This is a genomic window from Flavobacterium bomense (assembly GCF_003970355.1).
The window spans coordinates 57,672-173,014 of the sequence record NZ_RYDJ01000002.1; the positions used below are offsets into that span (position 1 = coordinate 57,672).

Consider the following 115,343-nt stretch of genomic DNA (forward strand, 5'->3'; position numbering starts at 1 on the left):
CGAAAAGCAATTGCTTTTGGCGCAGCACTATCAAAAACCAGTGGTAATACACTGTGTCGCTGCTTTTCAGGAAGTGATTGCAATTACGAAAAAATTGAATATTTCAGTTCCAATGCTGATTCATGGGTTTTCCAAAAATGCCCAAGTCGCTAAACAATTAGTGAACAATGGATTTTATATTTCGTTTGGGAAATATTTATTGCTAAATCAGGACCTAGAAGCTGTTTTTAAAAGCGTTCCTAATAATCGATTTTTTTTGGAAACAGATACGGTGGATGAAGGAATTGAAGCAGTTTATGAATTGGCAGCAAAATACAGAGGAATTTCGCTGGAAGAAATACAGGAACTTGTGAATAGTAATTATAATGAAGTTTTTGATTTCAGAATTTTTCAAAAACATTAAACTTTAAACAAAAAACAATGGCAGAATGGACAGAGAGAGCCGAACTTTTATTCAAAAAAGAAGGTTTAGATAATTTAAAAAAGGCAAATATATTGGTTGTAGGATTGGGTGGTGTTGGTTCTTTTGCGGCCGAATTTTTGGTAAGAGCAGGAGTGGGAACGATGACTATTGTTGATGGTGACGTAGTTGATATTACCAATATAAACCGACAATTGCCTGCTTTACATTCAACTGTAGGACAACCAAAAATTACTGTTGTCGGGGATCGATTGATGGACATTAATCCAGAATTAAAATTGACGCGTGTACAGGAATTTCTTTCGCCAGAGCGTGCTTTCGAAATTGTATCGGAGGAATTTGATTATGTTTTGGATTGCATTGACAGTGTGACTCCAAAGCTGAATTTGATTATTGGAGCCAAACGAAAAAGAGTAAAAATCATCAGTAGTATGGGCGCAGGTGGGAAAATGGAAGCTTCAAAAGTGAAAGTGACTGATATTACCAATACCGTGAATTGTTATTTTGCCAAAACCATTCGAAGACGATTGAAAGAATTTAAAATTGATAAACTGAAAGTGGTTTTTTCGTCGGAAATTCAAGATGAAACGAGTTTAAAAATGACGGATGGATCTAATTTCAAAAAATCATTTTATGGAACCAATAGTTACATGCCTGGATTATTTGGTTTGTATGCTGCAGAAACCGTGATTCGTTATTTACTTAAGAAATAATGGTTAGAATTCAGTTTTTTAATGTTCCGTTCTAAAAAGTTAAGAAGTCTTAAAATCTATAAAGTCTAATAATTTAACAAAAATGATACAAACCGTAATTTTTGACATGGATGGTGTAATTGTCGATACTGAACCAGTACACCGTTATGCTTATTTCAAACAATTTGAGGAATTGAATATTCCTGTTACGGAGGAAATGTACACCTCATTTACAGGAAATTCTACTCGGAATATATTTCAGAAATTGAAAGAGATTTTTGAAATTGAACATGAAGTAGAAGATTTGATTCAAAGAAAACGAACTATTTTTAATGATGCGTTTGATAGTAAAGCAGATCTAGAATTACTACAAGGCGTCGAACATCTTATTAAAGAATTACACCAAAACGGAATACAATTGATTTTGGCTTCTTCGGCATCCAAAGTGACTATTGAACGCGTGTTTAGCCGGTTTAAGTTGCATGCCTATTTTACACATGTGGTAAGTGGTGAAGATTTCCCTAAATCAAAACCACATCCTGCTATTTTTGAATATGCGGCAAGTTTATCAGTTGCACCAAAAGCAAATTGTATCGTTATTGAGGACAGTACAAATGGAATAAAAGCGGCTAAATCTGCTGGGATTTTTTGTGTGGGCTACAACAGTATTCATTCTGAAGCACAAGATTTATCGGAAGCAGATGTAATGATTAATCATTTTAACGAATTGGATTTTGAGACAGTTAGGAATATTCAATCTAAATTAAGGAATAATTAACAGTACAAAGCCATTGAATTTGTAAATTTGGAAAACATTTAAAAATTATAATATGAAAAAAATAATCATTGCACTGGCTTTATTTATGGCCGGTTTCAGCGCTGAGGCTCAGTTAAAAACACCTCAATCAAGTCCGAAAATGACGCTTATGCAAACAGTTGGTTTGACTGATGTAGAAGTTAACTATTCAAGACCAAGTGCCAGAGGAAGATCCGTTTTTGGAAATTTAATTCCTTTTGGAAAAGTATGGAGAACTGGAGCTAATGAAAATACAACTGTTTCCTTTAGCGATGATGTGATTATTGATGGTAAAACATTGAAAAAAGGAAAATATTCATTGTATACTATTCCGAAAATAGAAAGCTGGGAGATACTATTTTATAAAACTACTGATAACTGGGGTAATCCAGAAGAGTGGAAAGAAGAAAATGTAGCGCTTAGAGCTACTGTTAAGCCTGAAACAGTGAATAAAAGTGTGGAAACATTTACTATTGGAATTAGTGGTTTAGACAATAATTTTGCTTTTTTAGAAATCTATTGGGAGAACTCCTATGCTGCTTTAAAATTTGAAGTGCCAACACAACAAAAAACAACGGCTAACATCGAAAAAGCATTAGCTGGACCAGCTAGTGCAGATTATTTTTCTGCTGCTCAATTTTTATTCCAATCGAATGGCGACAATGCAAAAGCATTGGTTTATGTAAACAAAGCGTTAGATATGTCTAAAGATAAACCGTTTTGGTACAACAGATTGAAGTCATTAATTCAAGCTAAACTTGAGGACAAAAAAGGAGCAATCGAAACGGCTAAGGCATCACTTGCAGCGGCTGAAATTGCTAAAAACCAAGATTACGTGAAAATGAATAAAGACAGTATTACAGAGTGGAGTAAAAACTAATTACTCTAACGTTTTTATATAAGAAGATCTCGTCTCCATTTAGAGATGGGATTTTTTTTTTGAAATTTTGGACTGTGTAATTTATTGGACTGAATAATTTATTAGATGTTTGCGTATATAGTATCCATGGGATTATTATTACTTCGCCAGTTCGCTCTTGCTCGTTTCTGCGGAAGAAGAGATTTTTATATAAGAACTTCTGAAGTAAAAAAAATAACCGCAGATTCACAGATTTTTATATTGATAATCCGTGAATCTGCGGTTATTTTCTTTATTTAGGCTGTTATCTCTCTCTGTTTTCTAAAAATGGTCCATTGCAACAATAATGAAATTACAATTGTAAGCATTGCACCAATGAAATTCAGCCACAAATAACCCAGTTTTTCTTCTCCGCTCGGGAAAATATAAATGGCGTAATAGTAGATGATAAAAATAGTAATCTGACTTACTACAGCGCTATAAAAAATGGCTTTAGATTGTACTTTATGGATGTAAAAACCAACTAAGAAAATTCCAAGGACTGTTCCATAAAATATGGATCCAATGATGTTTACCAGTTGAATTAAATTTTCAAAAAGCGTTCCAATACAAGCAAATAGTATGGCTATAACTCCCCACAATAAGGTAAAGAATTTTGTAGCATACAGGTAGTGCCGTTCTGATTTTTCTTCTTTTAGATTGCGTTTGTAAATATCAATTGCGGTGGTAGAGGCCAGTGCATTCAATCCCGAAGCGGTAGAGGACATAGCAGCCGAAATAATTACGGCCAGTAACAAACCAATAAGCCCTTTGGGTAAATAGTTGAGAATAAAGTGAAAAAACACATAATCTTTATCATTGGTCTCGCTATTACTATCAGCTTTCAGAATTATTTCTTTGGCACGATCTCTTAAATCTTTTTCTTTATTGGATAAAGTCACTAATTCTTTCCTAAGCGTTGGATTGTCATAATCCTGATTGAGCTGGTCGATGTATAAAAGATTAATTACTTTTTTGTCTTCGGATAAATCGTCTAATTTTTTCTCCAAAGCATTGTATTCGCTTTTGTAAGCTGATTTTTCAATCATGGCTTTATTATTTGGATTAAAATTTAACGGAACAGGATTGAATTGGAAAAAGACAAAAACCATAACTCCGGTCAGTAAAATAAAGAACTGCATAGGTACTTTTAAAAGTCCGTTCATGATTAGTCCCATCTGGCTTTCTCGAACGGATCGTCCGGATAAATAACGTCCTACCTGCGATTGATCGGTACCAAAATAAGCTAATGCCAAGAAAAAACCTCCTGTTATTCCGCTCCAAAAGGTATATTTTTCCTCTGGATCTAAAGAGAAATTAACAATATCCATTTTATCATTTGCCCCAGCAATATGCAACGCACTGGAGAAAGTCATATCATTAGGTAAATAATGCAAGATCAGAAAAAAAGTGATTAGCATTCCGGACATAATCACAAACATTTGCTGTTTTTGAGTTACATTCACTGCTTTGGTTCCACCCGAAAAAGTATAAATGATAACTAATACACCAATAATAATATTCATATAGGTAAGATTCCAACCCAATAAAGCGGACAAAATAATTGCCGGAGCGTATATGGTCAATCCGGTTCCTAAACCTCTTTGGAACAAGAAAAGGATGGCAGCTAGGGAACGGGTCTTCAAATCAAATCTTTTTTCAAGGTATTCATAAGCTGTATACACTTTGTATTTGTGGTATAAAGGGATAAAGGTGACACAGATTACCACCATAGCAATTGGCAGTCCAAAATAGAATTGCACAAAACCCATACCGTCATGATAGGCTTGCCCCGGAGTAGAAAGAAACGTAATTGCACTGGCTTGTGTGGCCATAACAGAAAGTCCTACAACATGCCAAGGTGTTTCATTACTCCCTAAAATAAAGTCTTCTACATTTTTACTGCCCTTGGTTTTCCAAGCCCCATAAATTACAATAAACAATAAAGTTACTATCAGTATAATCCAATCAAATAATTGCATAATTTAAGCGTATAATTTCATGATGAGACAAAAGATCAGGATGTATATTGCATTGGCTACAAGTACCCAAGTATAATTTTTCTTCCAGGTTTTTATTTTTTTTGTTTCCATTTTAAAGTGGGTTAGTTCTTGATTTTTTGAACAGGAATTTTTTCAGATGATTGTAGCGAAATGATATTAGAAATTAATTTATAGGCACCAGTAACGCCTTCAGGTAATTCTCTAAAAAAACTTAAACCGGTATAAATATAGTGTCCTTTTCCGTAAGGAGCAATAAGTAATGCACCATTTTTAGGGCTTTCCCCTTTGTCATTTGAAGATAGGATAGGAGTAAAGGCTTTGTCGTACTCATTGGGGTAATACAAACCTTGTTCTTGTTTCCAGCCTTCAAAGTCTGTAGCTGTAATTTGGTTTGGAAAATTCAAAACAGGATGGTGTGGCGCTAAGAATCGGACTTCGGCATCTTCTTCGGTCACTCGGTCTCGGGAGAGTTTCAAGGGATAAGGTGCAATAGTATTGGTAACAAGATCTCCTGCAGTATTGTACTGAACGATCATTGTTTTTCCGGATTTTACAAAATCAAAAAGTATATTTTGTTTGTTTGCCAGTGCAGGCAAGATATTATAGGCACGAACACCTGTGATGACTACGTCGTACAGTTCTAATTTTTCAGGAGTAATTTCTTCAGGTTTAAGTAGTGTTACGGCATATCCTAATTGCGTCAGGCTACTGGGAACTTCATCTCCGGCACCCATAATGTATGCGATTTTTTCACCATTCGTTTTTAAATCTGTTTTGATGCATTTGGCTTCAGCCAATGTTAAAACTTGCTGTTTTGTGATGTGGTCATACTTAATGATAATTTGTTCTTTGTCAAATTGTTTATTGTCAATTATCGCCACGCTTTTGGCTACAGCTTCTTCGGATTTATTTGGTGCAGTTACCTCAAAATAAACAATTTGTTCCGTTCCCTTTTTTTCAATGTTAAAAGGAATCGATTTAGGAAAAACACCCCAGTTTTCAGGTAATTCAAGTTGTAAAATTCCTTTTACGGAGTCTTTTCCAGTTTTGATTTTTACGGCTACAGCTTTCTTTTTTGTGTCTTTAAAAAGCAATACTTTGTCTATAATTGAAGTAGTAACTTCGGGAACAATGTCCAGATAATTATATACTTCCCCTTTTACATCATCGTTGTATTTATACACTACGGTTCGTTCAAATGGAATTTCAATCTCATTGATTTTAATATTAAAAATCACTTTAACTTCCCGAATAATATCTGGAATCCCTATGTTTTGTTGTTGCTTTACTGCGTACATCCCAACTGTTCCTTTTTCTTTTAACCAATATGGTTGTGTGTAGTTAATTGATTCGGGTAATTTTAAATCTAAATTAATGGTGTTTAGTATGTTGTTTTTTAAATCCCGATTTTGAGGTGTAATATTTTGATTAGGTATAGCGGTCACACTCATTAATTGTATGGGTACGGAGCTTCTATTAATGGCTTCGAGTTTCAATTTAATAGTGCTTCCGGGAGTCGCTTCCTGATTTTGGGCAACGGCTTCAAGATACAAACCAGAACAGGCCGATATAATTTCTTTTATGGCTTCTGATTTCAGTGGCGACCACTGATTTTCGTCCAAAGCCTTCATCATAGCATAGGCTTTCGCCAAATCTGGAATGCTTGCCGAAGGATTATTATGGTCGAATTCAGCGGCAATAGTTGTCAATAATTCTCCGATTGATTTTCCCTCTTTTATTCGGTTCCAAGAAGTATCGATTCCTTCAAAAAGTGATTTCTTATCTTTTAAAGCATCTCCATTTATAAACTCTAAATATTCTGTTTCCTCCCCACGGGCTCCAGTGCTACCAAACCCTTGGGATTGATGGCGGCTCCGACTTAATGCGGCTATTTCCTGATTTGATTTTCCTAATCCAGCGTAATAAACTCCTGTTTGCAGCGCAATTAAATTCGTTTTATGGGCAGCATTAAATTTTTCGATACTTCCATAAAACCACCAAGACGTATTAAAAAACTGTCGTTTGGTTTGCCAAGGTGTTACAAATTGCAATTGCTCGGGAAAAATTGATGGGTTATTCGCTAAGTCAAAACTTTCTACGCTTAACATTGCTGATGCCGTGTGGTGTCCGTGAGTGGTTCCGGGCGAACGATGATCAAATCGGTTAATAATCACATCGGGTTGAAATTTCCTGATGGCCCAAATAACGTCAGCTAGTACTTGTTTTTTATCCCAAATTTCTAATGTTTCTGTTGGATTTTTAGAAAAACCAAAATCATTGGCACGGGAAAAAAACTGTTCTCCTCCATCAATTTTTCGGGCTTCAATAAGTTCTTGGGTTCTTATTACTCCTAATAATTCCCGCAATTGCGTGCCGATTAAGTTTTGTCCACCATCCCCGCGTGTCAAAGACAAATAGCCGGTTCTGGCCTTTTGTTCATTGGATAAATAAGAGATCAACTGGGTGTTTTCATCATCAGGATGTGCGGCTATATAAAGTACGGAACCTAGAAAATTAAGCTTTTGAATTTGATTATAAATTTCAACAGAATTTGGTTTTTGAGGTTCTTGTGCAATTGTTATTTGGCAACATAAGAGAAATATTAGAATAGCTGATGCGTGTTTTTTTTGCATTTTTTAAAATTTAATTGCAGTAACTTCAAATGTAGGAATTAAATAATTTCTTCTGAAATATTTTTGGTTTTCTTTAATAATTAAAAAGAGAGAGAACCAATTTTGGTTCTCTCTCTTTTTAAATTAAGGTGTGACTAATCTCGATCATGTCCTTTTCCCTTTCCATGTCCATGACCATTGCCGTTATTTCGGTTGTCATGTTTTTTATATTCTCTTCGGTCATCATTATCATATCTTCTATGATTATCATTCCCCCTTTGGTTTACATAAACGCGACGATTATTGTTGTGCCCAATATTTCTTTGTTCTCTTCCATGATAACCTCTATGATATTTTACTTTGTGATTCTTAAAATTACTATAAGGTCTTGAACCGTGATAATCGTTTAATACTACTTTATATCCATCATATAAATCATAGTTTCTATATTGATTTGGTAAATATCTGGAACGTATCCATCTTCCTCCACCAAAATAAATGAACTGTGTGGCTCTTACATCATAATAAGCTTCAACATCCGGTAAATAATAATATTCAGCTTCTGCGTATCCTATAGGTCCCCATGATGGAGCAGTACCTATGTTTAAATTTACTGAGACTTGTGCATGTATTGTGCTTGATGCAAAGAGTATAATTCCTACGATGATTAATTTTAATGTTCTCATTTTTTCAAATATTTAATTTGTAATAATTTTTTATAATAACTTGTTATTGCTATACTTTTGTGAATTTCCAACAACTGTGCCAAAACAAAAAAATTAACATTTAATTAAGGATTAATGTTCTAAAAAAAAGAGCCTCATTGCTGAGACTCTTTTTATAAATTATTATGAAATCAGTATTAATGTTTTCCATTTCCATTATTTCCTTTTCCACCTTTATTGCCATGTCCTTTATTTCCATGTCCGTTATTCCCATTACTTTTGTACACTTTATTGTTATTACTGCGGTTAGAACCTATTGATTTTTGTGGTTTACCTTTGTATCCTTTGTAGTATTTTACTTTGTGTGTTTTAAAGTTACTGTATGGTCTTGAACCATGGTAATCGTTCAATACTACTTTATAACCATTGTATAGATTATAATTTCTGTATTGATTAGGTAGATTTCTTGAACGAATCCAATTTCCTCCACCAAAATAAATGAATTGTGTGGCTCGTATATCATAATAAGCTTGAACATCCGGTAAATAATAATAATCTACAGCTGAATAACCAACTGGCCCCCATGCTGGTGGACTACCTATATTTACATTTACTGAAACCTGTGCTTGCATCGTATTTGCGGATGCAAATAGTATAATTCCTGCAATGATTAATTTTAATGTTTTCATTTTTCGAAATTTTAATTAGTAATTATTAGATAGTAATTTTAGTTACTATTTTATCTCGTTTTGAAGTAAAACCAACAATTATGCCAATATCAAATAATTAACATTTACTTTGTTATTTTACTTCATAAAAAAAGGAAACGATTATTCGTTTCCTTTTTCTACAGGTATAAATTTATTTACAATAAAAGTATCAATAAAAGGATAACGATTATAATTGCACCTACAGATAAGTATATACCATTTCCTGTAGATTTTAATTCTGCTTTGATAGCACGTACTTCTTTACGTAATTCTTTTTTTTCAACTGAAGTCAAAGACGATTTATCCATCGCTTTTATTTCATCAAGTCTATTAAGCAAAACTTTTACTTCTGCAGGCACTTCTTTAGGAGTATTTAAAATTACAGTTGGATTTTTTTCAGCGGCTAACATTTGTGTTGGAAGAACACTAATTGATAATACCATCATCATCAAATAAAAGGTGAATTTTTTCATTTTGTTTGGTTTTTAGTTAAAATTTTAACACAATAAAAGTAAACAATAAAACATAATTTTTTCTTATAAAATTAAGGTATTAAATTATATAATTCACACCCTTCATTGTGTACTGTATCGTAATTTTCTAAAAAAAGTGTCCTGTAGATAGTGTGTTCAATATAATCCCATACAAATTGAACTGTTTTCGAAGGATATTAGTATTATGCGAATATTTTTTTGGAATAATTTATATTTATAAAGCGTATTATTTGTAAAGCACGGTACGGGGTTTTGTCAGTTCGAAATCTTGAAAACCAAAATCAGTTGTTTCAATTGCATTTGTTTTGAAAATATTTTCGCCATTTCCAGGAATGGACGGATAGTAGGACAGCGAAATTTGAAAAGCACTAAATACCAGAAAATCATTGTTTATAATACATCCAATTCCAATTTTTGAATAGGCTTTACTTTGAGTCAATCCCTTATTAGGATTTCCTAGTACGGCAATGGAATAATTACAATAGGGATTGATTCTAAATCCCCAAAGATCCCATGGCGCATAGGCTTGGGTTTGTATGGTTAAGAGTGCTTTTTGGGTTCCATATTGAGCACTATTAAAGCCCCGAAGTCCATAATTTTCATTGATATTTAGCTGATCGCCAATAATATTGACACGGTTTGTACCAATAATTACCTGGGGCTTGATGAACTGTCTCCATTTCCATTTTCCCAGACTCATCAAGTTTGTGAAATAATTTGCCTGAAAAGAAAAAGCGGTTTGCTGCGTAATTGATTTTTCAAAAAAGGTACCTATCTCTACATTAGCACTTAAAAAGCCCCATTTATAATAATTTCCAAAAGCCGCTCGGGCAGCAAGATACAAACGCCCCAAATTGTTTTTATATTGATAGCCAGAAGTGATGCTGTAAATTTTGCCAATGGGAACATCTTCTATAATTCCATTTTTGAAAATATAGTTGTCTTGCACGAATTTACGTGAACTAATACCAATCCCGAAAAGAGCAAGTTTTTCACTAGAGTAGAAATCAGTGGCATCATAGAGGATAGTTGGGCTTTCCAGATATTTTATATTTAAAAAACGTCCTGCCAGAATCAGATTTGTGGTGCGCTGGTTTTCTGTTCTTCCTTTAAAAATAGAAAAGGCACGTCCAAGCCATAAATCCTGCGAATTGTATTTGAAATTTTGATAGGTAAATACGGAATTGACATCAGCAAGGGTGTCTTTTCTAAATTGCTGGTCTATGTATATTCCCCCTGCCCATTTTGTAAAAGCAGAGTAAAAGGGACGGTCTACATTGAGGCTTTTGCTGTAGTAATTGTCTAAATCTATCCGGTAATTCAGAGTTGTCTGAATGAAGGTATTCTGGATGTTAGGAACGCTATAGGACAATCCATACGCGCTTTTTCCGTCGCTGAATCTGTTTTTGAATTCATTTTTGAATTCATGGCCAGTGCCTAGAAAATTACGATCATTGAGTTCAAAATTAGTTCTTGAACTGGAAATGGATCCCTTGGGAATAATACTCCATGTATCTAAAACCCGAAAGGTGACATCTACTGAATCCGGGCTGTTCTGAATTAATTGTGGGGTTACGTCAACGCGACTGATGTATCTTTGAGCTCTAATCAATCGTTCTGATTCTTTTACTAATAAAGAATCGAAAGGTGTGTTTTTTGTTATTAACAGTACATTCTTAATAGCGAGTTTTTTTGTTTTGATATGAATTCGGTTTCCAGTTCGTTCGGCCCAGTTTTTAGGGGCTCTGGCGGTATCAATATCAGAATACCCAAAAGGGTCTAAAGTGATAATAGTAATATTTCTGATCGTTTTTCCTTCAAAAGTTTCGTATTTTTTGGGAATTACTTTTTTCTTTGTTTTTTTTATAGTTACGGGCCTGAAAACTAATTTATGAACAAGTGTTGTAAACTTATTTTTTTTAGAATAGGATTGAATTTTTTTGTAAACGCCAGCGGAATCTTTTTCCTTCTGGTTTACTTGTGAAAAAGAAATCTGGTGGCAACAGACGATCAAAAAGAATAAAATCAGCTTTTGCTTTTTAGTCATTATACAAAATTAATTTAAAAATTGAGAAAGAAAAAACCAGCAAAACATTGATAAACAATTGGTTTAAATAGACTCACTTGTTTTATTAAGGTCAGTTTCTGCTTTATTCTCTGTATTGTTTTCCGTTGTTGTCTCAGTAAAAACAGGAACTATAAGATCCGTTTTAATTATGGTTTTTTTAGAGGATGCATCTGAATCGAATAGCGGTAATTTGATACTATGCCAAGTATAGGTTTTGGGCAAATGATCTCCCATTAAATACCCCCAAGGTTCTAATGACTCAATTCGGTCAAAAATTACCTTAAGAACCGCAATTATGGGTAATGCTAAAAACATTCCGGCGATTCCTGCAATGGCTCCTCCAATAATGATTCCTATAATGGATATAAAAGCATTTATTTCTACTTTTGAACTTACTATTATTGGGACAAGGATATTATTATCTATTAATTGAACAAAGATGGTAACCACAATTATACCAATAATTATGGATAAATCCGGAGAACCAGTCAATGAGGCAATAATGCTTAAAATTCCGGCAAAAAGGATTCCTATATAGGGAATTAGATTTAGAATTCCAGTTACAACACCCAGCAAAACAGCATATTTCACGCCAATAATAATAAATCCTACAGTAGTCATTACCGATACTAAAATGGTCTCGATAATTAAACCTACAATATAACTGTTTATAGCAACTCTAATATTTGTTAAAATATTTTTTAATTGTTCATGATTCTCTTTTTTGAATAGTTTAGACAAAAACAATAAAAAATGAGTCCTGTATAAAAGAATCAAAAAAGTATAAATAGGGATTAAGGTCAAATTTAGTAGCGTATCAGTAAATGACATTAGCGTGGTACCAATGATTTCTTTCCCTTTTTCCATAGAATCTTCAGTAGCTGTATCCAGATATTGTTTTTGTTCCCAAGAACTTAAATTGAAATGTTCACTGAGAAACCGTTGAATATTACTAATATGAATAGTTATGTTTCTTTCAATTTTATCAAAATCATCTGCAAAATCACTGATTTGAAAGGATAGAAATACAAAAAGGCCTAAAAAAAGCAATACAAAAAGCAGTACCGCCTGCATAACGGCTAACACATGGGGAAAGTAGAGTTTAGATTTTAAAAACTGAACGATGGGATACAACAATATCGCAAATAAAAAGGACATCATTATGGGAACTAATATATCCTGACCAATATAAAATATAAAAATAATAGCAATTAAGCTCAATAAAACGAGCGTAAGTTTTGCGTAAAATGGAAATTTTAAAAGGTCATTCATATCTTTTTATTTTTTTTTAAAGACAAAAACAATTCAATAGTAAATTATTTATTTCTAATTGACAAATATCCAGTATTTAAAAAAGTAAAACATTATATATTTTTCAGCAATAGTTATATAATTTCCACTTCAATAGGATATTTTGCAAGATGATGATTGACCATACGTTCAGCAAAAGTAAACTAATCCGTAAATTCTTTTTGATCGGCATAATTGTTTAGTATCGAAATTCCTTTTTGCAAAAGCAAGCTGTTCGGATAGATGATTTTTTCTCCATCTATAGTTTTCAAATACACGTGAAAAGCCCCTATATCTTCAATTTGAGCTTCAATAGGAAAATCTTTGTCATGAATTTTTATTGTATCTCCAATTTTAAACGGAAAAGAAAAAAACAAAATAACTCCAGAGGTGATGTTGCTCAAAATAGACCATTGAGCAAACATAGCGACACCTACAACGGTGGTAATAGAGGAAAGTGCAATAATAATATCCTTTGTCTGAACGCCCCAAATTAGTATGACAGCTATAATTGCAAGAATATTTATAAATAAATGAATGTATTTGATGACTAAATTAGTTCGATGCTCCAGTTTTTGGTTTGATTTAGCATAGCTGCGTACTAATTTTGCAGCAATAATTCTCAAAAAAATCAACAGCAATCCTAGGATTCCTGTGGCCACCAGTTCTCTGGAATACTCGTGAAATATAAATGTATCCATAATGCAATCAGTCTAATTTAGTTAAGTAGTCATATACTTTATCCGTAGGCATTCCCATCACATTAGCATAGGAACCTTCAATTTTTGAAACGCCAATAAAACCAATCCATTCCTGAATACCATAAGCACCCGCTTTGTCATAGGGCTTGTAATTTTCTATATAGTAGCGAATGGATTCCTCACTCAACGTGTTAAAAGTGACTTTTGTTATTTCATGAAGCAGGACTACTTTTTCATTTGTCTTAAAGCAAACAGAAGTAATTACTTGGTGAGTAGCATTCGATAATGATTTCAAGATTTCAAAAGCATCCTGTTCGTCTTTTGGTTTGCCTAGCGCTTTGTTGTTGTACCAAACAATGGTGTCACTGGTGATTAGGATTTCATTTGACTGTAATTCACCGTCAAAAGCACTGGCTTTTAATTCAGCCAAATAGTTCGTGATTTCGTACGCTTTTAACTCAGGAGGATAAATTTCTTCGATTTCTTTCAATCGAATTTCAAAATCTAAGTCCAAATCTTTGAAAAATTGCTGCCGTCTTGGCGATCCTGAAGCCAGAATAAGGGTGTATTTTTTTAATTTATTTTTAAGCATTATATTTTATATTTAAACGAATAACAATAACGGATAAAATTCCTAAAAGAAGGATGCATTTTAACAATACACTCAAGATGCGACACTCTCTTTTTGATTTTGCAGACCAAATTTTTAAAGTGAAATAAAACAACGGACCTACAACAAATAACAACATATATAATGTTGCAAACAACAAATCTAACAGGTACCGATGAATATAACATACGATAAAAAATAGCGGAATCAAACTTAAGCCGGAAACTATTTTTGCCGTTCTGGATTTTCCAATTACAATAGGTAAGGTACTCATTCCTTGATTATAATCGCCATCTGTATCTTCTATATCTTTGACAATTTCCCGAAGCAGATTAATAACAAAAGCAAAAATAGCATAATCTATCAAGATAGAAAAAAACAAGCCCATTTGTTGCTGATTATTTATTGTTGTTGCAGGAAATAAATCGAAAACTCCAATGATAATCACACTAAAAGAAAGTAGTAAAGCCACAATGATATTACCAATAAGTATCATTTGTTTCAGACTGGTTGCATACAAATAAAGTGTTGCGGCAACCAAAATAAAAATAGAGGCAAAACCTGGTTTTCGTATGACATTCGACAAATAAAAACCAATCATTACCCCACTTGACGTAAGCCAAATATACAGATTATAGGCTTGAATTTCTGAAATGGTTTTGCCCACAATCACAGCATTTGGTTTATTGACGGTATCTGTTTTTTGGTCAAAGATATCATTGATCACATAGCCGCCTGCAGCGATCAAAGCAGTTGATAAAATTAATAATCCATACTGCCAATCCGATAACGCCAAAGAAATATTCTGAACGTGTAAAAAACCATACCTGAAAACAAATTGCATAAAAGCAAGCATTAGCAAGTTCTGGTATCGAATTAGTTTTAAAAAAGGAACCACAGATGTTATTTTAAATTTATAATTTAACATTTAAAATAGTACTAATCATGCTTCCCGTCAAAATGTGCCATCCATTTCCCTTGTGCTTTCATGACTTGCTCGATGACATCTCTGGCCGCTCCTTTTCCTCCGTTTTTATGCGAAATATAACGGGAAATAGCTTTGATTTCCGGGCTAGCATCTTGGGGACAAGTGGGTAATGTGACTAACTGCATCACATGATAATCAGGAATATCATCGCCCATGTATAACACGTTTTCAGGTTTAATGTTGTAAAGTTCCACATATTCTTTAAAAGTTTCTACTTTGTCCGGCGTACCTAAATAGATGTCTGTAACCCCCAGATTTCGTAGCCTGACTCGAACCCCTTCATTGCTTCCGCCGGAAATAACACATACATTAAACCCGCTTTCTATAGCTGCTTTCATAGCATATCCATCTCTAATATTCATGGTGCGCAATATTTCTCCTTCATTAGTTACAAAAACAGAGCTGTCAGTTAGTACCCCATCGACATCAAAAATAAAAGTAGTGATCTCGTTCATTATTTCTTTATAACTTTTTGCCATTCTCTTGTATTGATTGTGTTAGTATTTTATAAATAGTCAGATGATTTTCATTTGATAAAAAAGCTTCGTGGGCTTCAATCGTTGAAGTGTCATTGCGTTTTGCAGGACCCGTTTGTGCCTCTTGCGGCGAAAGTACCATTATTTTTCGAACTGTTTCTGCAATTAAAGGTCTTAAGATTTCAAATGGAACCTGATGTTCCTGGCAGATTTCCTGACCTATTTGGTACAAATGATTGGTAAAATTGTTCACAAATACGGCCACCACATGCAAGGCTTTTCGTTGCTCAGAGTTGATTGCATAAACGGTTCCTGAAATTGATTTGGCCACTTTATCCAATAATTCATAATCAATCCCATTTTCGCTTTCTAAACAAATAGGAATGATATTGAAATCGACCACTTTGTTTTTGGTAAACGTTTGCAAAGGATAAAAAACGCCTCTTCGATTATTTTCGTCTAATGCATGCAAAGAAACACTCCCGGAAGTATGCACCACTAAGCGATTCTTGAAAGCTAGATTAGAGGAAACTTCAGCAATAGCATCATCAGAAACTGAAATGATATAGATGTCGGCTTCAACTAAAGTATTGAAATTATTAGTGACTTTTTCCAAGTCTATTAGGTGGGAAACACTTTTTATTTGTCTCGAATATACCTGAACCAATTCTATTTCTGTCCCTGGTCTATGAGGATTTTGAAATGCCGCAATTAAATGCTGTGCCACATTTCCGGAGCCAATAATAACTACTTTGATCATGGGGTAAAATTAGCAAAAAAAATATGAAGTGTATTATTCAATTTTCAGGAAGGTTACAAATAAAAACCAGCCTAAAAAAAAGTTCTTTAGCCTCCTTGAAAAAGACTTAATTTTAGTTTAAATTAACAAATGTAGGAATATAGAAGTCAACATTTTTAAGTACTTTTGTACCACTTTTATAAAACATAATCCCATAAAAATGGATAAAAAAATATTTTCTTTTTTGTTTTCTACACGATTAATGGCCTTTCTGTTTATTTCATATGCCGTTGCCATGGCCACAGGAACTTTTATCGAAAGTAAGTACAATACGGATACGGCAAAAATTTTAATTTATAATGCGTGGTGGTTTGAGGCTATTCACGTATTTTTTGTGATTAATTTCATCGGGAATATTAAGCGGTATCAACTCTTGAAGAAAGAAAAATGGGCTACTTTATTGTTGCATTTGTCTTTTATTCTTATCATTCTTGGTGCTTTTGTAACGCGATACATCAGTTATGAAGGAATGATGCCAATTCGTGAAGGGGCCGCTGAAAATCAGATTTTTTCTGACAAAACCTACCTGACACTTTTTGTAGACGGCGAATTTAAAGGAGAAATGAAACGCCGGGTTTTTGAAAAACAGGTACTGCTTTCTCCTGCCACTAGTAATAATTTTAGCATTTCCGGTACTTTTGCTGATACCCCATTTGAAGTGGAATATGAAAATTTTATAATGGGAGCTAAAGAATATGTCAAACCTGATCCAAAAGGAATTTTGTATTTGAAATTAGTCGAAGCAGGAGATGGTAGTCGTCATGAACATTTCTTGAAAGAGGGCGAAGTACAAAATATTCATAATGTTTTATTTTCGCTAAATAAATTTACGGATGGTGCCATAAATATCAATACTACAGGAAACGCGTATACAATTCAAACACCTTTTGAAGGAGATTTTATGCGAATGGCAGATAAACTAAAAGGAAAAGTGACTAAGGATAGCGCGCAACCATTGATGATGCGTTCGTTATACACAATAGGTGAAATGCGATTTGTGCTTCCGGATCCTGCTGTAAAAGGGGTTATCGATTATGAATCTAATAATGATTTTAAAGCTAAAAATCATGAAGATGCACTAACAGTAAAAATAACGGCTGAGGGACAAGAAAAAACAGTAACCGTTTTAGGCTCCAAAGGTAAATTAGGAGATGTAAATTCAGTAAAAATTGGGAATATAGAGTACTCGGTTTTTTATGGAAGTAAGGCGTATGTTTTGCCTTTTAAAATTAAATTGAATGACTTTATTGCACAAAAATATCCAGGAACAGAGAAAAGTTATTCTTCATTTGAAAGTCAGGTTACTGTTGAGGATAAAGAACCTTTTGATGCCAGAATATATATGAACAATGTTTTGGATTATAAAGGATATCGCTTTTTTCAATCCGGTTTTGATCCTGATGAAAAAGGAACCATATTGTCTGTAAATCACGATTTTTGGGGAACAGCAATCACTTATGGTGGTTATTTCATGCTATATTTTGCCATGATGTCCATTATGTTTACTAAGTATTCTCGTTTTGCAGATATTAAGAGAAAATTAGAAGTGGTAAAAATTAAGAAAGCCAAATTGCTGACTATTTTAATCCTGCTATTTAGTTTCAACAGTTTTGCACAAGAACACGACCATGCGGATCACGAGGGACATGACCATGAACAAACCCAAACCGCACCAGAGACCCATTCCAATCATACTAAAAAGGTGTTCAGTCAGAATGAATTACAGGCGCTAATTACAAAATTTAAAGTTCCTGCTGAACATGCCTCAAAATTTGGACGATTGGTCATTCAGGATGCTGGTGGACGAATGAAACCTATCAATACTTTTTCTTCAGAATTGTTGCGAAAAGTAAGTCATGATGATACTTATAAAGGAATGAATTCAGATCAGGTATTTTTGTCTATGACACAATATGCGAGTTACTGGATTGAAATCCCTATTATTTATATCAAAAGTGGGAATGATAGTATTCGTAAAATTATAGGAATTGATAAGGAAGCTAAATTTGCTCCTTTCGTATCTTTCTTTGATGCAAAAGGAAATTACAAGCTTTCAAAATATTTAGAAGAAGCTTTTAAAGTTGCAAATCCTAACCAGTTCGAAAAAGATTTTATCGAAACGGATAAGAAAGTAAATCTGATGGAATCAGCTTTGAGCGGACGAATTTTAAAAATTTTCCCAATACCGGAAGATAAAAACAACAAATGGGTTTCTTATTTAGAGCTCAATGAAGCCGGTTTCAAAGGAATGGAAGCCACGTACACTAAAAATGTATTGCCTTTATATTTTGGATCTTTGGCAAGCGCTGCAGCATCCAATAATTATGCAGCATCCGATGAATTACTGGGGAGTATCAATGGTTTCCAAAAACGTTTTGGCAGCAAAGTGATGCCAAGCGAAGAAAAAATAACTTCGGAAGTATTGTATAACAAATATGATGTATTCAAAAAACTGCCGTATTTGTATATTTTCTCCTCTGTTTTGATGTTGTTCTTCACGATTTTACAAATCTTCAAAGAAAGAAAAGCATTAAATTATTTAGTCAATTTCATGCACATTGTCGTGATTGGATTATTTGCATTACACACCTTTGGTTTAATCGCCAGATGGTATATTTCTGGTCATGCACCATGGAGTAATGCGTATGAATCTATTATTTATGTAGCCTGGGCAACTATGTTTTTTGGTTTGGCTTTCGATAGAAAATCAAAGCTTACTGTGGCATCATCTGCCTTTGTAACCGCTATGATTTTAGCGGCAGCTTACATGAACTGGATTGACCCGGAAATTGCAAATTTACAACCGGTGCTGAACTCCTATTGGTTAATGATTCATGTGGCGGTAATTGTGGCCAGTTATGGACCGTTTGCGTTAGGAATGATTTTGGGGACGGTTTCATTATTGCTGATTTTGTTTACCAATGAAAAAAACAAAGCCAAAATGGATTTGAATATTCAAGAGATCACTTACATTAATGAATTAGCCTTAACGATAGGTTTGATAATGTTGACTATTGGAAACTTCCTTGGAGGACAATGGGCCAATGAAAGCTGGGGACGATACTGGGGCTGGGATCCAAAAGAAACTTGGGCATTAATCAGTATTATGGTCTATGCTTTTGTAATTCATGCCCGATTTGTTCCATCACTACGCGGGAAATGGGTATTCAATTTAATGAGTATGTTTGCTTTTATATCTATATTATTCACCTATTACGGTGTGAATTTTCATCTGGTAGGATTGCATTCCTATGCGAGTGGAGAAGCCCATTCCTTAAACTGGATTTGGTATTCACTGGCAGTAATAACATTATTTGGTGCTGTTTCCTATCCAAAATACAAGAAATATTATAAGAAATAAGTTGGATTATTTTCCAATAACAAATAGACTGTCTCAATATAAAAATGAGCCAGTCTCTTTTGATTGTATTTCTAAAAGAGAAAACCTACTAGTTCCTAAAATCGATTTCACTCTCGAGAAGATGAAGTTGTAAAAAAAGTAAAAAGCAGCTCATGGAGTTGCTTTTTTGCATAAACAACCAAAACGGCTTGCATACAGGACAAAATGTATGGATATAATGGTTGTGTCTGTCGTGTTGGAAGGGGATGGTGTCGTGAATAAAGTATTTGATTGGAAATAAGAAAAGCATGCATTATAAGTCGCTTTGAGTTGGTCATTTAGCATGTGATTTTCCTTCTTATGCATAAAATCAGCATAGGTAGTTGGGTATGGAATAGGAGTTTATTTCTCCCGGAATAAATTTTGTTCTTCGTATTCTATGGTTTGATAGTAGTTTGATGAGATGCCTTAAAAGTGGTTTTTTTGAACCGCCATGCAATTATATTAATACAACCTAAAAATAGGTAAATCAATTAAATAAAAAAGTCCATTTGTCATTTTTTTATATAAAAAAAGAGGCTGTCTTTTTGAGACAGCCTCTATAATTTCAATTTAAATATGTAATTACGGTCTTTGTTTTTTCATTTCTTTTTCAATCATTTCGTAGAATTGATCAATTTTTGGTAAAACAACAATACGAGTTCTTCTGTTACGAGATCTGTTTTCAGCCGAATCATTTGCAACTAAAGGAATATATGAACTTCTTCCTGCCGCTATTAATTGCTCTGGTTTAACACCCAATTGATTCGTTAAAACACGAATAATAGAAGTAGAACGTTTCACACTTAAATCCCAGTTGTCAAGTATCACACCGGAACCATTGTAAGGAACATTATCAGTATGTCCTTCAACCATACATTCAAAATCGGGTTTATCATTGACCACTTTGGCAACTTTAGCCAAAACCATTTTGGCTCTATCAGTCACTTCATAACTTCCGCTTTTAAACAATAGTTTGTCAGCTATAGAGATAAATACAACTCCTTTTTCTACATTTATTTCGATATCCGGATCAGAGATTCCTACTGAACTTTTTAAACTAGTAACTAACGCAAGTGTTACACTGTCTTTTTTAGTTAAAGCATCTTGCATTCTACTAATTTTCAAATCTTTCTCTTTGATAGATTCTAACGCTTTTTCAATATTTTCAGCTCCTTTAGTAGACAGAATAGTCATGTCTCTAGAAGTACTGATTAAACCTTGATTTTGGTCTTTCAAACCACTCACGGTAGCAATAAGACCCGCTTTTTCTTCTAAGCAAGAATTTAATTTTACAGTTGCTGTATTTAATAAATCCTGAGTTTCTTTGTTTCTAGCTTCTAAATCAGTGTATTTCTTTTTTGATACACATGAGGATAGTACAGCTAAAACAGATAAGGCAATTACTATTTTTTTCATAAATTGTTTAGTTTTAGTTTTAATGTTAATTACAAATTTAACTTTTTTATATTTATTTTATTCCAAATAAATCGTTAAAAACAACGATATTCCTGATAAAATAAATGTAAACGATACTTTTTGTAGTATAGTATTTTTGTTTTTGAAATTTTGTTCTTTTTTTGCATTGTGATGAAAATAGGCTGTAAAAGGACCCGTGGGCTTTTAGTATTGCGAAAAAATGTTTGAACTTTCCTTTGAAAATAAATTGTAAACCTGCAATTCCGTCTAACACCATTCGGATTAAAAGTATCCAAAATAATTGATTTTTTGGGATATTTTTGGTTAGCATTAACAATGAATTTCTAAAGTTCAAAAAAGTTTTTTTGGAATTCCCTTGTTGCAAAGTAGCCCCGCCAACATGGTAAACAACGGACTCATAATTGTATTTTATTTTATACCCTTTGTTGAAAGCACGCCAACATAAATCAATCTCTTCTTGATGTGCAAAAAAATCGCCGTCAAAGCCATTTAATTCCTTATAAACAGAACTTCGGATAAAAAAACAAGCTCCGGAAGCCCAAAATATTTCTCGGTTGTCATCATACTGACCACAGTCTTTTTCTACGGTGTCAAAAATTCGTCCTCGACAATACGGATATCCAAATTTATCAATGAATCCACCGGCAGCACCAGCGTATTCAAAATATTCTTTGCGTTTGAAATCTAATATTTTAGGCTGAATAATGGCAGTTTCAGGTTCTTTTCTAAAAGTTTTAAGTATCGGTTGCAACCAATTTTCAGTCACTTCAATGTCAGAATTCACCAAGGCAAATAGTGTAGCATCTATGTGTTTTAAGGCTTCATTGTAGCCACTGGCAAAACCCAGATTGCTTTCGTTTTTAACAATTTTAACCAAAGGAAAAAAAGCTTTTATATAAGAAATCGAATCATCTGTAGAGGCATTGTCAGCCACATAAATGGTAGCTTCCGGTGAATATTTAACCACAGACGGCAAAAATTTTTCTAATAATAAAATTCCATTCCAATTCAGGATGACAACAGCTACTTTCATTCAGATTTTTAGATTTTCAGATTTTTCGACATTTTAGACCATTACAATCTAAGAAGTTTAATATTCTAACTATTATAATTTGGTAGATTCTCTAGAAAAGCATATCTCTCGTTTTCAAAATCCATTTGGCAAAAGTAATGATTCAATCCATTAGTCACCATTAAAAATTCAGACTTTAGTGTCATATTATATCTTGCAATTTGGTCGAAAGTCGCTTGGGTAATTTTTACTTCAGGCGCTTTGCATTCGATTAAAATAAAAATAGAACCATCCGGATTAAAAACCACAACATCGTATCTTTTGCGCAAGCCATTGACTTTAAGTACTTTTTCAACATTAATCAATGATTTTGGGTATTTTTTTTCTTCCAATAAAAATTGAACTACATGCTGGCGAACCCATTCTTCGGGAGTAAGAATGATGAATTTTTTCCTGATTGCATCAAAAATAGAAACTTTATTTTCGCTATTTTTGAACCGAAAAGTATAGGAAGAAAAATTTAATTGCTGCATGAAGCAAAAATAGTTATTTTGTTTAAAATTTAAGGTGTAAAGTTTCATACGATTCAACAAACTTTAAACTTTAAACTTCAAACAAAAAAGAAAATGGATGAAGTATTAAAAATTGTAAATGATATAAAAAACGGAACCATCAGGCCCCTCTATTTTTTGATGGGAGAAGAGCCATATTATATTGATAAATTAGCGACTTATATTGAGGATAAAATATTAACAGAAGAAGAAAAAGGATTCAATCAGACCGTTTTATACGGAAGGGATGTTACGATAGAAGATATTATCTCGACCGCAAAACGCTATCCAATGATGGCGGAACGACAGGTGGTAATTGTCAAAGAAGCACAGGATTTGATTCGCACGATAGACAAACTGGAGAGCTACGCTGAGAATCCAATGGCAACAACCGTTTTAGTTTTTTGTTACAAATACAAAACGCTAGACAAACGTAAAAAACTAACCAAGTTATTGACTAAAAATGGAGTGGTTTATGAAAGTAAAAAACTGTATGAAAACCAAGTTGGGGACTGGATTAAACGTGTTTTAGCAGGTAAAAAGTATGCTATAGAGCCTAAAGCCAGTGCCATGCTAGTGGAATTTCTAGGAACGGATCTAAGTAAAATAAACAATGAACTCGAAAAATTACAAATTATTTTACCAGCGGGAAGTACCATAACTCCTAAACATATTGAGGAAAATATAGGGTTTAGCAAAGATTTTAATGTATTTGAATTGCGAAAAGCAATTGGCGAACGCAACCAATTAAAGGCGTATACGATTGCTGAAAACTTTGCCCAGAATCCAAAAGATAATCCAATGGTGGTGACTACCAGTTTGGTTTTTGGATTTTTTATCCAATTACTAAAATACCATGGTTTGAAAGACAGAAATCCTAAAAATGTAGCTGCCGTATTAAGCGTGAATCCGTTTTTTTTGAAAGAATATGATGTGGCTTTGAAAAACTATCCCATGAAAAAAGTGAGTCAGATTGTTGGTGCTTTAAGAGATATTGATGTCAAAAGCAAGGGTGTTGGCGCCAATGCAATGTCGCATTCTGATTTGTTACGAGAAATGCTTTATAAAATATTTAATTAAAGGACAAAAATTTCCGATATTTGCACTCCCGAAACTTCGGGTTATTAAAAATAAATACCACAATTATGGGAATGAATAAAAATACTATTTTAGGTTGGGCTACTTTGATAATGATTGTAATGGGTTTATTGCTTATCGCATTAGGCGCTTTTAAATATGATGACGTAGCAGGCTGGGGATTTGCAGCTGTAGGTGTTGGCTTTTTGGCTAATGCTTGGGTGTTTAGTTCACTTAAAGGCAGACTTTAGTAGTTATTCTTAATGTAGATATGAGACTTAAGAGCAAATAGATAATATAATTTTAAATTAAAAAAATAGAGATGGCAGACGATAAAAAAGTGATATTCTCAATGTCAAAATTGAGTAAAACCTATCAAGGAGCAGATAAACCAGTACTTAAAAACATCTATTTGAGTTTCTTTTATGGAGCTAAGATTGGTATTTTGGGTTTAAATGGTTCCGGAAAATCTTCTTTATTAAAAATTATTGCCGGTGTTGATAAAAACTACCAAGGAGATGTAGTGTTTGCACCGGGTTATACGGTAGGGTATTTAGAACAAGAACCTATTTTAGATGATACTAAAACGGTTATTGAAATTGTAAGAGAAGGAGTTGCTGAAACAATGGCAGTTTTAGAAGAATTCAATAAAATCAATGATAGTTTTGGTTTGCCGGAAGTCTATGAAAATGCCGATAAAATGGAGCAATTGATGGATCGTCAAGCACTTTTACAAGACAAAATTGATGCATTGGGAGCGTGGGAAATCGATACTAAACTGGAAATTGCCATGGATGCTTTGCGTACTCCGGAAGGCGATACGCCAATTAAGAATTTATCTGGTGGTGAGCGTCGTCGTGTCGCTTTATGTCGCTTGTTGTTGCAACAACCTGATGTATTGCTTTTGGATGAGCCTACGAATCACTTGGATGCCGAAAGTGTACTTTGGTTAGAACAACATTTAGCACAATATGCCGGAACTGTAATTGCAGTAACGCACGATAGATACTTCTTGGATAATGTGGCCGGTTGGATTCTGGAATTGGACAGAGGGGAAGGAATTCCTTGGAAAGGGAACTATTCTTCTTGGTTAGACCAAAAATCAAGCCGTATGGCATTAGAAGAAAAAGTAGCTTCAAAACGCAGAAAAAACTTAGAACGCGAGTTGGATTGGGTTCGTCAAGGTGCCAAAGGGCGTCAAACAAAACAAAAAGCGCGTTTGCAGAACTACGATAAATTACTGAATGAAGATCAAAAACAATTAGATGAAAATCTGGAAATTTATATTCCAAATGGACCACGTTTAGGGACGAATGTAATTGAAGCCAAAAATGTTGCTAAAGCTTATGGAGATAAATTATTGTATGATAATTTAAATTTTACGTTGCCACAAGCAGGAATTGTTGGGATTATCGGACCCAATGGGGCTGGTAAATCAACTATCTTCAAAATGATAATGGGCGAAGAGAAGCCAGATGCAGGGGAATTTTTAATTGGGGATACCGTAAAAATTGCTTACGTAGATCAAGCGCACTCCAATATAGATCCTAATAAATCGATTTGGGAAAACTTTGCTGACGGTCAGGAATTGATAATGATGGGCGGAAAACAAGTAAATTCAAGAGCATATTTGTCACGATTTAATTTTGGTGGTGGAGAACAAAATAAGAAAGTTTCTATGCTTTCCGGTGGAGAACGTAACCGTTTGCATCTAGCAATGACTTTGAAAGAAGAAGGAAACGTACTTTTGCTGGATGAGCCTACGAATGATTTGGACATCAATACACTTCGTGCATTAGAAGAAGGTTTGGAGAGTTTTGCCGGTTGTGCGGTTGTTATTTCTCACGACAGATGGTTCTTAGATAGGATTTGTACACACATTCTAGCTTTTGAAGGAAACTCTGAAGTGTATTGTTTTGAAGGTGGCTTCTCTGAATATGAAGAAAATAAAAAGAAACGTTTGGGTGGTGATTTAACACCAAAACGATTGAAATACAGAAAGTTAATTAGAAGTTAGTCTTTCTGAAATTTGTTAATAACAGCAAGAGGATGACTAATAGACATCCTCTTTTTTTGTTCTGTAATTTTTGTTCTGTCGGAATTCATCATAATGAAAACTGCTAAAAAATTTCTACGTTGACTAAACCAAATTTGACAACCATTATAAAAGTTCCGTTATCCCAAGAAAAAAGTGTAGTGTCTTTCTTGATCCATTTATTTTAAGTTGGTTCAAATTCAGGCTTCTCATAAAATAAAAGGCATGATAATTATTATAATTGGTCTTTTAGTCTAAAAACTTAGCCTCTAACTCTTTTGTGGGAATCATACAACTTTCCTTTTTTCCAAACCATTTGTATCGATTTACAGCGATATAATCATAAAAGAAATTGTTGAACGATGTGGGGAATATCGAAAATATAGTGGTTAAATAAAATAGCCCACCTAAGTTTTTAGCTATTGCTAAAGCAGCTTCTGATTTATAATAATAAGCAAAACCAGGCTGATACAGAATAATACTATCTGTTTTTTGTGTATTAACTCCCAAATGTTTGATGATTTTTTGACCCAAATCAGATTGTAAGGCGACAAATCGGAAAATATCTTTAGTATCATGCTTAATAATCACTTGCACCGCCGAATCACACAGATTACAAACGCCGTCAAAGAGAATTATTTTTTTGTCTTTAGGAATATTGAGCATAATTTAAATTTTATAATTCAACTAGATTGAAATTTCTGCTTCATCAAAATGATGAAATACGTGATGAGACTGCAAACTGAATACTGGTTACTTCTTCCCCGCTTCAACAAACTCCAGCGCTTCCAAACTGACTTTTGAAGTAAATACGCCGTAGTTCACTGTTACTTTGTTTTTTTCAATAGAATCGATGGTTCCTACTGCTTTTCCATCAAGCATTCGCACGCGATCGCCTACTTTTAAGGTTGGTTTTGGTTTTTCAACCACGATTTTTAATTTCTTTTCTTTCTTTTCTTTTCTTATTTCCTCCACTTGAACCGTAACTTCTTGAATGACTTCTTTTTTCTTTTCTATCAGTGCTTTAGTTTCTTTAACAGTTACTTTTTTGCGTTTTGAATTTTCTATTTCAATAATTTTAAGAAATTCACCAAGCAATTCTTTCTTATTTTTATTATTGAAATATTTCTCTGAAATGTCTTCAATTTTTTGTCCAATGTAAATCGTTTTCTGATTGCTGTCGTATAATTCCTGATAGCTTTCTAGTTTTTGTTTGATTTTCACATTGATAGTCTCCATTTTCTTGCCTTCTTCACGCGCTTTTGTTTCTTCTTCTTTGAGGGTTTGCGATGTTTTTTCCATCTTTGAACGCTCTTTTTGAAGTGTGGCAATCGTTTTATCAAAGCGTACTTTTCCAACTTCAATTTTCTTTTTGGCCCGATTGATTAAGCTGAAAGGAATTCCGTTTTTCAGAGCGACTTCAAAGGTAAATGAACTTCCGGCTTGACCTAATGCCAATTTATACATAGGCTCTAATGATTTTTCATCAAAAAGCATGTTGGCATTGGTAGCAAAAGGCAATTCGTTAGCCAGAATTTTTAGATTTGAATAATGAGTGGTAATAATCCCAAAAGCTTCCCGATGGTAGAACTCTTCTAAGAAAATTTCGGCTAAAGCACCTCCCAATTCAGGATCTGAACCCGTACCAAATTCATCAATAAGAAACATAGTTTTTCTATTACACTTCTTCAGGAAATAGTTCATGTTCTTTAATCGGTAACTGTATGTACTTAATTGATTTTCAATAGATTGATTGTCTCCGATATCTGTTAAAATTCTATCAAATAAAAATGTTTCACTGCGTTCATGAACGGGAATTAACATACCGGATTGTAGCATCAGTTGCAATAATCCAACGGTTTTCAAGGAGATAGTTTTTCCTCCTGCGTTGGGTCCGGAAATTACAATAATTCTACTTTCCTGACTGAGTTCAATAGTTTGCGGGTGTGTAATTTCGTTTTTCTGTTTATTATTCAAATATAAAATAGGATGGTACGCATCTCTAAAATAAACACGACGTTCCTCAGTAATTGTTGGCAAAATTCCGTTGATTTTATTAGCATAATTTGCCTTTGCGGCAATTACATCAATATCACTCAAGAAATCCTGATATTCAATCAATAACTGTAAAAAAGGACGAATATAATTAGATAACTGTTTTAAAATTCGGGTGATTTCTTCTTTTTCTTCATATTCTAAATTACTCAATTCACGAGAATATTGTAAGGTAGCTTCCGGTTCAATATAAGCAATACTTCCAGTCTTGGAACTGCCCAGAATGGATCCTTTTACTTTGCGACGGTACATGGCTAAAACGGCCAAAACACGTCTGTTTTGTACAAAACTTTCTTTTATATCGTCTAAATATCCTAATGAGTTGTATTGTGTCAGTGCTGTGCCAAAACTTTGATTCACTTTCCCGCGAACCGCATTCATGTTCCTACGGATATTCAATAAATCCGGGGATGCATTGTCTTTTATTTCACCATATTTGTCAACTACTTCATCGACCATCGTGATAATTTCTTTAGTCAGTTCAACTTGGTTTGCTCTTGCGTTTAAATTTGGATAATAATCTTCGAATTTTCTCAAAAAACTCAATAGGAAATTTACCGTTGATGAAATGGTAGCGATTTTTCTAAAACTGCCCACTTCCAAGAAACTGTCTTCAATGGCCAGAAATTTTATCTCATACGTGATGGCATCAAAACCATGATTTGGAATGGCATTGTTATTTTGGAAAGACGAAACATATTCCGATGTTTGCATTAATGCCTGTACCAACGTTTCCTTGTCTTTAAATGGAGTGATTTCTAATGCTTTTTGTTTTCCAATGTCAGTATTACAAATGGTCGAAATGGTTTCGAGAACAGTTGGAAATTGTAAATCTTGTAATGTTTTTTCGGTGATGGATATCATTTTATAATCTAAGTTGTAAAGGTTCAAAGTTACAAAGATTCAAAGTGAAATGCATTAATTTTTTTAGCGTACTTTGCGAAAAACTTTGCGAACTTTACGGCAAAATAAATTACATGCAAATTAACCTCAATCCCTCTTGGAAAACCATTTTATCAGACGAAATCAAGAAATCCTATTTTCAGGAATTAATGGGAACTGTTGATGAGGAATATAAAAATCATACTTGTTATCCTCCCAAAGAATTGATTTTTGCAGCGTTTAATTATTGCAGTTTCAAAGATGTAAAGATTGTTATCATTGGTCAAGATCCGTATCATGGTAAAGGCGAAGCGAATGGTTTGTGTTTCTCTGTGAATGACGGCATCCGAATTCCGCCGTCGTTACGCAATATTTTTCGCGAAATGAGTGATGATTTAGGGACTATTTTTATGCCTGCTGCCGGTAATTTAGAAGCTTGGGCAAAGCAAGGTGTTTTATTGTTGAATGCCTCGCTGACCGTGAGAGAAGACAGCCCAAATAGCCATAAACACTTGAAATGGAATGTTTTTACGGATGCAGTTATCCAAAAAATTTCGGGAGAAAAAGAGCATGTTGTTTTCTTACTTTGGGGAAATTTCGCCCATAAAAAAGGACTTAAAATCGACCGAAATAAACATTTGGTTTTTGAATCCGGACATCCTTCGCCTATGAGTGCAAATCAGGGAAAATGGTTCGGGAATAAACATTTTAGTAAAACAAATTCTTATTTGAAAAGAAATGGTTTAGAGCCAATAGAATGGTAGTAGTCTTTTAAACTATTCTTAAATTATATTTTTCTGAACCAGTAAGAAATTAAGGATTTAAAACTTAATTTTCTAAATTTTTTAATGGTTTAAAAGATTTTAATAGTACTGGTTTTAGAATTTGTTTTTGTTTGTATAAAAGAGTAATTATTTTTTTATTATATCTTCCAGAACGGCTCTGTCAGCATAATTAATTACTTTCAAAGTAACTTCTTGGTTTTTGATTGTTTTACCTTCTATAAGGTAGAGTTTTCCTTTCTTAAGATCAATATTACTTTGGTCAAAATCAACATCTCCAAATTGCAATGTATTTTTTATATCGGCAGTATCAATCCATTTTTCAGCTAAAATAAGTGAAGCTTTATCCGAATAATAAAAGGGTTTGTTTCTTAAATCATTTAGTACTCTTGCGTTTGGAAAATAGTTGCAGCGGGTGTCTTTGCCGCTGAAAACTAACGCAACAAAAAACAGCCCTATTACTAAACCTACTAAATAATAGGCAAAACGATGTATAAACTTCATGAATTATATTTTTGGCAAAGGTAGCAGAAAGTTTTCTTAAAAAACAATTAAATTAATGTCGTTATTGGGTAAGTCAAACCAGTCACTAATAGCATTGTTTGTGAGGATTCCGTGGTACATATAGACGCCATTTTTCAGCCCTTTATCGCAACGGATAGCACTCTCAATACCACCATCCTCAGCAATTTTCATTAGGTAAGGCGATATTATATTACTTATGGAAAGCGAAGCGGTTTTAGAATAGCGGGACGGAATATTAGGCACACAATAATGCAAGACATTGTTCTTGATAAACGTTGGTTTTTCATGGGATGTCACTTCTGAAGTTTCAAAACATCCTCCGGTATCAATGCTTACATCTACGATTACGGCGCCAATTTTCATGTGTTCTACCATGGTTTCTGTCACTATCACGGGACAACGATCTTTACCTCGCATGGCGCCAATGGCGACATCACACCTTCTCAATGCTTTTAGCAAAGCTTTTGGTTGTATGGTAGAAGTAAAGATTCGTTGGTTCAGATTATTCTGCAAACGACGTAGTTTGGTGATAGAATTATCAAAAACTTTGACATTGGCTCCTAATCCTATAGCGGTTTTGGCAGCAAATTCCCCCACCGTTCCTGCACCTAGAATGACCACATCAGTAGGAGGGACTCCGGTAATGTTACCGAATAATAGTCCTTTTCCAAATTCATTAGTAATCATCAATTCGGCAGCAATTAGGATAGAAGCAGTTCCTGCTATCTCGCTCAGGGATTTTACTGCAGGATAGGTTCCGTCTTCGTCTTTGATGTATTCAAAAGCCAATGCGGTAATTTTCTTTTTGGTTAAAGCCTCAAAATAGTTTTTTTTACGCGTTTTTAATTGGATGGCTGACAACAGAATGGTTTGCGGATTCATCATTTCAATTTCGGTAAGTGTGGCAGGTTCCACCTTCAAAATCATAGGACAACTGAATACTTTTTTGGTGTCATTTGTGATTTCGGCACCTGCATCACTATATTCTTTGTCGGTATAACTCGAACTCAATCCCGCACCAGCTTCAATCATTACGCGATGTCCGTGATACGTAATTGAAGTAACAGCATCTGGTGTAAGACAAATCCGACGTTCTTGATAACTCGTTTCCTTGGGAATACCAATAAAAAGTTCACTTTTTTGTCTTGCAATTTCCAGTTTTTCCTCCTGAGGTAAAAGCTGTTGTTTTGTGAATGGTGTTATAGTTATTGACATTGATGTTGTTAAATTAAGGGTACAATTTACGTAAAAAGTTTTATAAACGATACGAATTCAATCTTGATAAATTCGTTTATAAGACAACTAAATCTCAGTGAATGATTCTTTCCATTTTTATATCGGCTCGCTCATAAACGCCATCTTCTAACAGTACTTCTACGAAATCAAATTTTTTATACAAATGAATAGCCGATAGTAATTTCCGGTTCGAATATAAAATCAGTTTCTCCATTCCTTTTGTTTCGGCAACAGCAAGGCAATGCAGCATTAATTTTTTGCCAACTCCCAGTCCTTGTGCGCTAACAGTAACAGCCATTTTACTCAGTTCAAAAGTGGCATTATCGATTTTTATTAAGGAAACTGTTCCTACTATGGTATTCTTGTATTTTGCATAAAAAATCATTCCGCCTTTGTCAATTATCTGACCTTGCGGATCCGAAAGTATTTTTTCATCTTTGGGTTCAACCCAAAAATGTTTTTGTAACCATTCCAGATTTAATGTTTTTATCGCTTCTTTGAAAGCAGGGGCAAATGGTATTATTTCAACGGTATTATCTACACTCATATTTACTTTTAACTTAAGGTTAAAGAACGTTTTCCGTCAGGAAGCAGTGAAATAGTTATAACGGAATGTGTTTCCGGAATCAAATTTGGGATCTTCTCAGCCCATTCTATAAAGCACCAATTACCAGAATACAAATAATCATCAATCCCCATATCCAGCGCTTCGACTTCAGTATTTAATCTGTAAAAATCAAAATGATAAACTAACTGATTGTCAAATGCTTCATATTCATTAACTAAAGAAAAAGTTGGGCTACTCGTTGCTCCGGTTACGCCAAGCGTTTTACACAATCGCTTGATCAAAGTTGTTTTTCCAACGCCCATTTCCCCATGAAAAAGAATCACTTTTTTAGGATTCTTTGTAATGATTTTTTGCGCCACTTCCTCGAGTTCGTCAATAGAAAAAATGATATTCATTCTTGTGAAATTGTTTAAAGTTTAAGGTTCATGCTATACATTAAAAACGGATACTGACTACTTATTTTGGGTTAAAAACCAAAAATGGAATAATCATTTCTTCTAATGAAATACCCCCGTGCTGATACGTATTTTTGTAATAACTCACATAATGATTGTAGTTGTTGACATAGGCCAAAAATAAATCATTTTTTGCAAAAATATACGAACTGCTCATATTTATGGTAGGCAAACCAATATTTTTTGGTTCTTTCACAGCATAAACATCTTTGTGTTCGTATGTCAAACTGCGTCCGGTTTTATACCGCAAGTTCAAACTAGTGTTTTTGTCACCTACCACTTTCGATGGGTTTTTTACGTTTATCGTTCCGTGATCCGTGGTCAAAATCAATTTGAAACCCATTTTTTGAGCTTGTTGAATGATTTCTAAAAGTGGAGAATTCTTAAACCAGCTCAAGGTCAGCGAACGATACGCTTTATCATCAGAGGCCAGTTCTTTTACGACATCCATCTCTGTTTTGGCATGGGAAAGCATGTCTACAAAGTTATATACAACAGTTACTAAATCATTATCTTTTAGTGCTTTAAATCCCTCTGATAATTTTTTTCCGCTGGCAAGACTTGTTATTTTAAAATAATCTTCCTTGATATTCAAACCCAATTTTTTTAGTTGCGCCGTCAAAAATTCGGCTTCAAAAAGGTTCTTTCCGCCTTCTTCCGGGTCGTTTTTCCAGTATTTCGGAAACTGTTTTTCCATTTCCAGCGGGGTTAAACCTGAGAAAATAGCGTTTCGCGCATATTGTGTGGCCGTAGGAAGAATAGAATAGTAAGGCACTTCTTTTTCCAGTTTATAGTAATTTCCTACTACACTTTCAAAGGTTTTCCACTGGTCATAGCGCAGGTTATCAATTACGACAAACAAAATAGGCTTGTCTTTTTTCTGGAGTTCAGGAAGCACTAATTCTTTGAATAATGTGTGCGATTGAACCGGTTTATCGGCCTTTGGAGCAAACCAATCCTCATAATTGCGCTCTATGAATTTTCCAAACTGGGAATTGGCTTCTGTTTTCTGGGATTCCAAAATTTCAATCATACTCTGATCATCGATATTTTCCAATTCCAGTTCCCAAAAAATCAATTTTTTGTATAACTCAACCCAGTCTTCATAGGAATTCACCATCGCCATTTCCATGGTGATTTTTCTAAATTCTTTCTGATAATCCAGCGTTGTTTTTTGAGAAATCAATCGGGAATGATCCAGATTTTTCTTCAAACTCAACAAAATCTGATTTGGATTCACGGGTTTGATCAAATAATCGGCAATTTTTGACCCTATGGCTTCCTCCATAATGTATTCTTCCTCGCTTTTCGTAATCATAATCATGGGAACCGAAGATTTTTTCTCCTTCATTTCTGACAGCGTTTCCAAACCACTCATTCCAGGCATATTTTCATCCAGAAAAATAATATCAAAATTGTTTTCTTCAAAAATTCCAATGGCGTCAAGTCCGTTGTTACAGGTCGTAACCTCGTAATTTTTCTTTTCCAGAAATAATATATGTGGTTTCAAAAGGTCGATTTCATCATCTACCCAAAGTATTTTTATTTTATCCATAAGTTGTAGTAACAGGTGTTCGAAAGAACTAAATTAAAGTGGCAAATTACATTTTTTTGGAATTGCTATCTGCTAATGTTATTATAATTTTTTAACATATTTACGTTATAATTTTTAAAATTACAATTCACTTTAATTCTGTTTTAAGTTAATTTTTTGGTGTACCTAATCGTTCGTAAACTCCGTCCGGGTCTGACTGTACGCTATATTTTAGATGAAATTTGAGCTATATAATACATGTGTTTGGTATTGTTTTCGCCTAATCTAATGGCAAATTTATCATTTAAAACCAGCACACCACTTACCGTGTTATCTAAAAACTCCTTCGTGACAGGCTTTTTTAACCTAGATTCGTTGTGAATAGGTTTGATATCCATAATAAATTGATTAAATTTCGGAATTGATTAGTCAATCGGAGCGGTACATTAGGCTCGTATTGCTAAAAAATTGAAACTGATGGTTATACAATTGAATGTGATATTCTGTTGTACGATACTCCATTCATGTTGTGTATCGCTTACTCTGTTATTTCTTTTATTTTTAAGAGAAAATATTTTAAAAACAGAATCTAAGCCGTTAAAAAAAAGACTAATGAAAGAAGTTACAGATATTTTAAAAGCCTATTCAACAGCCAAAGCGAGTGGAAAAAAAACAGCATTGGCAACAGTGGTCAAAGTAGAAGGCTCTTCTTACCGTCAGCCGGGCGCACGCATGCTTGTAACAGAAGACGGTATTTTGACCGGTGCTATTAGCGGCGGATGCCTTGAAGGCGATGCCTTGCGAAAAGCACTGCTGGCCATACACCAAAAACAAAATAAGCTAATTACCTACGATACCAGTGATGAAAGCGATTCTGATTTTGGAGTGCAATTAGGATGCAACGGAATTGTCCATATTCTTTTTGAATACATCGATGAATGTGCAGTATGTAATCCGATTTACTTGTTGGAACAATCGGTAGCAGAACGCAAAGAAGCCGTGGTTTTGACCTTGTTTTCCTTGGAGCGGAATACTGTACAAATAGGGACTGTATTAGTGTACCGAGAAGATCTGGTGATTAGTCAAAGAACTGATTTAAAGGCATTGCATGTAGCTTTCAAGGAAGTACTTTATAGCAAATCATCGATTATAAAAAAAATACAGCTAGAAGATCATGAACATGAAGCTTTAATCGAATACATCCCACTCCCAGTTTCGCTAGTACTTGCCGGTGCAGGAAATGATGCGCAACCATTAGTAAAAATGGCTAATTTATTAGGTTGGGAAGTACTTGTAGGTGACGGAAGAGCAACACATTCAACCGCAAAACGTTTTCCAGAAGCCAAGCAAATACTTGTAACCAAGCCACTGCAATTAGTAGAAAACAGCAGCATTGACTCCCGGACTTTCTTTGTCCTGATGACGCATAACTACAAATATGATCTGGAAGTTTTAAAATTGCTTTTGGAAACTGATTGTATTTACATCGGAATATTAGGTCCAAAGACAAAACTGAACCGCATGTTTGATGATTTGAGCGCCGAAGGAATTGTGGTAACTAAAGCACAGCTGGATCGAATCTATGGTCCGATAGGCCTTGATATTGGTGCGGAAACATCAGAAGAAATAGCGCTTTCTGTTGTAGCAGAAATAAAAGCAGTGATGGAAGGAAAAACGGCGAACTCGCTCAAACACAAAAAAAATAAAATACATCCTGCTACGAATGGGATTAAAAATACTTGATTATGATAAAAGACACATTCGGACGCGTTCACGACTATCTCAGGATTTCACTGACTGATAATTGCAATCTACGCTGTTTTTATTGCATGCCAGAAGAAAATTATGCCTTTGCACCAGCCTCTAAATTAATGCAGGTTGAAGAGATCGAAACCATCGCCAAATTATTCGTGGCCAATGGCGTAAAAAAAATTCGCCTGACCGGAGGCGAACCTTTGGTACGAAAAGACGCTCCACGGATTATAGAATCTTTGGGAAAATTAGGAGTTGAACTCGCTATTACTACCAATGGCGTGCGGATAAATGAAATGCTAGACGAGCTTTTAGCGGCAAATATTAAGGCGATAAATATCAGCTTAGATACTTTGCAAGCCGATAAATTTTTGAAAATTACCCGAAGAGATTTGTATCATCGTGTCAGAAGTAATATCGAATTGCTGTTGCAGCACGGGATTCGTGTGAAAATAAATGTGGTTGTGATGAAAGGCCTCAACGAGAACGAAATTCTGGATTTTATAGCACTGACCCAACACAATACAATCGAAGTACGGTTTATCGAATTCATGCCTTTCAGTGGTAATAACTGGACGAGTAACCAGGTTTTTACCCTGCAAGAGATTTTGTTGAAAGTCGCTTCAAAATATGATGTCCTTCCGGTGCAGCCCGAACCCAACGATACCTCAAAAAAATATATGATTCCGGGTCATGTGGGTTCCTTTGCTGTAATTAGTACAATGAGTTCTCCTTTTTGTGAAACTTGCAACCGCATGCGACTGACGGCTGATGGAAAATTAAAAAATTGCTTATTCTCTAAAGAGGAAACCGATTTGCTTGGCGCTTTACGTGCCGGTCAAGAAATTTTGCCTTTGATAGAAGACACTATTATGGCTAAGGCCAAAGCTTTAGGAGGTCAATTTAGTGGCGTTTTTGAAGATATAGATGCCAGTAAACTTAAAAATAGAAGTATGATTACAATAGGCGGCTGATGGAAAATAAAACAGGAATAGTACTATTGGCAGCGGGGAGTTCCTCGCGCTTGGGTCGGCCCAAACAGTTACTTGAATTTAATGGTAAAACCTTACTTTTTCATACTGTAGAACAAATACTCGAAGTAAGCACTAAAGCGATTGTTGTAATGGGTTCAAAGAACACCGCTATTGAAAAAGAAGTTAATTCGGTTTTAATTTGCCGAAATCCTGATTGGCAAAAAGGCATGGGGTCTTCGATAAGCAAAGGCTTGGAGGAGTTGCTGCTTGTTAATTTAGACATTGAGCACTGCATTTTGGCCGTTTGTGACCAGCCTCATATTGATGCTGCTGTTTTCCGCAGTTTAATTGAAAAGCATAAAAAAACCGGAAAAGGTATTATTGCCTCTAGTTATGCCAATACGATGGGAACTCCCGTTTTGTTCAGCAGAAAATACTTTACTGAGCTAATGCAGCTTTCTGGTAATGCCGGAGCCCGAAAAATGATTGAAAAATACAAAAAAGATGTGGCCAGCATTCCCTTTGAAAAAGGGGCTGTTGATATCGACACTATAGAAGATTACGAACAACTGATCCATCCCAAATGATTTCTGTAAAAGAAGCAAAACAACTAATTATGGGCGCAGCTTTGACAAAAAAAAGTGAGCTCGTCGCACTCCAATATGCTCATGGACAAGTGACCGCAAGAGACATTCGAGCCATGATAGACATTCCAAATTTTCATCAATCTTCCATGGATGGTTATGCTATCAAATATGAAGATAAGGACAGTCTTCTTACCATTATAGGAGAAATGGCGGCTGGTACGAGTAGACAACTGGTACTTAATAAAGGTGAGGCTACGAGAATATTTACCGGCGCTCCTTTGCCGGAGGGAGCTGATACCGTAGTAATGCAAGAACGGATATGCCTTGAAAACGGAAAACTACTAGTTGAAGACCAGACACTTTTGAAAGGAGCAAATGTAAGACTAAAAGGAGCAGAGGTTGAAAGCGGAGTCATTGCCATGGCGGCTGAAACTTATCTTTCCCCGGCAGCAGTAGGCTTTCTAGCCGGAATAGGCTGTGCGGAAGTTTGGGTATATTCACCTCCAAAAGTGGCTATTATCCTTACCGGAAATGAATTGCAAGAACCAGGTAGGCCTTTAGATTTTGGTCAGGTTTATGAAGCCAATTCCGTTCAGTTAAAAGCAGTTTTAAATAAAATTGGCGTCAGAGATATTACAGTACAAACTGCTGAAGATCAGATTGAAGTATTACAGGACGTTTTGCAAAAAGCGCTTGACACTCATGATATTGTTCTTTTGAACGGTGGCGTTAGTGTGGGCGATTATGATTTTGTGCCTCTTGTGGCGCAGCGGTGTGGTGTCGAGCAACAATTTCACAAAATCAAGCAGAAGCCCGGGAAGCCTTTGTTTTTTGGAACAAAAAAAGACAAATTGATTTTTGGACTTCCTGGAAATCCTTCGTCTTCGCTGACTTGTTTTTACGAGTATGTGTTACCAGTACTTGAAAATCGTATGGGCTTGACTAATAGCTTGACGGAAATTACCGCTAGGGTTACACATGATTATCCTAAAGCTTCGGGATTAACACATTTTCTAAAGGCCTCGTATAGCAATGGAACAGTAACTCCCTTGCATGCACAAGAATCTTTCCGTTTGCACTCTTTTGCTCAGGCGAATTGCTTTATTGTTTTGCCGGAAGAATCAAAAGGTTGCCTAGCCGGAGAAGAAGTTGCCGTTCATCTCCTGCCTGGATAATACTTGTTTCAAAAAAAACAATATTTTTACTATATATCCCTAACTCATTAAATGAATGTCTATAGAAGTATTTTACATAATTCTTTTTTTTGTTGCTTTCTTATATGCTTCGGTCGGTCATGGTGGTGCCAGTGGCTATCTGGCGCTAATGGCACTTTATGGTATTGCTCCTGAAGAAATGAAACCGACTGCTTTAGTGCTCAATCTTTTCGTTTCTATAACTTCTTTTTCACACTATTATCGCGGTGGGTTTTTCTCAAAGAAAATATTTATTCCAATTGCAGCAATGTCGATTCCCATGGCCTTTATTGGCGGAATGATTACCGTTGAAGAAACGGTTTACAAGCGAATTTTGGGAGTGTTATTGCTTTTTCCTATTCTTCGTTTTTTCTTTTTCAAAAATGTAGAAGATTGTCAATTGAGGCCCCATACTGTTTCCGTAGCAATTATTAGTGGAGGAATCGTGGGCTTGCTGTCGGGAATGATTGGTATTGGAGGAGGTATTTTGCTTTCACCCCTTTTATTACTGTTGCAATGGACCAATCAAAAACAGACTGCGGCCATAAGTGCGGCATTCATATTTGTGAATTCTCTAGCGGGGCTAGGTGGTATGCTCACACGAGGTATTACATTCACGGGAGATATGGCTCTGTTTGTTGGTGTAGCTTTGGTCGGAGGATTTTTGGGTGCTTATTTAGGTTCTAAGAAATTTAATGCTACTATTCTGAAATATGTACTGGCTGTAGTTTTGCTGTTGGCTTCCTATAAATTAGTGTTTTCAAAAGCTTAGTTATATGTAAATTAGGAGTAATTATATTCTTAATAGGTTTAAGTATAGATATAGGATTTTTAAAATTAATTTTGCTTAAATTCAGACACTAGTATTAATGATGATTTATGGCTCATAAATGTTTGATAATTCAGAATCACAACGCGTAATTAAAAAAATATTCAGAACGTTTAGCGGAATTTTGCATTAAGATGTTTTGGATAAAGATAGATTTATTGTAATTTCCCCAAACGCCCGTATTTGAAAAAATCATGAAAAATAAGGCTTTGCAAATATTATCTACATATGAAAATTAAAATTATAGCATTTGGTTCGATTGCAGCGATTATGGGAAAAGAAATTTGCCTGCACGCTACTGACATCGTGTCTATGAAAGAAGCTTTAGAGCAACTTTTTCCAGAATTGTCGGATCGTAAATATGCGGTAGCAGTCAACATGAAATTAGCAGGAACAAATGTTTTATTTGGTCAAAATGATACGGTAGCACTTATGCCACCTTATTCAGGAGGATAATATGGAAAATTATAACGCCCGATATTCCCGCCATTATTCACTTCAAGATTTTGGAACTAAAGGACAGCAAAAACTGGAGAAAGCCAAGGTGCTTGTGATAGGAGCAGGTGGTTTAGGATGTCCCGTCTTGCAGTATCTTGTTGCCTCTGGGATTGGTACCATTGGCATTGTAGATCATGATATCATATCCTTAAGCAACCTGCAACGACAGGTTTTATACACGACGGATGACATTGGTAAAGACAAAGCCACAGTTGCATGCAAAAGACTACTAAGCCTCAATCCTGAAATTAGTATTACGGGCTATGCCATTGCACTTAGTTCTAAAAATGCAATAAAACTCATCCGTGCCTATGATATTATAGTGGATTGCACTGATAATTTTGCATCCCGCTATTTGATAAACGATGCCTGTGTCTTGTTAGAGAAGCCTTTGGTTTTTGGTGCTATTTATCAATATGAAGGGCAAGTGGCTGTTTTTAATATTGAAGATGAAAATAAGAACAAGACGAACTACCGCCATTTGTTTCCTAAACCTCCAAAACCGGATGAAGTTCAAAATTGCAATGAAGCGGGTGTTTTAGGCGTTTTACCCGGGATCATCGGGTTGATGCAGGCTGGGGAGGTGATTAAATTACTTACAGGAATAGGGGAGGTATTGGTTAATAGACTCCTTACATTCAGTTTGCTTAATTATGAACTGTATGTCATTGAAATTAATATGGAAGTTTCCGTTTCTGATTTGATACCAAAAGATGAAATAACATTCGAAGCCACAGAATATAACTTGCTCTGCGGACTCGCAAGTACCGAAATTGAAACCCTTTCTGTTATTGATTTTTTAGACCAAGTTTCCAATAACGATACTATTGTAATTGATGTCCGGGAAAAGGACGAGCTTCCAAAAGCTGATTTCAAATATTGTGCTCTTCCCTTATCCGGGCTGAGTGAAAAAATTCCAGAAATTAGTGAACGTACGATTCTATTATTCTGCCAAAGTGGAAAACGTAGCTTGATAGCAGGGGCACTTTTATTAGAAAAATTTGGAACTACCAAAAAAATAAGCCACTTAAAAGACGGCATCAATGCATTAAAAGAACTTAAATAATGATCAAAAAAATCAAAAATATTTTCATTGAAGGAGCTATTCCTCCATTATTTATAGCAGATAGCATTGCAAAACATGCGACTAAAAAAAATATTGGAGCGCACAGTATTTTCCTGGGTCAGATTCGGGAAGATGTTGTTGATGGCAAAACAGTGAAAGCTATTGAATATAGTGCTTATGAAGCGATGGCGTTAGAAAAAATGCAGGAAATCAGGGAAGAGCTATTTTCTAAATATGAGTTGAGCTGTATGCATGTGCATCACAGTATTGGAGTGGTCAATGCGGGTGAAATATGCCTGTTTGTTTTCACTTCTTCTAAGCACAGAAACATTGCCATGGAAGCCTGTAATGAAATTGTAGAACACGTAAAAGCAGAACTTCAGATTTGGGGAAAAGAAATTTTTAATGACCAATCCCATCAGTGGAAAATAAATAGCTGAATTTAATTTTCGTACTTGGATTAAATCCGATTTAGAACATACTATTTTATGACTTTAATAGCCGTGTTAATTCGGAAACGGTAGCAATTGTCAATTCAATTTCTGCTAAAGTGGTGAATTTTCCTAAGCTAAATCGGATCGAAGATAAGGCATTTTCATTTGTAAGACCCAATGCTTTCAAGACATGTGAAGGTTCTGATGTAACAGCCGAACAGGCCGAACCATTAGAAACGGAAATATTTTGCAAAGCAAGAATAAGATTTTCAGAATTCACGCCTCGAAAGCAAATATTGGTCGTATTGTAAAGACGATTTGTTTGCGAACCATTGACAAAAGATGCGGGTATTTTCAATAGTTCCCTTTCAAGTAAGTCTCGCATTATTGTTATCCTATCTCTGTCCTTTTCCATTTCTAAGCTTGCAATTTCGCAGGCTTTGCCAAGTCCGATGATTCCCGGAACATTTAAAGTACCGCTTCGTTTGCTGTTTTGCTGACCACCTCCAGTGATTTGACCCGTTAATTTTGCTTTTATTTTTTTGGAAACAAATAATGCACCGATGCCTTTTGGTCCATAAAATTTATGTGCAGAAAGAGACAGAAGGTCAATGCCTAAATCAACGACATTAATTGGAATTTTTCCTATAGCCTGAGTGGCATCGCACAGGAAATAGGCTTCTTTAGATTTAGCAATTTCCCCGATTTTTTTAATATCCTGGAGTGTCCCCGTTTCGTTATTTGCCATCATGACAATTACTAGTGCAGTTTCTTCGGTCACGGATGCTGTAAGAAGGTCTAGGTCTAAAATACCATCCTTATTGACGCCTAAATAGCTGATTTTGTATCCGATGGTTTCTAGGTGAAGGCAAGTATCCAAAACGGCTTCGTGCTCTGTAATTACAGTAACAATATGTTTGCGTTTTTCGTTTGCAAGTCCTTTGATTGCAAGATTTATTGCTTCTGTTGCACCTGAGGTAAAAATAATGTCGTTTGGTTTTGCTTGAATTAGTTCCGCTGTTTGCCATCTGGCCTGTTCGACTGCTTCTTTCACCGTTAATCCAGCCAGGTGGCTACTGTTTGCATTGGCATAAAAATTAGTGAAATAGGGAAGCATGGCATCAAGCACCCGATCGTCAATACGCGTTGTTGCATTATTATCTAAATAGATTTTTTCTTGGATAAGTGTCATTTAAACTAGTATTGTAAAGTAGGTTTTATGCTTATTTAGTTCTTTTGTGAGTTTTTAAGAATCTGCTTTTGCGGAGCATAGGAATTAAAAAAGAGCTTGTAATTGCTATCACCCTTAAAGGTAAAAAATTTAGCCAGAATCATTTTGAAGTTTTAACGATTCTGGCTAAAAAAATAGGGCATTATACCGTTGCCAGACTAAATGGTAATTTTCGTATTCTTTTGCCTGTCAGGTCAAAAATGGCATTTGTCAACGCTGGTGCAAAAGGAGGAAGACCGGGTTCTCCAACTCCGCCTGCATCTTCTTCATTGTCTATAATATACACTTCTATTTGTGGAATATCCGTAATACGAGGCATTGGGTAATCATAAAAATTATTTTGTTCTACTATACCATCCTTAAATGTTATTTCATGTATTGTTGCCGCACCCAGACCCATGACGATGGAACCTTCAACCTGCGCGCGAATAATATCCGGATTTACATACCAGCCACAATCTATGACGGCCCAAACATTATCTATTTTTACACCTCCAGAGGCGTTTTTTGAAACTTTTACAATGTGTCCTACCGTTGATTTGAAACATTCAGTGATGGCTACACCATAGCCTTCATTTTTACTTCTTTTTTTCCAGCCGGAGACTTCTTCCATTTTGTCAATTAGTTTTTGGCATCTCTCATCCTGTAGATGAGCTCTTCTAAAATCCAGCGGATCCGCGCCAGCTTCTACAGCCATTTCATCCATAAAACTTTCAAACGCAAATCCGTTTGTAGAAGCATACACTGAACGCCACCACATTGTTGGTAGTGGTGTTTCAAAGGGAACATCTGAAATGCTTAAATTTTTGATACTCGCATAATAGGGTTCAAGGAATCCTTCGCTGGTACTATCATTAGGAACGTCTTTCTTTCCTCCACTCCAGTGGTCGTTATTTTGGCCTGCCATTCTAAATTTAAGCGCTTCAATTTTCCCGCCTTTTACTACACCTTCACAACGATAAGAGATTCCTGGTCGGTAAGGGCCCTGCTTAAGGTCATCCTCTCGTGTCCAAACTACCTGAACCGGAGCTCCAATTTCTTTTGAAATCAATACCGCTTCATGAGGATAATCGGTAAAGGCTTTTCTTCCAAAACCACCACCGAGGAAAGTCATATTTACAATTACCTTTTCTTTTGCAATTCCCATTTGGGTGCTTATAAAATCCTGAACCCATCCAGGTGCTTGAATCGGACCCCAAATTTCTACAGTATCTCCTTGGAAATTGGCAATACAATTCAGCGGTTCCATACAGCTATGGGATTGGTATGGGGTCTGGTAGATTACATCCAGTTTCTTATTTGATTTTTCTATGATTGCAGTAGGATCACCTTGAGATTTAAGAGGCAATCCTTCCTTCGTTTTTATAAATTCTTCCTGGCGTTTGAATATTTCGGGACTGTTTACATGTTCAAATCCAGTATCATCCCATTCAACTATTAAAGCCTTTTTCCCCTGCATCGCTGCCCAAGTCGAATCAGCCACAACGGCGACTCCTTCCCGAATGGTATTGTGGACCATCATTTTTACCACAAAAATCTGTTTTACCCCTGGTATTTTTTTTGCCACGGAATCATCAAAACTTTTTACTGTTCCACGAAGTCTTGGATTTCGTTCTACGGCTGCATAGAGCATGCCTGGAATCTTTTTATCGAGGCCAAAAATAGCAGTCCCATTTGTTTTCATGGGCGTATCCAAACGGTGTAATGGCTGGCGGATAAGCTTATATTCGGATATTTTTTTGAGTTTAGGATTTTTAGGAGCTTCTAATTTTGAAGCTTGGGTTGCCAGTTCACCATAGTGTTTCTTTTTGCCAGAAGGCCTGTGAATAACATGTCCTGCTTCGGCATAGCAATCGTCAACGGATACATTCCATTGGAGCGCAGCTGCGGCAATCAGCATTTCACGTGCCGTGGCGCTCAATTTTAGTAATTTTTTGTACGCGGATCTTATGGTTGAGCTACCACCAGTAATCTGGTTTCCGTATTTTTTTTCATTTCCTTGGGCAAATACTACGTCTATATCTTTTAAATTCACTTCTAGTTCTTCGGCTATAATTTGCGGAATGGAATGATAGGCACCCTGACCCATTTCGGCACGGTGACTAACTATGGTTACTTTTCCGGAGGTATTGATGAGTATCCAGGCGCACATTTCAATATCAGCTGCTGTTAAATCGGATGGTTTTATTAAAGTTGGAACTGTATCGCCGGGTAAATAAAACCCCATACAAAGAGCAGCCCCACCCAAACCAGTAAGTTTGAGAAAGCTTCGTCTTGTATTTACTAAATTGTTTTTTGAATCCATCATACTTTAGAAATTATTTATTTTACAATACTCTGGTTTAGAAATTATTTGGCGGGAGCATATGCACCGTTATTTAGCCATGTCAGCCATTCTTTTTTAAACTCTGCATGGGTCAGTGGCGGTAGGCTGCGCCCTTCGCCCGGATTCCATCCTGCAAGAACAAAAGCATCATCAGCATGTTTTTTGAGTTTATTAATATCCATATGTCCGTTTTTAGATGGATCCATTAATTGTTTTGCCAGCTGGTGAGCTGTTCTGCCTTCAAAAACCATTTTCATATCAGCAGGTGGCAAGTGCCAGTCTGAATTTCCTGGTGGCGTATGTAATCCAGGTGTATTTTTAGTTTGGTGGCAATTTGTACATTTCATGGCATATAATCCTCTTCCGTCAATACCGCGTTTAGGAGCCATGACATGTAAATGACTGTCTTCTCCTTGTAAAGGAACGTCACCAATAGGGTGGCAGTTCACGCAACGGGGACTCATTAAAACTTTATAAACCTTTTGGAATGCTTTTACAGAGGCAATGCTGTCCTTGATGATTACAGTAGGATTAATATTTATATATTCACTTTCATTCTCCGGTTTTAGTGTCCAGCCCAATGCAACTACACTAACGAGCAAAAAAAAGAGAATAACAGCCGTTTTATTTTTTTGGAATGAAGCCATAGTAAATTGATTATTTTAAGAGAGGAATATCCTATAAAAAGTTGATTTAGTATATTGAAGTATCTTTTATCTTTTATCTTTTTCTTGTAATTGTGCGGCTAAATGAATGGCTTTTCTTACACGAGGATAGGTTCCGCATCGACAAATATTTCCTGACATCGCGTCATCAATATCCTTATCAGTCGGTTTTGGATTTTCTCTCAATAACACTGCAGCTGACATGATTTGGCCGGAATGGCAGTATCCGCATTGGGGTACATCCATTTCATTCCATGCCAGTTGCGCTGGATGGTCATTATGTAAAGACAAGCCTTCAATTGTGGTTATTTTTTTTCCTTCGGCCCTGCTGACTTTAGTTACGCAGGATCGAACTGCTTCTCCATCAAGATGCAACACGCATGCTCCGCACTGTGCAACACCACAACCAAATTTTGTTCCAGTCAGGCCCAGTGTGTCCCTTACTACCCATAGTAGAGGCATGTCCGGACTTACATCAACTTGATAGGTTTTATTATTTACGTTTAATGTTATCATAAGTACTTGAAATTAGATTAAAGATCAATAGACAGTTTCCTGAAAATAGGTAAAAAAATATCTAATGTTTAAACTTACTAAAAAAAATAAAGGTTTTCTAATATTAACACTAAATTTAACGAAAAGTAAATACTGTATTATGATTCTCAACTCACTTTTACTATTGTAAAAATAGGGGTTGCATCTGACAATGAGATAATAAGTACATTTTTGAGGTCTATATTATGGTTTTATTCCTTAAAATTCTGATTTAAATGTGCAGTCCTAGTTATTACTTCGATAATTATATACTTTTACCCAACAACAGAGATTTATAATACTTTGAAAGGACGTAATTAAATACTAAAGCAAATTGAATAATGAAGTTTACAACAATCACTCTTGGAGACAATAAGATAGAAGTTTTTAATTCTTTTATGGCAAAAGAAACTATACTATTAAACGGAAAAATAGTTTCGGAGAAACGTTCTATAGCAGGAGGAACACATCATTTTAAAATAATTGAAAACGATCAAGAAGTAGCGTGCAAATTTATTTTGGGATATGGTGCTAACGGAGTGGTAATGAGTTTATATAAAGACAACAAACCAGTAATTGAGTCCCAAAGAAATATGTTCTTTGGATTCGTATTAATTACGCTTCTTACGTTTGGGTTTGTATTTTTTTATACTTTACTCTTTCACTGAGAAAGTCCACTACTTAAATATTGGAATCCGAATTAAAAGACAAAACCACTGCTTATACAATAAACAGTGGTTCTGGAACTAACAGAAATCAATTCTAATTAATCAAGTAAGTCTTATTGCCAGCCCCCACCAAGGGCTCTGTACAATTGAATTATGGCTTTGTATTGTTGGAATTTATTGTCTATCAAGCTTAATTCTGCATTCAAAGCATTGTCTTTTACAGTTAAAACTTCTAAATAATTCGCTAGTCCGTACGTCAATAATTCATCTGAATAATCAGTGGCTTTATTCAATGCAGCTACTTGTTTTCCCCTCACGGTGAGTTTGTAGGTTTCATTGTTGTATTGTGCCAATGCATCCGAAACTTCTTTTCCGGCGGTCAACAAAGACTGCTCAAACTGAAGATAGGCTTTTTCCTGATTTGCTTTTGCAATTTCAAATCTGGTTTTAATCTGTCTTTGATTAAAAATAGGTTGTGTCAACCCCGTAATTACATTAGCAAAAAGGGAATTAGCGCTAAACCATTCTTTCAAATCAATACTCTGAAGTCCTCCTGTTGCAGTAAGTTTTAACGTTGGATAAAAATTACTTTTAGCTACATTGGTTTGCTCAAAACTCGAAATAAAGTTGTATTCTGCTGCAATCACGTCAGGTCTGTTTCTTAGTAACGTAGCAGGTACACCAAGTGTAATGGTTGGTTGTAAGGATTGTGTTTCAAAAGTGCTTCTTTCAATTTTGGCAGAAGCTTCACCCATAAGAATGCTCATCGTGTTTTCAAGAATGATACTATTATTCTTTAAATCAGCAAGGATAATTTCGGTAGCATATTTTTGCGCTTCGGTTTGCTTCACACCAACTTCGGTAACATTTCCTGCCGCCTTTAATGCTACAATTGTTTCAATACTTTGATTTCTGTTAATCAAGGTTCGTTCTGTTAATTTTATTTGTGCGTCAACAGAAAGCAATTGATAATAGGTTGCGGCAAGGGTAGCAATTAATTGTGTTTTGACCACTTGATTCGCTGCTGTAGTTTGAAGATAGGCCGCATTTGCTGCGCGCTTGTTGCTTCGTATTTTTCCCCAAATGTCTGCTTCCCAAGAAAGATTCCCTGTAAACTGGTATTGATCCACATTAGTTGCACCACCACCACGGCTTATTAAGTTACCTAATTGACTGTTTTTAGAAAGCTCTTGATGCGTCCAGTCGGCACCTACAGAAAGTGTTGGAAAATACCCTGCTTTTCCCTGTCGCATGGTAGCCTCGGCAGCTTGGATATTTTGCATTGCAATTCTGATATCCAGGTTATTGTTTAACCCTTTTTTGATATACCCTTGCAAAAGAGGATCGGTAAAAACGAGATCCCAAGCAACATTAGCAAGTGAAGTGGTATCATTTGAAACAACTTCAGTTCTGTAAAGATTTTCGGTTTTTAATTCTGGTCTGTTATATTTTTTAGCAACAAAGCACGACTGCATTACAGTAGCGGTTATAACAACTACTGCTATTTTAATTAACTTATTCTTCATTTTCTTTATTTAAAAGTGCGACATCAGTTTCCTGATTTGTTATCGGAAGTGGTTTTGTAGAAATTTTTTCTTGTAAGGTTTGGAAAACGATAAACAATACCGGTATTACAAAAATACCAAAAATGGTTCCTATTAACATACCGCCAATTGCTCCAGTTCCAATAGCATTATTCCCAACAGCTCCAGCTCCTTTAGCTAACATCAAAGGCAATAATCCGAAAATAAATGCAAATGATGTCATCAATATAGGACGTAAACGAGCAACTGCACCATGAATAGCCGCTTGGGTGATACTCATTCCTTTTTTTCTGGAATCTACAGAAAACTCGACGATTAAAATGGCGTTCTTAGCGAGTAATCCAATAAGCATAATAAGTGTTATTTGTAGGTAAATATTATCACTCACATTGAAAAAATAAGCAAATAAGTATGCTCCTGCTAAACCAATTGGTAATGAAATTAGTACTGCAAAAGGCAACATATAACTCTCATATTGAGCGGCTAACAAGAAATATACAAAAACCAAACACAATAGGAAAATATACAATGTTTGACCGCCAGCACTTATTTCCTCTCGAGTCATTCCTGAAAACTCATAACCATAACCAATAGGTAAGGTTTGACTTGCTACTTCTTCAACTGCTTTAATGGCATCACCTGAGCTGAAACCTTCATTTGGAGCCCCTGTGACTTTTATAGAAGTGAATAAATTGAAACGTTCTATTGCCTGAGGGCCAAATACTTTTACTAAAGTCACAAATTGTGAAATAGGAGCCATCTGACCAGTATTATTTCTGACCAATACTTGATTTAACGATTCGGGATTACTTCTAAATTCGGGTTCAGATTGGTAAATTACACGAAATTGTTTTCCAAATTTGTTAAAATTAGAAGCATAAACGCCACCATAATATCCTTGCATAGTGCCTAAAACATCCGTGACAGTTAACCCTGATTTCTTTATGGTAGCAACATTCAAATCAATTCGGTATTGCGGATAATTTGGAGAAAAAGAGGTAGTTGCATATTTGATTTCGGGACGGCTATTTAAAGCTCCTAAAAATTTACTTTTTACTTCATCCAACTCCTCAATTGTTCCTCCTTTTTGATCTTGTAATTGAAATTCAAAACCATTGGTAAAACCAAAACCAACAAGTGTAGGACGAGCAAAATAGAGGACTTTTGCATCTTTAACAGAAGCCGTACGCTTAAACAATTCAGCTATTACTGCATTTATTTCCTGATTCGCATCTTTACGTTCAGCCCAAGTTTTTAATTTTACAATTACCATTCCGTAATTACTACCTGTACCACTTATTAAACTACGACCTGAAATACGAAGTACTTCTTTTATTTCAGGAATATCTTTTACTTTATTTTCAATTTGCAATAATACTTCCTCGGTTCTTTCTAATGAAGTGCCGGGCGGAAGAGAAACGTCAGAAAGAATTGCTCCTGTATCCTCACCCGGAACAAAAGCCTTTGGCGTAATATTTAATAATAAGATAAAAATCCCTGCAAAAATGGCAATTCCTAAAAAAGCCAACCATTTACGTTTTATAAAAAACTCAACAGATCTTTTATACTTAGCGGTTGTTGTTTCAAACCCAACATTGAATGCCGTATAAAAGCGTTCTGCAAAACCTTTTTTCTTTGAGTTTTTATCGTGTTCTTTCAAGAAAATGGCACACAAAGCAGGAGAAAGTGTTAGGGCGTTAATAGCTGATAATACAATTGCAACAGCCAAAGTTATTCCAAACTGCTTGTAGAAAACGCCCGCTGAACCACTAATAAAAGAAACAGGAATAAATACCGCCGACATGACAAGGGTAATAGAAATAATTGCACTACTAATATCTTGCATGGCACTATGAGCTGCTTTTTTGGGATCATGTTCCCCAGCTTCCATTTTGGCATGGACGGCTTCAACTACTACAATGGCATCATCGACCACAATTCCCACAGCCAATACCAAGGCAAAAAGAGTTAATAAATTAATGGTAAAGCCAAATAAACTTAGGAAAAAGAAAGTACCCACAATTGCAACAGGCACAGATATTGCTGGTATAAGGGTAGATCTCCAGTCTTGTAAGAAGATAAAAACCACAATAAAAACCAATAAAAAGGCTTCAATCAAAGTGTAGATCACTTTAGTGATAGATTCTTCTAAGAAGTCATTTGCATTAATTAAGGTGGCATATTTTACCCCTTTCGGGAAATTTACTTCCGCTTCATTTAACACTTTTAAAGAACCTTCAATTACTTCTTGTGCATTAGATCCTGCAGTTTGTGCAATAGCAATTGCAATAGATTTGTTTCCATTTGTGTACGCATTACTGGCGTAATTTACAGCCCCCAATTCAATTTTTGCAACATCCCCTAATTTAAGGATTTCTCCGTTTTGGGTTGAACGGATAATAATTTCTTCGAACTCTTTTACATCTTGCAGACGCCCTTTGTATTTTAATGTATATTGAAAAGATTGGTCACTACTTTCACCTAACTGACCGGGAGCGGCTTCAATATTCTGCTCAGCCAATAAAGCTGTAATATCCGAAGGAACAAGTCCATAAGCTCCCATTACATCTGGCTTAAGCCAAATACGCATCGAGTAGTCTTTTTGTCCAAAAATCATTGCTTCTCCAACTCCTGCTACACGTTTTATTTTTGGTAAAATATTGATGTTAGCATAATTTTGAAGGAAAGTATCATCATAATCCGGGTTGTCGCTGTATAAAGATAAAATCAAAATATTGTCGCTTTGTCTCTTTGAAGTTGTTACACCGGCTCTTGTAACTTCCTGAGGCAACAAAGGTGTAGCACGTGAAACACGATTTTGCACATTCACAGCTGCTAAATCTGGATTTGTACCTAATTTAAAGTAAATATTAATAGCTGCTGAACCGTCATTATTTGATGTAGAAGTCATGTAAGTCATGTCTTCAACACCGTTGATTTGTTCTTCTAATGGAATTACTACCGAGCTCATTACAACTTCGGCACTGGCGCCTTGATAGTTTGCTGCTACGGTTACCGTAGGTGGCGCTATTTCTGGATATTGTGAGACAGGGAGTGAGATTAACCCTAAAACTCCTAAAATTACGATGATAATAGAGATCACCGTTGACAATACCGGTCTGTCAATGAATTTTGAAAACATATTTTGTTATTTATTCAATAATTAGTTTCTGAATTACTTTTTTGTTGGATTGATGATAGTTTTAAAATCAATAATTTCAGCCTTAATGAGGGTTCCTTCAGTTACTATCCCCACTCCTTCAACAAGTATTTTATCGTTTACATTTAATCCGCTATCCACTACAAAAAATTGACCTCCAGGAATTGCGCGAACTTCAATTGGGATTGCTTGCACTTTGTTGTTTTTATCCACAACAAGTGCAATGCGTTTGTCTTGTAATTCTAATGTTGCATTTTGAGGAATGACAATAACATCCTCTAAATGTGTAGGGATTTGTATCGTTCCACTTTCTCCAGAACGCAACAATTTGTTTCCGTTTGTAAAACGTGCTCGTACATTAAACGATCCTGTTTGTGTGTTGGCTTGTCCGCTAAAGGTTTCAATTTTACCCTTTTGTTCATATTGCATCCCATTGCTTAAAATTAAATTTACCGCTTCCATTTTGTTTATTTTTTCTTGAAATGACTTTCCTGGAGTATTCATCATGATATCCAATTGTTCTTTTTCATTTACTGAAAAATAGGCATAAATCGTGCTCACATCCGAAATTCGGGTTAAAGGTTCAACAGTTTGGCTGCTTACATAACTTCCAAGTCTTAAAGGTAAAGTTCCTACAATTCCGTTAACAGGACTTTTTATAGTAGCATAATTAATTCTGGCAACGATACTTTGATACGTGCTTTTAGCACTAGCTAAATTTGCTTTAGCCGTTTCTAATTGCACATCACTGATGATGTCACGCTCTACCAAAGGGATTAAACGATTTACCTCCACTTGAGCAGCCGCAACTTTTGCTTTTGCAGCGCCAGCTTCCTGGGTTGCTGTTTGAGTCTCTAATTTAAAAAGCAATTGCCCTTTTTTAACTTCTTGTCCTTCTTGTACATATATTTTTTGAATATATCCATCTACTTTTGGACGAATATCTATATCGGTAACGCCTTCTAAACTCGCAGGATATTCAGCTAATAAAGTTGTATTAGAGGTTGCTATCTCAACCACTTTGTAGGACATAACAGAAGGAGCCGTTTGAGCCGTTTCTTTTTTGCAGGAGAGCAAGCTTATTGATAATAAAATTACACTTATAAAATATTTTTTTTTCATCTGGGACTATTTACTAAAATTGATTAATTATTATTTTACTATTGTTATTTTCTATTTCTTTGAATTTATGGATGGTTTTAATCAATAATTCTTCGACTTCTATTACATGTTTTTTGTATGCTTTTGTATTTTCCAGATTGCACTGCTCTTCAGGACATGAAATGTTTTTTTCACGGTACGCTTGCAATTTTTCGATTATTTGTTTTTCAAAATCAAGTATTTTTAGATAATTAGTCAGTCTTTCGCTAAATGGACTGGATTTGAAATATTTTTTTCGATCACCAGTTAACGTATAATAATTTATTTTGTCCATTTTTAGCAGCAGATTCAAGTTTGTAGAAATCGAACTTTTACTGGCGCCCAGTTTTTCAACTATTTCTTCAAAGGTTAATCCTTTTTTGCAGCCATCAATTATTAATAGTCCCAGAATTCTGGAGCCAAGCGGAGATAAATTATACAGTAACTCAAAATGAATTCCGAACATTTCTATAAGTTCTTCTCTTTCTTTAGGAATATTGTTCATAATTTTTTTGCAAAAGTACTATTTAGTTCGGCATTTACCGAACTAAGCGAACTTAAATCTATGTTAATTTATTTAACAAATTGTAGTTAATGAAGTTACTGCTTCTACAATAAAAATCTAAAGTTTATTCCTCATTTAGTTATAATTAGATTAAAAGTTAGTTGGTGAAAAAAAAATGCTTAATATTGAAAAGTGAACATTTATCCATATTTTATTAAACCAAATGAATTTTACTATGAAATCTAAAAACTTCAAGAACTCTTTATTAATGATTTCTTTATTCTCTGCAACAGCAGTTATGGCGCAACACAACTATGTGAACACTCCGCCAGAGGTTTCCCCAATGTCAATGAAACCAGAAATGACTGAAATTTGGGAACCAGAAGTAAAAGGTATTACCCCGGCTAAAACCCTTGGAAATGCGCCTTCGGATGCGATTATTTTATTTGACGGTAAAAATTTAGCACAATGGGTGAGCCAGAAAGATATAAATAAACCGGCAGGATGGAAAATTGTTGATCAAGATTACATGGAAGTTGTTCCGGGTACCGGAGCCATTCAAACTAAAATGGTTTTTGGGGATTGTCAACTGCACCTGGAATGGAGCGCGCCGGATGTTGTTTTAGATGGGGGACAGGCAAGAGGAAACAGTGGCGTATTTTTCCAAAACAGATATGAATTACAAATATTAGATTCCTATAATAATAGAACCTATAGTAATGGCCAGGCCGGAAGTATTTATAAAGATCATCCACCTTTAGTAAACGCCGTGAAAACACCATTAGAATGGAATGCTTATGATGTAATATATACGGCACCTCGCTTCAAAGCAGATGGTAAAATTGATGCTCCGGCAAGAATTACCGTGTTTTTAAATGGTGTTTTAGTCCAAAATAATACTACAATAAACGGGTTGACACTTTACATCGGTTTGCATAATTATCCCTCGGCTCATGGAGAGGATGTTATTTCGCTTCAGGATCATGATTCTAAAAATCAATTCCGAAATATTTGGATCAGAAAACTATAAAATTAAATACCAACGGAGTGCTAAAACGCTCCGTTTTTTTTAGCGCTACAACACAATTAGTACTGTTCTGTTTTTGAAATCTAAATTACTTATATTTGTTGACCTAAAAAAAACTTATAGTGAGTCAAATCAATAAGCTAAAAATATTCAATGATCCCATTTATGGGTTTATTACCATACCCAATGCCTTAATTTACGATTTAATACAGCATCCTTATTTTCAGCGTTTGCGCCGTATTTCCCAGATGGGCTTGTCGTATTTAGTATATCCTGGTGCCAATCATACCCGTTTTCATCATGCTTTAGGTTGTATGCATTTAATGCAAAAAGCGGTTGATGTATTGCGTTTTAAGGGAGTTTCAATATCTCCAGAAGAAGAAAATGCACTCTATATTGCCATTTTGTTACACGATGTAGGACATGGCCCTTTTTCGCATGCTATGGAAAGAAGTATCGTTGAGGATGTACATCATGAGGAAATTTCCTTATTGTTCATGAATCAGTTAAATGTGGAATTCAAGGGCCAGTTGAGTCTAGCCATTCAGGTTTTCAAGGGGGAATATGACCGGAAATTTATGCTGCAACTTATTTCGAGCCAATTGGATATGGATCGTATGGATTATTTGAAACGCGATAGTTTTTATTCGGGTGTTTCAGAAGGCAATGTCAATTCAGAACGATTGATCCAAATGATGAATGTTGCGGATGATGTTTTGGTTATTGAAGAAAAAGGAATTTATTCTGTTGAAAAATTCTTGATGTCCAGACGATTAATGTACTGGCAGGTTTATTTACACAAAACCAGTTTAGTGGCCGAGTTAATTTTGACGAAAGTCCTAAAAAGAGCTAAAGAATTGACATTAAAAGGAGTACAGTTGCCTTGCAGCAAGCCGTTGTTCTTTTTTATGGAAAATAAAGTTACGATGGACACATTTGATGCCGGGAGGTTAGATTTATTTGCACAATTAGATGATTTTGATATCATTAGTGCTTTGAAATCATGGCAGCAACAGGATGACTTTACGCTATCCTCCTTAAGTAAAATGATTGTAAACCGTGATTTATTAAAGATAAAATTAACGAGTGAAAAAGTCACTTTGGAAGAATTACAGCCGTTGAAAGAACGTTTTGCAGCAGAGCATCATATTTCTTTACAAGAAACAAACTATTTTATTTTTAGAGGAAAAATAAAAAATCAGGCTTACAGCAAACAGGCAGAACCCATACGGATTTTGAATAAAGACAAAACAATTGAAGACGTTGTGGATGCCTCTGATCAATTGAATTTGAAATCATTATCTAAATCCGTTACTAAATATTACATATGTTTTCCAAAACAACTGTTATAAATTCAGTATTTAAAACCTATTTTTTATATTTTTGTCGGGATGAAATTTACAGCAGAACAAATAGCAGGGATTTTAGAAGGTAAAGTTGTAGGAAATCCCATGGCAGAAGTTTCTAGATTATCAAAAATCGAAGAAGGCACTGAAGGATCACTAACTTTTTTGTCAAACCCCAAGTATCAGAATTATATTTATTCTACTAAAGCATCTGTAACAATTGTTAATGATACTTTTATAGCAGAGGCACCAATTACTACAACTTTGATTAAAGTGATTGATGCGTATTCCGCATTTTCTAAATTATTAGAATTTTACAATCAGGTAAAATTAAATAAAAGTGGGATAGAACAACCCTCTTTCCTTTCGGACAGCGTTAAATATGGAGAAAGTTTATATTTAGGGAGTTTTAGTTATGTAGGTCAAAATGTCGTTTTAGGAGAAAACGTAAAAATTTATCCCAATTGTTTTCTGGGTGATAATGTAGTAGTAGGGGATAATGTTATTCTATTTGCTGGTGCAAAAATTTATTCAGAGACCATAATAGGGAATAACTGTACGATACATTCCGGAGCTATAATAGGTTCAGATGGTTTTGGTTTTGCACCTAATCCAGACGGAACTTACACTAAAATCCCACAAATAGGAAATGTTATTATTGAAGACAATGTTGATATTGGGTCTTGTACTACAATAGATAGAGCCACAATGGGTTCAACTATTATACGAAAAGGCGTGAAGCTGGACAATCAAATTCAAATTGCGCACAATGTTGAAATTGGGGAGAATACGGTAATAGCGGCGCAAACCGGTGTTGCGGGTTCAACTAAAATTGGCAAAAACGGAATGATTGGTGGCCAAGTTGGAATTTCTGGACACCTAACCATTGGCAATAATGTACGAATTCAAGCGCAATGTGGTGTAGGAGGGAATATTAAAGATAATGAAATCTTACAAGGAAGTCCCGCATTTGGGTACAATGATTTTAGTAAATCGTACGTTCATTTCAAGAATTTACCCAAAATTGTTGCAGAAATCGAAGAATTAAAAAAACAAATTTTAAACCAAAAAAATGGAAAAAATGGTTAAACAGAAGACCATCAAAACAGAAATCTCTCTAACTGGAGTTGGATTACACACAGGTAAAGAAGTAAAAATGACTTTTAAACCTGCTCCAGTCAATAATGGTTTTACTTTTGTTCGAGTAGATCTAGAGGGACAACCTATTGTGGAAGCTGATGCAAATTATGTAGTAAATACACAAAGAGGAACCAATTTAGAAAAGTTAGGGGTAAAAATTCAAACACCAGAACATGTTTTAGCGGCATTGACGGGTTGTGACTTAGATAATGTCATCATAGAATTGAATGCTTCTGAACTACCAATAATGGATGGCTCCTCTAAATTCTTTGTTGAAGCTCTTGAAAAAGCGGGTATCGAAGAACAAAGTGCAAAAAGGAATGTATATATAGTAAAAGAAGTTATTTCATTTACTGATGAAGCCACAGGCAGCGAAATTTTAGTGATGCCAAGTGATTATTACTGTGTTACGGCAATGGTTGATTTTGGAACTAAAATTTTAGGGACTCAAAATGCGACTATGAAAAATATTTCTGATTTCAAAACGGAGATATCTGAGTCAAGAACCTTCAGTTTCTTGCATGAATTAGAATCTCTTTTAGAGAACGGTTTAATAAAAGGAGGTGATTTAAATAATGCTATTGTGTATGTTGATAAAGAAATATCAGCCACTACAATGGAAAGTTTAAAACTCGCTTTTGGAAAAGAGCAAATAACGGTTAAACCAAATGGTATTTTAGACAATCTGACTTTACATTATCCGAATGAAGCGGCAAGACACAAACTACTTGATGTAATAGGTGATTTAGCTTTAATTGGAACTAAAATACAAGGTAAGGTAATAGCTAACAAACCAGGACATTTTGTCAATACACAATTTGCGAAGAAAATGGCTAAAATCATAAAAATTGAACAACGAAATTATGTTCCTGTTTTTGATTTACATCAGGAACCACTGATGGACATTCATAAAATCATGGCAGTTCTGCCTCATAGACCCCCATTTTTATTGATTGACAGAATTATCGAAATGTCAGAAACTCATGTGGTGGGAATGAAAAATGTAACCATGAACGAAAACTTTTTTGTAGGTCATTTTCCTGAAGCTCCGGTTATGCCAGGTGTTTTAATTGTGGAGGCCATGGCGCAAACAGGAGGGATTCTTGTTTTAAGCACGGTTCCGGATCCGGAGAACTATTTGACTTATTTTATGAAAATAGATAATGTTAAATTTAAACACAAAGTATTACCAGGCGATACTTTGATTTTTAAATGCGATTTAATTACGCCAATCCGACGAGGTATTTGTCATATGCAAGCAAATGCGTATGCAAATGGAAAACTGGTTGCTGAAGCAGAATTGATGGCCCAAATTGCTAAGAAACAGTAATTTTTTTGTTGATTTGGTTAATCGTGTATTCGGTTAATCGATTAAACAGTTAAACGATTAAACAAAGAATATGAATCAACCACTAGCATATGTTCATCCCGGCGCTAAAATCGCCAAGAATGTTGTCATTGAACCGTTTACAACCATCCATAATAATGTAGTTATTGGGGATGGCACTTGGATAGGATCTAACGTTACCATAATGGAAGGCGCAAGAATAGGAAAAAATTGTAATATATTCCCTGGTGCAGTAATTTCAGCAGTTCCACAGGATTTAAAATTTGGCGGAGAAGATTCTTTAGCAATTATTGGAGATAATTGTACCATAAGAGAATGTGTGACCATCAATAGGGGAACAATAGCCTCCGGACAGACTACCTTAGGTAATAATTGTTTGGTAATGGCAACGGCGCATATTGCCCACGATTGTCACATAGGTGATAATGCTATTATTGTAAACGGAGTCGCTCTGGCTGGTCATGTAACCGTTGGTAAATATGCCGTTATTGGAGGATTGGCTGCCATTCATCAATTTATCCATATTGGAGATCATGCCATGATTTCTGGTGGATCCTTAGTAAGAAAAGATGTTCCCCCGTTTACCAAAGCCGCAAAAGAACCTTTGTCGTATGTAGGTATTAATTCTGTGGGATTAAGAAGACGTGGTTTTACAACAGAAAAAATCAGAGAAATTCAAGATATTTACAGAATTCTGTACCAAAAAAATTATAATACCACGCAAGCTTTGGGTATTATTGAAGCTGAAATGGAGGCCACGCCAGAAAGAGATGAAATCATTGATTTTATTCGAAACTCCTCAAGAGGTGTAATGAAAGGCTATTCAGGAAATTATTAAGAATCAACAAATCAACAAATAAAAATAAAAATGGCATCTACATCAGACATTAAAAACGGATTGTGTATTAAATACAACAACGATATCTACAAAATAATTGAATTTCTTCATGTAAAACCAGGAAAAGGACCAGCTTTCGTTAGAACTAAATTAAGAAGTTTAACAAACGGAAAAGTATTGGATAACACTTTTTCTGCGGGTCATAAAATTGAGGAAGTTCGAGTTGAAAATCATAAATTTCAATATTTGTATCCGGAAGGTGATGAATTCCATTTTATGAATACAGAAACCTTTGAGCAAATTTCCTTGAATAAAAATATTTTGGATTCCCCAGGATTATTAAAAGAAGGCGAAAATGTAATGGTAAGTATCAATACAGAGACTGATTTACCTCTTTCTGTAGATATGCCGGCATCTGTAATTCTTGAAGTGACTTATGCGGAACCAGGTATCAAAGGAAATACTGCTACAAATGCAACAAAATCAGCAACTGTTGAAACAGGAGCCACTGTAAATGTACCTTTGTTTATCAATGAAGGAGATAAAATTAAAATAGATACTGCATCAGGTTCTTATATGGAACGTGTAAAGGAGTAGTTTTTATAGGTTTTCAGTATCAGTAGATAATTCGAGTTGTAAAGAATTAAAACTGGTACTGAAAACTGAGACTAAAGAAATGAAAAAATGAAATTCCAAAAAGTATATACTTTAGAAGAAATTGCAACTATCATCGACTGTGAATATGTTGGTGATGCTAATTTTCCTATTTTGGGAATGAATGAAATTCATGTTGTCGAATCTGGTGATATTGTTTTTGTAGATCATCCTAAGTATTATGATAAAGCGTTAAACTCAGCGGCAACTATAGTTTTAATCAATAAAAATGTAGCTTGTCCTGATGGAAAAGCATTACTTATTTCTAATGATCCGTTTAGGGATTTCAACACATTAACAAAACACTTTAAACCTTTTCAGTATTCAAATGTTTCAATAGCTGCTTCAGCTTCAATAGGTGAAGGAACTGTAATACAGCCCAATACATTTATTGGAAATCATGTTGTCATTGGAGAAAATTGTGTGATACATTCTAATGTTTCTATTTATGATTATACCGTAATTGGTGATAATGTAATCATTCACGCAGGAACAATTTTGGGTGCCGATGCTTTTTATTATAAAAAACGTCCCGAAGGATACGATCAATTACTTTCCGGTGGAAGAGTGGTTATCAAAGACAATGTGGGAATTGGAGCGCTTTGTACAATTGACAAAGGTGTTACTGGCGATACTATTATTGGTGAAGGCACAAAAATTGACAATCAGGTGCATGTAGGTCATGACACCGTGATTGGGAAAAAATGTTTAATTGCTTCACAAACCGGAATTGCCGGATGCGTTATTATAGAAGATGAAGTTACAATATGGGGACAAGTAGGAACTACCAGCGGAATCACAATAGGAGCAAAGGCTGTTATTCTAGGACAAACCGGAGTTACAAAATCAGTAGAAGGAGGTAAATCCTATTTTGGAACGCCAATTGAGGAATCAAGAGAAAAATTGAAGCAACTGGCCAATATTAAAAAGATACCAGAAATTCTTACTAAACTAAAATAATATGTCTGCAAAAGAAATCGTTCAACAATTTTATAAATCAGATGCTTTAATCGACAGCGAAGTCATCAAAGATTATTTGCACCCGGAAGTAATAGTAGAATGGAATAGCAGCAAAGGATTCATTCAGTTGGATTATAATTCTTTATTAAATTTATCTAATGATTTAAGCAAAGCGTATGTTCGTTCTAAAGTTCGAATAAGCCATATTATTGGTGAAAATAATTTAATTTCCGTGCGCTATTCTCATTTTGTCAAAACAATTGAAAATCCTAGAGAAGAGATGTTATTAGCACATTTTATAGCTATTTGGGAAATAAAAGACAATAAATTATACAGAGGGTATCAAATGAGTCAATTATCCTAATTTAGTGTCAAAAAACTGAACACTGAACACTGATTACTGCTTACTATTTTATACTTTTGCATAACAATTTTAAAAACTACATAAAAAATATATCATGAGTGTTTTAGTTAATAAAGATTCCAAAATAATTGTTCAAGGTTTTACAGGAAGTGAAGGAACTTTCCATGCTTCTCAAATGATTGAGTACGGTACTAACGTTGTTGGTGGCGTAACTCCAGGAAAAGGAGGAACAACTCACTTAGACAGACCCGTTTTCAATACTGTAAAAGATGCTGTAGAACAAGCAGGAGCTGATACAACTATCATTTTTGTTCCACCGGCTTTTGCTGCTGATGCAATAATGGAAGCTGCAGATGCAGGTATAAAAGTAATTATTGCAATTACTGAAGGAATACCTGTGGCTGACATGATAAAAGCAAATAGTTACGTAAAAGAAAGAAATGCTCGTCTAATAGGACCTAACTGCCCAGGAATAATTACTCCGGGTGAAGCTAAAGTTGGTATTATGCCAGGTTTCGTTTTCAAAAAAGGAACTGTTGGTATTGTTTCTAAATCGGGAACATTAACCTATGAGGCAGCGGATCAAGTAGTTAAACAAGGATTAGGAATCACTACCGCTATTGGTATTGGTGGAGACCCAATCATTGGAACTACAACAAAAGAAGCTGTTGAATTATTAATGAACGATCCAGAAACAGAATGTATTGTAATGATAGGTGAAATTGGCGGGCAATTAGAAGCGGATGCAGCTCACTGGATCAAAGCTGATGGTAACCGTAAACCAGTTGTAGGATTCATTGCAGGAGTTACCGCTCCAGTAGGACGCACAATGGGACATGCAGGTGCAATCGTAGGTGGATCTGACGATACTGCTGAAGCAAAAAAGCAAATCATGCGAGAATGTGGTATTCACGTAGTAGATTCTCCAGCGGAAATTGGTAAAAAAGTAAAAGAAGTTTTAGGTTAATCTAAACTCTAATTAAATATTTTAAAAGCCTCACATTTTGTGGGGCTTTTTTATTATAAATTCAATTAAAGAAATATCTTTGCACTTTATTAAATAAATCTGTTTTTCAGATGTAATCCTAATAAAAGTAAACATAAACGAATGGTTTCTAATGGACTTCACGATTTTGTGGGGTATTTTTTTGCTAAAGCCAATTCAAATTAAAATAAAAAAAATGTATAAAGAGTTAAAAAAATTCAAAGTTACCAATCAGTTTTCATTCACTACAGAAGATAGTTTAGCCGAAGTTTGTAATGCTTCAGAAGGATCTGGAATATTTTTAGTATATGCCGTAGCAGAAGAGAAAGAGTTGATTATGGTGGGTTCTACCGGAACTGTCCAAAATAACGGAACTTTGAAAATTAAAAACGGTGGTCTAAAAGAAAAAATTGTTGAAGGACACCAATTTGCTAAAACAGGAAGAAAATATTCTTGGCCAGCGCAAATGAAAATTGAAGAGATCAGCACGCTAGAAGTGGTTTGGTATGAGACATTCAACGATAAAACTAAAGTGATTCCAACATTCGTAGAAGGACAAGTTTTACAAAACTTTCTAGACGAAAATGGAAGATTACCAAAATGGAATGTAGCTTTTTAATACAATCCGTTTTTTTAAATAATTTAAAAGCTCCTATTTGGGGCTTTTTTTATTTAAATGGTGTCGACCATTTTGTATCTACATATACATTAGTTCCTGATAATGTTTGAATAAAAGCGACAAGAGCATTAACTTCGGGAGCAGTAAGATTTAATTTTTGCCCAAAACCATTTGGCGCTAATCTTGGATCCAAATTTGTATTTCCGGGAGCTAAATTGATACTTCCATAATGCCCAATAACATTTTGTAGTGTTGTTAAATTTCCCGTATGCATAAATAAACCATTAGAACTTCCGTTTGGTTTTACCAGATCTCTCAATGAAGGTGCTCTTGTGTTTGTGATGTCAATTCCCGTGGCGTTTAAAATACCTATAATACCATTGTTTTTTGTATTGGGATCAATGTCAAATTCAGGTGCGGCATGGCAAACTGCACATCCTACTCCTCCAGAAGTTCTGTTTCCGGTTGCGTCAAAAACCGGAGGCGCCAGGAACAAATTTTTACCTTGATTTTCTTGTGTCGTAAAGTTGGTGAAGGGTTGGCCGTCGTTTGCAACTAATACCCTTCCAGCATCATATTTAGAATCAAAGGATTGGATACTTCTAATAAATTGCGCCAAAGCCAGCTGAATCTTGCTTTCAGTAATGATTTCAGAGCCATACGTATATTTAAACAATTCTTTGTAATACCCAATGTTTTGCAATTTTGAAATTAGTACTGTCAAGTTTGCATCACCTAAGGTTCCGCTAAAACCCATTTCAATGTGATTTTGAATAGGTTGTGTCGTTTGTAACTCTAATGTGGCTGCCCGTTCGTCCCAAAAAAACTTGTTTTCTCTTGAAAATCTAGAATTCACCAATCTCATAGAATGTCTGGTGGTCTTTCCGTTTATTCCGTCGCTGGCAATAGCCACATCTCCAAAAGCATTTGCTTGAATGTGGCAGGAAGAACAGGAAATTGTGTTATTTGAGGATAAGTTTTTATCATAAAATAGAACCCGACCTAATGTAGCTCCTTTGTCAGTTACTGGATTTCCTGCAGTGTTATCTTTAGTTATGTAAGAAGGGATAATTTGGTTAGCATAATTACTCAAATTATTTAAATCAATTTTACCAGGAAAAGTAGCAGTCACATTGGGATAGGAATCGGCAATCACAGTTGTTTCATTGCTTTCATTTTTGCTACAAGCTGTAAAAACGAGTAATCCTACAAAAAATAATAAGGAAGAGATCTTGTTCATATCAATTGGTTAAGTTAAAAAATGAAGTCGTTGATTCTATTTGGGTTTCTTGTATTTTAGATTGTTTTTTTACTTTTTTTTATAATTAGAGTCAATTTCAAATCTAGTAATTTTATTATGATTACATCTAAACATTTTGAAGCTTTAATCATGTCAAACAGTTTTACTTAGTTTTAGGACAATTTTTTTTATAAAAGGTTTAATTGAAGATGTATTTTTTTTTCAACCCACAATTATTGCTATATTTGACAAGTGTAAATTAGCCCTGATAGAAGTGGAAATCCTTTTTCTTGTCAGTTCGATTTCGCTTGAAAAGCGAGGAGGAGAACAAGAGAAAAAGATTGAAACGGATAGCAGGAATAGCTTCAAATAAATATTAAATTAATTTTAGAACATGAAATTACTAGAAGGAAAGGTTGTTATAATTACTGGCGCAAGCCGTGGAATTGGTAAAGGAATTGCAGAAGTTTTTGCTAAAAATGGGGCAAATGTTGCTTTTACGTACAGTTCATCTGTTGAATCAGCTTTGGCTCTTGAAAATGAATTGAACGCTTTAGGGATTAAAGCCAAAGGATATCAATCGAATGCAGCTGATTTTAATGAAGCACAAACTCTTGTAGATGCGGTTTTAGCTGAATTCGGAACAGTCGATATTCTGATAAACAATGCCGGAATTACTAAAGACAACTTATTGATGCGAATGTCTGAAGGCGATTTTGATCAAGTTATTGATGTTAACTTGAAATCGGTTTTTAATATGACTAAAGCCATTCAACGTACTTTCTTGAAACAACGTTCAGGTTCAATTATCAATATGAGTTCAGTAGTAGGAGTGAAAGGAAATGCAGGACAAACGAATTATGCGGCTTCTAAAGCGGGAGTTATTGGTTTTTCTAAATCTGTAGCATTGGAATTAGGATCTCGTAACATTCGTTGTAATGTAATTGCTCCGGGATTTATAGAAACGGAAATGACCGCTAAGTTAAATGAAGATGTTGTAAAAGGATGGAGAGATGGAATTCCTTTGAAACGTGGCGGAACTACTGAAGATGTTGCTAATGCGTGTCTTTTCTTTGCTTCGGATATGAGTGCGTATGTAACGGGACAGGTTATGAATGTTTGCGGAGGAATGCTTACCTAAAATTTAATTAAAAGATTGTAAAATTCAAAGATTTAAAGATTTTTGAACTACGTAATTAATTTTTAATCATTAAATTCTTCAATCTTTTAATAAAGAATAAATGACAACAAACACGCTACTATTATTACTACTTTCGTTACTAATAGCTGGTGGTTTGTCATTTTTTCAATATATTTACAAAGCCAAAAACAAATCGAAAGTCGGTTGGTTTTTGGCTTTTTTGCGTTTTTTATCCATTTTTGGAATTTTAATGTTGTTGATTAATCCAATACTAACCAAAAATACCTTCGAAACGGTAAAAACACCCTTACCGATTGTTGTTGATAATTCCAGTTCTATTTCTTTTTTGAATGCCAATGAAAAAGCATTAGAATTGTATAAAAGAATACAATTAAACTCAGATTTGAAAGATAAATTCGATGTGCAAACGTATCAGTTTTCAGATGATTTTGAACCTACGGAAATTTTTGATTTTAAGGGAACTCAAACCAATATCGATGTTGTTGCCAAAAATCTAAAAAGCATTTATAAAAACACAGTATATCCAACAGTTTTAATCACAGATGGAAACCAAACTTCAGGGAATGATTACGTCTATAGTTTTGACCCCTTAAATAAAGTTTATCCGGTAATATTAGGCGACACAACAAAATTATTTGACTTAAAAATCAATCAACTGAACGTTAATAAATATGCTTTTCATAAGAATAAATTTCCTGTAGAAGTTTTTTTGCAGTATTCAGGAACCAAAAGTGTAACAGCTGATTTTGTTATTTCACAAGGGAATTCGGTATTCAGTACACAATCAATTACCTTATCACCATCCAAGAAGACAGCAACTGTACCCGTACTTTTGCCGGCTGATAAAATAGGATTACAGGTTTTTAAAGTTACGATTTCATCAAAAGAAAAAGAAAAAAACACATATAACAACACCAAGAATTTTGCAGTTGAAGTTATTGATCAAAAAACAAATATTGCCATAATTTCAGCTATAAATCATCCCGATTTAGGGGCTATGAAAAGAGCTATTGAATCGAATGTACAGCGTAAAGTAATAATTGTTAAACCAAATGAAATCAAAACATTACAAGATTATAATGTTTTGATTTTATACCAACCAACGACTGAATTTAAAACTATTTTTGAAAGTAATAAAGTTGCCGGAATTAATACATTTATTATTACTGGAAACAACACCGATTTCAATTTTTTGAATCAGCAACAGGATAATTTGAGCTTTAAAATGAGTGGACAAAAAGAAGAGTATTTGTCGGTTTTTAATAAACAGTTTAATTTGTTTGCTGCGGACAATATTGGGTTTGAAGATTTACCGCCTTTGCAAAACGCTTTTGGAACCGTAACTACAAAAGGAGTTGTGTCAGTTTTGCTTTCATCTAAAATCAGAACAATAGATACGAATGCGCCTTTACTGGTTTTTGCAGAAAATCAAGGCAGGCGAGCCACTTATCTTTTGGGTGAAAATAGTTGGAAATGGCGCTTGCAAACACATGTAAATAATCAATCTTTTGAAAAATATGACGTTTTCATGGATAAGATTATTCAATTTCTGGCTTCTAATAATTCTAAAAAATCATTGGTTGTTGAACATGAAAGTTTTTATAATTCCGGTGAAGCCATTGAAATAACGGCACAGTATTTCAATAAAAATTATGAGTTTGATGAAAAAGCCCGTTTGACTATAACGGTAAAAAATACCGAAACCAAGCAAACGAAAAATTACGATTTATTAAAAGGGAATAATTCCTATAAAGTCAATCTTGACGGATTGAAAGCCGGTTCTCATACTTTTACGGTAAAAGAATTAAATTCTAAAACGACGTATTCCAGTAGTTTTGAAATTCTTGATTTTGATATTGAAAAACAATTTGTTAATCCCGATGTGGAGAAATTGACGCAATTAGCTGGGCAAACACAAGGAAAAGCGTATTTTTCAGATCAAGTAGACGTATTGATTAAAACGCTTTTAGAAAATGAGGAATACAAGACGATACAAAAGAGTAGTGTTACCAAAACTCCTTTGATAAATTGGATGTGGTTATTGGTTTTAATTTCAATTTTACTGACAACCGAATGGTTTGTTCGAAAACACAACGGATTACTTTAATAAAATACAATTAAACAACATGGATTTTAGACTGAAAGTATTTTATACCGTTGCCAATCGTTTGAGTTTTACAAAAGCGGCAACCGAATTGTTTATTACACAACCTGCTATTTCCAAACACATTCAGGAATTAGAAGAGGACTATAAAATCAAACTGTTTGACAGAAATGGTTCTAAAATAGCATTGACAATTGCTGGTGAGGTATTATTGAAACACACCAAAAACATTTTTGAAGTATACCGCGAAATTAATTTTGACATGAGTACACTGATTAATCAACGTTCCGGATTGTTGCAATTAGGAGCCAGTACTACAATTTCTCAGTATATAATTCCGCCCCTTTTAGCTCGTTTCCATCAAAAATTGCAAGATGTAAAAGTAAGTTTACTCAACGGAAACACGGAACAAATAGAAAACGCTTTATTAAGAAAAGAAATTGAAATAGGAATTGTTGAAGGGCAATCCAAAAATAAATCTATTAAATATACCGAGTTTTTGAAAGACGAATTGGTTTTGGTCTGTAAGAGTTCCAATCCGTTAGTAAGTCGTGATGAAGTGACTCAGGATGATCTTAAAAAGATGCGTTTTTTAATGCGAGAACAAGGTTCAGGAACACTTGAAGTTATTGAACATGCGTTGAAACCATTTAAAATTAAAGTATCCGAACTACAAATTGAAATGCAATTGGGAAGTACAGAAAGTATAAAATCCTATTTAATGCACTCGGATTGTGTGGCATTTATATCGATTCATGCCATAAAAAAAGAACTTCAAAACAATGAATTGGCTATATTAGATATTGAAGACCTGATTATAGAACGATACTTTTATATTATTACGCTTCAAGGAAAAACAGATTCATTATCCGATTTGTTTATTCAGAATATTTCCAATCATTATAATTTAAAGTTATAGCAGATTATAATTTGCGATTGGCATAAATAGTTTTATCGTTCCACCTTTGTACTGTACTAATTCAACAACTTTACATTGGAAACGAATCAAAAAGCAATTCAGAAGGAATCTTTTATTTTTTTTAAAGTAAATGCCACATTGCAGCAACTCATTTTCGTTGCATTGCTTTTGTTTTGCACCACAATTTTTATTTCTCCACCAATTGCTTTGGTACTAGGATTGATTGTTGCCAACCTTTTTGGACATCCTTTTTTAGAATTGAATCATAAAGCCACTAATTATCTGTTGCAGTTTTCGGTAGTTGGTTTAGCATTTGGAATGAATGTTCACAGTGCGGTATCTGCAGGAAAAGAGGGTTTTTATTTTACAATTGCTTCTATTGTGAGCACTTTAATTTTAGGAACTTTTTTAGGAAAATGGTTTAAAACGGATACAAAAACATCACATTTAATTTCTTGTGGCACTGCAATTTGCGGAGGAAGTGCAATCGCTGCTATTGCTCCCGTAATCCAATCGAATGAAAAACAAACCTCAGTTGCTTTGGGAGTGATATTTATTCTGAATTCGGTAGCGCTGTTTTTATTTCCTGCAGTAGGTCATTGGCTGGATTTATCGCAAAAAGAGTTTGGATTATGGTGCGCTATTGCTATTCATGATACGAGTTCTGTAGTAGGAGCAGCGAGTAAATTTGGTCCTGAAGCCATGCAAATAGCCACAACAGTAAAATTAGCCCGTGCGTTGTGGATTATTCCTGTAGCATTGATTACCGCATTTATTTTCAAAAATAAATCTGGAAAAATAAAAATTCCTTATTTTATAGGATTGTTTATTTTGGCAATGATTGCCAATACCTATCTGCCAGAAATGAAGAGTGCAGGACCACATTTAGTTTCAGTTGCCAAAATAGGCCTGACGGTAACTTTGTTTTTAATTGGTGCCGGATTAAATAGGAATGTAGTGAAATCAGTGGGATTAAAACCGCTTGTGCAGGGAGTTTTGCTTTGGACATTCATTGCAGTTTCGACTTTAATTTTAATTATTTATTTAAAATAGTTTTATGACGGAAGGTTTTTCGTTTGATCACATGAAATTGTAATCTGATATAATCATACAAAAGCGCAAACAATAAAAAGGTTGCGGCAACAAAAAGTGTTTTCATTTCTAGTAAATTATACAAAAAACCACCTAGAATACAGCCCATGAAAAAGAAGATAATAATCGATAATCGGAGATAAATACTTGTTTTAAGTTTTTTATTTTCTTCGGGTTTTTTATAAAAAAACAATTGTGACAGTTCGATTCCCAAATCAGTAAAAAGCCCCGTTAAATGGGTTGTTCTAACCGTAGACTGAGAGATTTTTGTAACCAAAGAGTTTTGTATTCCCATGGCAAAAAGCATCGAAAAAGCAATCCATTTTCCTTCAATGCTGGATAATTCAGACGCTAGTCCAAAAATACCAATGCCAATCAAAACAATCATTTCCAGTGAAATAGGAATGACATGAGATAAATCAGGATGTTTTTTAGAAATTAATTCTGCTAAAAAATTAGAGGTAAAAGCGCCCAACAAGAAGAAAATAGTAAATACAAAAAAGGTAATAGCAGCTATATAATTCTGTTTCATTATTTCTTCGGCAAAATAGGCAAAATGTCCCGTAACATTTGTGGTCAACGTGTGTACGGATAAAACTCCAGTAACATTTACAATTCCGGCAACAAAAGATAGTAAAGTGGCTAAACGTAGGTTATGAATAAAAGTTCTGTTTTTTCCTTGATGTCGAAACATAGTTGTAGTTTTCTTGTTTTAATTAACAGAATCTTAAACTCAATTTTTTCTAATAACGATTTAAAGAAATACATTTGTACTTCAAAAAAATAAATTTAATGAAAAATTTTAAAATTAGACCTACACTTATCACTTTATCTGCTCTTGGAGTTGCACTTTTTCTTTTGTCGTGGGGCGTTATTGGTCATGAACGAATCAATAGAGCGGCGGTAATGGCACTTCCAAAACCATTGCAGACCTTTTTTTACAATCATATCGATTTCATTACCCAAGAATCTACTGTTCCGGATTTGAGAAGAAATATTTTGAATGATAAAGCAGAGCCGCCCCGTCATTATTTTGACATGGAGAATTTTGGAGCTATGGAAACGTTTCCTAAAACTATGGAAGAAGCGAAGCTGAAATACGATGAGAAATTTTTGACTAAAAACGGAATTTTACCTTGGTATATTCAGGATATGATGGTCAAATTGACTAAAGCGTTCAAGGACAAAAGAAAAAATGAAATTTTATTTATTGCGGGGGATTTAGGCCATTATATTGCCGATGCACACATGCCGTTGCATACATCAGACAATCACGATGGACAAAACACGAATCAAAAAGGAATTCATTCCTTATGGGAAAGCCGTTTGCCGGAATTGTTTGCCAAAGGGTATAAATTAAATGTACCTGAAGGAATATATTTAGACAATGTGGAGAAAGCTACTTGGGATATCGTTTTTGACACGCACAGTTTAGTGGAACCTTTGTTGGCGGCCGATAAAAAATTAAGAACTGCAACTGCTGAAAACAAAATGTACGTAACGGATACCGATGGAAATGTTGTCAAAAACAAGTACGGAGGAATGTTATATTCGGATGAGTATGCTGCTAAATTGCACACGGAGTTGAACGGAATGGTTGAACAACAAATGAAAAAAGCCATTACCGCAACAGCAAGTTTTTGGTACACGGCTTGGGTTAATGCTGGAAAACCAGATTTAAGTACTCTTGATACTGCCGAACTTACAAAGCGCAATAGCAAAACTTTAAAAAAGGATTTGAAAACTTTTGAAAAAGGGACACTTTTTGGTTTAACAAACGAAAAAGAATAACGATATATTTCCAATTAAAAAACGGGTGAAACTTCAATTTTGACCCGTTTTTTTATACTAATAAATTTTTGATATTTCTTTTTCTTTAACATATCTGAGGCTGTTTGATGATACGAAATCATTTCATTTACTAAATCCGTTCTTTCTTTTGTGAGCGGTATTTGATCATAAAATATTTAAAAATCAGTAGCTGCTTTTTGATTGGGTTTTAAAGTCAATTGAAATTGTTTGACGGTTTGTTTGAGAGAAATAATAGTCAATACATTTTACCCCGCCATCAAGAGATTTTGCATCTCCGGGAATATCAATTTTTCCATTTGGATACGTGAATGGTCTGTGATTGCTCACGGTCATAATGTGATTAAAAAACGGCTTATTTGCCGCTGCTTCTTTGTTTATTTCCGTGATTGCTTTGTTGTACATATCTTCATCGCAAACGTCCCAAATATTAGCAAAAGTGATTTCGTTGGGTTCAAATGTTTTTCTGTCTACAATTTCATATCCATTTCCTGAAAAGAAATCGCCCATATTGTCAAAAAAGGAATCGCCGCCATACATGAATTTTACAGTATAGCCTTTTTGTTTAAAGAGCATTCCGGTAGGGAATTTATTTTTATTGTCTTTCCTTTTTATAACACTTTCGCCGGGAGTAGGAAGAAAACATAAAGTAATGGCTTCAAGTTCACTTTTCATAAATACCATATAAAATTTATATAATAGGCTGGTTTTTTAATTAATTGACAAACATATTTTGAGAATTTTATTTAACGGATAAAGCAGGAATTGCCAATAACGATAATGTGAAGAGAAGCAGGTAAATTCCTGGAATTTTGATTTTTTGTACAAAAGCGGGAATGCTTTCAAGATAGTTTTTTGATTTCTTTACTTTTAAAATAAGTGACCAATCCTGTACAAATAAATAGTGCAGAAAATAAGGGAATAACAGGATAGGATTGCATAATATTACCTATCACTTCATTAGTATACACCAGATAATTTACTGCGATAAAATTGTATTTGACCCCAAATTCATTCCGAAAAAGGTATTCACTGATTCTATTTTGTAAAATTAAACCACATATAGAAAGATGACAAAGGAAAATAACCAGAACCTGATTTGTTTCGGTATTTTGTATTGGAGATGAAAATATGATAGAGCCACAAAAAGTCACTGACCAAAACAAAAACAAAAATCAGATAAAAATCCAAATATAAATAAGTGTAGCGTATCAATCCAAGTAAAGGAGGCTTGTGTGATGGGATAAAAAAAAAGAATAACTCTTAAAATAAAACTCATACTAATGTAAAACACTACAATTAAGCACTGAGAATGTAGTGCCGTTTTTCTAATTCATAAAAACAGACTAACTTAGTAGCCTGCTAGCAAGAGTGGATTAGGATAATGAAGTAATTTTATACTTTAAAGAGTCTAGCTGTAACGGCTATAAAACTCTTAAACGCAAATAAAAAAATAAAAATGAAAATAATAGCAGTCATTCCCGCACGATACGCTTCGACACGATTTCCTGCCAAACTAATGCAGGATTTAGGCGGTAAAACGGTAATTTTAAGAACGTATGAAGCAGCTGTAAACACTAAATTATTTGATGCTGTTTTTGTAGTAACTGATTCCGATTTAATTTATGACGAAATACGTACTCACGGAGGAAACGTTATTCGAAGCATCAAAGAACACGAATCCGGAAGTGATCGAATTGCAGAAGCAATAGAAAATCTGGATGTTGATATTGTAGTCAATGTACAAGGAGATGAGCCTTTTATTGATGCGGAACCTTTAGCTAAAGTGATTGAAATTTTTAGAAATGATTTGGATAAAAAAGTAGATTTAGCGTCGTTGATGCGCGAAATCACGAATGAAGCAGAGATTAATAATCCCAATAATGTAAAAGTTGTGGTGGATCAAAACGGATTTGCCTTGTACTTCTCCCGATCGGTTATTCCGTATCCAAGAGCGAAAAATGTAGGCGTACGGTACCTGCAACATATTGGTGTTTATGCGTTTAGAAAACAAGCATTATTGGATTTTTATAGTTTGCCCATGCAATCATTAGAAGCATCTGAAAAACTAGAGCAATTGCGTTATCTTGAATTTGGGAAACGCATTAAAATGATCGAAACTACTCACATTGGTATTGGTATTGATACCCCAGAAGATCTAGAAAAAGCTAGGGAAATGTTAAAAATTCAGAGCTGAAAAACCGTTTTGATTAGGCAATTTTCTCGATGACAATAAGTTCATTATGAACTTCAACTCTTGGAATAGTTCTAATTTTAAATTGATTTTTGTAAAACTCGGTTACATATTTTTTATTTCTTTGATTTTGATTTTCATCTAATAACATCGTATTAAAAAGAATAAAACCATGACTTTTTAAAAGCGAGCAAACCCTATTGGTAAAAAAAGGTTCAAATAAAAAATTAGGCATTGTAGTGTCCTGGAAAATATCAATGATAATCAAATCGTATTTAGTAGGGGTTTTTAACACAAATGCAAAAGCATCCTCAATTACAATTGTAAGATTTTTTGTTTTATCCAAGTCAAAATAGGCATTGGCTATTGTAATTATTTCAGGATCAATTTCAACACCGGTAATTTTTCCTTTGTATTTTATTTCTTCTACCAATGTTTTGATGACACTTCCACCAGCAACACCTAAAACTAAAATATGCTCCATGGGCACAATTTTTTTGTATCCAATGTTTTTTAAGCCTAACCTCAGAATCCGTTGCAAACTGCCATAGGAATAATTTGTGTTTTGAGAATCCATGACCAGTTCCCCATTTGCCCAAGTCACCTCAATCGATTTGCTCAAAGCCGATTTAGTTTGATAAATAGTTAAAGGAATTACGTAGCTGAATATTTTTTTTAGCATTAATGATAGATTTACCCAAAAATAAGATATTAATTATTTATTTTGTACGAAAGAAAGCAAGAATGAAGAAACAATTATACAGATGGATATTTTCCAGACTAATGGGTTGGAAAGTAGTGGGTAGTATTGATCCAAATATCACGAAATGTGTCATGATGATAATGCCACATACCAGCGCTCATGATTTTTATTTAGGGGTTTTTATCCGAGCAATAACCGGTTTACAAATGAATTGGGTAGGCAAACAGGAATTATTCCGTTTTCCTTTGGGATTTTATTTTAGATACATGGGTGGAGAACCGCTTGATAGGACAGGAGGGTTGAATAAAGTGGATTCTATTGCAGCTATTTTTCAAAGAAAAAAGGTTTTTCGTCTGGCAGTAGCACCGGAAGGAACCCGTAAAAAGATTAGCAAACTTAAAACAGGATTTTATTACATTGCTTTAAAAGCAAAGGTTCCTGTAATTCCTATTGCATTTGATTTTGGAAAAAAAGAAATTAATTTAGGAAATCCTATTTTTCCTTCGGGAGATATTGAGGCCGATATAACCGTTTTGAAAAAACATTTTATAGGAGTCAAGGGTAAAATTCCAGAACAGGGATACTCATTTGAATAACTCTTAAAAAAACTTAAAAAATGTTAAAACCATATAATTGATTTCTCATAAGTGTATTAAAACTCTAAAATATACAACATGAAACATTTGGTTATTAGTACCGCATTTTTAGTTTTATTTTTCGCTTGATACAATAATAATGATTCTGATACTAGCCCGGCAGAATTAAATTTGATGACATCCAGTAATACCTCCGGGAAAATTACGCTTACCAATTTATTAACTACAACACCAATAGTCAAATTATTTGCCAGTGCTGCTTCAGCCACTGATGGTGGATTAATTATAATTAAAAATTTCTCAACTGTTTTCGCTTCAACTGCTGCTGCGGGAACAATTGCAGTAACGAATCAAGTACGGATTTATGGTTCTAATTCACTTTTAGGCAATCCTGTGGCTGTGGCTTATGACAGTGTTACAAAAAACATATATGTTGCTGAAAGATTAAATGCAGGAGGACAAGTACTAACGTATAGTTTTCCTGTTGGTTCGGGTGATTTTGCTCCCGTAAATGCGAGAGCGGAAGCGGGTGTAACGTCAATTTTTGTCTTAAGAAAATAGATTTTTGTTTTCAAAAATGCTTTTTTAATCGATAACCCCAATTCTAAAATCAGAATTGGGGTTATTTATTTAATTTGGAACATAACTCTTGAAAGAGCCATTTTTATAAAAGATAACAATGGTGTCAATTTCAGAAGCAACCGCTTCACCAGGACTATTTATTGGATCACTTTTTTTAGTTTCCAATGCAGGAATCAAAACAGTATTTTTTAGTTCAGAAAATAAATTTTCAGAGATTATTTGATCACTGGCCAGAGCAGGGATATTTTGTTCAGAGACCTGATTAATAATTCTTTCTCTAGTGTTAAACTCTTCCGCATTTTTTGGAAAGGTTCCTTTTCCATTCAGAATCCAATACAAATCAACATCAGGAAAAACATCTAAAATTTTAAGTATAAAATCCAAGCTTGGTTTGTTTCTCCCAGAAAGCAGGTGAGACAGGCTGGAGCGTTGCACACCAATTTTATCTGCAAAAGAAGAGGCATTCAAATTGTAGTAGTCCAGTATAATCTCTAATCTTTTTATAAAATCTTCTATGTTTACCATTGTAAATTAATGTAAAAATTAACTAGTTACAAATGTAATCAAAAGAAACTTACGTATCAAAATTAAAGGTATAAATAGTATTTTAAAAGTCTAATAAACTAAAGTTATACTTTTAATAAATACACATAATTAATTGATAAACAAAATTCTAATTATTATAAAATAAATTTATAACAATTGTTAACATTTGCCGGATTTTCTACCTGGTTTAACTGGCGAAAAGTGTTTACAGTATTGAAATATTCTTTGTTTTGAATGTTTACAAATGTAAATGCAAAGATGTTTACTTTTGTAAATCAAATAAAATGGTATGAATTTAGAAGAATTATTCGATCAGTTTAAGGAAGAATCCGTTCGTGGACGGTACGTCACTTTAACATCAATCGAGCCTTTGTTGCAAAAATTAAACACGAACAATCAACTTCAAATTATAGGAAAATCAGTTCTTGGAAAATCTATTTATTCGTATGAAATTGGAAAAGGAAAAACGAGAATTTTTCTGTGGTCCCAAATGCACGGAAATGAAAGTACAACTACAAAAGCGCTATTCGATTTTTTTAATGTACTGCATAGTGGTTCTGCATTAGCACACCAATTATTAGACTTCTTTACTTTTTACACCATTCCGATGTTGAATCCTGACGGTGCAACATTATACACAAGAGAAAACGCCAATAAAGTTGATTTAAATCGCGATTCGCAAGCGCTGACACAACCAGAAAGCAAGCTGTTAAGGGCAGCTTTTGATTCCTTTGAGCCTGATTATTGTTTTAACTTGCATGATCAGCGTACTATTTTTGGTGTAGATGATACCGGGAAACCTGCAACAGTATCTTTTTTAGCACCTTCCTATAATGAAAATCGAGATATAAATGAATCTAGGTTGAAAGCGATCAACTTGATTGCCGGAATAAATGAGGATTTACAGCGTTATCTTCCCAATCAGATTGGGCGTTTTGATGATTCGTTTAATATAAATTGCATTGGAGACACGTTTCAGTTTTTAGGAGTGCCCACTTTATTGTTTGAAGCGGGTCATTTTGAGAATGATTATCAAAGGGAAGAAACACGAAAATACGTTTTTATGAGTTTAATTTCAAGTTTTAGGATACTCTCCGAAAACGTTATAGTTGATAATGGAATTGACAAATATTTGAGTATTTCTCAGAATAAAGTCGTTTTTTATGATTTTATGTATAAAAACATCAAAATAAATTATGATGGTATCGAAATTATCACCAATTTTGCAGCACAATACAAAGAAGAGCTAATTGAAAATCAGGTCTGTTTTAATGCCTATGTTTCACAAATAGGCGATTTGGAGGATTATTTTGGTCATTTCGAATATGATGCTAAAGGAGCTTTATACAAAGATGATCATAACGATATTCCTAAATTGAATCAAAAAGCTGATTTTTATTTAGATAATAACGTGAAATTTGTTAACGGAATGATAAAAATATAATATTTACGTCTTTTTGTTGTTTTTATGTATATTTTTATACTTTGTTATAGTAATTAATAATATTAATTAAAGAATTATGAGTAAGTTTCGTTTAGATGAAGTAGATCACCAGATTTTAGATATGTTGATAGACAACACAAGAGTTCCATTTACGGATATTGCAAAAAAATTATTGATTTCAGCAGGAACTGTGCATGTTAGAGTGAAAAAAATGGAAGATGCCGGTATTATCATGGGATCCTCATTAGTGCTTGATTATGATAAATTAGGCTATTCTTTTATTGCTTATGTTGGTGTTTTTCTAAATAATACGTCTCAAACGAAGTTTGTTTTGGAGCGTATCAACGAAATTCCTTTTGTAACAGTAGCTTCAGTCACCACTGGGAAATTTAATATTTTTTGTAAAATTAGAGCAAAAGATACCAAGCATGCTAAAGATGTGATCTTTATGATTGATGATATTGATGGTGTTTATAGAACCGAAACAATGATTTCCCTTGAGGAAAGTATAAATGATAAGAAGCGTTTGATGCATACTATTTTCAAAAATATGTAATTACTCTTGAATGCACTATATTATAAATATAACCTCAAGTTAGTTCTTGAGGTTTTTTTATGAAAAATTAACTAAACCAACAACCAACTACAACAAAATTATGTACACACTACCCAAACTTGAACGTTTTAATCAAGATGTCCTCTCTAAATATCACATTTATAATAGTGTTTTTATAACATTGCCATTTCACTCCATAGATAATACGGGAGCTTTACTTCCTTTGTTTGCAGATATTTGTGATACAGGATTTAAAAAGCAAGAAACTCCAAAAGAAATTTTTGATTTTTTTGCCAAAAGGTATTTACATGATCCTTCAGAAACAGAAAAAATTGATATTATGTTTCGTTTTATTCAATATATCGAACGCCAAATTGTTTTGTTTGATGCTATTGAAGATGCTGCTTTTCCAGTTGTTAATAATATGGAAGGACGAGGATCTTTAAGAGATATCAAAGAAAAATCAGATGCAAAAGACAAGGAAGAGGAATTGATTGATTTTCTGGAAGATTTCAATGTAAGGACAGTTTTGACGGCGCATCCTACGCAATTTTATCCGGGAGCAGTTCTTGGGATAATTACTGATTTGACCGAAGCGATTCGGAAAAATAACTTGCTTGAAATTAAACAGTTACTGGCTCAATTAGGAAAAACGCCTTTTATTCAAAACGAAAAACCAAATCCTTTTGACGAAGCAGTAAGTTTGATCTGGTATCTTGAAAATGTTTTTTATCAAACTTCAGGCGAGATCGTGCAGTATTTGCAAAAAAACATTTTTAACGGCAACTCCATAAAGAATCCTTTGATTAAACTTGGATTTTGGCCAGGCGGCGACCGTGATGGAAATCCATTTGTGACTACTGAAATAACGCTGAAAGTAGCGGAACGTTTGCGAACTTCTATATTGAAGTGTTATTATATCGAAATTAGAAATTTAAAAAGAAAACTAACCTTCTCTGGTGTAGATACTTTAGTGACTGAATTAGAACAAAAACTTTATAGGTCTGTATTTTATTCTACAGGAGAAATTTTCATTACTTTGGATGAATTCAAATCACAATTAAATAAAATTAAACAAATAATTATCGACCAGCATCAATCGTTATATTTAGATGAATTGGACGCGCTATTAATAAAAGTAAATTTATTTGGATTTCATTTTGCGTCATTAGACATACGTCAGAACAGTAAAATTCATGATGCTGTGTTCAAAGATATAGTGGATTTTTATTTAAAAACAAATCCCTCTGTTTTTCCGAAAAATTATTTTGAATTAACAGAAAAAGAAAAGTTTACGATTTTATCAAATGTAAGTGAGAATCTTGATGCTACTGTGTTTTCAAATGAAATGTCGCGTTTGACAATCGAATCCATTCAAACGATAAAAACAATTCAGGAAAAAAACGGAGAATTTGGCGCTAACCGTTACATTATCAGTAATAATGAAAGTGCACTTAATGTGATGGAGACCTTTGCGTTATTTCGTTTGAGCAATTGGGAAAATCCTCCCGTTGATATTATTCCGCTTTTTGAATCGGTTAATGATTTGCAAAATGCACATGCTATCATGGAAAAATTATATACTAATCCTGGTTATGCAAAACATTTAACGAACAGAGATAATAAGCAAACAATCATGCTTGGTTTTTCTGACGGTACAAAAGACGGAGGATATTTGATGGCGAATTGGAGTATTTACAAGGCCAAAGAAGAACTTACTGCAATTTCCAGAAAATATGGTGTAAAAGTAATTTTCTTTGATGGTCGAGGCGGTCCACCAGCGCGCGGCGGAGGGAAAACACATAAGTTCTATGCTTCATTGGGGCCTAATATTGAAAATAACGAAATTCAGGTTACTGTACAAGGTCAAACGATTAGTTCTAATTTTGGGACTTTGGATTCCTGTCGCTACAATTTAGAAAATTTATTGAGTGCCGGAGTAACCAATCAGGTTTTCAGCAAAGGTCAAAATGAATTGACTTTGGACGAAAAAAACATAATGGATCAATTAGCTGGTTTAGGATATGAGAAATATTTAAGCTTTAAAAATCATCCAAAATTTATTCCTTATTTAGAGCAGATGAGTACGTTGAAGTATTATGCTAAAACAAACATAGGAAGTCGTCCTTCTAAAAGAAGTAAATCAGAACATTTAGATTTTGCTGATTTACGAGCGATTCCTTTTGTAGGTTCTTGGAGCCAATTGAAGCAAAATGTACCCGGGTTTTTTGGTGTAGGTACAGCTTTAAAACATTTTGAAGATACAAATCAGTGGGATAAAGTTCAGGATTTATACGATAATTCGTTGTTTGTCAAAACCTTATTAGAAAACAGTATGATGTCATTGGCCAAATCATTTTTCCCATTGACTGCTTACATGAGAAAAGATCCTGAATTTGGAACATTTTGGCAAATTATTTATGATGAATTTTTAGAAACAAAAAGATTACTTTTGAAAATTGCAGGTCATAAAGAGCTTATGGAAAATTATCCAGATGGTAAAGCATCAATTCAAATAAGAGAACGTATAGTACTGCCACTATTAACAATACAACAATATGCTTTATTGCGTATCAATGAATTAAATAAAGAAAATACCCCTGACGAAGCTTTGATACAAGTATACGAAAAAATTGTAACCCGTTCCCTTTTTGGAAATACTAATGCCAGTAGAAACTCCGCTTAAACGATAAAATATGAAGTCAACTCAATTACCCGAAAACGAATATGCCTCTTTTTATACTCCGTATATAAATGCTTTGGGAGACGTAAATTTGATGGAAGAATTAGAAATTTCATTACATGATTTTATCCATTTTATTCAAAACATTCCAATGGATAAATTTGATTATAGATATGCGCAAGGGAAGTGGAATATCAAGGAAATTATTCAGCATGTAATTGATACGGAGCGCATATTTGCCTATCGTGCGTTGCGAATTTCAAGAAATGACCAAACAGCTTTGCCTGGTTTTGATGAAAATGATTATGTAAATAATACTGAAGCTGCCAATAGAAGTATTCAAGATTTACTAACTGAATTTTCAGCAGTGCGACATTCGAATTTATTTCTTTTCAAAAGTTTATCTGAAGAGCAATTAAAGAGAATTGGAACTGCCTCAAATACTGCTGTTTCAGTTCGAGCCATAGGTTTTATTATGATTGGACATCAAAAACACCATCAAAAAGTTTTTGAAGAAAGGTACTTATAAATTATTGAAAACAAGTTGACCAAATTTTTAATTTGTTTTCAAAAGACATGGTATTGGCAGGATTTGTGGAAGGCATCATATAATATGTGATGCCTTTTATTTGACCAAATTTTTTTAGAAAGTATTTATGACTTTCTTTTCCGTTAAAAATAATTTTTGTGATGCCGGGAAATTCTTTAAACAATGTTTCAAAATCATTTTCTTCTTGGTTTTTGATGTGAATATTTCAGTTTCAGAATTTACAAAAGGCGGAAAGGAATGTATCATAGTAGGTTTTAAAGTACTGCTTTTTCTTTTTCGAGTATGGCTAATGCTAACCGGATTTTTCCGTAGTCTATTTTTTCTTCAAAATAATCAAAATAAGGTTTTAAGGCATTTGGTGATTCCAGTTTTATTTGCGCTTCAGCAATTTGAGAAACTTCTTCTTTTGAGATAAGCGAATCCAAATCTATATTAGCTCCATCAACATACAGTTTTGCTAAATGAGACATAATTGTACTTAAACCTAATTTTCTTTTTTGGGCAATTTCCTCTACAGAGAATCCGGTAGTATAAAGTTCTAATGTTTCTTTGTAGGTTGTGGCTTCTTTTTTCTTTTTAGCACCTTTTGCTTTCTGGAAATCTTGGATAACTTTTATAAAAGCATCGCCATATTTTTCTAGTTTTGCTTTACCAACGCCGTCAATTGCCAATAATTCTGTTTCGCTCATCGGTCTTTCAATTTCCATTTGGCGTAAAGCCGCATCACTGAAAATCACATAAGCCGGTACAGATTCTTCCTTAGAAATTTCGTACCGTAGTTTACGTAAAGTTTCAAAAAGTGAATTTGCAACGGATTTGGTTTGTTTAATTTCTTGCTTGTCGATATTGATTTTTTGAACTGTGGTCAGTTGTACTTTCTCACCTTCAAATAATACTTTTTTTGCAAAGGCTGTCAATTTGATTTTGTTTTGCTGGTGAAAAGCAATTTCACAATAGCCCAAATTGATCAATTGTATCAAATATTGATTCCAGTCATACCATGATAAATTAGCACCAACACTGTATGTTTTCAGGTTTTGGTATTCTTTTTCATAAATATATGCATTTTTTGAACCGCGTAAAAAGTCAATGATTACTGGTAATGGTTCTATTTCCTTCAACCGAATAATTGCCGATAAAGCTTTTTGAGCGATGACCGTTCCATCAAAAAAAAGTGGTGGATTTTTACAAATATCACAGTTTCCACAATTCTCTGTGACAAGTTCGCCAAAATAGGAAAGCAATATTTTTCTGCGACAACTCAACGCATCGGCATATTGTTTCATTCGTTCTAATTTGGCCAGTTGCACTTCAGCATTCAAACCTTGAGAGGCAAATTTTTGCAACTGAATCAGATCACCATAACTTTCGAATAATACCGTTTCTGATGGTAATCCATCGCGACCGGCACGACCAATTTCCTGATAATAGCCTTCAATATTTTTAGGTAAGTTATAATGAATGACCCAGCGTACATTGGATTTGTCAATTCCCATTCCAAAAGCAATGGTAGCACAAATCACCTGGCAATCATCATTGATAAATTCATCTTGTGTTTTAGAACGAATTTTCGTGTCTAAACCTGCGTGATACGCTTTGGCATTCACGCCTGTTTTTTGTAGTTTTTCAGCCAATTCTTCTGTTGTTTTTCTGCTTAAACAGTAGATAATTCCCGATTCATTGGGCTTTTCTAGGATGAAATCTATAATTTGTTTGACTCTGTCCAAAGCGGGACGCACTTCTAAACTTAAATTTTTTCGATCAAAAGAAGCAACAAATATTTTTGGATTTATCAAATTTAATTGTTGGCTAATATCTTTACGTGTAGCCTTATCAGCCGTTGCAGTTAAAGCTAATATTGGAGTAGAAGGGAAGCGCTTTTTGAGGTATCCTAAATTAGTATATGCAGGACGAAAATCATGTCCCCAAGCTGAAATGCAATGTGCTTCATCAATAGCAATTAAACTTATGGTCAAACTATTGAAAAGATTATCCAGAAACGACAGGCTTTCCGGAGCGATATACACTAATTTAATCACATTCGATTTTAACCTTTCGATATAAAACTGACGTTCATTTTCAGTTTGGCTACTGTTGATGAAACAGGCTTCAATACCATTTGCTTTCAGACTATCTACCTGATCTTTCATCAAAGCAATCAGTGGAGAAATTACGATTGTAATTCCCGGAAAAACCAATGCGGGCAATTGAAAACAAATTGATTTTCCTCCACCTGTAGGCATAATTGCCAATGTATCCTGTCCGGAAAGTACACAATTTATTATCTCTTCCTGGTTTGGGCGAAATTTTTCAAAACCAAAGTTTTCTTTGAGTTTGGCATATAAAATTTGATTAGTCATTTTGGCGTATATTTAGAAGTCTAAAGTTATAAAAAAAGGAACTCGTGAATGAGTTCCTTTTAATAAATATATTTGAGAAGGGATTAATTAATCCTCTTCATCGTCATCGTCATCATCTGAAAAATCTTTTTCGTCTGCATCTTCATCATCATCTCCTGAATCAGTATCTGGTTTATCATTAGCATCATCCTCGTCATCATCATCCATATCGTCCTCTAAATCAAGCCCTTTAATTGGTTCAACAACTTCATCGATGATTATTTCATCATCTTCATCATAATTTTCAATTCTATCAGCCAGTTTTGTGCTCACTTTTACTAAATAAATGGTATCTTCAGTTCGTACTTCAACTGCTTCAACTAATTCATTTTTAGCGTTTCTAAAACTAATAATATTTGAATCATCATAACCATCTGGAAATTTATCAACCAATAGGTTTAAAATTTCATTGGTAAGTTTGGCGTAATCTACAATTACTCTTTTCATAAAATATTCTATAAATCTAATAAATAAGCGAAAATTAAAGGAGCTACAATGGTAGCATCGGACTCAATAATGAACTTAGGGGTTTTAATGTCTAATTTACCCCACGTAATTTTTTCATTTGGCACCGCTCCAGAATACGAACCGTAACTGGTTGTTGAATCTGAAATCTGACAGAAATAACTCCAAAAAGGAATGTCATGCATTTCCATATCTTGGTATAACATTGGTACTACACATATTGGAAAGTCTCCAGCAATACCACCACCAATTTGAAAGAAACCTACACCATTTGTACTGTTTTTAGGATACCAATCAGACAAGAAGACCATATATTCGATACCGGATTTCATTGTTGAAGCTTTTAAATCTCCTTTTATTACATAGGATGCAAATATATTTCCCATGGTACTATCTTCCCATCCCGGTACAATGATAGGCAAATTTTTCTCAGCGGCTGCATACATCCAGCTGTCTTTTAGGTCAATTTCATAATATTCTTCAAGAACACCTGAAAGCAACATTTTGTACATAAACTCATGCGGAAAATATCTTTCGCCTTTATCATCTGCATCTTTCCATATTTTGTAAATGTGTTTTTGCAAACGACGGAAAGCTTCATGCTCCGGGATACAAGTATCAGTTACACGATTTAATCCTCTTTCTAATAAATCCCATTCGTCCTGTGGAGTCAAATCACGGTAATTAGGAACTCTTTCATAATGAGAATGAGCGACTAGATTCATCACGTCTTCTTCGAGATTTGCACCAGTACACGAAATAATATGCACTTTGTCCTGACGAATAATTTCAGAAAAAATCTTACCAATCTCGGCAGTACTCATAGCTCCAGCCATGCTCACCATCATTTTTGCACCATTGGCTAATTGTTCTTCATATGCCTTAGCGGCGTCAACTAAAGATGCAGAGTTGAAATGCAAATAATGCTTTTCTATAAACTGACTGATTGGTCCTTTGCTCATTTTTATTTATTTAAATACTTAGAAATCAATTAGTTAAAATTAGTATTTCAAATTTAACGAATTTTTATATTGAATAATTGTTATTTATTTTTTGTCGTACCCTAATATTTTCAAAACATCGTCGGAGGTTTGTTGTTCGGAGAAAACCTCAGTAGCTAAAATACCATTTTCGTCTCTGTCTATTAATATGTGTTTGGGTTGCGGAATCAAACAGTGATGCAAGCCACCGTATCCGCCAATCGTTTCCTGATAAGCCCCCGTATTGAAAAATCCTATGTATAACGGTTTTTCTTTGTTGTATTTGGGGAGATAGATTGCGTTCATATTTTGCTCGGAGTTGTAATAATCATCGCTGTCGCATGTCATTCCTCCTAATAAAACTCTTTCGTAAGTTTCATTCCAGCGATTCACAGCCAGCATGATAAAACGTTTGTTTATAGCCCAAGTGTCCGGTAGCGTTGTGATGAAAGAGGAATCAATCATGTTCCACTTTTCTCTGTCATTTTGTTGTTTTTGATACAATATCTGGTATATTGCACCGCCACTTTCTCCTACTGTGAAGGACCCGAATTCAGTGAAAATATTTGGAACCTCAACCTCGGCTTCATCGCAGGCAATTTTGATTTGATTGATAATTTCGTCAATCATATATTGATAATCGTACTCGAATGCTAATGAATTTTTGATCGGAAAACCACCGCCAATATTCAGTCCATCAAGTGTAGGGCACTCTTTTTTTAATGCAATATAAACTTTGATACATTTTACTAATTCATTCCAGTAATAGGCATTATCATTTATTCCTGTATTGATAAAAAAGTGCAACATTTTTAGTTCCAATTTTTTATTTTCCTGAATTTGTTTTTTGTAAAAATTGACAATGTTTTTATACCCTATTCCTAATCTTGACGTGTAAAACTCAAATTTAGGTTCTTCCTCAGCAGCAATACGAATTCCAATTTTGAATTTCCCTTTTATTTGTTCTTGTAAAAGATCAAGCTCTTCATAATTATCAATAATTGGAATTGCATTTTTATGTCCATTATTTATTATTCGGGCTATATTTTCAATATACTGATCTCTCTTAAAGCCATTGCATATCACATAGGTGCTTTTATTAATTTTTCCGTTTGCCAGTAAGTTCTCAACAATATTGATATCAAAAGCAGATGACGTTTCAATATGAATGTTATTTTTAAAGGCTTCATTCATTACAAATTCAAAATGAGAACTTTTAGTACAATAGCAGTAGTAATATTTTGCCTCGTATTTGTTTTTCTCCATCGATTTACGAAACCAGCTTTTGGCTTTGTTAATGTTGTTGGAAATTTGAGGTAAGTAGGTGAATTTTAATGGAGTGCCATATTGTTCTACCAATTTCATTAAATCGATATTATGAAACTGAAGGTTGTCTTTGTTTAAAGTAAATTCTTCCTGTGGAAAATAGTAGGTTTGATTGATTAAATCAGAATATTTTGTATTCATTAGATGTCATAAATTTATAGATTAAAATATTGTAAAATAAAGAAACCCATAATTCAAACCCGAATATTTGCATAGATAATCTGAAGTTTTTCGTGATCTGCTTTCATGTATTGAAAAACATCAAAACTAAAGTTTCCTTTGATAGAATAAAAACGTTTCAATATTCTTAGAAAAGAGATATTGTTTCGGGTTTTATTACAACTATAATTTTGTTTGTTTTGACTTTTTTTCATTACTGCAAATGTAAAAAATATTATATACGTAATGCAATCCTTTTTATAAAAAATAATTAAGATTTATAATCCTGAAAGGCTTTAAGAATTAATTCATTTTCAACCATTTGATTGATTTTTATTTTTCCGATACCTTCTATCAATGCGAACTGGATGTTTCCATATTCGTTTTTTTTGTCGTGAATCAGTAATTCTAAGATTGGTTTGATATCATTTTCTTCAAAAACGATGTCGGTATAGATAGCCTTTATACTGGATTTTATCTGAGAATATTCTTCTATATTGATCAGTTTTTTATGTAGTGAAAGGTAACTCTCTAATATCATCCCAACGGCTATGGCTTCACCGTGCAATAAAGTTGTTTTGTTATCATTTTCCAAAAAATAACTTTCAATGGCATGACCCAGTGTGTGACCAAAATTCAACGCTTTTCGGATATTTTTTTCGGTTGGATCTTGCAGCACAATTTCATTTTTTATCTCGACTGAACGGTAAATTAATACATCAAAATCAGCAAAATCTATAGTCTTTAAATCTAAAAATTGCTCCCAATATTCTTTATCATAAATCAAACCGTGTTTCAGCATTTCGGCAAGACCGGAACGCATTTCGTTTTGTGGCACTGTTTCTAAATATTGAGTATCAATAAGCACCATTTTAGGCACATTAATAACACCGATTTGGTTTTTTAAATTTCCTAAATCCACCCCGTTTTTGCCACCTACAGAAGCATCGACCATTGCGAGTAAAGTGGTTGGAACGTGAATAAAATCAACACCGCGTTTGAAGGTTGATGCTACAAAACCACCTAAATCAGTGACAACGCCACCGCCTAAGTTAATGATAAGGCTTTTTCTGTCAGCCCCAAGTTCCGTGAGTACTTTCCATATTTGGACGCAAGTCTCAATATTTTTATTTTCTTCGCCACAATCAAATTCAATGATTTCAATTATAAGATCAGTTTCCAGAACAGGAAGAAAATGGGGCAGACAAAACTCATTAGTATTGCTGTCAACAATAATAAATAGGTTGGAGTATTTATTTTCTTTTAAATGAAGATTTATTGCTTCATATCCTTTTTCGTTAAAATGTATCGGGTAACTGTTGGCTTGAATTGATTGCATCTGTATGGATTAATTGGAACCGCAAAATAAGGCATTTTTTGCTAAATAATATTCAAAACTCTGTCTATATTTGTACAAAAATTTAACAAATAATGGAAAAAATATTCAATAATACTCAAGTTGCCTTTTCATTAAAAAGTGATACGGAACTTGACAGAGCTTATTTTCTTTTCAAAATGATTGCTAATCAGCCTCTGGTACGTATTGGAACTGCAGTTACAAATTTTGCCCTTAAAGCCAATCTTCCTGTTGAAGGTTTGATTCGCGCTACGGTTTTTGACCATTTTTGTGGTGGGATAAATGAAGTGGACTGTCTTTCGGTGGTAGATAAAATGTATACCAAAGGAGTTTCCTCTGTTTTGGATTATTCTGTAGAAGGAAAAGAAGCCGAAGATCAATTTGATGCCGCGCTTGAAATGACCTTGAAAACTATTGAATTTGCCAGAGAACGCCAAGCCATTCCTTTTGCCGTTTTTAAACCAACCGGTTTTGGACGTTTTGAATTATATGAGAAATTGGGCGAAAAACAAACATTGACTCCAGAAGAACAGGCAGAATGGAATAGAGTGATGGCTCGTTTTGATTTAGTTTGTAAAGATGCTCATTCTAAAAATGTTGCTCTTTTGATAGACGGTGAAGAAAGTTGGATGCAAGATGCGGCTGATGATTTAGTGACCGAAATGATGCGCAAATACAATAAAGAAAAAACCATTGTTTTCAATACGTTGCAAATGTACCGTTGGGATCGTTTGGATTACTTGAAAAAATTACATGAACAGGCTATAAAAGAAGGTTTTTTTATCGGAATGAAATTGGTTCGTGGTGCGTACATGGAAAAGGAAATTGTTCGGGCTGCTGAAAAAGGATATCCATCACCAATTTGCGCTTCAAAAGAAGCTACGGATGAAAATTATGATGGTGCTGTGCGCTATATGACGGATCATTTAGAGGTAATGTCTGTTTTTGCAGGTACCCATAATGAGTCCAGCACTTATACGCTAATGGAATTAATGACGGAGAAAGGAATAAAAATTAATGATGACAGAATCTGGTTTGGACAATTGTATGGTATGAGCGATAACATCAGCTACAATATGGCCGCTAATGGCTATAATGTTGCTAAATATTTGCCTTTTGGTCCAGTAAAAGATGTGATGCCGTACTTAATTCGTCGTGCGGAAGAAAATACTTCCGTAGCGGGACAAACGAGTCGTGAATTAGAAATGATAAAAGCAGAACGCAATCGAAGAAAAGGGAAGTAGGAAAGTGGTCAGTGATCAGATTTTAGTATTCAGTTATATTAGAATTTATAAAAAGTTTTAATAAAAAACTCCATTCAGCTTATTGAATGGAGTTTTTTAATGTCAAATTTATGAAATCTAAAAATTGCTAAACTGCAGATTACTTAAATTTTTATAAATCCCATTTTCTAGAGCGATTAATTCCTGATGTGTTCCTTGTTCTGTGATTTTTCCTTTATCCAAGACCAAAATTTGATCCGCACTGCGAATCGTCGATAGGCGGTGCGCTATTATAATACTAGTTCTTCCTTGCATTAAAATCTCTAGGGCTTCCTGAACTAGTTTTTCACTTTCGCTGTCTAATGATGATGTGGCTTCATCCAGAATTAAAATACTTGGATTTTTCAATAATGCTCGGGCTATGGCAATACGTTGTCGTTGTCCGCCGGAAAGTTTAATACCTCTTTCTCCCACAATCGTTTCAAATTTTTCAGGGAAACTTTCGATAAAATTATAGGCATTGGCTTGTTTTGAAGCAGTAACAATTTCTTCTTCGGTAGCATTGGGATTTCCATAAGCAATATTCTCTCTGATGGTTCCTCCAAATAATATTACGTCTTGCGGTACAATACTCATGTTTCCACGAAGACTTTCTAAATCAAAATCATAAATATTTTTTCCGTCAACCAATATTTCTCCTTCGTCAATAGTATAAAAACGCAATAATAGGGAAGCAATAGTAGATTTTCCGGTTCCGCTTGGTCCGACAATAGCAATTTTTTGACCAAAATTAGCGGTAAAACTAACGTCTTTTAATACTTTAATTTCTTTTCTGGAATGGTAACTGAACGCTACATTCTTGAAAGTGACATTGCCTTTTATTTTTTCAATTGCAGCCGGATCACGCACCGAATTAATTTTTTCAGGAGTTTCATCTAATAATTCAAAAACACGTTCGGTTGCGCCAATCGCTTTTTGGATTTGGGCATATAGTTCCGCAATTCCGCCAAAAGAAGCACCTACAAATGTAGAATACAACACAAACGAAATCAATTGGCCAACGCTCATTTCTCCGCTAATACTCAATCGAACACCAAACCAAACTACGGCAACAATAGCTCCAAAAAGACAGAAAATAATGAATGAAGCAAAATACCCTCGGTATTTCCCGCCTTTGATGGCAATTGCAACCACTTCTTTTATTTTTCCGTTGTAACGGGCAATTTCGTACCACTCATTGGCAAAAGCCTTAACAATACTGATGCCTTGCATGGTTTCTTCAACAATTACTTGACTTTCGGCCACTTTATCTTGAACATTTTTTGAATATTTCCTGATGAATCGCCCAAAAATAACCGCAGCAACGGCCACTAGTGGCACTACGGACAACATCAATAATGTCAATTTGATGCTTTCATTGGCCAATAAAAGAACGCCACCAATAATTAAAATGAATTGTCTTAAGAATTCGGCTATAGTAGATGTTAAAGTATCTTGTATCTGGGTAATATCTGAACTGATTCTACTGTTTAATTCGCCAACACGCTTTTGCGAGAAGAAAGACATAGGTAGTTTTACCAAATTGCTGTACAGTGATAATCGTAGATTAGCTAAAGTATTCTCCGTAAAATTGACAAATAAATACAATCTAAAAAACGAAAAAATGGACTGAAGAAATAAGATTACAATTAAACCACCCGCAATCATGTTAGCTTGAGTATTGTCTTTGTTTTTCACACAATCAATTAGCATTCCCATCAACTTAGGAAAAGCAAGAGCAGTCGCTCCAGTGAATAATAAAAAAACTAATCCTACATAAAATTTCCATCGGTGATTTCCTGCATATTGAAATATTACAGTTGCTTTTTGGAGTGAACTTGCAGTAATTTTTGATTTTGGTAAATCGTTTTCTTTGAACCTGGCCATTATCTATTGTTTATGTCGCAAATGTAAGACTATAGCGAATGAATACAAAAAAATACTAGTTTTTCATTACAAAGATAAAGTGCTATTATAGAGCACGAAAGAAAACTGAGTCACTATTTTATTGATTTTTTTTACTTTTTTGCTTGCAGATACGATTTCTAGCTGTATATTTGCACTCGCAATAAGGATATGAAAATATCTGCATTGTTTAGGGCAATTAGCTCAGCTGGTTCAGAGCACCTCGTTTACACCGAGGGGGTCGGGGGTTCGAACCCCTCATTGCCCACCATAAGGGACAAGGAAGAAAAATTCTTCTTTGTCCTTTTTTTATTTGAAAAATTTTTTAGCAGTCTGACTGAATCAAAAACTAACACTTCCTCCTATTTATCAAAGACATTTCATAGGTAATATTTACCCATGCGAATCAAGTGTTGAAAAAAGCTAAAAAAAAAGAAAGATATATCTTTCGAATTATTTGTAGGAAGATAAAATTAATTTGCTTTTACTTTGGCATAATGATTGTCTCTTTTAGGGTTGTACAAATTATTAGTGTCATACAACGATTTTATTTAAATTAATACTATGATATCATATATTTACTTGGCAAATGAAAATTTTTAATGACAAAAAGACTTAAATAAATATATGTCAAATCATAAAATACTTACTATTGACAATCTGTCACTTCAGGAATTTGATTCGGAAGCAGATTTAATTCCACTTTTGACTCCCGAAGACGAGGAGGAAATGAACAATGAGGCTTTACCTGAATTATTGGCTATATTGCCCTTGCGGAATATGGTTTTATTTCCAGGAGTTGTAATACCAATTACTGCGGGACGCGATAAATCGATTAAGTTGATCAATGACGCTAACGCTGCAGGGAAAACTATTGGAGTTGTTGCTCAAATCAATGAGGAAGATGAAGACCCAACCAAAGCAGATATTCATAAAATAGGTACGGTAGCCCGTATTTTACGTGTACTGAAAATGCCTGACGGGAATATAACGGTAATTCTTCAAGGTAAAAAACGTTTTGAGATTGAGACTGTTATTGATGAAACATCTTATATTACTGCAAAAATCAAGGAAGTTCCAGAGAAAAGACCTAAGAAAAACGATACTGAATTTGTTGCCATTCTGGATTCAATCAAAGAATTAGCGATTCAGATTATAAAAGAAAGTCCAAACATTCCCAGTGAAGCTACTTTTGCGATCAAGAATATTGAAAGCCAATCGTTTTTAGTCAACTTTGTGACTTCGAATATGAATTTGACAGTTAAAGAAAAACAAGATTTATTGGCGATTAATGAATTGAAAGAAAGGGCTTTAGAAACACTTCGCTACATGAATATTGAGTTGCAAAAACTCGAATTAAAAAATGATATTCAGTCTAAAGTTCGGTTTGATTTAGACCAACAACAGCGTGAATATTTCCTGCACCAGCAAATGAAAACCATTCAGGAAGAATTAGGTGGCGTTTCTCAGGAAGAGGAAATGGACGAAATGTTACAGAAGTCCTTGACCAAAAAATGGGACGAGAAAACCAAAAAACATTTTGATAAGGAATTGTCTAAAATGCGTCGCATGAATCCCCAAGCGCCTGATTTTGGTATTCAAAGAAACTATCTGGAGTTGTTTTTGGAATTGCCTTGGAACGAATATTCTAAAGATAAATTCGATTTAAAAAGAGCACAGAAAATATTAGATAGAGATCATTTTGGTCTTGAAGATGTTAAGAAAAGAATGATAGAACATTTGGCAGTTTTAAAATTGCGAAATGATATGAAATCCCCAATTATTTGCTTGACAGGACCTCCCGGAGTTGGAAAAACATCTATTGGACGCTCTATTGCAGAAGCTTTAGGCCGAAAATATGTTAGAATTTCTCTTGGTGGGTTGCGTGATGAAGCGGAAATTCGCGGACATAGAAAAACGTATATAGGTGCCATGCCTGGACGAATTATCCAAAGCTTGAAAAAAGCCGGAACCTCAAATCCTGTTTTTGTTTTGGATGAAATCGATAAATTATCAAACAGCAACCAAGGTGATCCGTCATCAGCATTATTGGAAGTTTTAGATCCGGAACAAAACAATTCTTTTTATGATAATTTCCTTGAAATGGGATATGATTTGTCTAAAGTGATGTTTATTGCTACATCGAATAATATGGCTGCGATTCAACCTGCGTTGAAAGACAGAATGGAAATCATCAAAATGTCAGGCTATACGATTGAAGAAAAGGTAGAAATTGCACGTCAGCATTTGTTTCCAAGACAATTGAAAGAACATGGTTTGACAACCAAAGATTTAACTATTGGTAAAAAACAATTAGAAAAAATTGTCGAAGGATACACACGTGAATCCGGAGTTCGTGGCCTAGAAGCTAAAATTGCTCAAGTAATCCGTAACGCAGCAAAATCCGTTGCAATGGAGGAAGCGTATAATAAAAAAGTAACGGATGACGATATCATAAAAACGCTAGGTGTTCCAAGGCTAGAAAGAGATAAATACGAGAATAATGATGTTGCCGGAGTAGTAACTGGTTTGGCCTGGACCTCTGTTGGCGGTGATATTTTGTTTATAGAATCGTTGCTTTCCCCAGGAAAAGGAACCATGACAATTACCGGAAACTTGGGTACAGTAATGAAAGAATCTGCCACCATTGCTTTAGAATATATTAAGGCCAATGCATCATTTTTAGGATTGGATTCAGAGCTGCTTTCTAAATATAACATTCACTTACACGTTCCGGAAGGAGCCACTCCAAAAGACGGACCAAGTGCAGGAATTGCAATGCTGACGTCCTTAGTTTCGTTATTTACACAAAAACGAGTGAAGAAAAACCTAGCCATGACAGGAGAAATTACTTTACGTGGGAAAGTATTGCCAGTAGGCGGAATCAAAGAAAAGATTTTGGCTGCAAAAAGAGCCAATATTAAAGAAATTATTCTGTGTCATGAAAATAAGAGTGATATTGATGAAATAAAACCTGAATATCTGGAAGGACTTTCTTTTCATTATGTAAAAGAAATGAGCGAAGTATTGAAATATGCTCTAACTGATCAAAAGGTTAAAAACGCTAAGGATTTGTAATAAAAACAAATTCTAAATTTAAAATCCAACTTCTAAAACTTGATTTTCAAGCAAAGGAATTTGGATTTTTTTATTTGTAATTACCAGTTTTAAAGTTGCCATTTATTGTATTTATAATTTTATCTTCGCAGTTGCGTTTTACTTATACAAACTCCAATTTAAAGCATGCTAAAAAAACTATATCTGTACTCTTTTCTTTTTGTTTGTGCTGTGTCTTACAGTCAAATAGGAGGGAAGTACACCTATCAGTTTTTAAATTTAGTGACCTCACCAAGACAGGCAGCTTTAGGCGGGAAAGTGATTACAATTTATGATGAGGATGTCAATCAGGTCCATTTTAATCCGGCTACTATAAATGCAGAAATGGACAACCATTTGGCTTTGAATTACGGGAGCTACTTTAATGAAGTGACTTATGGAACTGCTTCGTACGCGTATACATACGATCGTCATTTACAGACCTTTCAGGCGGGTATAAATTATGTAAATTATGGTAATTTTGAAGGATTTGATGAAAATGGCCAGCCTACGGCAGCATTTACTGGAAGTGAAATAGCGCTTTCTTTCGGGTATGCCTATAATATTCCCTATACGAATATTCATATTGGTGCGAGCGCTAAATTGATTTCTTCAAATTTAGACATTTATAATTCTTTTGGTGGTGCGTTAGATATAGGCGCTCTTTTTATTGATGAAAAAAATGATGTCAATTGGGCTTTGGCCATTCGAAATATAGGCACACAGTTTTCAACGTATAATGGTACAAATGAAAAACTGCCGCTAGAAATAATCGCAGGAGTGTCACAGGAATTAGAAAATGTCCCTATTCGCTGGCATCTTACTTTAGAGAATTTACAGCAATGGAATATTGCTTTTTCAAATCCAGCTAGAGCTACATCTTCATTTAATGGAGAATCAACCGAAGAGAAGGTGTCATTTGTAAATAATGCTTTGCGTCATGTAATTATGGGAGTAGAGCTTTTTCCTAAAAGAGCCCTTAATTTGCGATTGGGATATAATTTTAGACGAGCCGAAGAATTACGCATTGTTGAGCAACGTAATTTTTCAGGAATTTCATTGGGTTTTGGACTTAAATTAAATAAACTTAAATTTAATTATTCATATTCAAGATATACGTTAGCAGGAAATACAAGCCTTTTTGGATTGACAATTAATTTTCAAGAATGATTTTGATATAACATTGAACTTTAAATTTTACATTTTGAACAAAAAAATCACCATTGCGATTGACGGTTTTTCATCAACCGGAAAAAGTACTTTAGCCAAACAACTCGCAAATCATTTTGGATATGTATTTGTAGATACCGGAGCAATGTATCGTGCCGTTACTTTTTTTGCGATGCAAAAAGGATATGTTAACGCCACTTTTTTTGATAAACAAGCATTGATTAATAGTTTGTCAAATATTAAGTTGCAGTTTAAATTCAATACTGATTTGGGTTTTGCCGAAATGTATTTGAATGATGTGAATGTCGAAACTGAAATCAGAACGATTGAAGTGTCTAGTTTTGTTAGTAAAGTAGCCGAAGTTTCTGAGGTTCGCAGTAAATTAGTCGAACAGCAAAAAGAAATGGGAAAAGACAAAGCAATTGTGATGGACGGCAGAGATATAGGTACCGTTGTTTTTCCGGATGCCGAGCTTAAAATATTCATGACCGCCAGTGCAAGCACAAGAGCAAAAAGACGCTATGACGAGTTAGTTCAAAAGGGCGATAGTATCACGTATGAAAAAGTTCTCAAAAATGTAGAAGAGCGGGATTATATTGATACTCACCGGGAAGATTCTCCCTTGATAATGGCCGATGATGCGATAGAAATTGACAATTCACATTTAAATCGTAAAGAGCAATTTGAGCTTGTTTTAGAATTAGTAAATGAAATTACTAAAACGATATAATTAGTTGCAGATTTAATTTTTAATAGTAGATTTACGCCTTGTAAATTTTTTAAAATAAAAAAAACAATTCATCGCATGGGAATTAAAAATAGATTGGTAATAATGAGTTTTCTTCAGTTTTTTGTTTGGGGAGCTTGGTTGATTACCATTGCAAATTATTGGTTCGGCACCAAGAATTGGGAAGGAACTCAATTTGGATTGGTTTTTGGAACTATGGGAATTGCTTCTTTATTTATGCCGACACTAACCGGAATTATTGCTGATCGATGGGTAAATGCTGAGAAATTATATGGAATTCTTCATATTTTGTATGCTGCAGTATTATTTTTTATCCCACAAGTTACTACTCCGGAAACCTTTATTTATAGTATGCTTTTAGCAATGTGTTTTTATATGCCAACGATTGCTTTGAGTAACTCAATTTCTTACACGGCTCTAAAATTAAACAATAAAGATGTAATCAAAAATTTCCCTCCAATACGGGTTTGGGGAACAATCGGTTTTATTGTTGCTATGTGGATCACTAATTTGACCGGAAATAAAGCAACGGAATATCAATTTTATATTGCAGGTTTAGCAGCGGTACTTTTGGGAATTTACTCTTTTACGTTACCCAAATGTAAACCGCAGCGCTTGTCTAAAGAGAATGCTTCTGTGATGGAAACACTAGGATTAGAATCCTTTAAGTTATTCGCAGATTATAAAATGGCTTTGTTCTTTGTTTTCTCCATGTTTTTAGGAGGCGCTTTACAATTAACAAATGCGTACGGAGATGTTTTCTTGGATGAATTCAAACATTTTCCAAAATATGCTGATTCTTTCGTAGTGGAATATTCAACTATTATCATGTCGATTTCTCAAATATCGGAGACTTTATTTATTCTTGCGATTCCTTTTTTTCTAAGACGTTTTGGTATCAAACAAGTGATGTTGATCAGTATGCTGGCTTGGGTATTGCGTTTTGGATTATTTGCTTACGGCAATCCTACAGACGGGTTATGGATGATTATTATGTCCTGTGTGGTATACGGAATGGCATTTGATTTCTTTAATATATCAGGATCATTATTTGTTGAAACCACCACAGATCCAAAAAATCGTTCTTCGGCACAAGGATTGTTTATGATGATGACCAATGGTTTTGGAGCGGTTTTAGGAAGTTTTACTTCGGGATGGGCTATTGATAAATATTTTACTAAATCATTTAATAATACTACAGATTTGGCTGGTTTTCTGGAAACAGAAACGACGAATTCAAAGATGTTAGAATTTGTGACTGCTCAAGGGAATACAATTACGGCTGATGGATTGTTTAGTAAAGCCATTTTTATGAAAGACTGGCATACCATTTGGTTGGCTTTTGCTATGTATGCACTGATAATTGCCTTGGCTTTTGCCGTTTTATTCAAGCACAAACACAATCCTGTAGATTTTGAAAATGTAAGTCATTAGAAAGGAAAGAAAAATAAAAAAAACCGATAACTAAAAATAGTTATCGGTTTTTTTATGCTGGGAATCAAATATTTATATAACTAGCCCCGAGTGAAGCGGCATCCTTTTATACAGTATCCAGCCTTCAAAAGGCTAGATACTGTATAAAAGATATAGCGGAAAGCGGGAGTAATCGTCATAAAAACCCCAAAACGTACTGCTCCTAAAAACCAAGACATTATCGCATTTAAATTATTTTGCAAATTAAGATAAATGTGTTACTTTTGCAGTCCTTTTGGTGAATAAGAGTTTCCTTTAGGTATTACTTAATTATACAAACAACTTCTGTTGTTTTCTAGCACATTAAGAAACTCGAGAGAATACAGAATACAAATTTTCAATCAGCATGTCTGAACAAGTAAAATCACAAGAAGAGTTTTTAGCAAATTTTAACTGGCACAACTTTGAAGAAGGTATTGATGCAGTGGATCAAAAAAACTTATTAGAATTTGAAGAACTAGTTTCAAAAACATTTATCGCTACGGATCAAGAAGAAGTAGTAGATGGAACAGTTGTTAGAATTACAGATAGAGACGTTATTGTTGATATCAACGCAAAATCGGAAGGTGTTATTTCATTGAACGAATTCCGTTACAACCCAAGCTTAAAAGTAGGTGATACTGTTGAAGTATTAATTGACATCCGTGAGGATAAAACAGGTCAATTAGTATTGTCTCACAGAAAAGCACGTACTATCAAATCATGGGATAGAGTTATTTCGGCTAACGAAACAGGAGAAATCGTTAATGGTTTTGTAAAATGCAGAACTAAAGGTGGTATGATCGTTGACGTTTTCGGAATTGAAGCGTTTTTACCAGGATCTCAAATTGATGTTAAACCAATTAGAGACTACGATGTATATGTAAACAAAATGATGGAATTCAAAGTGGTAAAAATCAACCACGAATTCAAAAATGTTGTTGTTTCTCATAAAGCGCTTATTGAAGCGGATATCGAAATCCAGAAAAAAGAAATCATCGGTCAATTGCAAAAAGGACAAGTATTAGAAGGTGTTGTTAAAAACATTACTTCTTATGGTGTCTTTATTGACTTAGGTGGAGTTGATGGATTGATTCACATTACTGACCTTTCTTGGTCAAGAATCAACCACCCATCTGAAGTATTGGAATTAGACCAAAAATTAAATGTTGTAATCCTTGATTTCGATGACGAAAAAACAAGAATTCAATTAGGATTGAAACAATTAAACGCTCACCCTTGGGATGCTCTAGATGCTAAATTAGCAATTGGAGACAAAGTAAAAGGTAAAGTAGTTGTAATCGCTGATTACGGTGCATTTATTGAAGTGGCTGAAGGTGTTGAAGGTTTAATCCACGTTTCTGAAATGTCTTGGTCTACTCATTTACGTTCTGCTCAAGATTTCGTAAAAGTAGGAGATATTGTTGAAGCAGTTATCTTAACATTAGACAGAGATGACCGTAAAATGTCATTAGGTATCAAACAATTGTCTCAAGATCCTTGGACTGATATCACTTCTAAATATCCTGTAGGTTCTAAACATTCAGGTATCGTTAGAAACTTTACAAACTTTGGTATTTTCGTAGAACTAGAAGAAGGAATTGATGGATTGATTTACATCTCAGACCTATCTTGGACAAAGAAAATCAAACACCCATCTGAATTTGTAAATGTTGGTGAAAAACTTGATGTAGTAGTATTAGAATTAGATGTTGATGGACGTAAATTATCTTTAGGTCACAAACAAACTACTGCTAATCCTTGGGATCAATATGAAGATTCATTTGCAGTTGGAACAATCCATAACGGTGAAATCTCTGAAATTGTTGACAAAGGAGCTACTGTAGAATTTGGTGATGATATCGTTGCTTTCATTCCTACACGTCACCTTGAAAAAGAAGACGGAAAGAAATTGAAAAAAGGCGAAACAGCTGATTTCAAAGTTATCGAATTCAACAAAGAATTCAAAAGAGTAGTTGCCTCTCACACTGCTATCTTCCGTGAAGAAGAAGAGAAAAATGTGAAAGCAGCTACTGAAAACACATCATCTTCAGCATCTACAAACAATGCTTCGGCATCAACTTTAGGTGATAGTAATGATGTATTAGCAGCATTAAAAGCTAAAATGGAAAAGTCAGAGAAAAAATAATTTCTTGATTTTTTGAAAATAGAAAGCTCCACAGTAATGTGGGGCTTTTTTTTGCTTCCTTTTTAAGGAGCATAACATATAAGTTCACCATCCACAATCGTCCCGCTGTTCGCAGTATCTTTTTATTGTGCAGTACTAATTTTTAAAAAATAACTTTGGGTAGCACCATAAAAAGGATACTTGCTGCCATCTGGGCTATTTTACTTCGTTTCATTTTCATAACACTATTAAAAAAAATATAATTATTTGAAAATCAATATTTTGAAAATTATTTTTATTTTTTTAAAACCAAAAGTAATAATAGTGCGTAAATGCTTTTATATAACTTTTAAAAAAAAAATATGAAAACTAGAAAATTTTTATCAATTGCATTAATGACATTAGTATTTGGAGCTACATCTTTCGCTCAAAAAAGTGTAATGGTTGGAGGAGCAGCGATGTATCCAACTAAAAATATTGTTGAAAATGCGGTAAACTCTAAAGACCATACTACTTTAGTTGCAGCTGTAACAGCAGCTGGTTTAGTTGAAACATTACAAAGTACAGGACCATTCACCGTTTTTGCCCCAACAAATGCTGCGTTTGATAATTTACCAGCAGGAACTGTAACTACATTGTTAAAACCAGAAAACTTAAAGATGTTACAAACAATACTTACGTACCATGTTGTAGCTGGAAAAATGAATGCTTCAGATATTGCTAAAGCAATTAAAATGGGAAAAGGAAAAGCAACCTTAAAAACAGTTAGTGGCGGAAACTTAACTGCTTGGATGAAAGGTAAAGATTTATATATCTCGGATGAAAATGGAGGAAAATCTAAAGTAACAATTGCTGATGTGAACCAATCTAATGGTGTGATTCACGTTATTGATGCAGTTGTATTACCTAAACAATAATTTTTGATTAGAGGTTGATATTTTGTTAGTCTTAAGAGCCCTGCAATTTGCAGGGCTTTTTTGTTATAAAAAAAACCCGATACTAAGTTTTTTAGCATCGGGATTATATTTTACTTAGATAAAATTGAACTTATCTCAAAGTGGCTCCGAGTTCAGTTATAAAATTATTTTGCAACTTGCTCATAATTTTGTCAATTTGCGCATCCGTCAGTGTTTTAGAACAGTCTTGAATAGCGAAACTTAAAGCGTATGATTTTTTCCCTTCAGGAAGATTTTGACCTTGATATACATCAAATAAATTAATGTCTTTTAAAAGTGTTTTTTCTGTCTGACGTGCAATGTTATAAATACTTTCATAAGTTATGTTTTGATCTATAAGCAAAGCCAAATCCCTGCGCACTTCCGGATATTTTGGAATCTCGGTATATTTTATCTTCGCAGAAATTAATTTTAAAATTAGAGCCCAATTAAAATCCACAAAAAATACTTCTTGTTTGATTCCAAAATGCTTCAATATTGATTTTTTTACCACCCCAAATTCTACCAAAGTATCTTTGTGACATCCAATTGCAATTCCTTCAGAAAAAATATCAGATGTAACAGGTAAATTTTGTGTTTTTTGAATCCCTAATCTTGAAAGGATCCCATGGACATAGCCTTTGAACAAAAAGAAATCAGAGGGTTTTTGAGCGTTAGTCCAATTTTCTTGATTTCTGTTTCCGGAAAGAAATAAAGTCAAATGTTTTTTCTCTTCATAACCAGCAAGATAGTTGTGGTATGATTTTCCAAATTCAAATAATTTTAAATCGGAATTTTTACGATTAATATTATAGGAAACAGCCTCTAATCCGGAGAATAACAGGGATTGTCGCATTGTTGATAAATCAGCACTTAACGGATTCAGCATTGTTACGTTATGTTCTTCTTTAAGTATTTCACTCAGCGCTACATAAGAAGCGGTCGTCAGCGAATTAGCCATCATCTCATTAAATCCTTGAGAATTTAATTGTGTGGCAATCAGATTTTGTATCTTATAGTCTTCGTTTCTGGGAGAATTAGAAACAGTAGCATTCAATTTTTTTGAAAATTTAATGTTATTGTAACCGTAAACCCTTAATATTTCTTCAATTACATCAATTTCTCTTTGTACATCAACCCGGTAAGCCGGAATGGTTAAACCTAAACCTGCGTCAGAAACACTATTGATTTTAATTTCTAATGACGCTAATATTTGTTTGATCGTATCTTTTGGTAATTCCTGACCAATTATTTTAGCGACTTTACTAAAATTTAAAAACACTGAAAAGTCTTCCAATTTTTTTGGATACATATCCACAACATCAGATGTTATTTCGCCTCCTGCTACTTCTTGTATTAATAGAGCTGCTCTTTTTAGGGCGTATGCGGTAATGGTTGGGTCAATTCCTCTTTCAAATCGAAAGGAAGCATCCGTATTCAATTGATGTCTTTTCGCTGTTTTACGAATACTTACGGGATTAAAATAAGCACTTTCCAGAAAAATAGAATTGGTATGTTCACCTACTCCTGATTTTTTTCCGCCAAAAACACCGGCAATACATAAAGGTCCTTTTTCATCACAAATCATTAAATCTTCTTCGTGTAAGGTTCGTTCTACATCATCAAGAGTAATGAATTTAGTTCCGGCAGGAAGTGTTTGTACGAGTATCTTTCCATTAATTTTTGCAGCATCAAAGGCATGAAGTGGTTGACCCAGCTCATGTAAAACATAATTGGTTACATCTACAATATTATTTTTAGGATTGATTCCAATAGCTTTCAATCGGTTTTGCAACCAAGCTGGTGATGGTTTTACCTCTATACCAGAAATGGTTACACCACAATATCTAGGAGCCAGTTTAGACTCTTTGACATCAATATCAATTTTTAAGGTTCTTTTATCTACTCTAAAATTACTTACCGAAGGGGTGATCAGTTCTACATTGACACCGCTTTGCAGCATTCCTGCTCTCAAATCCCGAGCAGTTCCCAAATGGCTCATGGCATCAGCACGATTGGGTGTCAATCCAATTTCGAAAACTTCGTCATTTTCAATTTTAAAAACGGTGGATGCAGGAGTTCCTGCTGCTAAAGCATCGTCCAGTATCATAATTCCGTCATGGCTATCGCCTAGTCCTAGTTCATCTTCTGCACAAATCATTCCGTGACTTTCCTGTCCGCGAATTTTTCCTTTTTTTATTATAAAAGCAATTCCCGAGGCGTCATATAATGTGGTTCCAATAGTAGCAACCGGCACTTTTTGTCCTGCAGCAACATTAGTGGCACCACATACAATCTGTACAGGAACGCCATTTCCTAAATCGACTGTGGTAATTTTTAATCGGTCAGCATCCGGATGTTGGATGCATGTAAGCACGTGTCCCACAACAATGCCTTCTAATCCGCCTTTTACGGATTGGTATTTATCAACAATTTCTACTTCTAACCCTAAATCAGTTAGTAATGCTGCAGTTTCTTCGGATTTCCAGTCTATTTTAATAAATTGTTTTAACCAGTTGTAAGATATTTTCATCTTTTAATTTTAATGAGACTGCAAATATAAGGATTGCAGTTTGGAGTAAGAAACAATTTTTTTGGTTTTTTACAACTCATTTATATGGATTGACTACGTACCAAAAATACAGATAAAGGAATCTTAAATATAATTATATGTGAATTAAACAATAAAATTAGGTTAAAAAAACACATATTTAAATTTAATGCTATTACTTGAATGAATTGTGCTATTCTAAAGAGAAATAGGTAACTATTTTTGATAAAATATAAACAGATAACAATATGGATAACGTAGCACAAAGACCAGAATTTAAGGCAAAATATGATAATTATATTGGGGGAAAGTTTGTTGCACCAATTAAATACTCATGCATTCTTTGATTAATTTATTAATGGTAGCTGCCAGTTCTACATTGTTGTAGAAAAAATAATTTTGGTAGTTTAATTGCCAAAATTGGTCGTTTCCGTCTTTAGGATACCGTTCGTTCAAAAACTGTAAGGTATCTATAATCTTAGTTTGCTCTATGGCCAAAGCCAAACACTGTGTTGGATTTTTTCTTGTAGCCTCCGGGAAATCAATTTTCATTTCTACATTTGAGGGAATCACTACTGTTTCTCCTGGTAAGTACACAAAGCTCGGATCATCAAAAAGATGCATCACTTTTTTACCTCTGAGCATGCTAGTCACTACAAAATCACTAAATTTTAGAGGAACTAATGCCGATGATTCATAAGTTTCAAAAAGATTTAGTTCGCAATGGTTCAAAGAGTAAACCGTTCGGTTCTCCACTAATGTTTTTAACGATTTCTCGTTTGATAAATGCGGTGGGTTGATGAAGGTACGATTACTATTCATAAATTTAAACTTTAAAAAAGGAAAAGTCTAAATTTAAAGTAAATAACTTAAATTTTAGTGCTATTTATGGAATATTTAAATTAATTCTTCGACGTGTTTTTTTATGTTTTCTGCAATTTTTTTAGTGGGCAGATCATTGGCATCCATGCCAAAAGGGTCTTCAATTTCTTCGGCAATCAGCTCTAAACTTGCTAAAACATAAAAGATAAATACCACAACCGGAATTACATAATATCCCAAACTGAACACGTATCCAAAAGGCAAAGTCAGTACATAAATAAAAATAAATTTTTTGATAAAAGCACTGTATGAATAGGGGATAGGAGTGTTTTTTATACGTTCACAAGCACCACAAATATCTGTAAACGAATGAACTTCAGTATTTAAAATCAAGAGTTGGTCGCCTGTTATTTTTTTAGAAACATACAAATCATTGATTTTTTGAAACATCATTTTTGCGACCTGATTGGGCTTGTGTTTGTGATGATCAATGTCTAAATCCAGATCGTCAAAAAGTTGCAGGCTGGTGTCACGGTCGTTTAAATGTTTATGTAAAATTGAGGCATACCCGGGAATTATTTTGCGAAAGAAATTACGATCTTTTTCGTCCTGCAACATTGCAGACAATTTAATAGATAAATTACGACTGTTATTTACCAATGATCCCCATAATTTTCTTCCTTCCCACCAGCGATCATAAGCTGTATTGGTTCGGTAGGCTAATAATAATGAAATTACAAAACCCAACATTCCGTGCATTATTGAAATGTTTTTTACGGGACTGTTATCCGGCAAATGCCAATATTCAATTTCCAAATACCCTATTACACCGGAATAAATACCAATAAGTAGCATCATTGGTATCAATTTCCGAAAAGTATCGGCTTTGCTTAAATGGAAAATAAAACTAATCCAATCTTTAGGGTTATACGAAGTCATTCAGATTTTTTATTTGCAAAAATAAACTAAAATGAACTTTCTGGTTCTAAATAAGGAATCAAAATTTTTACTGTAAACTACCATTCGTTTTGCCCTTAAAATTTGAAAATTGAGCCATGGAAAAAAGAACAAAATTGTGAATTATTGTCAAATTAAAAAATAAGATTTCCCGCCAATTCTCGAAGTGCAATTTCAGATAATTTGCCTTGAAATTGGGCGTTACTATAGCGAACCTTTGCATTAACATAATTCAATTGTGCGGTTCTGAATTCTAGAGTGGTAATGGTTCCAATGCGAAATTTATCTAAAGTTATAGTCAAATTTTGTTGGGCTATTGCTTGATTTTTTTCTTCCAATGTTATCAATTCTAAATTGGTCAAATAGGTTTGATAGGAGGTTGCCAATTGAGCATTTAGTATCAAATTTTGTTGCTGAATTGATATTTTGGAATTTTCAATTTGAATTTTCGCTATTTTTTCATTTCTATTTTGAGAAAAGCCATCAAACAGGTTTAATGTTGCTGTAAAGCCATAATTAAAACCTCTGGATTGCGATTGTGTGACGAAACCAAGACTGGATTGACTTTCTGAAAAGTTATAGGCCGTATTAACTCTGATTGTAGGATAACGTCCTGCTTTGATTTGCTTCAATTGCAATTCAGCTACTCTTTTATTGATGACCTGAGCTTCTAATTGTGGATTTTGCTTTTCGGCCAGCACAGTAAGTTCCGGAAGAAATAACAGTCGGTCTACTGCAAGTACATCGATTACTTTAAAATTAATTTTAAGATCTCTGGCCATAATTTGATTCAGCAGGATTTTGCTGTTAGCATAGAGTTCTTTTTGTCTTAAAAGTGCGACTTGGTCAGTATTTAAATCTACCTGAGCATTCAAAACCTCTAATTTAGATGCTTTTCCGATTGTAAATCGGTTTTGTGCCAAAATTAATCGCTGATTTGAAATAACAATTGTCGTATCCAGAGCGGCCAATTGTTGTTGTTGCTGCACTAAATCATAATAAGCAGCATTTACGTCACTAATTTTAGTAATTAAGGTCAGCTTTAATTGGGCTTCCCCAAGTTTTTGTAACTCTTTGAGCTGGTTCATTCGGGCAAACATTCGGAATCCGTCAAAAATGGTCCAGTTCAGACCTACACCATAACTCAAACTGTTATTTTTAGCATTGTCTAATTTCGTTTCTGCTCCGTCTTGCCTGGTTTGGGAACTATTTTGAACGCTGTTATTATCCACTACAGAAGCTGTTACGGTGGGTAGCATTCCTGCATTTCCAACCGCTACGTTTGTTTTTTCTATTTTTAAATTATTGGCTGCAATTTTTATTTCGTAATTGTTTTCCAATGCTATCTTTATGGCACTTTCCAATGTTAGCACTTCTTGTGCTTGGGTATTTAAAATACAAAAGAAAATTAAAATTAAACTGCGAAAGAGTATTTTAGTGTTTGTCATAATTGTTTTTTTTGTCACAGATAAATCCTTGTCATTTGTAGCTCCGTTCAAATTATCGAACTTCTTTTTCATATTCTTCAATATGATCAAATTCAGGATAATGTTTTCGAGCTTTAGACCACATTAAGTACATGGCAGGGATTACAAATAAAGTTAGAATTAAAGAGAAAATTGTTCCGCCAACAATGACAACTCCCATTCCAATTCTACTGGTAGATGCTTCTCCTAAAGATAGCGCAATAGGCAAAGCTCCCAATGAAATAGCTAAACTAGTCATTAAAATAGGACGAAGTCTGGATTCAGAAGCTTCTAAAATAGCCTCCAGTTTTGGTTTTCCTTCTTCTCTCAGTTTATTGGCAAACTCAACTATCAAAATCCCATTCTTCGTGACTAATCCAATAAGCATTACCGTTCCAATTTGGCTGAAAATATTCCACGTCTGATCAAACAACCAAAGGGAGAATAAAGCACCTGCAACAGCCATTGGAACTGTCAAAATAATAATTAAAGGATCGATAAAACTCTCAAATTGTGCTGCCAGAATCAAAAATATTAACAGTAAAGCCAATCCAAAAGCAAAAGAGGTATTAGAACTACTCTCTACATAATCCCTGGATTCGCCCCCTAAATCAGTGGTAAAAGTGTCGTCAAGTACTTTCGCTTTAATTTCATTCATGGCATCAATTCCATCACTGATACTTTTTCCCGGTGCTAATCCGGCAGTTACAGTGGCTGACATGTATCGGTTATTGTGGTACAATTGTGGCGGATTGCTCTGTTCTTGAATACTAACAACATTATCCATTTGGATTAATTCTCCACTACTATTTTTTACATACATAGAAGTTAAATCCAAAGGTTTGGATCGATCTTCTTGTTCAAATTGTCCAATGACCTGATATTGTTTTCCATTGCGCATAAAATAACCAAAACGCTGTCCGCTCAAAGAAAGTTGTAAGGTTTGTGCAATATCCATAACAGATATACCTAAACTTTTCGCTTTTTCCCGATCAATAGTAACATTGATTTCGGGTTTGTTAAATTTTAGGTTTACATCGGTAACCGAAAACGTAGGGTTTTTGGCAGCCTCATCCATAAATTCAGGAATCTTTTTTTCTAATTGTTTAAAATTAGGTGCCTGAATAATGTATTCAATCGGTAGACCTCCACGTCTGTTTACTGCAATAGTAGGTTCCTCAATAACTGAAGTCTTAATTTCGGGATATTTTTTTGTTAATCGGTTTAATTTTTCTGCAATTTCCTTTTGAGATTTTTCTCGTTCCCCTGTTTCTGAGAGTGCCATTCGAATCATTCCACTATTTACAGAGGAGGAACCCCAACCCGGTGATGTAATTACTAAAGCAACCTTTTTTTCCGGAATAGAATCATCTACTAATTGTGATAATTCTTGCATAAAGCGGTCCGTGTATTCGTAGGACGAACCCTCAGGAGTTGTCATTCTCATAACAAGAGCACTACGGTCATCGTAAGGTGCAGTTTCTTTTTGCAATAAATTAAAAAATACATATATTAATCCAAAACAAGCTATAAGAATGGGAAAACTGATCCATTTTCGTTTCATAAAAGTACTTAATGCACTGGCATAACCACTATTCAATCTTTGGTAAAATGGTTCCGAATAAATATAGAATTTTGATTTTTTTTGTTCCCCGCCTTTCATCAAATAGGCATTTAACATAGGTGTTAATGTTAATGAGACAAAAGCCGAAATTAATACTGCGGCTCCTATGACGACGCCAAACTCCCGAAATAGCCGCCCAACAAATCCTTCCAGAAAAATTACCGGTAAAAATACGGCTGCTAAAGTAATTGAAATCGAGATTACAGCAAAAAAGATCTCATTAGAGCCTTTTATAGCTGCCTCAATTGGAGACATCCCTTCTTCGACCTTCTTAAAAATATTTTCCGTGACAACAATTCCATCATCAACGACCAGCCCTGTAGCAAGAACAATAGCTAATAAAGTCAGTACATTTATCGAGAAACCAAAAAGATACATGATGAAGAACGTTGCAATTAACGAAACCGGTATGTCAATTAAGGGTCTAATGGCAATAGCCCAATCTCTAAAGAATAAATAAATGATCAGAATTACCAGAATGATAGAAATCAATAAGGTTTCAGCCACTTCAATAACGGATTTTTTTACAAAAATAGTGCTGTCAATAACAATGTTTAATTTAATATCTTTGGGTAAATCCTTTTTTAATTTATCATATTCTTTGTAGAATTCTTTAGAAATATCTAAATAATTTGCACCAGGAAGCGGAACTATAGCTACACCTACTAACGGTAAACCGGATTGCGTCATTTTTGTTTCCAGATTTTCAGGTCCTAAAACCGCTGTACCTATATCACTAAAAAGAACCGTTTTTGCTCCTTCGGAACGAATGATAATATTATTGAACTCTTCGGCTGTAGATAAATTTCCAACTGTTTTTACTGTTAATTCCGTATTATTGCCCGTTATTTTTCCAGAAGGGAGTTCTACATTTTGTTGATTTAAGGCATCTCTAACTTCGGCTACGGAACATCCGTAAGCGGCTAATTTGACAGGATCAATCCATAAACGCATGGCAAATCTCTGTTGTCCCCAAATTTGAACTCCACTGACTCCTGGGATTGTTTCTAATCTTTGGGCAATAACATTTTCAGCATAATCACTTAATTCTAGGGAATTTCTGGAATCACTTTGAACTGTCATCGAAATAATAGCACGACTATCGGCATCTGCTTTAGAGACAACAGGAGGGGAATCAATGTCTTCTGGCAAATTTCGTACTGCCTGAGATACTTTATCCCGGACATCATTTGCGGCAGCTTCAAGATCCTTACCTAAATTAAATTCAATGGTTATGCTGCTGTTTCCTTGGGTACTCGACGAAGTAATATTTCGAATTCCTTCAATAGAATTGATTGCTTTTTCTATAGGCTCGGTAATTTGTGACTCAATAATATCCGCATTTGCTCCGGCATAATTGGTTCGAATCGAAATTTGCGCAGGATCAATAGAAGGAAATTCCCGGACTCCCAAAAAACTATATCCAATTATTCCAAATAACACAATGGAAAGGTTCATTACTATAGTTAATACAGGTCTTTTGATACTTAAAGTTGATAAACTCATTGTTTTAATTTAGTTTTTAATCCCAATAAACAAAGGGATTTAATTTTAAGGGTATTGACCTTAAATATTATTTTTAGCGACAGTTACTTTTACAGGAACATCATTTTTTAAGGACATAATACCACTGGTCAATAAAGTATCACCCGCCTTAAGTCCTGAAAGTACTAAGATGGAAGCATCCGTTCTGGTGGCGGTTTCGACCATCACTTGCTTTGCTTTTCCTCCACTGGAAATAAAAACTTTTTTACCGTTTTGAACCGGAATGATCGCTTCTGTTGGGACTAAGATCGCATCTTTGATAATATCCAAAGGCATTTCTACATCGGCAAAAAGTCCCGGTAATAAGTTACCGTCTTTGTTTTCTGCTAATGCTCGTACTTGTATGGTTCTGGTAGCTACAGACACTCTTGGCTCAATAGCATAAATCATAGCGCTATATTTTTTATTAGATCCGGCTACTGTAAAGTGTAAAGAGGTGTTTTTCTTAATTTGTGTAGCATATTTTTCAGGAATCGAAAAAGTTATTTTTAGCTTGCTGGTGTTCACAAGATTTGCAATTAACATGGAAGGTGTAATATAAATTCCCGGAGAAATAGAACGCAAACCAATTTTTCCTGAGAAGGGCGCTCGTACAGATGTTTTGGCAATTTGAACTTGAATCAACTGAGTCTGGGCTTCTGCGGATTTTAGATCCGCTCGGGCTAAATCATATTCTTCCTGGCTAATGGCTTCTTTTTGAAGTAATAATTGTGCTCTTCTAGCATTTTCTGAAGCTAATCCTTCTCGAGTAGATGCTTGTCTCAATTGGGCTCTTAACTCTAAATCATTCACTTTAAAAAGTACTTGACCTTTGCTAACGCTACTTCCTTCCTCAAAATAAATTCGTTCAACAATTCCTGAAACTTCACTCCGGATTTCAACCTGTTCATTGGCTTCAATAGAACCAGATAACGATAAATTATTATCAAACGTTTGTGGCTCTACAATAATTCCACTGACATTCATTGATTTGATGTTTCCTGATTGATCTTTTGAATCGCCACTTTTACTTTTGTTTTCTTTTATTCGGTAACCAATAAATCCAATGATTCCAATTGTTAGCAAGGCATAAACTAGGTATTTAATTTTCATAGTTATTAAGTAAGATTAGGTCTCAGTTTTTTTAGTTAAAGACAAATTTAGGTTTTAGAAATGAATTAATTGAGGTGTTAATTTTTATTTAACGTTTGTACATACAAATGTCTTGTCCGTAAAAAATACGTTTCTGAATTCTAAATATTTTAGAAATATAGCATTAAAAAAAATGTTTTCGGAAACTCATTAGATTGTAGGACTACAAAAAACGGAAATGGTTTAATTGATAATAGAAAAAATAGTATTTAACGAAACTAAATTAAAAAGTACATACGATCAAAAATTACGTTAGCAAGATAAAATATCAACTTCTCGCCGTTTTAGTTTTAATCAAAAACAAAAGTTGAACATTATTCTCAAAATAAGAATTTAGGTTAGCTAATATAATTCCAGATGTTTTTCTTTTTTGTCATTTCTAAGAAAACAACTCTCAAAGCGGTATGCTCCGGTTTTTGCATCCCTGCATCTTCTTTCAGAAGTTTTAAAGCATAATTTCTGGCTAAAGCTAAAGTATCTCTGTCTCGAACTAAATCGGCAATTTGAAGATTCAGTACGCCGCTTTGTTGTGTTCCCATCAAATCACCCGGACCACGAAGCTTCAAGTCGACTTCCGCAATTTCGAAACCATCGTTTGTTTGCACCATCGTTTCCATTCGGGTTTTACTGTCAGAACTCAATTTGTGACTTGTCATCAGGATGCAATAACTTTGCTCCGCACCACGCCCCACGCGACCTCGAAGCTGATGGAGTTGCGACAATCCAAAACGTTCCGCACTTTCAATAATCATCACGCTGGCATTTGGAACATTTACGCCAACTTCAATTACGGTTGTTGCGACCATAATATTAGTTTTCCCTTCTGAAAAGCGTTTCATTTCTGCATCCTTTTCCGCTGGTTTCATCTTTCCGTGCAAAATTGAAATCGAATACTGTGGCAATGGGAAATCTCTGGAAACACTTTCGTAACCGTCCATTAAATCCTTGAAATCCATTTTCTCCGATTCCTGGATGAGCGGATACACAATATAGATTTGGCGACCCAAAGCGATTTCGTCCCGAAGGAATTTCCAAACCTTCAAACGGTTGCTGTCAAAACGATGTACGGTCTGAATCGGTTTTCGTCCCGGAGGCAGTTCATCAATTACTGAAATGTCTAAATCGCCATACAAACTCATCGCCAAAGTGCGGGGAATAGGCGTGGCGGTCATTACCAGAACGTGTGGCGGAATCACATTTTTCTTCCATAATTTAGAGCGTTGCTCTACTCCAAAACGATGTTGCTCATCAATTACAGCCAGTCCTAAATTCTTGAATTTTACTTTATCTTCTAGTAAAGCATGCGTTCCGATGAGGATATGTAACGTTCCGTTTTCCAGTTCTTCATGGATAATTCGGCGTTGAGCTATTTTGGTGGAACCTGTTAGGATTCGGATATTTATATTTAAAGTTTCGGCCAATTCGGATAAACCGATAAAATGCTGATTGGCGAGGATTTCTGTTGGTGCCATCAAGCAGGCTTGGAAGCCATTATCAAGCGCCAAAAGCATGCTCATAAAAGCCACAATTGTTTTTCCGGAACCTACATCGCCTTGCACCAATCGGTTCATTTGGGCGTTGCTTCCCATATCGGTTCGGATTTCCTTTATCACTCTTTTTTGAGCATTTGTCAGTTGAAAAGGCAAATGATGCTGATAAAAATCATTGAAGTTTTCGCCTACAGTTGTAAACGGATGTCCTTTTATTTTATGTTTTCGGATGAGATTCTTCGTGATTAATTGCAACTGAATAAAGAACAATTCTTCGAATATTAATCGGAATTTGGCTTTTGCTAAAACATCAGAACTTTTTGGAAAATGAATGTTGAATAAAGCCGCTTTTTTAGGAATCAGCTTCAATTCGTTAATCAAATAATCCGGTAAAGTTTCCGTGAATAACGCTTGTGTTTCCAGAAACAATTGCTGCATCAGTTTATTAATCACCCGGTTTGAAATTCCGCGATTAGTCAAAGTTTCTGTCGAAGGATACACGGGTTGCATCGCTGAACGCAGACTTTGTTCATGCTCTGTCATCAATTCAATTTCGGGATGCGCCATGTTGAACGCATTTCCAAAAGAGGTGCATTTCCCAAAAATAACACACATTTCATTGAGCTTTAAACTCTCCCGAATCCATTTGTGACCTTGAAACCAAACGAGTTCCATTTGTCCTGTATCATCTACAAAAGTCGCTACCAATCGTTTTTGGTTTTTGCCAAATTCTACAGTTTTGATGTTGATGATTTTACCGATAATCTGAACCTCGGCACTGTTATTTTGCAGTTCGTTGATTTTGTAATATCGGGTGCGGTCAATGTATCTGTTTGGAAAAAAATTCACCAAATCCACGTACTTATAAATTCCCAATTCCTTACGAAGCAATTCGCCCCGATTGGGACCAACGCCTTTCAAGTATTCGATGGGAGTGAGTAGGAGGTTTTGTTGCATAGTGCGAAGATAGTTTTTTGTTTGGAAATTTGGAAAGTGTAATTGATTCTAAAATGCTTTATTAAAAATGTAAAGTTAAAACTTAACTTAATTGTGAAATTAACACCAAACGCAATACCTTCGTAAAAAAAAGTAATAAATGACAACTCATCTCGCATTACTCCGTGGCATCAATGTTTCCGGTCACAGTATGATAAAAATGGAGGCGCTAAAAACAACTTTGGAAGCCATTGGTTTTCAAAATGTACAAACGTATATTCAATCGGGAAATGTTTTTGTAGATACAGAAGAAGAAAGTTCAGCTGCTGTTGGATTCAAAATAAAACAGGAAATTTTCAAGGCTTTTGGTCATGAAGTGCCGGTTGTAGTCATTAGCTCTGCAGATTTAGAAGCATGTTTCAAGAATAATCCTTTCTTGAAGGAAAAAGATATTGATACTAAGAAGTTATATGTGGCTTTTATTTCGACTACGTTACAAAGTAGCAGTATGAATGATTTGAGAATAAGTCAGTTCAAACCGGATGAAGCCAGTATTGACGGCAGCAGAATTTTTATAAAATATGCTGTTGGCGCCGGAAAAACCCGATTCGACCAAAAATACATCGAGAAGAGGCTAAATGTTATTGCAACAATCCGCAATTGGAATACTGTGACGCAATTACTGAAACTTTACGAGGAAAGATAATAAGCTTTAAAATCTAGTATAACCGCTAATTCGCTAATTTTCAAATGTTATCATCCATTTGAAATTTGCGAATTAGCGGTATTTTTTTAGAGTCAAAACAAGGATGTTTCAGAATCTATTTTTAACTTTAGAAATAAAATATTTATAATTTGACGCAACCTTTTACAAAAAGAATCATCTCAAGAATATCTGTGTAAACGATGTCAAATATTATTTTACGCTTTTAGTTAAAAAAGTAAATTAATAAGTGCTTATTGAACATTTTGATGCGGTTAAATTTAGGATTATGAAGCATTTTTGCGAAAGAGATCTCAGGAGTTAAAAATTTTTGGTACTTTTTTTTTAAAAACCTTAATTATAAAAATGAAGCCTATCCTAAAGTACTGAATTTATTAGCCATTAAATAGATTATTTTTCAACCAGATCACAATACCAAAACCCAAAATCAAATGCATCTGAAGCACTCGTGTCGCAAGCGGTATCCGAGGAATCTTCTTTTTCTGGTTTTTCGTATTTTCGGTATACAACTTCTCCTATTTCGAAATCAATTGGTTTGGAAAAAATAGGTCCATCAAAAGTAAAAGTATGAAATTCGCCGTTTTCGCCACAAACGTCTACATTTTCAGGTAAATCATTGATGAAATCTTGGTCGATAACACGACCAACAAAGCTTTTATTTAAAAATCGTTCGTTTACACAAACTACAATCGTTTTAAAGCCTAAGCCTATAAATTCTTGAATGAGTTCGAGAGTCGGAATTTTCCACAGCGGAAAAATCCCCTCAAAATCTATTTCGGCTAATTTATCTTCGCGATATTTACGTAAATCTTCTAGGAAAATATCTCCGAAAATAGAATGGGTTACACCTTGGTTTTTAAGTTTTGCCAATGTTTCGCGCATTACCTTTTCGTAGACTTCCATCGTGGGCATTTCGGGAATTAGCATAATTTCAAGCGGTAATCCAATACTTTCGGCTTGTTGCTGCAATAATCCAACTCTTACACCGTGCATTGAAATACGCTGATATTGTTGGTTTACACTTGTGAGTAAACAAGCAATTTCAATTTCGGGATTTTGTAATGTTTTGTACAAGGCGAGAGCCGAATCTTTACCGCTGCTCCAGTTAAATAGTGCTATCTTTTTCAATGTATTTTCATGTTTTTTCTGGAGTCAAACTTACAAAATTTGGCGGTTTAGTTTGCGAAACCTTCGTAACTTTGAAAATTACAGTATTAAATGTATCATAATGAAATACCTATTCTTTTTTATTTCCACGTTCACATTCGCCCAACAAACCCAATTTGTTGATTTTAAATCAGTTTTAGGGAAAATTGTAATAAATCCAATTGAAAGAACTGTTTCTGGTGATGTTAATTATGATTTTAATGTTTTGAAATCTATAGATACCATTAAAATTGATGCCCAAAACATAGAATTTTCAGATGTAAAACTGAACGGAAAACCGATTAATTTTCGCAATACTGAGACACAATTACAAATTATATTTCCGTTCACAAATGGAAAAAACAACCTGACTTTTCAGTATTTGGCAAAGCCAAAACAAACGATGTATTTCGTGGGTTCAGAAGCAAATGATAATTTACAAATTTGGACGCAAGGACAAGGAAAATATACCAGTCATTGGTTTCCGAGTTTTGATGATGTGAATGAAAAAGTGGTTTTCAATTTGAATATTATATTCAAAAAAGAATATCAGGTAATTTCAAATGGAACTTTGAGATTTAAATCTGGATTTGATGGACTTTCGGTTTGGCAATACCAAATGCAAAAACCAATGAGTTCGTATTTATTGATGCTTACCATCGGTAAATTTGAAAAAAAAATCGAGAAATCAAATTCTGGAATTCCTTTAGAAATGTATTTGGGACTAAAAGACGTTTCCAAATTTGAACCAACCTATCGCAACTCTAAAAAAATGTTTGATTTCTTAGAAAAGGAAATAGGAGTGAAGTATCCTTGGGAAATTTACAAACAAGCACCTGTTCGAGATTTCTTGTATGCCGGAATGGAAAATACATCAGCAACGCTTTTCAACACGCGTTATGTGGTGGATTCTACAGGTTTTGAAGACAGAAGTTACACGAATGTCAATGCGCATGAATTAGCGCATCAGTGGTTTGGGAATTTAGTCACTGCCGAAAGCAGCAAGCATCATTGGTTACAAGAAGGTTTTGCGACCTATTATGCGTTGCTGGCCGAAAAGGAAATCTATGGAGAAGATTATTTTTATTCCAAATTATATGAGTCGGCATCACAATTAAAATACGCTTCCAGAACGGATAGCATTCCGGTTTTGAATGCCAAAGCCAGTTCATTGACTTTTTATCAAAAAGGAGCTTGGGCACTTTTTGTTTTACACAAAGAAATAGGGGATAAGGCGTTTAAAAAAGC

General features: G+C 34.5%; 99 protein-coding genes, 1 tRNA gene and 1 pseudogene (2 of these 101 cut by a window edge). 50 read left to right on the plus strand and 51 right to left on the minus strand.

What is annotated here, in order from left to right:
* The 4 genes from EKL98_RS03065 to EKL98_RS03080 form a co-directional block, all read left to right on the plus strand.
* A protein-coding gene (locus EKL98_RS03065; protein WP_126561530.1) for a TatD family hydrolase crosses the window boundary here: on the plus strand, nt 1-403 show its 3' portion. It extends 263 nt beyond the left edge of the window; only the last 403 of its 666 coding nucleotides appear in the window; its start codon lies off the left edge, out of view; it ends in the stop codon at nt 401-403.
* Nucleotides 404-420: 17 nt separating this feature from the next.
* A complete protein-coding gene (locus EKL98_RS03070) occupies nt 421-1,134 on the plus strand; it encodes a tRNA threonylcarbamoyladenosine dehydratase (protein WP_126451503.1) in 714 nt (237 codons plus the stop codon).
* An 82-nt stretch (nt 1,135-1,216) separates the two neighbouring features.
* Entirely contained in the window at nt 1,217-1,891 is a 675-nt protein-coding gene (locus EKL98_RS03075; protein WP_126561531.1) for an HAD family hydrolase, read from the plus strand.
* 52 nt (nt 1,892-1,943) lie between these two features.
* Entirely contained in the window at nt 1,944-2,789 is an 846-nt protein-coding gene (locus EKL98_RS03080; RefSeq protein ID WP_126561532.1) for a DUF2911 domain-containing protein, read from the plus strand.
* 275 nt (nt 2,790-3,064) lie between these two features.
* Here EKL98_RS03080 and EKL98_RS03085 read toward each other — a convergent pair whose 3' ends face one another.
* The 12 genes from EKL98_RS03085 to EKL98_RS03140 form a co-directional block, all read right to left on the minus strand.
* Nucleotides 3,065-4,789: a sodium:solute symporter gene (locus tag EKL98_RS03085; RefSeq protein WP_126459360.1), complete on the minus strand. Its 1,725-nt coding sequence runs from the start codon at nt 4,787-4,789 to the stop codon at nt 3,065-3,067.
* A 122-nt stretch (nt 4,790-4,911) separates the two neighbouring features.
* On the minus strand, nt 4,912-7,443 hold the full coding sequence (locus EKL98_RS03090; RefSeq protein WP_126561533.1) for a PIG-L family deacetylase: 2,532 nt from the start codon (nt 7,441-7,443) through the stop codon (nt 4,912-4,914).
* A 134-nt stretch (nt 7,444-7,577) separates the two neighbouring features.
* Entirely contained in the window at nt 7,578-8,108 is a 531-nt protein-coding gene (locus EKL98_RS03095) for a hypothetical protein (RefSeq protein WP_126459366.1), read from the minus strand.
* 176 nt (nt 8,109-8,284) lie between these two features.
* Entirely contained in the window at nt 8,285-8,776 is a 492-nt protein-coding gene (locus tag EKL98_RS03100) for a hypothetical protein (RefSeq protein ID WP_126553381.1), read from the minus strand.
* Between the two features lie 176 nt (nt 8,777-8,952).
* A complete protein-coding gene (locus EKL98_RS03105; RefSeq protein WP_126459372.1) occupies nt 8,953-9,270 on the minus strand; it encodes a hypothetical protein in 318 nt (105 codons plus the stop codon).
* 247 nt (nt 9,271-9,517) lie between these two features.
* Nucleotides 9,518-11,338, minus strand: coding sequence for a BamA/TamA family outer membrane protein (locus EKL98_RS03110; RefSeq protein WP_126561534.1), 1,821 nt, complete (start codon nt 11,336-11,338; stop codon nt 9,518-9,520).
* Nucleotides 11,339-11,401: 63 nt separating this feature from the next.
* Nucleotides 11,402-12,631 (minus strand): AI-2E family transporter, encoded by a 1,230-nt coding sequence (locus EKL98_RS03115; protein WP_126561535.1) that lies wholly within the window; start codon nt 12,629-12,631, stop codon nt 11,402-11,404.
* A gap of 182 nt (nt 12,632-12,813) precedes the next feature.
* Entirely contained in the window at nt 12,814-13,350 is a 537-nt protein-coding gene (locus EKL98_RS03120) for a mechanosensitive ion channel domain-containing protein (RefSeq protein ID WP_126459381.1), read from the minus strand.
* A gap of 7 nt (nt 13,351-13,357) precedes the next feature.
* Nucleotides 13,358-13,942, minus strand: a complete 585-nt coding sequence (locus tag EKL98_RS03125) for a Maf-like protein (protein ID WP_126553376.1) — start codon at nt 13,940-13,942, stop codon at nt 13,358-13,360.
* Nucleotides 13,935-14,804 carry a geranylgeranylglycerol-phosphate geranylgeranyltransferase gene (locus EKL98_RS03130; protein WP_233589347.1) on the minus strand — a complete coding sequence of 290 codons (870 nt, stop codon included), beginning with the start codon at nt 14,802-14,804 and terminating at the stop codon, nt 13,935-13,937. Before EKL98_RS03130 ends, EKL98_RS03125 begins: the two co-directional genes overlap by 8 nt.
* Before the next feature lie 95 nt (nt 14,805-14,899).
* Nucleotides 14,900-15,427, minus strand: coding sequence for a KdsC family phosphatase (locus tag EKL98_RS03135; RefSeq protein ID WP_126459389.1), 528 nt, complete (start codon nt 15,425-15,427; stop codon nt 14,900-14,902).
* Complete coding sequence (locus EKL98_RS03140; protein WP_126561537.1) at nt 15,411-16,184, minus strand: Rossmann-like and DUF2520 domain-containing protein; 774 nt, start codon at nt 16,182-16,184, stop codon at nt 15,411-15,413. The genes EKL98_RS03135 and EKL98_RS03140 overlap by 17 nt, the downstream gene beginning before the upstream one ends.
* A 199-nt stretch (nt 16,185-16,383) precedes the next feature.
* On the opposite strand from EKL98_RS03140, the gene ccsA reads away from it, so the two are divergent.
* A complete protein-coding gene (ccsA, locus tag EKL98_RS03145; RefSeq protein ID WP_126561538.1) occupies nt 16,384-19,584 on the plus strand; it encodes a cytochrome c biogenesis protein CcsA in 3,201 nt (1,066 codons plus the stop codon).
* Nucleotides 19,585-20,187: 603 nt separating this feature from the next.
* On the opposite strand, the gene EKL98_RS03150 is transcribed toward ccsA, so the two are convergent.
* The 3 genes from EKL98_RS03150 to EKL98_RS03160 all read right to left on the minus strand — a co-directional run bounded on the left by EKL98_RS03150 (nt 20,188) and on the right by EKL98_RS03160 (nt 22,587).
* A complete protein-coding gene (locus EKL98_RS03150; protein ID WP_126459398.1) occupies nt 20,188-21,021 on the minus strand; it encodes an OmpA/MotB family protein in 834 nt (277 codons plus the stop codon).
* Between the two features lie 52 nt (nt 21,022-21,073).
* Complete coding sequence (locus EKL98_RS03155; protein WP_126561539.1) at nt 21,074-22,075, minus strand: glycosyltransferase family 2 protein; 1,002 nt, start codon at nt 22,073-22,075, stop codon at nt 21,074-21,076.
* A gap of 65 nt (nt 22,076-22,140) precedes the next feature.
* On the minus strand, nt 22,141-22,587 hold the full coding sequence (locus EKL98_RS03160; RefSeq protein ID WP_126459401.1) for a type I restriction enzyme HsdR N-terminal domain-containing protein: 447 nt from the start codon (nt 22,585-22,587) through the stop codon (nt 22,141-22,143).
* A 93-nt stretch (nt 22,588-22,680) separates the two neighbouring features.
* Between EKL98_RS03160 and holA the strand changes: the two genes are divergently transcribed.
* From holA to ettA, 3 genes are all read left to right on the plus strand, one after another.
* Nucleotides 22,681-23,685 (plus strand): DNA polymerase III subunit delta, encoded by a 1,005-nt coding sequence (gene holA, locus EKL98_RS03165; RefSeq protein ID WP_126459404.1) that lies wholly within the window; start codon nt 22,681-22,683, stop codon nt 23,683-23,685.
* Between the two features lie 65 nt (nt 23,686-23,750).
* Entirely contained in the window at nt 23,751-23,933 is a 183-nt protein-coding gene (locus tag EKL98_RS03170) for a CAL67264 family membrane protein (protein ID WP_126459407.1), read from the plus strand.
* Nucleotides 23,934-24,004: 71 nt separating this feature from the next.
* A complete protein-coding gene (ettA, locus tag EKL98_RS03175) occupies nt 24,005-25,699 on the plus strand; it encodes an energy-dependent translational throttle protein EttA (protein ID WP_126459410.1) in 1,695 nt (564 codons plus the stop codon).
* A gap of 267 nt (nt 25,700-25,966) precedes the next feature.
* Here the strand turns inward: ettA and EKL98_RS03180 are convergent, their stop codons facing one another.
* Together EKL98_RS03180 and EKL98_RS03185 are read right to left on the minus strand one after the other, a co-directional pair.
* A complete protein-coding gene (locus EKL98_RS03180; RefSeq protein WP_126459413.1) occupies nt 25,967-26,383 on the minus strand; it encodes a thiol-disulfide oxidoreductase DCC family protein in 417 nt (138 codons plus the stop codon).
* Nucleotides 26,384-26,470: 87 nt separating this feature from the next.
* Entirely contained in the window at nt 26,471-28,636 is a 2,166-nt protein-coding gene (locus tag EKL98_RS03185) for an endonuclease MutS2 (RefSeq protein ID WP_126459416.1), read from the minus strand.
* A 113-nt stretch (nt 28,637-28,749) separates the two neighbouring features.
* On the opposite strand from EKL98_RS03185, the gene EKL98_RS03190 reads away from it, so the two are divergent.
* Nucleotides 28,750-29,418 carry a uracil-DNA glycosylase gene (locus tag EKL98_RS03190; protein WP_126561540.1) on the plus strand — a complete coding sequence of 223 codons (669 nt, stop codon included), beginning with the start codon at nt 28,750-28,752 and terminating at the stop codon, nt 29,416-29,418.
* Nucleotides 29,419-29,565: 147 nt separating this feature from the next.
* Here EKL98_RS03190 and EKL98_RS03195 read toward each other — a convergent pair whose 3' ends face one another.
* From EKL98_RS03195 to EKL98_RS17550, 6 genes are all read right to left on the minus strand, one after another.
* The gene (locus tag EKL98_RS03195; protein WP_126451527.1) at nt 29,566-29,940 is read right to left on the minus strand and encodes a DUF4258 domain-containing protein; all 375 of its coding nucleotides are present in this window, start codon (nt 29,938-29,940) and stop codon (nt 29,566-29,568) included.
* A 36-nt stretch (nt 29,941-29,976) separates the two neighbouring features.
* Complete coding sequence (locus tag EKL98_RS03200; protein ID WP_197037185.1) at nt 29,977-31,176, minus strand: alanine dehydrogenase; 1,200 nt, start codon at nt 31,174-31,176, stop codon at nt 29,977-29,979.
* Nucleotides 31,177-31,270: 94 nt separating this feature from the next.
* Nucleotides 31,271-31,744 (minus strand): GNAT family N-acetyltransferase, encoded by a 474-nt coding sequence (locus tag EKL98_RS03205; protein WP_126561541.1) that lies wholly within the window; start codon nt 31,742-31,744, stop codon nt 31,271-31,273.
* Nucleotides 31,745-31,752: 8 nt separating this feature from the next.
* Nucleotides 31,753-32,160 (minus strand): tRNA (adenosine(37)-N6)-threonylcarbamoyltransferase complex ATPase subunit type 1 TsaE, encoded by a 408-nt coding sequence (gene tsaE / locus EKL98_RS03210; protein WP_126561542.1) that lies wholly within the window; start codon nt 32,158-32,160, stop codon nt 31,753-31,755.
* A gap of 61 nt (nt 32,161-32,221) precedes the next feature.
* Nucleotides 32,222-33,775 carry a T9SS response regulator signal transducer PorX gene (porX, locus tag EKL98_RS03215; protein WP_126459428.1) on the minus strand — a complete coding sequence of 518 codons (1,554 nt, stop codon included), beginning with the start codon at nt 33,773-33,775 and terminating at the stop codon, nt 32,222-32,224.
* A gap of 203 nt (nt 33,776-33,978) precedes the next feature.
* A complete protein-coding gene (locus tag EKL98_RS17550) occupies nt 33,979-34,152 on the minus strand; it encodes a hypothetical protein (RefSeq protein WP_156063247.1) in 174 nt (57 codons plus the stop codon).
* Between the two features lie 214 nt (nt 34,153-34,366).
* Here EKL98_RS17550 and EKL98_RS03220 point away from each other — a divergent pair, with 214 nt between their 5' ends.
* The 8 genes from EKL98_RS03220 (at nt 34,367) to EKL98_RS03255 (ending at nt 41,093) form a co-directional block, all read left to right on the plus strand.
* A complete protein-coding gene (locus tag EKL98_RS03220) occupies nt 34,367-35,497 on the plus strand; it encodes an XdhC family protein (protein WP_126561543.1) in 1,131 nt (376 codons plus the stop codon).
* Nucleotides 35,498-35,499: 2 nt separating this feature from the next.
* On the plus strand, nt 35,500-36,480 hold the full coding sequence (gene moaA, locus EKL98_RS03225) for a GTP 3',8-cyclase MoaA (protein ID WP_126459434.1): 981 nt from the start codon (nt 35,500-35,502) through the stop codon (nt 36,478-36,480).
* Nucleotides 36,480-37,067: a nucleotidyltransferase family protein gene (locus tag EKL98_RS03230; RefSeq protein WP_126459437.1), complete on the plus strand. Its 588-nt coding sequence runs from the start codon at nt 36,480-36,482 to the stop codon at nt 37,065-37,067. The genes moaA and EKL98_RS03230 overlap by 1 nt, the downstream gene beginning before the upstream one ends.
* The gene (locus tag EKL98_RS03235; protein WP_126561544.1) at nt 37,064-38,242 is read left to right on the plus strand and encodes a molybdopterin molybdotransferase MoeA; all 1,179 of its coding nucleotides are present in this window, start codon (nt 37,064-37,066) and stop codon (nt 38,240-38,242) included. The genes EKL98_RS03230 and EKL98_RS03235 overlap by 4 nt, the downstream gene beginning before the upstream one ends.
* 55 nt (nt 38,243-38,297) lie before the next feature.
* A complete protein-coding gene (locus EKL98_RS03240) occupies nt 38,298-39,032 on the plus strand; it encodes a sulfite exporter TauE/SafE family protein (protein WP_126451535.1) in 735 nt (244 codons plus the stop codon).
* A gap of 285 nt (nt 39,033-39,317) precedes the next feature.
* Complete coding sequence (locus tag EKL98_RS03245) at nt 39,318-39,545, plus strand: MoaD/ThiS family protein (protein ID WP_126553358.1); 228 nt, start codon at nt 39,318-39,320, stop codon at nt 39,543-39,545.
* 1 nt (nt 39,546) lies between these two features.
* Nucleotides 39,547-40,653 carry a HesA/MoeB/ThiF family protein gene (locus EKL98_RS03250; protein WP_126553356.1) on the plus strand — a complete coding sequence of 369 codons (1,107 nt, stop codon included), beginning with the start codon at nt 39,547-39,549 and terminating at the stop codon, nt 40,651-40,653.
* On the plus strand, nt 40,653-41,093 hold the full coding sequence (locus EKL98_RS03255; RefSeq protein ID WP_126561545.1) for a molybdenum cofactor biosynthesis protein MoaE: 441 nt from the start codon (nt 40,653-40,655) through the stop codon (nt 41,091-41,093). The genes EKL98_RS03250 and EKL98_RS03255 overlap by 1 nt, the downstream gene beginning before the upstream one ends.
* A 46-nt stretch (nt 41,094-41,139) precedes the next feature.
* Here EKL98_RS03255 and EKL98_RS03260 read toward each other — a convergent pair whose 3' ends face one another.
* From EKL98_RS03260 to EKL98_RS03275, 4 genes are all read right to left on the minus strand, one after another.
* Entirely contained in the window at nt 41,140-42,279 is a 1,140-nt protein-coding gene (locus tag EKL98_RS03260; RefSeq protein WP_126561546.1) for a cysteine desulfurase family protein, read from the minus strand.
* A 181-nt stretch (nt 42,280-42,460) separates the two neighbouring features.
* Nucleotides 42,461-44,626, minus strand: a complete 2,166-nt coding sequence (locus tag EKL98_RS03265; RefSeq protein ID WP_199736780.1) for a xanthine dehydrogenase family protein molybdopterin-binding subunit — start codon at nt 44,624-44,626, stop codon at nt 42,461-42,463.
* A gap of 41 nt (nt 44,627-44,667) precedes the next feature.
* The gene (locus EKL98_RS03270) at nt 44,668-45,291 is read right to left on the minus strand and encodes a hypothetical protein (protein ID WP_126553352.1); all 624 of its coding nucleotides are present in this window, start codon (nt 45,289-45,291) and stop codon (nt 44,668-44,670) included.
* Between the two features lie 66 nt (nt 45,292-45,357).
* Nucleotides 45,358-45,825 (minus strand): (2Fe-2S)-binding protein, encoded by a 468-nt coding sequence (locus tag EKL98_RS03275; protein WP_126459461.1) that lies wholly within the window; start codon nt 45,823-45,825, stop codon nt 45,358-45,360.
* Nucleotides 45,826-46,184: 359 nt separating this feature from the next.
* Between EKL98_RS03275 and EKL98_RS03280 the strand changes: the two genes are divergently transcribed.
* Nucleotides 46,185-46,511 carry a hypothetical protein gene (locus tag EKL98_RS03280; protein ID WP_126459463.1) on the plus strand — a complete coding sequence of 109 codons (327 nt, stop codon included), beginning with the start codon at nt 46,185-46,187 and terminating at the stop codon, nt 46,509-46,511.
* Nucleotides 46,512-46,624: 113 nt separating this feature from the next.
* On the opposite strand, the gene EKL98_RS03285 is transcribed toward EKL98_RS03280, so the two are convergent.
* The 4 genes from EKL98_RS03285 to EKL98_RS03300 are packed head-to-tail and all read right to left on the minus strand — an operon-like array spanning nt 46,625 to nt 52,860.
* Complete coding sequence (locus EKL98_RS03285; protein WP_126561547.1) at nt 46,625-48,037, minus strand: efflux transporter outer membrane subunit; 1,413 nt, start codon at nt 48,035-48,037, stop codon at nt 46,625-46,627.
* Complete coding sequence (locus tag EKL98_RS03290; protein ID WP_126561548.1) at nt 48,027-51,197, minus strand: efflux RND transporter permease subunit; 3,171 nt, start codon at nt 51,195-51,197, stop codon at nt 48,027-48,029. The genes EKL98_RS03285 and EKL98_RS03290 overlap by 11 nt, the downstream gene beginning before the upstream one ends.
* A 33-nt stretch (nt 51,198-51,230) precedes the next feature.
* Complete coding sequence (locus EKL98_RS03295) at nt 51,231-52,337, minus strand: efflux RND transporter periplasmic adaptor subunit (protein ID WP_126561549.1); 1,107 nt, start codon at nt 52,335-52,337, stop codon at nt 51,231-51,233.
* Nucleotides 52,338-52,350: 13 nt separating this feature from the next.
* On the minus strand, nt 52,351-52,860 hold the full coding sequence (locus EKL98_RS03300; protein WP_126553340.1) for a GbsR/MarR family transcriptional regulator: 510 nt from the start codon (nt 52,858-52,860) through the stop codon (nt 52,351-52,353).
* Between the two features lie 235 nt (nt 52,861-53,095).
* Between EKL98_RS03300 and EKL98_RS03305 the strand changes: the two genes are divergently transcribed.
* From EKL98_RS03305 to EKL98_RS03350, 10 genes are all read left to right on the plus strand, one after another.
* Nucleotides 53,096-53,890, plus strand: coding sequence for a 3-keto-disaccharide hydrolase (locus tag EKL98_RS03305; protein ID WP_126767341.1), 795 nt, complete (start codon nt 53,096-53,098; stop codon nt 53,888-53,890).
* Between the two features lie 119 nt (nt 53,891-54,009).
* Nucleotides 54,010-55,239, plus strand: a complete 1,230-nt coding sequence (locus EKL98_RS03310) for an HD domain-containing protein (RefSeq protein ID WP_126561550.1) — start codon at nt 54,010-54,012, stop codon at nt 55,237-55,239.
* Nucleotides 55,240-55,278: 39 nt separating this feature from the next.
* Entirely contained in the window at nt 55,279-56,322 is a 1,044-nt protein-coding gene (gene lpxD / locus EKL98_RS03315) for a UDP-3-O-(3-hydroxymyristoyl)glucosamine N-acyltransferase (RefSeq protein WP_126561551.1), read from the plus strand.
* Nucleotides 56,315-57,703: a bifunctional UDP-3-O-[3-hydroxymyristoyl] N-acetylglucosamine deacetylase/3-hydroxyacyl-ACP dehydratase gene (locus EKL98_RS03320; protein WP_126460118.1), complete on the plus strand. Its 1,389-nt coding sequence runs from the start codon at nt 56,315-56,317 to the stop codon at nt 57,701-57,703. The genes lpxD and EKL98_RS03320 overlap by 8 nt, the downstream gene beginning before the upstream one ends.
* 70 nt (nt 57,704-57,773) lie before the next feature.
* Entirely contained in the window at nt 57,774-58,559 is a 786-nt protein-coding gene (lpxA, locus tag EKL98_RS03325) for an acyl-ACP--UDP-N-acetylglucosamine O-acyltransferase (RefSeq protein ID WP_126451549.1), read from the plus strand.
* A 30-nt stretch (nt 58,560-58,589) separates the two neighbouring features.
* A complete protein-coding gene (efp, locus tag EKL98_RS03330) occupies nt 58,590-59,156 on the plus strand; it encodes an elongation factor P (protein WP_126459482.1) in 567 nt (188 codons plus the stop codon).
* A gap of 87 nt (nt 59,157-59,243) precedes the next feature.
* Entirely contained in the window at nt 59,244-60,173 is a 930-nt protein-coding gene (locus EKL98_RS03335) for a UDP-3-O-(3-hydroxymyristoyl)glucosamine N-acyltransferase (protein WP_126561552.1), read from the plus strand.
* A 1-nt stretch (nt 60,174) separates the two neighbouring features.
* On the plus strand, nt 60,175-60,537 hold the full coding sequence (locus EKL98_RS03340) for a nuclear transport factor 2 family protein (RefSeq protein ID WP_126451552.1): 363 nt from the start codon (nt 60,175-60,177) through the stop codon (nt 60,535-60,537).
* A 94-nt stretch (nt 60,538-60,631) separates the two neighbouring features.
* A complete protein-coding gene (gene sucD, locus EKL98_RS03345; RefSeq protein WP_126451553.1) occupies nt 60,632-61,504 on the plus strand; it encodes a succinate--CoA ligase subunit alpha in 873 nt (290 codons plus the stop codon).
* Nucleotides 61,505-61,718: 214 nt separating this feature from the next.
* Complete coding sequence (locus EKL98_RS03350; RefSeq protein WP_126459488.1) at nt 61,719-62,141, plus strand: hypothetical protein; 423 nt, start codon at nt 61,719-61,721, stop codon at nt 62,139-62,141.
* A gap of 49 nt (nt 62,142-62,190) precedes the next feature.
* Here the strand turns inward: EKL98_RS03350 and EKL98_RS03355 are convergent, their stop codons facing one another.
* On the minus strand, nt 62,191-63,381 hold the full coding sequence (locus EKL98_RS03355; RefSeq protein WP_126561553.1) for a cytochrome-c peroxidase: 1,191 nt from the start codon (nt 63,379-63,381) through the stop codon (nt 62,191-62,193).
* Nucleotides 63,382-63,775: 394 nt separating this feature from the next.
* Here EKL98_RS03355 and fabG point away from each other — a divergent pair, with 394 nt between their 5' ends.
* The 4 genes from fabG (at nt 63,776) to EKL98_RS03375 (ending at nt 68,619) form a co-directional block, all read left to right on the plus strand.
* Complete coding sequence (gene fabG / locus EKL98_RS03360) at nt 63,776-64,522, plus strand: 3-oxoacyl-[acyl-carrier-protein] reductase (protein ID WP_126459494.1); 747 nt, start codon at nt 63,776-63,778, stop codon at nt 64,520-64,522.
* Nucleotides 64,523-64,622: 100 nt separating this feature from the next.
* Nucleotides 64,623-66,650: a hypothetical protein gene (locus EKL98_RS03365; protein ID WP_126561554.1), complete on the plus strand. Its 2,028-nt coding sequence runs from the start codon at nt 64,623-64,625 to the stop codon at nt 66,648-66,650.
* 19 nt (nt 66,651-66,669) lie between these two features.
* Complete coding sequence (locus EKL98_RS03370) at nt 66,670-67,566, plus strand: LysR family transcriptional regulator (RefSeq protein WP_126459503.1); 897 nt, start codon at nt 66,670-66,672, stop codon at nt 67,564-67,566.
* Nucleotides 67,567-67,641: 75 nt separating this feature from the next.
* Nucleotides 67,642-68,619 carry a YeiH family protein gene (locus EKL98_RS03375; RefSeq protein WP_233589348.1) on the plus strand — a complete coding sequence of 326 codons (978 nt, stop codon included), beginning with the start codon at nt 67,642-67,644 and terminating at the stop codon, nt 68,617-68,619.
* On the opposite strand, the gene EKL98_RS03380 is transcribed toward EKL98_RS03375, so the two are convergent.
* The gene (locus tag EKL98_RS03380; protein WP_126553328.1) at nt 68,603-69,352 is read right to left on the minus strand and encodes a YoaK family protein; all 750 of its coding nucleotides are present in this window, start codon (nt 69,350-69,352) and stop codon (nt 68,603-68,605) included. The genes EKL98_RS03375 and EKL98_RS03380 overlap by 17 nt on opposite strands.
* A 98-nt stretch (nt 69,353-69,450) precedes the next feature.
* On the opposite strand from EKL98_RS03380, the gene EKL98_RS03385 reads away from it, so the two are divergent.
* A complete protein-coding gene (locus tag EKL98_RS03385; protein ID WP_126459509.1) occupies nt 69,451-70,449 on the plus strand; it encodes a zinc dependent phospholipase C family protein in 999 nt (332 codons plus the stop codon).
* A 252-nt stretch (nt 70,450-70,701) separates the two neighbouring features.
* On the opposite strand, the pseudogene EKL98_RS17985 reads toward EKL98_RS03385, so the two are convergent.
* Nucleotides 70,702-71,130, minus strand: a pseudogene (locus EKL98_RS17985) (LTA synthase family protein); the annotation flags it as partial.
* A gap of 796 nt (nt 71,131-71,926) precedes the next feature.
* Here EKL98_RS17985 and kdsB point away from each other — a divergent pair.
* Nucleotides 71,927-72,664 (plus strand): 3-deoxy-manno-octulosonate cytidylyltransferase, encoded by a 738-nt coding sequence (gene kdsB / locus EKL98_RS03395; protein ID WP_126561556.1) that lies wholly within the window; start codon nt 71,927-71,929, stop codon nt 72,662-72,664.
* Between the two features lie 13 nt (nt 72,665-72,677).
* Here the strand turns inward: kdsB and EKL98_RS03400 are convergent, their stop codons facing one another.
* Entirely contained in the window at nt 72,678-73,343 is a 666-nt protein-coding gene (locus EKL98_RS03400) for a spermidine synthase (RefSeq protein WP_126553321.1), read from the minus strand.
* Between the two features lie 62 nt (nt 73,344-73,405).
* Between EKL98_RS03400 and EKL98_RS03405 the strand changes: the two genes are divergently transcribed.
* The gene (locus EKL98_RS03405) at nt 73,406-73,960 is read left to right on the plus strand and encodes a 1-acyl-sn-glycerol-3-phosphate acyltransferase (RefSeq protein WP_126561557.1); all 555 of its coding nucleotides are present in this window, start codon (nt 73,406-73,408) and stop codon (nt 73,958-73,960) included.
* A gap of 174 nt (nt 73,961-74,134) precedes the next feature.
* Nucleotides 74,135-74,521 (plus strand): hypothetical protein, encoded by a 387-nt coding sequence (locus EKL98_RS03410; RefSeq protein ID WP_126459525.1) that lies wholly within the window; start codon nt 74,135-74,137, stop codon nt 74,519-74,521.
* Nucleotides 74,522-74,590: 69 nt separating this feature from the next.
* Here EKL98_RS03410 and EKL98_RS03415 read toward each other — a convergent pair whose 3' ends face one another.
* On the minus strand, nt 74,591-75,067 hold the full coding sequence (locus EKL98_RS03415) for a helix-turn-helix domain-containing protein (protein WP_126459528.1): 477 nt from the start codon (nt 75,065-75,067) through the stop codon (nt 74,591-74,593).
* 310 nt (nt 75,068-75,377) lie between these two features.
* On the opposite strand from EKL98_RS03415, the gene EKL98_RS03420 reads away from it, so the two are divergent.
* From EKL98_RS03420 to EKL98_RS03435, 4 genes are all read left to right on the plus strand, one after another.
* Nucleotides 75,378-76,532 carry a M14 family metallopeptidase gene (locus EKL98_RS03420; protein WP_126561558.1) on the plus strand — a complete coding sequence of 385 codons (1,155 nt, stop codon included), beginning with the start codon at nt 75,378-75,380 and terminating at the stop codon, nt 76,530-76,532.
* Between the two features lie 76 nt (nt 76,533-76,608).
* Nucleotides 76,609-77,088, plus strand: a complete 480-nt coding sequence (locus tag EKL98_RS03425) for an Lrp/AsnC family transcriptional regulator (protein WP_072943262.1) — start codon at nt 76,609-76,611, stop codon at nt 77,086-77,088.
* A gap of 100 nt (nt 77,089-77,188) precedes the next feature.
* A complete protein-coding gene (locus EKL98_RS03430; protein WP_126561559.1) occupies nt 77,189-79,774 on the plus strand; it encodes a phosphoenolpyruvate carboxylase in 2,586 nt (861 codons plus the stop codon).
* Between the two features lie 10 nt (nt 79,775-79,784).
* Complete coding sequence (locus EKL98_RS03435; protein WP_126459538.1) at nt 79,785-80,300, plus strand: DinB family protein; 516 nt, start codon at nt 79,785-79,787, stop codon at nt 80,298-80,300.
* 275 nt (nt 80,301-80,575) lie between these two features.
* On the opposite strand, the gene recQ is transcribed toward EKL98_RS03435, so the two are convergent.
* The 6 genes from recQ to aroB form a co-directional block, all read right to left on the minus strand.
* Nucleotides 80,576-82,681 carry a DNA helicase RecQ gene (gene recQ / locus EKL98_RS03445; RefSeq protein ID WP_126553311.1) on the minus strand — a complete coding sequence of 702 codons (2,106 nt, stop codon included), beginning with the start codon at nt 82,679-82,681 and terminating at the stop codon, nt 80,576-80,578.
* Nucleotides 82,682-82,768: 87 nt separating this feature from the next.
* Nucleotides 82,769-83,167 (minus strand): DNA primase, encoded by a 399-nt coding sequence (locus EKL98_RS03450; protein WP_126459544.1) that lies wholly within the window; start codon nt 83,165-83,167, stop codon nt 82,769-82,771.
* Between the two features lie 8 nt (nt 83,168-83,175).
* Nucleotides 83,176-84,147 (minus strand): deoxyhypusine synthase family protein, encoded by a 972-nt coding sequence (locus EKL98_RS03455; RefSeq protein ID WP_126459548.1) that lies wholly within the window; start codon nt 84,145-84,147, stop codon nt 83,176-83,178.
* Nucleotides 84,148-84,231: 84 nt separating this feature from the next.
* A complete protein-coding gene (locus EKL98_RS03460) occupies nt 84,232-85,632 on the minus strand; it encodes a type III PLP-dependent enzyme domain-containing protein (protein ID WP_126459553.1) in 1,401 nt (466 codons plus the stop codon).
* Between the two features lie 53 nt (nt 85,633-85,685).
* Nucleotides 85,686-85,865, minus strand: coding sequence for a hypothetical protein (locus EKL98_RS03465; protein WP_126459556.1), 180 nt, complete (start codon nt 85,863-85,865; stop codon nt 85,686-85,688).
* A 56-nt stretch (nt 85,866-85,921) separates the two neighbouring features.
* Nucleotides 85,922-86,989 carry a 3-dehydroquinate synthase gene (gene aroB, locus EKL98_RS03470; RefSeq protein ID WP_126553309.1) on the minus strand — a complete coding sequence of 356 codons (1,068 nt, stop codon included), beginning with the start codon at nt 86,987-86,989 and terminating at the stop codon, nt 85,922-85,924.
* A gap of 92 nt (nt 86,990-87,081) precedes the next feature.
* On the opposite strand from aroB, the gene EKL98_RS03475 reads away from it, so the two are divergent.
* Complete coding sequence (locus tag EKL98_RS03475; protein WP_126561560.1) at nt 87,082-88,251, plus strand: proline dehydrogenase family protein; 1,170 nt, start codon at nt 87,082-87,084, stop codon at nt 88,249-88,251.
* 117 nt (nt 88,252-88,368) lie between these two features.
* On the opposite strand, the gene EKL98_RS03480 is transcribed toward EKL98_RS03475, so the two are convergent.
* Nucleotides 88,369-90,156: an ABC transporter ATP-binding protein gene (locus EKL98_RS03480; protein ID WP_126553307.1), complete on the minus strand. Its 1,788-nt coding sequence runs from the start codon at nt 90,154-90,156 to the stop codon at nt 88,369-88,371.
* A 211-nt stretch (nt 90,157-90,367) separates the two neighbouring features.
* Here EKL98_RS03480 and EKL98_RS03485 point away from each other — a divergent pair.
* The 7 genes from EKL98_RS03485 (at nt 90,368) to EKL98_RS03515 (ending at nt 99,685) form a co-directional block, all read left to right on the plus strand.
* Nucleotides 90,368-90,445 (plus strand) — tRNA-Val (locus tag EKL98_RS03485).
* 356 nt (nt 90,446-90,801) lie between these two features.
* A complete protein-coding gene (lon, locus tag EKL98_RS03490) occupies nt 90,802-93,252 on the plus strand; it encodes an endopeptidase La (protein ID WP_126459571.1) in 2,451 nt (816 codons plus the stop codon).
* Between the two features lie 165 nt (nt 93,253-93,417).
* Nucleotides 93,418-94,440, plus strand: a complete 1,023-nt coding sequence (gene porQ / locus EKL98_RS03495; protein ID WP_126561561.1) for a type IX secretion system protein PorQ — start codon at nt 93,418-93,420, stop codon at nt 94,438-94,440.
* Nucleotides 94,441-94,474: 34 nt separating this feature from the next.
* Nucleotides 94,475-95,170 (plus strand): (d)CMP kinase, encoded by a 696-nt coding sequence (gene cmk / locus EKL98_RS03500; protein WP_126459577.1) that lies wholly within the window; start codon nt 94,475-94,477, stop codon nt 95,168-95,170.
* A 75-nt stretch (nt 95,171-95,245) separates the two neighbouring features.
* Nucleotides 95,246-96,622 (plus strand): nucleoside permease, encoded by a 1,377-nt coding sequence (locus tag EKL98_RS03505; protein ID WP_126459580.1) that lies wholly within the window; start codon nt 95,246-95,248, stop codon nt 96,620-96,622.
* A gap of 385 nt (nt 96,623-97,007) precedes the next feature.
* Nucleotides 97,008-98,789 carry a 30S ribosomal protein S1 gene (gene rpsA / locus EKL98_RS03510; protein WP_126561562.1) on the plus strand — a complete coding sequence of 594 codons (1,782 nt, stop codon included), beginning with the start codon at nt 97,008-97,010 and terminating at the stop codon, nt 98,787-98,789.
* 341 nt (nt 98,790-99,130) lie between these two features.
* Nucleotides 99,131-99,685: a fasciclin domain-containing protein gene (locus EKL98_RS03515; protein WP_126459586.1), complete on the plus strand. Its 555-nt coding sequence runs from the start codon at nt 99,131-99,133 to the stop codon at nt 99,683-99,685.
* A 130-nt stretch (nt 99,686-99,815) separates the two neighbouring features.
* Here the strand turns inward: EKL98_RS03515 and pheT are convergent, their stop codons facing one another.
* From pheT to recG, 7 genes are all read right to left on the minus strand, one after another.
* Nucleotides 99,816-102,236, minus strand: a complete 2,421-nt coding sequence (pheT, locus tag EKL98_RS03520; protein WP_126561563.1) for a phenylalanine--tRNA ligase subunit beta — start codon at nt 102,234-102,236, stop codon at nt 99,816-99,818.
* Between the two features lie 342 nt (nt 102,237-102,578).
* A complete protein-coding gene (locus tag EKL98_RS03525) occupies nt 102,579-103,076 on the minus strand; it encodes an AraC family transcriptional regulator (protein ID WP_233589350.1) in 498 nt (165 codons plus the stop codon).
* A gap of 75 nt (nt 103,077-103,151) precedes the next feature.
* Complete coding sequence (locus EKL98_RS03530; RefSeq protein WP_126561564.1) at nt 103,152-104,015, minus strand: bestrophin family protein; 864 nt, start codon at nt 104,013-104,015, stop codon at nt 103,152-103,154.
* Between the two features lie 152 nt (nt 104,016-104,167).
* Complete coding sequence (locus EKL98_RS03535) at nt 104,168-105,481, minus strand: TolC family protein (RefSeq protein WP_126561609.1); 1,314 nt, start codon at nt 105,479-105,481, stop codon at nt 104,168-104,170.
* 52 nt (nt 105,482-105,533) lie between these two features.
* The gene (locus tag EKL98_RS03540) at nt 105,534-108,629 is read right to left on the minus strand and encodes an efflux RND transporter permease subunit (protein ID WP_126553296.1); all 3,096 of its coding nucleotides are present in this window, start codon (nt 108,627-108,629) and stop codon (nt 105,534-105,536) included.
* Between the two features lie 60 nt (nt 108,630-108,689).
* On the minus strand, nt 108,690-109,760 hold the full coding sequence (locus EKL98_RS03545) for an efflux RND transporter periplasmic adaptor subunit (RefSeq protein ID WP_126451460.1): 1,071 nt from the start codon (nt 109,758-109,760) through the stop codon (nt 108,690-108,692).
* Nucleotides 109,761-110,137: 377 nt separating this feature from the next.
* Nucleotides 110,138-112,246 carry an ATP-dependent DNA helicase RecG gene (gene recG / locus EKL98_RS03550; RefSeq protein ID WP_126561565.1) on the minus strand — a complete coding sequence of 703 codons (2,109 nt, stop codon included), beginning with the start codon at nt 112,244-112,246 and terminating at the stop codon, nt 110,138-110,140.
* 139 nt (nt 112,247-112,385) lie between these two features.
* On the opposite strand from recG, the gene EKL98_RS03555 reads away from it, so the two are divergent.
* Nucleotides 112,386-112,931: a DUF1697 domain-containing protein gene (locus EKL98_RS03555; protein ID WP_126561566.1), complete on the plus strand. Its 546-nt coding sequence runs from the start codon at nt 112,386-112,388 to the stop codon at nt 112,929-112,931.
* Nucleotides 112,932-113,339: 408 nt separating this feature from the next.
* On the opposite strand, the gene EKL98_RS03560 is transcribed toward EKL98_RS03555, so the two are convergent.
* Nucleotides 113,340-114,077 carry a Dph6-related ATP pyrophosphatase gene (locus EKL98_RS03560; RefSeq protein ID WP_126561567.1) on the minus strand — a complete coding sequence of 246 codons (738 nt, stop codon included), beginning with the start codon at nt 114,075-114,077 and terminating at the stop codon, nt 113,340-113,342.
* Between the two features lie 100 nt (nt 114,078-114,177).
* Between EKL98_RS03560 and EKL98_RS03565 the strand changes: the two genes are divergently transcribed.
* Nucleotides 114,178-115,343, plus strand: partial view of a M1 family metallopeptidase gene (locus EKL98_RS03565; RefSeq protein WP_126561568.1) — the 5' portion only. It continues 895 nt past the right edge of the window; only the first 1,166 of its 2,061 coding nucleotides appear in the window; the start codon lies at nt 114,178-114,180; its stop codon lies off the right edge, out of view.

Bases quoted from the DNA above. Each gene is read 5' to 3' on its own strand.
- EKL98_RS03100 (WP_126553381.1), bottom strand. From the start codon at position 8,776: ATGAAAACATTAAAATTAATCATTGCAGGAATTATACTATTTGCATCC.
- EKL98_RS03205 (WP_126561541.1), bottom strand. From the start codon at position 31,744: ATGAGTGTAGATAATACCGTTGAAATAATACCATTTGCCCCTGCTTTC.
- EKL98_RS03535 (WP_126561609.1), bottom strand. From the start codon at position 105,481: ATGACAAACACTAAAATACTCTTTCGCAGTTTAATTTTAATTTTCTTT.
- EKL98_RS03270 (WP_126553352.1), bottom strand. From the start codon at position 45,291: ATGGCTTCATTCCAAAAAAATAAAACGGCTGTTATTCTCTTTTTTTTG.
- lpxA (WP_126451549.1), top strand. From the start codon at position 57,774: ATGAATCAACCACTAGCATATGTTCATCCCGGCGCTAAAATCGCCAAG.
- rpsA (WP_126561562.1), top strand. From the start codon at position 97,008: ATGTCTGAACAAGTAAAATCACAAGAAGAGTTTTTAGCAAATTTTAAC.
- EKL98_RS03160 (WP_126459401.1), bottom strand. From the start codon at position 22,587: ATGCAGCAATTAAATTTTTCTTCCTATACTTTTCGGTTCAAAAATAGC.
- EKL98_RS03335 (WP_126561552.1), top strand. From the start codon at position 59,244: ATGAAATTCCAAAAAGTATATACTTTAGAAGAAATTGCAACTATCATC.
- EKL98_RS03410 (WP_126459525.1), top strand. From the start codon at position 74,135: ATGACATCCAGTAATACCTCCGGGAAAATTACGCTTACCAATTTATTA.
- EKL98_RS03505 (WP_126459580.1), top strand. From the start codon at position 95,246: ATGGGAATTAAAAATAGATTGGTAATAATGAGTTTTCTTCAGTTTTTT.
- EKL98_RS03115 (WP_126561535.1), bottom strand. From the start codon at position 12,631: ATGAATGACCTTTTAAAATTTCCATTTTACGCAAAACTTACGCTCGTT.
- EKL98_RS03415 (WP_126459528.1), bottom strand. From the start codon at position 75,067: ATGGTAAACATAGAAGATTTTATAAAAAGATTAGAGATTATACTGGAC.
- EKL98_RS03185 (WP_126459416.1), bottom strand. From the start codon at position 28,636: ATGATATCCATCACCGAAAAAACATTACAAGATTTACAATTTCCAACT.
- EKL98_RS03525 (WP_233589350.1), bottom strand. From the start codon at position 103,076: ATGAATAGTAATCGTACCTTCATCAACCCACCGCATTTATCAAACGAG.
- moaA (WP_126459434.1), top strand. From the start codon at position 35,500: ATGATAAAAGACACATTCGGACGCGTTCACGACTATCTCAGGATTTCA.
- EKL98_RS03455 (WP_126459548.1), bottom strand. From the start codon at position 84,147: ATGAGCAAAGGACCAATCAGTCAGTTTATAGAAAAGCATTATTTGCAT.
- EKL98_RS03230 (WP_126459437.1), top strand. From the start codon at position 36,480: ATGGAAAATAAAACAGGAATAGTACTATTGGCAGCGGGGAGTTCCTCG.
- EKL98_RS03125 (WP_126553376.1), bottom strand. From the start codon at position 13,942: ATGCTTAAAAATAAATTAAAAAAATACACCCTTATTCTGGCTTCAGGA.
- EKL98_RS03155 (WP_126561539.1), bottom strand. From the start codon at position 22,075: ATGAAAGTAGCTGTTGTCATCCTGAATTGGAATGGAATTTTATTATTA.
- EKL98_RS03110 (WP_126561534.1), bottom strand. From the start codon at position 11,338: ATGACTAAAAAGCAAAAGCTGATTTTATTCTTTTTGATCGTCTGTTGC.
- EKL98_RS03245 (WP_126553358.1), top strand. From the start codon at position 39,318: ATGAAAATTAAAATTATAGCATTTGGTTCGATTGCAGCGATTATGGGA.
- EKL98_RS03260 (WP_126561546.1), bottom strand. From the start codon at position 42,279: ATGACACTTATCCAAGAAAAAATCTATTTAGATAATAATGCAACAACG.
- EKL98_RS03200 (WP_197037185.1), bottom strand. From the start codon at position 31,176: ATGTCAATAACTATAACACCATTCACAAAACAACAGCTTTTACCTCAG.
- porQ (WP_126561561.1), top strand. From the start codon at position 93,418: ATGCTAAAAAAACTATATCTGTACTCTTTTCTTTTTGTTTGTGCTGTG.
- EKL98_RS03450 (WP_126459544.1), bottom strand. From the start codon at position 83,167: ATGAAAAGAGTAATTGTAGATTACGCCAAACTTACCAATGAAATTTTA.
- EKL98_RS03290 (WP_126561548.1), bottom strand. From the start codon at position 51,197: ATGTTTTCAAAATTCATTGACAGACCGGTATTGTCAACGGTGATCTCT.
- EKL98_RS03070 (WP_126451503.1), top strand. From the start codon at position 421: ATGGCAGAATGGACAGAGAGAGCCGAACTTTTATTCAAAAAAGAAGGT.
- EKL98_RS03280 (WP_126459463.1), top strand. From the start codon at position 46,185: ATGAAGTTTACAACAATCACTCTTGGAGACAATAAGATAGAAGTTTTT.
- EKL98_RS03365 (WP_126561554.1), top strand. From the start codon at position 64,623: ATGACAACAAACACGCTACTATTATTACTACTTTCGTTACTAATAGCT.
- EKL98_RS03460 (WP_126459553.1), bottom strand. From the start codon at position 85,632: ATGAATACAAAATATTCTGATTTAATCAATCAAACCTACTATTTTCCA.
- EKL98_RS03420 (WP_126561558.1), top strand. From the start codon at position 75,378: ATGAATTTAGAAGAATTATTCGATCAGTTTAAGGAAGAATCCGTTCGT.
- pheT (WP_126561563.1), bottom strand. From the start codon at position 102,236: ATGAAAATATCTTACAACTGGTTAAAACAATTTATTAAAATAGACTGG.
- EKL98_RS03240 (WP_126451535.1), top strand. From the start codon at position 38,298: ATGTCTATAGAAGTATTTTACATAATTCTTTTTTTTGTTGCTTTCTTA.
- EKL98_RS03370 (WP_126459503.1), top strand. From the start codon at position 66,670: ATGGATTTTAGACTGAAAGTATTTTATACCGTTGCCAATCGTTTGAGT.
- EKL98_RS03075 (WP_126561531.1), top strand. From the start codon at position 1,217: ATGATACAAACCGTAATTTTTGACATGGATGGTGTAATTGTCGATACT.
- ettA (WP_126459410.1), top strand. From the start codon at position 24,005: ATGGCAGACGATAAAAAAGTGATATTCTCAATGTCAAAATTGAGTAAA.
- EKL98_RS03430 (WP_126561559.1), top strand. From the start codon at position 77,189: ATGTACACACTACCCAAACTTGAACGTTTTAATCAAGATGTCCTCTCT.
- EKL98_RS03425 (WP_072943262.1), top strand. From the start codon at position 76,609: ATGAGTAAGTTTCGTTTAGATGAAGTAGATCACCAGATTTTAGATATG.
- EKL98_RS03150 (WP_126459398.1), bottom strand. From the start codon at position 21,021: ATGAAAAAAATAGTAATTGCCTTATCTGTTTTAGCTGTACTATCCTCA.
- efp (WP_126459482.1), top strand. From the start codon at position 58,590: ATGGCATCTACATCAGACATTAAAAACGGATTGTGTATTAAATACAAC.
- EKL98_RS03385 (WP_126459509.1), top strand. From the start codon at position 69,451: ATGAAAAATTTTAAAATTAGACCTACACTTATCACTTTATCTGCTCTT.
- lpxD (WP_126561551.1), top strand. From the start codon at position 55,279: ATGAAATTTACAGCAGAACAAATAGCAGGGATTTTAGAAGGTAAAGTT.
- ccsA (WP_126561538.1), top strand. From the start codon at position 16,384: ATGGATAAAAAAATATTTTCTTTTTTGTTTTCTACACGATTAATGGCC.
- EKL98_RS03545 (WP_126451460.1), bottom strand. From the start codon at position 109,760: ATGAAAATTAAATACCTAGTTTATGCCTTGCTAACAATTGGAATCATT.
- EKL98_RS03340 (WP_126451552.1), top strand. From the start codon at position 60,175: ATGTCTGCAAAAGAAATCGTTCAACAATTTTATAAATCAGATGCTTTA.
- EKL98_RS03235 (WP_126561544.1), top strand. From the start codon at position 37,064: ATGATTTCTGTAAAAGAAGCAAAACAACTAATTATGGGCGCAGCTTTG.
- EKL98_RS03300 (WP_126553340.1), bottom strand. From the start codon at position 52,860: ATGAACAATATTCCTAAAGAAAGAGAAGAACTTATAGAAATGTTCGGA.
- EKL98_RS03265 (WP_199736780.1), bottom strand. From the start codon at position 44,626: ATGATGGATTCAAAAAACAATTTAGTAAATACAAGACGAAGCTTTCTC.
- EKL98_RS03130 (WP_233589347.1), bottom strand. From the start codon at position 14,804: ATGCAATTTGTTTTCAGGTATGGTTTTTTACACGTTCAGAATATTTCT.
- EKL98_RS03400 (WP_126553321.1), bottom strand. From the start codon at position 73,343: ATGCTAAAAAAAATATTCAGCTACGTAATTCCTTTAACTATTTATCAA.
- EKL98_RS03355 (WP_126561553.1), bottom strand. From the start codon at position 63,381: ATGAACAAGATCTCTTCCTTATTATTTTTTGTAGGATTACTCGTTTTT.
- EKL98_RS03320 (WP_126460118.1), top strand. From the start codon at position 56,315: ATGGTTAAACAGAAGACCATCAAAACAGAAATCTCTCTAACTGGAGTT.
- EKL98_RS03180 (WP_126459413.1), bottom strand. From the start codon at position 26,383: ATGCTCAATATTCCTAAAGACAAAAAAATAATTCTCTTTGACGGCGTT.
- EKL98_RS03250 (WP_126553356.1), top strand. From the start codon at position 39,547: ATGGAAAATTATAACGCCCGATATTCCCGCCATTATTCACTTCAAGAT.
- EKL98_RS03085 (WP_126459360.1), bottom strand. From the start codon at position 4,789: ATGCAATTATTTGATTGGATTATACTGATAGTAACTTTATTGTTTATT.
- porX (WP_126459428.1), bottom strand. From the start codon at position 33,775: ATGGATAAAATAAAAATACTTTGGGTAGATGATGAAATCGACCTTTTG.
- EKL98_RS03190 (WP_126561540.1), top strand. From the start codon at position 28,750: ATGCAAATTAACCTCAATCCCTCTTGGAAAACCATTTTATCAGACGAA.
- EKL98_RS03255 (WP_126561545.1), top strand. From the start codon at position 40,653: ATGATCAAAAAAATCAAAAATATTTTCATTGAAGGAGCTATTCCTCCA.
- recG (WP_126561565.1), bottom strand. From the start codon at position 112,246: ATGCAACAAAACCTCCTACTCACTCCCATCGAATACTTGAAAGGCGTT.
- lon (WP_126459571.1), top strand. From the start codon at position 90,802: ATGTCAAATCATAAAATACTTACTATTGACAATCTGTCACTTCAGGAA.
- EKL98_RS17550 (WP_156063247.1), bottom strand. From the start codon at position 34,152: ATGGATATCAAACCTATTCACAACGAATCTAGGTTAAAAAAGCCTGTC.
- EKL98_RS03095 (WP_126459366.1), bottom strand. From the start codon at position 8,108: ATGAGAACATTAAAATTAATCATCGTAGGAATTATACTCTTTGCATCA.
- EKL98_RS03480 (WP_126553307.1), bottom strand. From the start codon at position 90,156: ATGGCCAGGTTCAAAGAAAACGATTTACCAAAATCAAAAATTACTGCA.
- EKL98_RS03295 (WP_126561549.1), bottom strand. From the start codon at position 52,337: ATGAAAAAAAAATATTTTATAAGTGTAATTTTATTATCAATAAGCTTG.
- recQ (WP_126553311.1), bottom strand. From the start codon at position 82,681: ATGACTAATCAAATTTTATATGCCAAACTCAAAGAAAACTTTGGTTTT.
- EKL98_RS03275 (WP_126459461.1), bottom strand. From the start codon at position 45,825: ATGATAACATTAAACGTAAATAATAAAACCTATCAAGTTGATGTAAGT.
- fabG (WP_126459494.1), top strand. From the start codon at position 63,776: ATGAAATTACTAGAAGGAAAGGTTGTTATAATTACTGGCGCAAGCCGT.
- sucD (WP_126451553.1), top strand. From the start codon at position 60,632: ATGAGTGTTTTAGTTAATAAAGATTCCAAAATAATTGTTCAAGGTTTT.
- EKL98_RS03540 (WP_126553296.1), bottom strand. From the start codon at position 108,629: ATGAGTTTATCAACTTTAAGTATCAAAAGACCTGTATTAACTATAGTA.
- EKL98_RS03105 (WP_126459372.1), bottom strand. From the start codon at position 9,270: ATGAAAAAATTCACCTTTTATTTGATGATGATGGTATTATCAATTAGT.
- EKL98_RS03515 (WP_126459586.1), top strand. From the start codon at position 99,131: ATGAAAACTAGAAAATTTTTATCAATTGCATTAATGACATTAGTATTT.
- aroB (WP_126553309.1), bottom strand. From the start codon at position 86,989: ATGCAATCAATTCAAGCCAACAGTTACCCGATACATTTTAACGAAAAA.
- EKL98_RS03285 (WP_126561547.1), bottom strand. From the start codon at position 48,037: ATGAAGAATAAGTTAATTAAAATAGCAGTAGTTGTTATAACCGCTACT.
- tsaE (WP_126561542.1), bottom strand. From the start codon at position 32,160: ATGAATATCATTTTTTCTATTGACGAACTCGAGGAAGTGGCGCAAAAA.
- EKL98_RS03405 (WP_126561557.1), top strand. From the start codon at position 73,406: ATGAAGAAACAATTATACAGATGGATATTTTCCAGACTAATGGGTTGG.
- EKL98_RS03555 (WP_126561566.1), top strand. From the start codon at position 112,386: ATGACAACTCATCTCGCATTACTCCGTGGCATCAATGTTTCCGGTCAC.
- EKL98_RS03380 (WP_126553328.1), bottom strand. From the start codon at position 69,352: ATGTTTCGACATCAAGGAAAAAACAGAACTTTTATTCATAACCTACGT.
- EKL98_RS03465 (WP_126459556.1), bottom strand. From the start codon at position 85,865: ATGAAAAAAAGTCAAAACAAACAAAATTATAGTTGTAATAAAACCCGA.
- EKL98_RS03435 (WP_126459538.1), top strand. From the start codon at position 79,785: ATGAAGTCAACTCAATTACCCGAAAACGAATATGCCTCTTTTTATACT.
- EKL98_RS03475 (WP_126561560.1), top strand. From the start codon at position 87,082: ATGGAAAAAATATTCAATAATACTCAAGTTGCCTTTTCATTAAAAAGT.
- EKL98_RS03170 (WP_126459407.1), top strand. From the start codon at position 23,751: ATGGGAATGAATAAAAATACTATTTTAGGTTGGGCTACTTTGATAATG.
- holA (WP_126459404.1), top strand. From the start codon at position 22,681: ATGGATGAAGTATTAAAAATTGTAAATGATATAAAAAACGGAACCATC.
- EKL98_RS03140 (WP_126561537.1), bottom strand. From the start codon at position 16,184: ATGATCAAAGTAGTTATTATTGGCTCCGGAAATGTGGCACAGCATTTA.
- EKL98_RS03350 (WP_126459488.1), top strand. From the start codon at position 61,719: ATGTATAAAGAGTTAAAAAAATTCAAAGTTACCAATCAGTTTTCATTC.
- kdsB (WP_126561556.1), top strand. From the start codon at position 71,927: ATGAAAATAATAGCAGTCATTCCCGCACGATACGCTTCGACACGATTT.
- EKL98_RS03220 (WP_126561543.1), top strand. From the start codon at position 34,367: ATGAAAGAAGTTACAGATATTTTAAAAGCCTATTCAACAGCCAAAGCG.
- EKL98_RS03120 (WP_126459381.1), bottom strand. From the start codon at position 13,350: ATGGATACATTTATATTTCACGAGTATTCCAGAGAACTGGTGGCCACA.
- EKL98_RS03195 (WP_126451527.1), bottom strand. From the start codon at position 29,940: ATGAAGTTTATACATCGTTTTGCCTATTATTTAGTAGGTTTAGTAATA.
- EKL98_RS03080 (WP_126561532.1), top strand. From the start codon at position 1,944: ATGAAAAAAATAATCATTGCACTGGCTTTATTTATGGCCGGTTTCAGC.
- EKL98_RS03305 (WP_126767341.1), top strand. From the start codon at position 53,096: ATGAAATCTAAAAACTTCAAGAACTCTTTATTAATGATTTCTTTATTC.
- EKL98_RS03090 (WP_126561533.1), bottom strand. From the start codon at position 7,443: ATGCAAAAAAAACACGCATCAGCTATTCTAATATTTCTCTTATGTTGC.
- EKL98_RS03135 (WP_126459389.1), bottom strand. From the start codon at position 15,427: ATGGCAAAAAGTTATAAAGAAATAATGAACGAGATCACTACTTTTATT.
- EKL98_RS03530 (WP_126561564.1), bottom strand. From the start codon at position 104,015: ATGACTTCGTATAACCCTAAAGATTGGATTAGTTTTATTTTCCATTTA.